This is a genomic window from Prosthecobacter debontii (assembly GCF_900167535.1).
Classification (GTDB): domain Bacteria; phylum Verrucomicrobiota; class Verrucomicrobiia; order Verrucomicrobiales; family Verrucomicrobiaceae; genus Prosthecobacter; species Prosthecobacter debontii.
In genome coordinates, this window is record NZ_FUYE01000003.1 from 106,414 (window position 1) to 219,456 (window position 113,043).

Annotated in this window: 112 protein-coding genes and 1 tRNA gene; 63 read left to right on the forward strand and 50 right to left on the reverse strand. The window is 55.0% G+C overall.

What is annotated here, in order from left to right:
• From B5D61_RS05215 to B5D61_RS05265, 11 genes are all read right to left on the reverse strand, one after another.
• A partial coding sequence (locus B5D61_RS05215; RefSeq protein WP_139373108.1) for a pentapeptide repeat-containing protein occupies positions 1–223 on the reverse strand: 223 nt, incomplete at its 3' end.
• 84 nt (positions 224–307) lie between these two features.
• Positions 308–505, reverse strand: a complete 198-nt coding sequence (locus B5D61_RS05220) for a hypothetical protein (protein ID WP_078812260.1) — start codon at positions 503–505, stop codon at positions 308–310.
• A 3-nt stretch (positions 506–508) separates the two neighbouring features.
• The gene (locus tag B5D61_RS05225; RefSeq protein WP_078812261.1) at positions 509–748 is read right to left on the reverse strand and encodes a hypothetical protein; all 240 of its coding nucleotides are present in this window, start codon (positions 746–748) and stop codon (positions 509–511) included.
• Positions 745–1,620, reverse strand: coding sequence for a phage recombination protein Bet (gene bet, locus B5D61_RS05230; protein ID WP_078812262.1), 876 nt, complete (start codon positions 1,618–1,620; stop codon positions 745–747). The genes B5D61_RS05225 and bet overlap by 4 nt, the downstream gene beginning before the upstream one ends.
• Positions 1,617–1,835, reverse strand: a complete 219-nt coding sequence (locus B5D61_RS05235) for a hypothetical protein (RefSeq protein WP_078812263.1) — start codon at positions 1,833–1,835, stop codon at positions 1,617–1,619. The genes bet and B5D61_RS05235 overlap by 4 nt, the downstream gene beginning before the upstream one ends.
• Complete coding sequence (locus B5D61_RS05240) at positions 1,835–2,065, reverse strand: hypothetical protein (RefSeq protein WP_078812264.1); 231 nt, start codon at positions 2,063–2,065, stop codon at positions 1,835–1,837. Before B5D61_RS05240 ends, B5D61_RS05235 begins: the two co-directional genes overlap by 1 nt.
• A gap of 31 nt (positions 2,066–2,096) precedes the next feature.
• A complete protein-coding gene (locus B5D61_RS05245) occupies positions 2,097–2,330 on the reverse strand; it encodes a hypothetical protein (RefSeq protein ID WP_078812265.1) in 234 nt (77 codons plus the stop codon).
• Between the two features lie 103 nt (positions 2,331–2,433).
• A complete protein-coding gene (locus B5D61_RS05250) occupies positions 2,434–2,832 on the reverse strand; it encodes a hypothetical protein (RefSeq protein ID WP_078812266.1) in 399 nt (132 codons plus the stop codon).
• 35 nt (positions 2,833–2,867) lie between these two features.
• Positions 2,868–3,134: a hypothetical protein gene (locus tag B5D61_RS05255; protein WP_139373075.1), complete on the reverse strand. Its 267-nt coding sequence runs from the start codon at positions 3,132–3,134 to the stop codon at positions 2,868–2,870.
• 27 nt (positions 3,135–3,161) lie between these two features.
• Positions 3,162–3,407, reverse strand: coding sequence for a hypothetical protein (locus B5D61_RS05260; RefSeq protein ID WP_078812268.1), 246 nt, complete (start codon positions 3,405–3,407; stop codon positions 3,162–3,164).
• On the reverse strand, positions 3,404–3,577 hold the full coding sequence (locus tag B5D61_RS05265) for a ribbon-helix-helix protein, CopG family (RefSeq protein WP_078812269.1): 174 nt from the start codon (positions 3,575–3,577) through the stop codon (positions 3,404–3,406). The genes B5D61_RS05260 and B5D61_RS05265 overlap by 4 nt, the downstream gene beginning before the upstream one ends.
• 102 nt (positions 3,578–3,679) lie before the next feature.
• On the opposite strand from B5D61_RS05265, the gene B5D61_RS05270 reads away from it, so the two are divergent.
• The 3 genes from B5D61_RS05270 (at position 3,680) to B5D61_RS05280 (ending at position 4,503) form a co-directional block, all read left to right on the forward strand.
• Positions 3,680–3,868 carry a ribbon-helix-helix protein, CopG family gene (locus B5D61_RS05270; protein ID WP_078812270.1) on the forward strand — a complete coding sequence of 63 codons (189 nt, stop codon included), beginning with the start codon at positions 3,680–3,682 and terminating at the stop codon, positions 3,866–3,868.
• Between the two features lie 147 nt (positions 3,869–4,015).
• A complete protein-coding gene (locus B5D61_RS05275) occupies positions 4,016–4,321 on the forward strand; it encodes a hypothetical protein (RefSeq protein WP_078812271.1) in 306 nt (101 codons plus the stop codon).
• Positions 4,318–4,503 carry a hypothetical protein gene (locus tag B5D61_RS05280; protein ID WP_078812272.1) on the forward strand — a complete coding sequence of 62 codons (186 nt, stop codon included), beginning with the start codon at positions 4,318–4,320 and terminating at the stop codon, positions 4,501–4,503. The genes B5D61_RS05275 and B5D61_RS05280 overlap by 4 nt, the downstream gene beginning before the upstream one ends.
• Positions 4,504–4,520: 17 nt before the next feature.
• Here the strand turns inward: B5D61_RS05280 and B5D61_RS05285 are convergent, their stop codons facing one another.
• On the reverse strand, positions 4,521–6,131 hold the full coding sequence (locus B5D61_RS05285; RefSeq protein WP_078812273.1) for an ATP-binding protein: 1,611 nt from the start codon (positions 6,129–6,131) through the stop codon (positions 4,521–4,523).
• Positions 6,132–6,398: 267 nt separating this feature from the next.
• The gene (locus tag B5D61_RS26105) at positions 6,399–6,560 is read right to left on the reverse strand and encodes a helix-turn-helix domain-containing protein (RefSeq protein ID WP_176159234.1); all 162 of its coding nucleotides are present in this window, start codon (positions 6,558–6,560) and stop codon (positions 6,399–6,401) included.
• A gap of 971 nt (positions 6,561–7,531) precedes the next feature.
• Between B5D61_RS26105 and B5D61_RS05300 the strand changes: the two genes are divergently transcribed.
• The 27 genes from B5D61_RS05300 (at position 7,532) to B5D61_RS05425 (ending at position 30,933) form a co-directional block, all read left to right on the forward strand.
• Positions 7,532–8,083, forward strand: coding sequence for a hypothetical protein (locus B5D61_RS05300; protein WP_139373076.1), 552 nt, complete (start codon positions 7,532–7,534; stop codon positions 8,081–8,083).
• A 338-nt stretch (positions 8,084–8,421) separates the two neighbouring features.
• Entirely contained in the window at positions 8,422–10,233 is a 1,812-nt protein-coding gene (locus B5D61_RS05305) for a hypothetical protein (protein WP_078812277.1), read from the forward strand.
• A 38-nt stretch (positions 10,234–10,271) separates the two neighbouring features.
• A tRNA-Met gene (locus B5D61_RS26110) sits at positions 10,272–10,343 on the forward strand.
• Positions 10,344–10,350: 7 nt separating this feature from the next.
• Positions 10,351–10,725, forward strand: a complete 375-nt coding sequence (locus B5D61_RS05310) for a hypothetical protein (RefSeq protein ID WP_078812278.1) — start codon at positions 10,351–10,353, stop codon at positions 10,723–10,725.
• Positions 10,722–13,022 carry a hypothetical protein gene (locus B5D61_RS05315; RefSeq protein ID WP_078812279.1) on the forward strand — a complete coding sequence of 767 codons (2,301 nt, stop codon included), beginning with the start codon at positions 10,722–10,724 and terminating at the stop codon, positions 13,020–13,022. Before B5D61_RS05310 ends, B5D61_RS05315 begins: the two co-directional genes overlap by 4 nt.
• The gene (locus B5D61_RS05320) at positions 12,994–13,365 is read left to right on the forward strand and encodes a hypothetical protein (RefSeq protein ID WP_078812280.1); all 372 of its coding nucleotides are present in this window, start codon (positions 12,994–12,996) and stop codon (positions 13,363–13,365) included. Before B5D61_RS05315 ends, B5D61_RS05320 begins: the two co-directional genes overlap by 29 nt.
• Positions 13,362–14,675, forward strand: coding sequence for a hypothetical protein (locus tag B5D61_RS05325; RefSeq protein WP_078812281.1), 1,314 nt, complete (start codon positions 13,362–13,364; stop codon positions 14,673–14,675). Before B5D61_RS05320 ends, B5D61_RS05325 begins: the two co-directional genes overlap by 4 nt.
• Positions 14,676–14,872: 197 nt before the next feature.
• Positions 14,873–16,870 (forward strand): hypothetical protein, encoded by a 1,998-nt coding sequence (locus B5D61_RS05330; protein WP_078812282.1) that lies wholly within the window; start codon positions 14,873–14,875, stop codon positions 16,868–16,870.
• Between the two features lie 58 nt (positions 16,871–16,928).
• On the forward strand, positions 16,929–17,120 hold the full coding sequence (locus B5D61_RS05335; RefSeq protein WP_078812283.1) for a hypothetical protein: 192 nt from the start codon (positions 16,929–16,931) through the stop codon (positions 17,118–17,120).
• A gap of 5 nt (positions 17,121–17,125) precedes the next feature.
• A complete protein-coding gene (locus tag B5D61_RS05340; protein WP_217698918.1) occupies positions 17,126–17,431 on the forward strand; it encodes a spike base protein, RCAP_Rcc01079 family in 306 nt (101 codons plus the stop codon).
• Between the two features lie 69 nt (positions 17,432–17,500).
• Positions 17,501–18,163 carry a fibronectin type III domain-containing protein gene (locus tag B5D61_RS05345; RefSeq protein WP_139373077.1) on the forward strand — a complete coding sequence of 221 codons (663 nt, stop codon included), beginning with the start codon at positions 17,501–17,503 and terminating at the stop codon, positions 18,161–18,163.
• A gap of 4 nt (positions 18,164–18,167) precedes the next feature.
• A complete protein-coding gene (locus B5D61_RS05350) occupies positions 18,168–19,169 on the forward strand; it encodes a hypothetical protein (RefSeq protein WP_139373078.1) in 1,002 nt (333 codons plus the stop codon).
• Positions 19,163–19,528, forward strand: a complete 366-nt coding sequence (locus B5D61_RS05355; RefSeq protein ID WP_078812286.1) for a hypothetical protein — start codon at positions 19,163–19,165, stop codon at positions 19,526–19,528. Before B5D61_RS05350 ends, B5D61_RS05355 begins: the two co-directional genes overlap by 7 nt.
• Positions 19,529–19,578: 50 nt before the next feature.
• Complete coding sequence (locus B5D61_RS05360; RefSeq protein ID WP_176159235.1) at positions 19,579–19,812, forward strand: hypothetical protein; 234 nt, start codon at positions 19,579–19,581, stop codon at positions 19,810–19,812.
• A complete protein-coding gene (locus tag B5D61_RS05365; RefSeq protein ID WP_078812288.1) occupies positions 19,809–20,081 on the forward strand; it encodes a hypothetical protein in 273 nt (90 codons plus the stop codon). The genes B5D61_RS05360 and B5D61_RS05365 overlap by 4 nt, the downstream gene beginning before the upstream one ends.
• Positions 20,082–20,086: 5 nt before the next feature.
• A complete protein-coding gene (locus tag B5D61_RS05370; RefSeq protein ID WP_176159236.1) occupies positions 20,087–20,686 on the forward strand; it encodes a M15 family metallopeptidase in 600 nt (199 codons plus the stop codon).
• Positions 20,683–21,588: a hypothetical protein gene (locus tag B5D61_RS05375; RefSeq protein ID WP_078812290.1), complete on the forward strand. Its 906-nt coding sequence runs from the start codon at positions 20,683–20,685 to the stop codon at positions 21,586–21,588. Before B5D61_RS05370 ends, B5D61_RS05375 begins: the two co-directional genes overlap by 4 nt.
• Positions 21,581–22,126, forward strand: a complete 546-nt coding sequence (locus B5D61_RS05380; RefSeq protein ID WP_078812291.1) for a class I SAM-dependent methyltransferase — start codon at positions 21,581–21,583, stop codon at positions 22,124–22,126. The genes B5D61_RS05375 and B5D61_RS05380 overlap by 8 nt, the downstream gene beginning before the upstream one ends.
• A 2-nt stretch (positions 22,127–22,128) precedes the next feature.
• Complete coding sequence (locus B5D61_RS05385; RefSeq protein ID WP_078812292.1) at positions 22,129–22,806, forward strand: hypothetical protein; 678 nt, start codon at positions 22,129–22,131, stop codon at positions 22,804–22,806.
• A 217-nt stretch (positions 22,807–23,023) separates the two neighbouring features.
• On the forward strand, positions 23,024–23,746 hold the full coding sequence (locus B5D61_RS05390) for a hypothetical protein (RefSeq protein WP_139373080.1): 723 nt from the start codon (positions 23,024–23,026) through the stop codon (positions 23,744–23,746).
• Positions 23,746–25,509, forward strand: a complete 1,764-nt coding sequence (locus B5D61_RS05395) for a hypothetical protein (protein WP_078812294.1) — start codon at positions 23,746–23,748, stop codon at positions 25,507–25,509. Before B5D61_RS05390 ends, B5D61_RS05395 begins: the two co-directional genes overlap by 1 nt.
• Before the next feature lie 3 nt (positions 25,510–25,512).
• A complete protein-coding gene (locus B5D61_RS05400) occupies positions 25,513–26,070 on the forward strand; it encodes a hypothetical protein (protein WP_139373082.1) in 558 nt (185 codons plus the stop codon).
• 43 nt (positions 26,071–26,113) lie between these two features.
• The gene (locus B5D61_RS05405) at positions 26,114–27,109 is read left to right on the forward strand and encodes a hypothetical protein (RefSeq protein ID WP_078812296.1); all 996 of its coding nucleotides are present in this window, start codon (positions 26,114–26,116) and stop codon (positions 27,107–27,109) included.
• Positions 27,106–27,699: a DUF6445 family protein gene (locus B5D61_RS05410; RefSeq protein ID WP_078812297.1), complete on the forward strand. Its 594-nt coding sequence runs from the start codon at positions 27,106–27,108 to the stop codon at positions 27,697–27,699. The genes B5D61_RS05405 and B5D61_RS05410 overlap by 4 nt, the downstream gene beginning before the upstream one ends.
• Positions 27,696–28,142, forward strand: a complete 447-nt coding sequence (locus B5D61_RS05415; RefSeq protein ID WP_078812298.1) for a hypothetical protein — start codon at positions 27,696–27,698, stop codon at positions 28,140–28,142. The genes B5D61_RS05410 and B5D61_RS05415 overlap by 4 nt, the downstream gene beginning before the upstream one ends.
• A gap of 2 nt (positions 28,143–28,144) precedes the next feature.
• A complete protein-coding gene (locus tag B5D61_RS05420) occupies positions 28,145–28,852 on the forward strand; it encodes a hypothetical protein (protein ID WP_078812299.1) in 708 nt (235 codons plus the stop codon).
• 11 nt (positions 28,853–28,863) lie between these two features.
• Positions 28,864–30,933, forward strand: coding sequence for a hypothetical protein (locus B5D61_RS05425; protein ID WP_078812300.1), 2,070 nt, complete (start codon positions 28,864–28,866; stop codon positions 30,931–30,933).
• On the opposite strand, the gene B5D61_RS05430 is transcribed toward B5D61_RS05425, so the two are convergent.
• Positions 30,934–31,143 (reverse strand): hypothetical protein, encoded by a 210-nt coding sequence (locus tag B5D61_RS05430; RefSeq protein ID WP_139373083.1) that lies wholly within the window; start codon positions 31,141–31,143, stop codon positions 30,934–30,936.
• Positions 31,144–31,145: 2 nt separating this feature from the next.
• A complete protein-coding gene (gene fic / locus B5D61_RS05435; protein WP_078812302.1) occupies positions 31,146–32,303 on the reverse strand; it encodes a protein adenylyltransferase Fic in 1,158 nt (385 codons plus the stop codon).
• A gap of 269 nt (positions 32,304–32,572) precedes the next feature.
• On the opposite strand from fic, the gene B5D61_RS05440 reads away from it, so the two are divergent.
• Positions 32,573–33,178, forward strand: coding sequence for a sce7726 family protein (locus B5D61_RS05440; protein WP_078812303.1), 606 nt, complete (start codon positions 32,573–32,575; stop codon positions 33,176–33,178).
• Here the strand turns inward: B5D61_RS05440 and B5D61_RS05445 are convergent.
• Positions 33,141–34,121 (reverse strand): beta family protein, encoded by a 981-nt coding sequence (locus B5D61_RS05445; protein ID WP_217698919.1) that lies wholly within the window; start codon positions 34,119–34,121, stop codon positions 33,141–33,143. The genes B5D61_RS05440 and B5D61_RS05445 overlap by 38 nt on opposite strands.
• Positions 34,122–34,332: 211 nt before the next feature.
• On the opposite strand from B5D61_RS05445, the gene B5D61_RS05450 reads away from it, so the two are divergent.
• A complete protein-coding gene (locus B5D61_RS05450; protein ID WP_078812305.1) occupies positions 34,333–40,725 on the forward strand; it encodes a hypothetical protein in 6,393 nt (2,130 codons plus the stop codon).
• Between the two features lie 426 nt (positions 40,726–41,151).
• On the opposite strand, the gene B5D61_RS05455 is transcribed toward B5D61_RS05450, so the two are convergent.
• Positions 41,152–41,373 carry a helix-turn-helix transcriptional regulator gene (locus B5D61_RS05455; protein ID WP_078812306.1) on the reverse strand — a complete coding sequence of 74 codons (222 nt, stop codon included), beginning with the start codon at positions 41,371–41,373 and terminating at the stop codon, positions 41,152–41,154.
• A gap of 78 nt (positions 41,374–41,451) precedes the next feature.
• On the opposite strand from B5D61_RS05455, the gene B5D61_RS05460 reads away from it, so the two are divergent.
• Complete coding sequence (locus tag B5D61_RS05460) at positions 41,452–42,780, forward strand: DUF4339 domain-containing protein (protein WP_078812307.1); 1,329 nt, start codon at positions 41,452–41,454, stop codon at positions 42,778–42,780.
• 115 nt (positions 42,781–42,895) lie between these two features.
• Here the strand turns inward: B5D61_RS05460 and B5D61_RS05465 are convergent, their stop codons facing one another.
• Positions 42,896–43,954 carry a leucine-rich repeat domain-containing protein gene (locus B5D61_RS05465; RefSeq protein ID WP_078812308.1) on the reverse strand — a complete coding sequence of 353 codons (1,059 nt, stop codon included), beginning with the start codon at positions 43,952–43,954 and terminating at the stop codon, positions 42,896–42,898.
• Positions 43,955–45,209: 1,255 nt separating this feature from the next.
• Between B5D61_RS05465 and B5D61_RS05470 the strand changes: the two genes are divergently transcribed.
• From B5D61_RS05470 to B5D61_RS05490, 5 genes are all read left to right on the forward strand, one after another.
• Entirely contained in the window at positions 45,210–46,502 is a 1,293-nt protein-coding gene (locus B5D61_RS05470) for a hypothetical protein (protein WP_078812309.1), read from the forward strand.
• Between the two features lie 1,376 nt (positions 46,503–47,878).
• The gene (locus tag B5D61_RS05475) at positions 47,879–48,295 is read left to right on the forward strand and encodes an ArsR/SmtB family transcription factor (RefSeq protein ID WP_078812310.1); all 417 of its coding nucleotides are present in this window, start codon (positions 47,879–47,881) and stop codon (positions 48,293–48,295) included.
• A complete protein-coding gene (locus tag B5D61_RS05480) occupies positions 48,295–48,759 on the forward strand; it encodes a DUF6428 family protein (RefSeq protein ID WP_078812311.1) in 465 nt (154 codons plus the stop codon). The genes B5D61_RS05475 and B5D61_RS05480 overlap by 1 nt, the downstream gene beginning before the upstream one ends.
• 9 nt (positions 48,760–48,768) lie before the next feature.
• Positions 48,769–49,818 (forward strand): ACR3 family arsenite efflux transporter, encoded by a 1,050-nt coding sequence (gene arsB / locus B5D61_RS05485; RefSeq protein ID WP_078812312.1) that lies wholly within the window; start codon positions 48,769–48,771, stop codon positions 49,816–49,818.
• Positions 49,819–49,829: 11 nt separating this feature from the next.
• Positions 49,830–50,273: an arsenate reductase ArsC gene (locus tag B5D61_RS05490; RefSeq protein ID WP_078812313.1), complete on the forward strand. Its 444-nt coding sequence runs from the start codon at positions 49,830–49,832 to the stop codon at positions 50,271–50,273.
• A gap of 101 nt (positions 50,274–50,374) precedes the next feature.
• Here B5D61_RS05490 and B5D61_RS05495 read toward each other — a convergent pair whose 3' ends face one another.
• From B5D61_RS05495 to B5D61_RS05565, 17 genes are all read right to left on the reverse strand, one after another.
• Positions 50,375–53,749: an efflux RND transporter permease subunit gene (locus B5D61_RS05495; RefSeq protein ID WP_078812314.1), complete on the reverse strand. Its 3,375-nt coding sequence runs from the start codon at positions 53,747–53,749 to the stop codon at positions 50,375–50,377.
• Positions 53,746–55,452, reverse strand: a complete 1,707-nt coding sequence (locus B5D61_RS05500) for an efflux RND transporter periplasmic adaptor subunit (protein ID WP_078812315.1) — start codon at positions 55,450–55,452, stop codon at positions 53,746–53,748. The genes B5D61_RS05495 and B5D61_RS05500 overlap by 4 nt, the downstream gene beginning before the upstream one ends.
• 4 nt (positions 55,453–55,456) lie before the next feature.
• Positions 55,457–56,725 carry a TolC family protein gene (locus B5D61_RS05505; protein ID WP_176159237.1) on the reverse strand — a complete coding sequence of 423 codons (1,269 nt, stop codon included), beginning with the start codon at positions 56,723–56,725 and terminating at the stop codon, positions 55,457–55,459.
• A 542-nt stretch (positions 56,726–57,267) separates the two neighbouring features.
• A complete protein-coding gene (locus B5D61_RS05510) occupies positions 57,268–59,532 on the reverse strand; it encodes a multicopper oxidase domain-containing protein (RefSeq protein ID WP_078812318.1) in 2,265 nt (754 codons plus the stop codon).
• Between the two features lie 92 nt (positions 59,533–59,624).
• Positions 59,625–59,762: a hypothetical protein gene (locus B5D61_RS26115; RefSeq protein ID WP_176159238.1), complete on the reverse strand. Its 138-nt coding sequence runs from the start codon at positions 59,760–59,762 to the stop codon at positions 59,625–59,627.
• Positions 59,763–59,843: 81 nt separating this feature from the next.
• On the reverse strand, positions 59,844–60,338 hold the full coding sequence (locus tag B5D61_RS05515; RefSeq protein ID WP_078812320.1) for a hypothetical protein: 495 nt from the start codon (positions 60,336–60,338) through the stop codon (positions 59,844–59,846).
• Between the two features lie 131 nt (positions 60,339–60,469).
• Positions 60,470–62,803, reverse strand: coding sequence for a copper-transporting P-type ATPase (locus tag B5D61_RS05520; RefSeq protein ID WP_078812321.1), 2,334 nt, complete (start codon positions 62,801–62,803; stop codon positions 60,470–60,472).
• A 105-nt stretch (positions 62,804–62,908) separates the two neighbouring features.
• The gene (locus B5D61_RS05525) at positions 62,909–63,166 is read right to left on the reverse strand and encodes a hypothetical protein (RefSeq protein WP_078812323.1); all 258 of its coding nucleotides are present in this window, start codon (positions 63,164–63,166) and stop codon (positions 62,909–62,911) included.
• A gap of 100 nt (positions 63,167–63,266) precedes the next feature.
• Positions 63,267–63,836, reverse strand: a complete 570-nt coding sequence (locus B5D61_RS05530; RefSeq protein ID WP_078812325.1) for an RNA polymerase sigma factor — start codon at positions 63,834–63,836, stop codon at positions 63,267–63,269.
• A 15-nt stretch (positions 63,837–63,851) separates the two neighbouring features.
• The gene (locus B5D61_RS05535) at positions 63,852–64,331 is read right to left on the reverse strand and encodes a Spy/CpxP family protein refolding chaperone (protein ID WP_176159239.1); all 480 of its coding nucleotides are present in this window, start codon (positions 64,329–64,331) and stop codon (positions 63,852–63,854) included.
• Positions 64,328–64,648, reverse strand: coding sequence for a hypothetical protein (locus B5D61_RS26120; protein WP_176159240.1), 321 nt, complete (start codon positions 64,646–64,648; stop codon positions 64,328–64,330). Before B5D61_RS26120 ends, B5D61_RS05535 begins: the two co-directional genes overlap by 4 nt.
• A gap of 83 nt (positions 64,649–64,731) precedes the next feature.
• On the reverse strand, positions 64,732–65,022 hold the full coding sequence (locus tag B5D61_RS05540; protein WP_078812327.1) for a hypothetical protein: 291 nt from the start codon (positions 65,020–65,022) through the stop codon (positions 64,732–64,734).
• A gap of 134 nt (positions 65,023–65,156) precedes the next feature.
• A complete protein-coding gene (locus B5D61_RS05545) occupies positions 65,157–65,591 on the reverse strand; it encodes a hypothetical protein (RefSeq protein ID WP_078812328.1) in 435 nt (144 codons plus the stop codon).
• Complete coding sequence (locus B5D61_RS05550; RefSeq protein ID WP_078812330.1) at positions 65,588–68,734, reverse strand: efflux RND transporter permease subunit; 3,147 nt, start codon at positions 68,732–68,734, stop codon at positions 65,588–65,590. The genes B5D61_RS05545 and B5D61_RS05550 overlap by 4 nt, the downstream gene beginning before the upstream one ends.
• 6 nt (positions 68,735–68,740) lie before the next feature.
• Entirely contained in the window at positions 68,741–69,433 is a 693-nt protein-coding gene (locus tag B5D61_RS05555; RefSeq protein ID WP_078812331.1) for a permuted SH3 domain-containing protein, read from the reverse strand.
• 12 nt (positions 69,434–69,445) lie between these two features.
• Positions 69,446–70,726, reverse strand: a complete 1,281-nt coding sequence (locus B5D61_RS05560) for a TolC family protein (RefSeq protein WP_176159241.1) — start codon at positions 70,724–70,726, stop codon at positions 69,446–69,448.
• A gap of 132 nt (positions 70,727–70,858) precedes the next feature.
• Positions 70,859–71,245, reverse strand: a complete 387-nt coding sequence (locus B5D61_RS05565; protein WP_139373085.1) for a hypothetical protein — start codon at positions 71,243–71,245, stop codon at positions 70,859–70,861.
• 326 nt (positions 71,246–71,571) lie between these two features.
• Here B5D61_RS05565 and B5D61_RS05570 point away from each other — a divergent pair, with 326 nt between their 5' ends.
• Genes B5D61_RS05570 through B5D61_RS05575 form a run of 3 tightly spaced genes read left to right on the forward strand, consistent with a single transcriptional unit; the run spans position 71,572 to position 75,186 of the window.
• Positions 71,572–72,681, forward strand: coding sequence for an ABC-three component system protein (locus tag B5D61_RS05570; protein ID WP_078812335.1), 1,110 nt, complete (start codon positions 71,572–71,574; stop codon positions 72,679–72,681).
• Between the two features lies 1 nt (position 72,682).
• Positions 72,683–73,213 (forward strand): three component ABC system middle component, encoded by a 531-nt coding sequence (locus B5D61_RS25600; protein WP_139373086.1) that lies wholly within the window; start codon positions 72,683–72,685, stop codon positions 73,211–73,213.
• Positions 73,214–73,215: 2 nt separating this feature from the next.
• Positions 73,216–75,186 (forward strand): DUF3732 domain-containing protein, encoded by a 1,971-nt coding sequence (locus B5D61_RS05575; protein ID WP_078812336.1) that lies wholly within the window; start codon positions 73,216–73,218, stop codon positions 75,184–75,186.
• Positions 75,187–75,794: 608 nt separating this feature from the next.
• On the opposite strand, the gene B5D61_RS05580 is transcribed toward B5D61_RS05575, so the two are convergent.
• Positions 75,795–77,294 carry a tyrosine-type recombinase/integrase gene (locus B5D61_RS05580; RefSeq protein WP_078812337.1) on the reverse strand — a complete coding sequence of 500 codons (1,500 nt, stop codon included), beginning with the start codon at positions 77,292–77,294 and terminating at the stop codon, positions 75,795–75,797.
• A gap of 158 nt (positions 77,295–77,452) precedes the next feature.
• On the opposite strand from B5D61_RS05580, the gene B5D61_RS05585 reads away from it, so the two are divergent.
• The 11 genes from B5D61_RS05585 (at position 77,453) to B5D61_RS05635 (ending at position 86,856) form a co-directional block, all read left to right on the forward strand.
• Positions 77,453–79,177, forward strand: coding sequence for an LptF/LptG family permease (locus tag B5D61_RS05585; protein ID WP_078812338.1), 1,725 nt, complete (start codon positions 77,453–77,455; stop codon positions 79,175–79,177).
• A gap of 24 nt (positions 79,178–79,201) precedes the next feature.
• The gene (locus B5D61_RS05590; RefSeq protein ID WP_078812339.1) at positions 79,202–79,936 is read left to right on the forward strand and encodes a hypothetical protein; all 735 of its coding nucleotides are present in this window, start codon (positions 79,202–79,204) and stop codon (positions 79,934–79,936) included.
• 70 nt (positions 79,937–80,006) lie between these two features.
• Positions 80,007–80,594, forward strand: coding sequence for a TetR/AcrR family transcriptional regulator (locus B5D61_RS05595; RefSeq protein WP_078812340.1), 588 nt, complete (start codon positions 80,007–80,009; stop codon positions 80,592–80,594).
• A gap of 64 nt (positions 80,595–80,658) precedes the next feature.
• Positions 80,659–80,973: a thioredoxin gene (gene trxA / locus B5D61_RS05600; protein ID WP_078812341.1), complete on the forward strand. Its 315-nt coding sequence runs from the start codon at positions 80,659–80,661 to the stop codon at positions 80,971–80,973.
• Positions 80,974–81,005: 32 nt separating this feature from the next.
• Positions 81,006–81,443: a DUF5069 domain-containing protein gene (locus B5D61_RS05605; RefSeq protein WP_078812342.1), complete on the forward strand. Its 438-nt coding sequence runs from the start codon at positions 81,006–81,008 to the stop codon at positions 81,441–81,443.
• 18 nt (positions 81,444–81,461) lie between these two features.
• Entirely contained in the window at positions 81,462–82,604 is a 1,143-nt protein-coding gene (locus B5D61_RS26610) for a redoxin domain-containing protein (RefSeq protein ID WP_217698920.1), read from the forward strand.
• 21 nt (positions 82,605–82,625) lie between these two features.
• Entirely contained in the window at positions 82,626–83,648 is a 1,023-nt protein-coding gene (gene ahr / locus B5D61_RS05615; protein ID WP_078812343.1) for an NADPH-dependent aldehyde reductase Ahr, read from the forward strand.
• An 87-nt stretch (positions 83,649–83,735) separates the two neighbouring features.
• Positions 83,736–84,956: an MFS transporter gene (locus tag B5D61_RS05620; protein WP_078812344.1), complete on the forward strand. Its 1,221-nt coding sequence runs from the start codon at positions 83,736–83,738 to the stop codon at positions 84,954–84,956.
• A complete protein-coding gene (locus B5D61_RS05625) occupies positions 84,953–85,342 on the forward strand; it encodes a nuclear transport factor 2 family protein (protein ID WP_078812345.1) in 390 nt (129 codons plus the stop codon). Before B5D61_RS05620 ends, B5D61_RS05625 begins: the two co-directional genes overlap by 4 nt.
• 58 nt (positions 85,343–85,400) lie before the next feature.
• Positions 85,401–86,078: a 3-keto-disaccharide hydrolase gene (locus tag B5D61_RS05630; protein WP_078812346.1), complete on the forward strand. Its 678-nt coding sequence runs from the start codon at positions 85,401–85,403 to the stop codon at positions 86,076–86,078.
• 73 nt (positions 86,079–86,151) lie between these two features.
• Positions 86,152–86,856 (forward strand): SDR family oxidoreductase, encoded by a 705-nt coding sequence (locus B5D61_RS05635; RefSeq protein ID WP_078812347.1) that lies wholly within the window; start codon positions 86,152–86,154, stop codon positions 86,854–86,856.
• 9 nt (positions 86,857–86,865) lie between these two features.
• On the opposite strand, the gene pncA is transcribed toward B5D61_RS05635, so the two are convergent.
• The 9 genes from pncA to B5D61_RS05680 are packed head-to-tail and all read right to left on the reverse strand — an operon-like array spanning position 86,866 to position 93,856.
• Positions 86,866–87,462: a bifunctional nicotinamidase/pyrazinamidase gene (gene pncA / locus B5D61_RS05640; protein ID WP_078812348.1), complete on the reverse strand. Its 597-nt coding sequence runs from the start codon at positions 87,460–87,462 to the stop codon at positions 86,866–86,868.
• Complete coding sequence (locus tag B5D61_RS05645) at positions 87,459–87,947, reverse strand: macro domain-containing protein (protein WP_078812349.1); 489 nt, start codon at positions 87,945–87,947, stop codon at positions 87,459–87,461. The genes pncA and B5D61_RS05645 overlap by 4 nt, the downstream gene beginning before the upstream one ends.
• Positions 87,948–87,962: 15 nt before the next feature.
• Positions 87,963–89,411, reverse strand: coding sequence for a nicotinate phosphoribosyltransferase (locus B5D61_RS05650; protein WP_078812350.1), 1,449 nt, complete (start codon positions 89,409–89,411; stop codon positions 87,963–87,965).
• A gap of 20 nt (positions 89,412–89,431) precedes the next feature.
• Entirely contained in the window at positions 89,432–89,821 is a 390-nt protein-coding gene (locus B5D61_RS05655; protein WP_078812351.1) for a hypothetical protein, read from the reverse strand.
• 8 nt (positions 89,822–89,829) lie between these two features.
• Entirely contained in the window at positions 89,830–90,879 is a 1,050-nt protein-coding gene (locus B5D61_RS05660) for an ADP-ribosylglycohydrolase family protein (protein WP_078812352.1), read from the reverse strand.
• Positions 90,880–90,934: 55 nt separating this feature from the next.
• Entirely contained in the window at positions 90,935–91,888 is a 954-nt protein-coding gene (locus B5D61_RS05665; RefSeq protein WP_078812353.1) for an ADP-ribosylglycohydrolase family protein, read from the reverse strand.
• 39 nt (positions 91,889–91,927) lie between these two features.
• Positions 91,928–92,569, reverse strand: a complete 642-nt coding sequence (locus tag B5D61_RS05670; protein ID WP_078812354.1) for a DUF4291 domain-containing protein — start codon at positions 92,567–92,569, stop codon at positions 91,928–91,930.
• 31 nt (positions 92,570–92,600) lie between these two features.
• The gene (locus tag B5D61_RS05675) at positions 92,601–93,170 is read right to left on the reverse strand and encodes a riboflavin biosynthesis intermediates N-glycosidase (RefSeq protein WP_078812355.1); all 570 of its coding nucleotides are present in this window, start codon (positions 93,168–93,170) and stop codon (positions 92,601–92,603) included.
• Entirely contained in the window at positions 93,167–93,856 is a 690-nt protein-coding gene (locus B5D61_RS05680) for an NUDIX hydrolase (RefSeq protein WP_078812356.1), read from the reverse strand. Before B5D61_RS05680 ends, B5D61_RS05675 begins: the two co-directional genes overlap by 4 nt.
• A 300-nt stretch (positions 93,857–94,156) precedes the next feature.
• Here B5D61_RS05680 and B5D61_RS26135 point away from each other — a divergent pair, with 300 nt between their 5' ends.
• The 9 genes from B5D61_RS26135 to B5D61_RS05725 all read left to right on the forward strand — a co-directional run bounded on the left by B5D61_RS26135 (position 94,157) and on the right by B5D61_RS05725 (position 103,950).
• Positions 94,157–94,333, forward strand: coding sequence for a hypothetical protein (locus B5D61_RS26135; RefSeq protein WP_176159242.1), 177 nt, complete (start codon positions 94,157–94,159; stop codon positions 94,331–94,333).
• 88 nt (positions 94,334–94,421) lie between these two features.
• Positions 94,422–94,676 (forward strand): GlsB/YeaQ/YmgE family stress response membrane protein, encoded by a 255-nt coding sequence (locus tag B5D61_RS05690; protein WP_078812563.1) that lies wholly within the window; start codon positions 94,422–94,424, stop codon positions 94,674–94,676.
• Between the two features lie 131 nt (positions 94,677–94,807).
• The gene (locus B5D61_RS05695; RefSeq protein WP_078812358.1) at positions 94,808–96,460 is read left to right on the forward strand and encodes a sensor histidine kinase; all 1,653 of its coding nucleotides are present in this window, start codon (positions 94,808–94,810) and stop codon (positions 96,458–96,460) included.
• Positions 96,457–97,140 carry a response regulator transcription factor gene (locus tag B5D61_RS05700; RefSeq protein WP_078812359.1) on the forward strand — a complete coding sequence of 228 codons (684 nt, stop codon included), beginning with the start codon at positions 96,457–96,459 and terminating at the stop codon, positions 97,138–97,140. The genes B5D61_RS05695 and B5D61_RS05700 overlap by 4 nt, the downstream gene beginning before the upstream one ends.
• 188 nt (positions 97,141–97,328) lie before the next feature.
• Positions 97,329–98,846 carry a hypothetical protein gene (locus B5D61_RS05705; RefSeq protein WP_078812360.1) on the forward strand — a complete coding sequence of 506 codons (1,518 nt, stop codon included), beginning with the start codon at positions 97,329–97,331 and terminating at the stop codon, positions 98,844–98,846.
• 306 nt (positions 98,847–99,152) lie between these two features.
• Positions 99,153–100,043, forward strand: coding sequence for a helix-turn-helix domain-containing protein (locus B5D61_RS05710; RefSeq protein ID WP_078812361.1), 891 nt, complete (start codon positions 99,153–99,155; stop codon positions 100,041–100,043).
• Between the two features lie 66 nt (positions 100,044–100,109).
• Positions 100,110–101,342 carry an MFS transporter gene (locus B5D61_RS05715; protein ID WP_078812362.1) on the forward strand — a complete coding sequence of 411 codons (1,233 nt, stop codon included), beginning with the start codon at positions 100,110–100,112 and terminating at the stop codon, positions 101,340–101,342.
• A gap of 163 nt (positions 101,343–101,505) precedes the next feature.
• On the forward strand, positions 101,506–102,666 hold the full coding sequence (locus B5D61_RS05720) for a trans-sulfuration enzyme family protein (RefSeq protein WP_078812363.1): 1,161 nt from the start codon (positions 101,506–101,508) through the stop codon (positions 102,664–102,666).
• Positions 102,667–102,711: 45 nt separating this feature from the next.
• A complete protein-coding gene (locus B5D61_RS05725; RefSeq protein ID WP_078812364.1) occupies positions 102,712–103,950 on the forward strand; it encodes a DNA polymerase delta subunit 3 in 1,239 nt (412 codons plus the stop codon).
• 5 nt (positions 103,951–103,955) lie between these two features.
• On the opposite strand, the gene B5D61_RS05730 is transcribed toward B5D61_RS05725, so the two are convergent.
• From B5D61_RS05730 to tyrS, 3 genes are all read right to left on the reverse strand, one after another.
• Positions 103,956–104,342, reverse strand: a complete 387-nt coding sequence (locus tag B5D61_RS05730) for a YciI family protein (protein WP_078812365.1) — start codon at positions 104,340–104,342, stop codon at positions 103,956–103,958.
• Between the two features lie 36 nt (positions 104,343–104,378).
• Complete coding sequence (locus B5D61_RS05735; protein ID WP_139373088.1) at positions 104,379–104,972, reverse strand: DUF6714 family protein; 594 nt, start codon at positions 104,970–104,972, stop codon at positions 104,379–104,381.
• A gap of 615 nt (positions 104,973–105,587) precedes the next feature.
• Entirely contained in the window at positions 105,588–106,760 is a 1,173-nt protein-coding gene (gene tyrS, locus B5D61_RS05745) for a tyrosine--tRNA ligase (RefSeq protein ID WP_078812368.1), read from the reverse strand.
• A 188-nt stretch (positions 106,761–106,948) separates the two neighbouring features.
• Between tyrS and B5D61_RS05750 the strand changes: the two genes are divergently transcribed.
• The gene (locus B5D61_RS05750) at positions 106,949–108,385 is read left to right on the forward strand and encodes a sulfatase (protein ID WP_078812369.1); all 1,437 of its coding nucleotides are present in this window, start codon (positions 106,949–106,951) and stop codon (positions 108,383–108,385) included.
• 67 nt (positions 108,386–108,452) lie between these two features.
• The gene (gene pdxA / locus B5D61_RS05755) at positions 108,453–109,448 is read left to right on the forward strand and encodes a 4-hydroxythreonine-4-phosphate dehydrogenase PdxA (RefSeq protein WP_217698921.1); all 996 of its coding nucleotides are present in this window, start codon (positions 108,453–108,455) and stop codon (positions 109,446–109,448) included.
• 8 nt (positions 109,449–109,456) lie between these two features.
• On the opposite strand, the gene B5D61_RS05760 is transcribed toward pdxA, so the two are convergent.
• Together B5D61_RS05760 and B5D61_RS05765 are read right to left on the reverse strand one after the other, a co-directional pair.
• Complete coding sequence (locus B5D61_RS05760) at positions 109,457–111,235, reverse strand: SLC13 family permease (RefSeq protein WP_078812370.1); 1,779 nt, start codon at positions 111,233–111,235, stop codon at positions 109,457–109,459.
• On the reverse strand, positions 111,225–112,943 hold the full coding sequence (locus tag B5D61_RS05765) for a hypothetical protein (RefSeq protein ID WP_139373089.1): 1,719 nt from the start codon (positions 112,941–112,943) through the stop codon (positions 111,225–111,227). The genes B5D61_RS05760 and B5D61_RS05765 overlap by 11 nt, the downstream gene beginning before the upstream one ends.
• Between the last annotated feature and the right edge of the window lie 100 nt (positions 112,944–113,043).

The window sequence follows — 113,043 nt, forward strand, 5'->3', positions numbered from 1 at the left end:
GGTTGGCGGCACTCAGGTTGGCGTCACGCAGGTCGGCGGCACGCAGGTCGGCGGCACGCAGGTTGGCGTCACGCAGGTCGGCGGCACGCAGGTTGATGCTATTCTTAACGGCCCACCTGACTGCAAGGCCAAGCTTGATGCTGCGCGGCGTGTCTTCAGAGCACTCAATCTCTGCGGTGCATTTAATTTCGTTGGTCCAACGGTTATGGATGGTGAATTGCATATTGATATTGGTTTGTTGGGTGTGGTGTTGGGTGTGGTGTTGGGAAATGGGCGTAGCTCGGTCTTTGATAGGGGCCTTCTGTGCCTACTCAGCCGGGGTGCAATCCGGGTCGTTTTCGTAGTGCTTGCAGCGCTTGCACTTGTCCTTGTCCGTGTCGGGCTCCCAGATGTTGCCAAAGGACTTGACGGCGCATTTGGCCGCGCCGGATTCATTCACCAAGTGCCGCCAGGTGATGCCGTAGGATGACTTCCAGGTGAAAAGCGGTTTGGTTTCTTCGGGCATGGATCAGCCTTTCAGGTGGGGTGGAATGCCTTCGGGCATCTGTTGAGCCAGCTCGTGAAGCACGTCTTGTTTGTCCTGCTGGGCATGGGCCTCCATGAACTCCAAGACGGCGGCGCCTAAACACATGGCGGGAGTCATGTGATCGTCCGGTGACGGCTGGGGCTCCACCTCGGCCATGACTGTAACCTGGTGGGGATCTTCTGCCGTGGGGGTATCGGTGAGGGTGATGATGATTTTCTTCATTTGGCGATTTTGATAAAGGATGTGGTGGCGGTATCCCACGTTAGGCCCAGGGCTTTGGCACGATTCTGGATGGTGCGTTTGGCGGCGGCCTTGTGCTTCTCGACCGTGAAGGCCTCGGCATCAGCGATGAACTCCTTGAGAGCCTCAGGGGTGGTCGCCTCGCGGATGGCATCCAAGAGATCGTAGAGCTTAGGCGTCTCGGGATCTTCGACGGTTTCCGCCTCCATGGTGGTGGGTGCAGGCTTGGGCTCCGGCTCTTTGATCGTGACCTCGGCATAGACGGGTGGCTCTTTGGGAGATGCTGGCTGCGGAGGCGGCTGTGGCAGATGATCTTCCCGAAATTCTTCCTCGGTATAAAGTCCGCCGGACTCTTCTGGGAAAGCCTTGCGAAGCGCGGCGGCCTCGGCGCATTTGCCAAGCTGTCCGAAAGGTCGCTGTTGCCACATGCTGGTGACGGCACCTTCCCTCGTGGTCTGCACATATTCATCCCAGAACACTGAGGAGGTGAATGGAATGCGCTGACCATGCACCATGCGATAAACGGTGACGGTGGCTTTAGTCGGGTGCCAGACGTTGGATTCGGTGACGAAGACGGGATCGTCATTGCCTGCATATTCACCGGTGCGTGCGGCAATGGCGCGGAGCCCATCAATGCCGACCTGGAAAGTCAGTGTTTCGCGTTTCGCTTTGCTATCCCAACGCTTCACCGCGTGGATCTGACGGCGGAAGGGGTCTAACTTACAACGCTGTGCGACCTGCATGAAGAACTCGACCTCGACGGGGGAGGCGCCTTTGCAGAGCACGTCGGTGATGAGGCGGCGCTGCTCCTCGGTGTATTCAATGGCGTCTTGGGTGATGATGGCGGTGCTCATGGGCGGCTGGAAGGGGAGGCGATGTCTGACGGCTGCGTTTCAGCGGTGGCGCGGTCTTGGTAGCCTTCGGCATAGGCTTTCTGGCGCTCGTTACGGCGTGCGGCTGCGATGAGGCAGGCGTGGACTTTTTCGGCGCGCAGACTGAGCACCCCCCAAAGGAGGCTGGCGACTAAGGAGCCACAGGCGAAGGCGAGGAGATGGGAGGTGGTCATCATCAGGCGATGGCGTTGGATTTCTGATAATGGCGAAGTGAGCGAAGGGGGATGCGCCAATCTCCATTGCCGCCATTAGTGCGGTAGGCACCTTTGAATCGGCCTTTGAGGAGCTTGTCACGCAGTCCGCGGTCGCTCTCGCCCGTGGCATGGCGTAGCTCGGCGAGAGTCATGGCGGTATCGCCGGACTCATCCGGGCTGAAGGTGCGCAGTGGTTTTTTGATGCGGGCCATGACGGTTGATTTCTGCTTCCTGGTGGAACAGTTAAGATTGACGGTTGAGGCTGCTGAGGATGTCTCCGACGGTGTGCCAGCCTTCTTCATCGAGGTTCTGATTCGTCTCGGCTTCGAGATCCATGACGAGGCAGAAGAGGCTAACGGAACTGAACCCAAGTTCGCTGAGCTTTGTCTCTTCGGTGATGGTGCTGACATCCACGGCGCGATAGTGGCAAGTCTGGATGACTTCGGTGATGATTTTGGCGAGTTGAGGGAGGTCCATAGGATCGAGATAAACTGCCTGCTGGCGGGGTTCCCTGGCTTGTTTCGAGCGGTGCCTGTTTCCAACAGTTCAACCGCCGCCAGCGGGCAAAAGGTTTGGGTTCTCACTCGCCTTGGAGCCAGAGGTAGGCGTCCACTTCGTTGCGAGGCTGACCGGTGGAGGTGGATTTGCCCACCTTGATGCGGGCGAGACCACGCTTGCCGATGAGGTCGAAGGCATCGAGTTCAATCACCTCTCCATCGCCGGGATGCTTGCCAATGCTTTTGAGCAGGTGATCGATCTTCCAATAGGTGGTCTGGGCAAAGAACAGGTGGTCATAGATATAGATCTGACCAGCGATGCGCAGTTTGAGATCCAGCTTCGGTGTGCCGGCCTTGAGCTTGAGGCTATCGCGGTCGGTGCGACCTTCATGGGCATCGACGATTTCAAAGTCGTATTCACCTGGATCGAGTAGGATCGGGGTGGTATCTCGGGGTTCTTGAGCGGCGAATGTGATGGGCATAGTGAGAAAAAGGGATGGCGATTTGAAAAGGTGACTTAGATCCAGCGGACCCAGATTTCTGACCAGCGTGCGCCCAGGCGCAGGGCCATGAGAAAAGCGGAGGGGAACTGCCAAAGCGTGAAGGTGTGGGCCTCGCACTCCGCCCGCTCCCATGTGAAACCGCGACGCATGCGGGTGATCCAGAAGACGTGGTCAGGATGGGGTGTGCAGAGAAGCCGAAAGCGACGACGCCACCATGGCACCTCATGTTGCATGCGCTGCGACATGCCGATTCCCCATGCGATGAGAACAATGTGGGTCATGATCAGAATACAGAGTGGCATAAGCTGTTAGGCAGTGAGCTTGTTGAGGGTGATCTGAATGATGGTCACGAGGTGGCAGACATGCCGAAGCGCGGCGATGTTGGCTGCTAATTCGGTGGGGTAGAGGTCGTCAGCGTGCACAGGCTTTGCTGTGCCTTCATGCTCCACCGACAGCATGCCCCGCCAAGGGCCATCCTGCTCTGGCTCTTCGAGGATCATCACCGAGGTTACGAGTCCGTGATTGTTCCAGAAGACTTGGTCCTTTGGTTTCATGGCTGGGCCTCCTTCCGCTTCCGGCGTGGAGTGGGGGTGGCTTTCTTCGCTTCGAAGTATTGCTTGAAGGCACGGCGTGCGATGCTGGAAACGGTGCGGTCTTCACTGGCCGCTTCTTCCCGCAGCGAGTCGGCGAGGGGCTTGTTTAAGGTCAAGGTGACGCGTGTCATGATGTGATGATTAAGCGGGTGTCAGACACCCATTTGTAAACGAGGTGTCAGACACCTGTCAAAATGAATTTGATCTTTTTTTTCATGGGTGTATGACACCCCATGGCCAACCAACGAAAAAAGGGAATCGAGAGGGTGACGCTGACCCTGCCGGATGAGCTGCTCCGCGAGATCGAAGCGGAGGCTGAAGAACTGGGGGTGGATCGGCTGGCGCTGATGCGCACGATCCTGGCTAACCGGAAAGCCAGCCCACGCCCCACGTCAAAGAAGCGTGGGGCAAAGGCAGAGTGACACGATGCGCCCCTTCCGCCCCAGCGGCTGCTTGGGGGTGGTTGAGTTGATGCCGAGATAATGTGTTCACAAGAACACTTGTTGCATTTTTCTACTAGCGGTCAAATAGCTGGCGGTTATACCGATAATCTGCACTTCCGAATTGACATGGCCTCCGCACTCAAAGCCCTCAAAATGCCGCCTGACCTGGCGGAAATTGCCGAGATCCGAGCCGCTGAATGCGGGTATCCCTCCTGGTCTGCCTACGTGAAAGGCCTAATCCGCCATGATGCCGCTTGCCTAGCCCGACATGGAATCACGGTCCCGTGGTCCAAGCTGGCGCTCGTGGTCCAAGACAAACTCGATGCCCTGCTTCTGTGGCGAGTGAAAAGCAAAAAAGGCATGAAGTCCCCTGAGATGGCGAAATGGGATTGGGAAGCCGAATACAACGAGATGATGGAGGCTGGAAAATGAGCGATCTGGAAATCGACGAGAAGACACTCGCTCTCATGACGGCGCGGGCCGCTGAACTGGGGTATGACAACCTCGAAGACTATGTCTGGGCGCTGCTGGAAAAGGATCCCGCCGACCCCGAGGCGCATGCGCGAATGCGGAGGATCTTGGAGGGGGGACAGGGGGTGACAGGATTCAATTGATTGGCCGCAAAATGCTTTCACCCAAGGTGGAAGCCAGTAGGCATAGATCCCCTGTCTGGCAAACCACGTGGCCTTACGATAGTATAATGAGCGTCAGGATCTCTCGCCAAATCTTTCCTATGATGGTATCTCAATATTTGGCGTCGGACTAATCCATGAAGTCTTCGTTTTGCAGTTTGCCAATGACAATTAAGAAGCCTAGTAGCTTGAGAAACATTAATGGAAATATGCTCTACTGCGTAATTAACTAGGCGCTTTTCATCCTCAGACAATTGCAAGAATACTTCTGCACTTACCACGCTAACAGCGGCAGAGCTTGCGACAAAAAGCCGTCTCTGCTTATAGTCATTTTGCAGCAATACCTGCACTGTTGCGCTACCATCCTTGTTTTCAACAAAGGTCGGACCTGGAAGATTAGCCTTCTTCATTTCGTCCCTCATTCTCTTCGTTCCTTCGTTTGCGCATTTGACAAGGCCGAAGTATTGCAACGCGTCCATAAGAAATGGATTTCTTGGATTGTGCATTGAGTAAATGTTCTTTGAATTGACCATTGGCGGAAACTCGCCAGGGCTTGTTACTAACAACTTGTCGTCGAACATTTTGACAAAAATTGGCATGGATCTCAGATGGTAGGAGCGATGAGCGCACGCATTGACGATTGCTTCATACCATACAAAACGTGGGTATTCGGGGAGAATATAAAATCGACCATCTTTGCCGAGAGCTGAAAAGTCTCTCAGTTGTCCACCAATCACTTCTTCAGCGCGTGCTATTATCTTAGGAAGCGGACCATCAATATAGACGTCTTTCACAGCAGCGAACTTTTCTCCTGTCTGCTCTGTCTCGCCGTCAAACCTCATGAAACGAATTCTGCAGCCTGGAAAATGCCTCCGAGGATCTTTTGCGAAAAGCAGCACACAAGCGTTGTTAGGAACAAATCTGCCTCCTAGAAGTGTGCCAAGTCTGTGCTGCACTAAAATGTCTTCACTTGGATTATCATAAAGAAGACTTTTGTTTTTATGCACATTTTGAACAAACTCTGAGATGAGGTCTTCATCAAAATCTTCGGGGAAATTGATGGCCGATACTGATTCTAATTCAAAGTGTAATTCTCCCTTTGAAATCTGAAGTTCCCTGATTTCGTCTTCATTGAGCTTCTGCTTTTTATCTCCACTTCTTTTAAATGCTTCGTTAGCGTTGGTTTTAACCACCTTATCAGCTCGGTAAGCCACTCGAAAAACAATCACAAAATCCCGGCTGCCGTCAGGCTTTATGATTTCAACACGCTTTGAATCAACTCTGGCATCTGGGCAGAAGATACGGGCACTATCTTCAAGTGAGTTGACGTGTTTCCCAACACACTCCAAGCAGCCAGCAAGTTCTCCATCGTCTTCAATACCCACGAAAACTAGACCACCGCCCGGCGTATTGGACCACATAGAGAAACATTCTCCTAATGCCCTGGGATGAACTGCTACGCTTTTTTTCTCAATCCTTCGATCTTCTCCTTTTCGACGGAACCACCACTCGTTTGCCCGATCAAATATTTCATCAATCGAAACCAAATGAGGAGTTCCGGTATCGACATTCGATTCGAAAGTTAGCTCAAGTTGTTTATTTTCAGACATTTACGTTGCCGAGAAAGTGTCGAGTTGAGTGTTGAAGCAAATTGCCTATAGCTCTAAGCCGACCTGGTAGCAATACCCTTTAATAATCCGCATGCTGGGGTTCATCCTCAAGAAGGCTTGCAATTCTGTTCTGCATAGGCTGGCGCATCACATTCTGAGACATCTTCCCATCGGTTTCGCAGCATGGGATCGACTTCATGAGTTCTTTCGAGCTTCACTGCTGGACTGTTTCGTCGCGGATTATACGCTGCGAAAAAGATGATTTGGTTAATCCGTCTCTACCCAAGCCTTGAGCTTGAGGCCGTTTTCGCAGTCGGGCTTGCGCGGATCCTTGTCTCTGAGCCATGAGTGGAGGTGCTGTTTGGTGACGCCGAGATGATCAGCGAGACGCACTTTGGCCCCCTGCCCTTCTTTGTCGAGGCGTGTCATGACATGCTTTTGACATGGTCCGCCCGGTTCAAAAGCCACCTGGAGACGCTCATCAAGTCCACAGGATCCAGCTCCCCGCCCCATACCGCCCGCTGCACCGTCTTGTATGAGACACCAGCATGATCTGCAATCACATGCAGCCCATAGGCCCATAAATCATGCTTCCGTGTTGGCTGCCCGTTTACCAGAACAACGGCCCTTGTTACCGTTCGCCGTTCAAACCTAGATCGCTTTGGCACGTGCCATCCTCCGGCGCTTGTGGCGCTGCTGATTGTTTGCCTGAATGGTGGCCGTCGCCCAGCGGCAGTTCCCTGGCTCGTAGTCCCCATCTACGTCAATGCGGTCAATTGACATCTTCGGCCCTGGCCTGACTCCCATATCAGCTAAAAAGTTATCGAACGTTTGCCAGCGTTCGCATATCTTGATGCCTCTTCCCCCATAATGCGGGTATGAAGGATTTGAAGGCTGGTAACATCTGTCCAACATAGCTCTCCATGTTCCCCATTCCGACTGCGGCTGAGGCGGCATGAAGTCTGGAGTGCATCCACATGAGGTCGCGGTGCCCACAATCACGCGCTGAATACTGACTTCACGAACCTGTCCACAGTCACACCTAGCCAGCCAGAGCGGAGATATGCCACCGCGCGTCATCGCTAACAGGGTCAGTTTCCCGAACTTCCTACTCACCATCGCCTGTTCATGTCTCGCGTCGGCTTCTTTCAACCATCGGAACGTGTCGATCATGTCCCACCATACCTATCCTCATGGGACAAATCCACCATTTTAGCCTTGGAACTCTCGTTTTCCTGCCCTTTGACATGGCTGAACGTCCAGTGGTAGGGCTCCAGCGCCTGGATTCCCCGTGATCTGACACGAAAATGCACCTCGGTTCGTGTCAAAACTCACCGCAACCCCAGGGACGCCCAAAGCCTGACGTTGCACTGTGACCACTTAATCACAAGCGTGTGTGTATGCCCGATGCTCCATCATCTCCGCCTCTCCGCCGCACTCCTGCCCGTGATGCGTGCTACCGCGTTCTCACCTCCGCTATCCATAAGCGTTGGACTGTGCGTGAGCTCTCCGCCGCTGCCAATTGTGACATGGCTGTCGCTGGGGATGTGCTGGCTGAGGTCTCCGAGCAAATCCGAGCAGATGCTGAGAGAGCCATTGGTGTAGAGACTCAGAAGATGGCAGAGGAGGCACGAAAGGTGAGGACGCGGTCGCTGGCACGATTGGAGCGGCTGGGGAAGGTGTTGGATAACCTGACGGCCAGCCTGGAAGCGAAGGGAAACGATGTTAGCGCGAGGGATGTTGTGTCAGCCGTGAAGGCGGGTAGTGAACTATGGAAACAAACCGAGAGCCTGACGGGTTTGGATGTGGTGAAGGCCATTGCGGCCAAGCAGGCACCGCAAGCAGGATCTGAGGCGACGGCTTGGGATGGTGTCGCGGCTCTTGAGGCGGTGCCTGTTGCGTCTCAACAAGAGGATTTGACTGGCATTTCTGGCTCATTACTGTCTCATTAGACATAACTCATTGATATACAACGATAACGGATTTCACACTCCGGCTGTTGTTTGTAGTTATGCCATTTTGAGGGGTATTTTCGCTTTGGGCAGAACCTTCCTGACCTGTGAAGACTGGGTGAGCAACGGGAAGGTAGTGAAAGCAGTGTGGCGGAGAAGGTCGCAGTGGCGAACGCCAGGACAAGCTCAGAAAAGCCGACCCGTCTGGCGGGGGAGGGGTGGGGGTGGTCTGCTCCCCGGCCCCGTTGAATACGAGGCTCCCCGTCTGAAATTTCCCTCTCACACATCAGGGACTCAAAGCAGTTGACTCAACTCTCAGAAATCCCCTCCCTGGTCAGGTGATCAAATACGGACTCCAGTGGGCGGATGAAACGGACCCGATCGCCATTGAATTGGCGCTGTATTCGCGGGATGACATTCGGGAACGTGCGGCGGGGCATTGTCTGTCGAAATGGGAGCACATGCGCAATGCGATCAAGATGCTGGTGCCGGAGAATGTGTTCGCTTGGCATCGATGGGTGGACAAGCTGGGGGAGGAATGGTGTAGGGGCGGGTGCTTGACGGTGTGGGGGGCGGGTTCGACGACGAAGTCGGGCATTCTCGGGATGCTAGCGTATGTGGATCTGCTGTGTGCGCCAAAGGACACGCTGACGGTGATGGTGACCAACCCGCTGGAGAAGCATTGGGACCGCTGTTTTTCCAAGATGCTGCAGTGGCGCGGGGCGATGCCAGACCGCTACAAGATCGGCAAGATCACGAAGCATCCGAAACCGCAGCTTCTCACTGTGGAAGGGCAGGATGGCAGCCGCATGGGCGTGGTCTGTATCTCGAATGACCAGGGAGAATCCTCTGCGGATATGGCCAAGAAGGTCGGTGCTCACGCCAAACGAGTGCGGCTCATTGTGGATGAGGCTCAAGGCTGCACCGATGCGGTGATGGGGCTGAAGATGAACCTTGGGGCCTCGGGGGATTATCAGGAGGTGTTCATTGGCAACCCAACGAGCTGGCAAAATCCGCTGGGGCTTCATGCGATGCCTTTGGATGGCGACAAGAAGCGCATCCATGACGAAGAACCCGATGAATGGGACACAGCAAGCCTGTGGGATGATCAGCCAGGGCGCTGCATTGTGTTTGATGGCAAACGCTGCCCGACCTTGGATAGTCCGGAGGAAGCGAAGCGGTTGGGCTTCATGTTATCTCCACGCATGCTCAAACAGGCGCAAAGCATGCCGGGGGGCGAAAACTCGATCTACTACTGGAGTCAGGTGCGTGGACGCATTCCGCCGGCAGGGATGTGTGTCACCGTGCTGTCGGAGTTGGATCTCGATGCCAGCGGCTGCAAGGTGCAGGTGCCGTTCCAGGGCCAGACTCACGACTATGTCGGTGGGGATCTCAGTCTCGGCGGTGACAAGGTGCCCATGTATCGCATCCGTGTCGGCTCCGTAGCGGGGCTGGGCGTCGTAGCGTGCATTGTGGCTCGGCATTACCTGACCGTGGATATCACCAAACCGGATGCGACGGGGCAAATGTCCAAGCAGTTCGGCCCGCTGCTCAAACGTTGGCAGATTCATCGCCTGGAAGATGTCGCTCTGGAGGCCAGCGGTCAGCAAGGCGCGATCGTGGATACCTTTGAGCGGGATGTGAATGGTGCCACGGGGAATGGACGCATCTACCGCGTGAAATCGGAGCATGCGGTTTCTGAGCGTCGGTTGAGCTATGGCAAAAAAGATACCCGAGGCAAACGCGAGATGGCTAAGGAGCGTTACAAGGATCGCGCCAGTGAATTGGTGATGAACATCGTGGAGTGCGTGTATCAGCGTTGTTTGTTCGGCATCGATAACGAAGTGGCGGCCCAGGTGACGACGCGGGGCATTGATGAAGGCTCCTTGGAAGGCGGGTTGCTCAAAGTGCAGACGAAAAAGAAGTGGCGAGAAAGCAACGGCGATCAGTCGCCGGATGAGATGGACGCCGTGGCGGTCGGGATCACCATGCTGTTGGAGAAAGGTATCCTGAAACCGGGGCGAGATACGCAGGTGGAGCCCGTGCGGGAAGGCCTTGAAGAGTGGATGCTGCCCAAGCCCCCGACTCCAAGCAAAGGCTTGGGAAATCGCAAGGTCGTGGTCACCGTCAGAAAGTGGGGGCGAAATTAGCGGCTTGCCAAAGTCATTTGATTACTGTAGCCAGATGGCTCAGGGAGCTTCGGTAAGCCGTCAGGCCCCATAAGCCTGATATGCGGGTTCAACTCCTGCCCCTGAATCCATCCTCGTATGCGAACAATCTCTCAGTGGTGGCAGGGAACGAAAGCCTTCGCGATGATCCGCGCGCGGGAGGCTGCCGGACATGAGGTGCTCGCGTCACCCGAACTCGCCACCCAGCGCGCGGCTATTTGTGTCGCATGCCGTCCGCACAATGAACTTCCGACAGACCCAAGTTGGCTAGAGAAGTGGGCGAACGGCCAGATGCGCCAGCGGATCGATGGTGCTACGACAGTCCACGACGACAAGCTGGGGATCTGTCAGCTCTGCTCCTGCGAACTACGCACGATCGTTCACTTCACGCCTGACATCCTACAGGCGAGCACATCGGCTAAGACCTTGGCCAAACTCCCTGATCATTGCTGGAAACGAAAGGAACTCGCATGACCGACACGCTTGCACCGCCCAAGGCCGCCGCTCCCTCTGCTCAGACGAAGAGCCGCGCCTCAGATCCAACGAAGGCCCTGGCCATGATTCAGGCTCGGGTGCGGGCTCTGGAGCCACGGCTTGAGGTGTATCGGGAGGTCGAGAACGCTTATGATCGGGTGCCGCCGGATGATGAGAATGCGTTGCGGTTGGATGGCCTGGGTTGGACGGCCAATGTGGACTGGGGCGGCATGGAGGCGGGCATCAATGAAGGTGCCGACATTGATTGGAACCTCGCCACGCAGCCGGAGACTTACGTGAAGTTTACCCGTGCAGACAACATCCCTGCATCCCTGGTGAATGTGACGGGTATCCTCGAAGAAGCGGATAAGGAACTGCTCGATGGATGGGGCGAGTGGCTGAATGAGCTGGAAATGATGGTGCATAACCGGCGCGCGCATGGCCTGGGCATTTTTCATTTTCCGCATCCGCATGGCTGGCACTTCCGCAGCCTGCATCCTGGCAATCTCATCACCCCGCACGACACGGCGAAGCTCAATCCCGATAGCTGGATGTGGTTTGCCATCAAGACGGAGTTCGAGATCACGGATCTGCTCACCAAGCTGGCGAAGAAAGAGGATGCGGCCAAGCTGGGCTGGAATCCCTCCGCCATCTCGAAAGCCATCGCTCACTATGCCAAGGACGGCGGCAGTTCCTTGGTCTCGCAGATTTGGCGAGATCCGGAGAGCTACTCGATGAGCCTTCAGTCCAACGACTTGTTCTTTGCTCAGGAGAACAAGGGCACAATCCCGGGCTTCATCTTTTACGTCAAGGAATGGGATGGGGGCGTCAGTGAGCACTTTCTCACCGAAGAAGAAGGCATCGGCTTCATTTACTCCAAGGTGGGTCGGCACAAAAGGATGTCGGAGGTGCTGGCACTTTTCCCGTTAGGCCTGGGCCAGGGCTACGTGCAAAACGTGCGCGGCTACGGCATCAAGATGCTGCCGTTCCACGACATCGAGAACCGCAACCTGAACAAGGCGGTGGACACGACCTGGATTGCCTCGAACATGACGTTCCAGGGGGACAGTGGCGACCTGAGTGAAATGAACCGGATCCAGATCAATGGTCCGTTCACGTTTTTCGATAAGGAGCTGGAGGTCAATCAAACCTCGTTTGCCAATCCAGCGGTGGGGTTGCTCGGCCTGCAGCAGGAGTTTCGTAACATGGCCTCGGTGCGCAATCGCGCCTCAGGGGGAGCGGATTACTCACACCTGCGGGGTGGAGAAAAAACGGCCACTCAAAGCCGCATTGAGTATCAGATGACTCAGGGGGCGAAGACCAACGAGGTGGCTCGGTTCTATCTTCAACTCAAGCACTTCCACACCATCCGCTGCCGCCGCATCTTGGATCGTCAGATGACGGACCAAGATCCGGGAGGTGCTGAGGCGCGGGCCATGCTCGAGCAGGTCAAAAGCAAGGGCGTGACGGATCAGGATATTCAGTCCATCCAGCGCATTGGCATTCGAACGATCTTTGGCGATGGTGACCCGATCAATCAATTCCTGGCCCTGATGGACCTCAAGGAGTTCTATGGAACGATGTCGGAGGATGCGAAGGAAGAGTTTCGCTTTGATGTCTTCCATTCACGGCTGCGAGATCGAGAAAAAGCCGAGACCTTCTCAGGGCGGAAGAAAAAAGCCGACCATGCTCTCGCCTTGCACCGGTGGAATGCGCAGAATGAGAACAACATTTTCGAAACCAGTGATACTCGCATTGATGTGCGTCCTGACGATGTGCATCTCATCCATGCCGGAGAGCACACGGTCTATGCCGAGGAAGTGTATCAGCGCCTTGAGCAAGGAGCTCTGTCCAATCGCGATGCCTTCCAGAGAGTCGCGCGGTGCGAGGCTCACTGCAGCGTTCACCTGAATCTCCTCGGAGCCGACAAGTTCGCTGCCGAACAGTGGAAAGACCTGAACCGACGTTGGGCCGATCTGCGTAATCGACAGGCTCAACTTCAGCAGCGCATTCAGGAAGAGGACATGCAGCGGCAACGGCAGCAGCTTGAAGAACTGCGCAATCCTCAACCCTCGGTCAAAGATCGAGAAACAGCGGCCACAGAAGCTCTGAAGCGTGAGCTGGAAGCCCAGCGCCACAGTCTGACGGTTCAGCAGATGAAAGAGCGTCATGAGCTGGACATGCAGCTCGCCAAAGGGGGTGAAACCGCCAAAAGCCAAGCGGCTGCCCTGAAAGAAGCCCAAGCCATCCCTAGCGAAGGAAACTCATATGGAAGAATCGGAGCTCCCCAAGTCTAAACGTCACCTCAGCGCCAAGGACTTCTGCGCAGATACTACGGCCGTCAGAGAACTCGTGGAGTTTCTGGAGACCGACACAGGCCGCAAGCTGCTGGCGGTGTTGGACGGAGAGCATCCGCTGAAACAAGCGGCGCGGGTGAAGAATCTGGACCCTCAGGAGTCGTTTCGTGAAGCAATGAAAGAGCAGCAAAACCCCCAAGGCATTCTGGGCTTTCATCGGGGTTACGAGGCGGTGGTTGGACTCCTCACCCAGACGCTGACGCTGCCCATCTCTGCGCCGCGGCCACCCGCCAGCCGAAAGGCCACCAGCCGGATGAAGCCGCACAAAACTGATCTCCCATGAAACTGCATCCCTACCCCTTATTGAATGCCGCCACAGAGACACCACCCGCAGGCGAAGGCTCTCCCATGACTGCCGCCCAAATGGCAGGCTTCGGCGGCGGTGACTCTTCATCTCCGACGGTCGAGTCCCCTGCCCCATCGGCTCCAGCAGCGGTTTCCGACTCACCTTCGACCCCCAATTCCTTCGAGGCTTTTCTGTCGGGCCTTGGTCAGCCCGCGCCCACTCCAGCGACGGAAGCTCAAGCCGATCCCGCTCAAAGCGCAAAGCCCTCGGAGCAGTCCCCTCCTAGCTTCGACTTCGACAAGTGGTATAACGACAAGTGTCCCGAGAATCCTGACGGGACGAAGATCGCCAAACTCGAGGACTGGAAAAGCATCCGTGCCACCTTGGGAGCAGCGATGAAGGATGTGCAGGCGCTGACCGCCGAGAAGCTGATGCTGGAGCACAAGCTCGCTCAACAGCCCGCCAAAACTCCGGGGATGCCTCAGACGGATGCGGTGAAGAGGCTGCAAGCGGAGCTGGAGGCCAATCGTGCAGCGACAGAGTCGCTCAAGCAACAGCATGCGAGCGAGTTGGCGGAGTTCACGGCATTCAAGGCCTCTCAAGAACTGGCCTCGAACCCTGCGTTTCGTGCCGAGTATGATGGGCGCCGCGCTTCCATTCTGGATGAGATGAAGGGCGTGGCCAAGGAGGCGGGGCTTGAGGAGAAGGTCGTCACGGCAGTCTTGGAAGCGAAGAGCCTGCTCCAGATTGCCACGGCCCTTGAAGGCGTCGAAAATCCGACGGTCAAAGCTCTCCTCACTGAAGGTGCGAAAAGCTTCATGGATCTCACCGCCAAACGTGAGGCGGCCTTGAAAGGCGATCCTCTGGCCGAGCTGAACAAGTGGAAGGATTATTCCCAAGCACAACAAGGTGTGATGGCCGCACGCTTCACCGATGCCCTCAAAAGCCAACTCGTGGCCGCCGTGCCCGCCGTGGCAGAGACCCTCATGGGTGAAAAGGGTAACGTGTATTTCCGCACGCCAGCCGGACAAGCGGTCATGCAACAGATCGGCAAACGCTTTGAGGCGGGTTATGATCTGACCGCTCAAGAGGTTACCGAGCACATGGCGAAGTCGGCGGGCTTCGACTTCTATGCGAATCTCTGTCAGGATTTGATGAGCAAGGTGACAGGGCTGGAGCAGCAGCTTGCGCGCTATGGCTCACTTGAGCCAAATCAAGGCGGGCGAGCGCCTGGCGGTGGTGGAGGGGCAGCCTCTGGCTTTGACCTCGCGGGCATGTTTGGCACCATTGGGATTGGCAGGAGTTAGAAATGTTCCATCTGATGACAAAAATCAGTTGCCTTTGATCTATGGAATAACCCATAACTCCTCATCGGGTCTCATCAGGCAGGCGACCGCTGCCACGGGTTTAAAACACGCGTAAGCGCCGCTCCGCGACCGGGAGAGGGAAACACTGGCAAGGCCACAGCCTCATCGTGTGGTCATCACCTTCTTTTCTCTTTTCCATGCCTGATATCAATACGCTGCCATTCACCCTGGGAGGTGGGGGCAACCCTGACATTTCCGATCCCGCCGAAGTCATCACGGCGATGCAAAATACACCGGGATTCTTTTCCAGTGAGGTCTATCAGACTCTCATGCGCGAGGATCCATTCCTGGCCTACATTTCCAGGACGAAGAAGTTCTTCGCCGAAGGGATGGGCGACACGGATACCACGCTCGTCTTCGATGTTTCCGCACCGACGGAGCGCGATGTGCTGAACTGGCAAGTGATCAAGGAAGCGGCCCCAGGTTACAACCCGAGTGCCTTCAACGTCACCAAGACGATCAGCTACGGGCATCGCAAGGTCTCCGCCTGCCTCTACAAGGATGCGGTGAAGTCTCCGGTGTTCAGCAAGTGGGACCTGTGCTTCAAACCCAAGCGCGAAGCTCAGATGGCTCAGATCCGCCAGATCATGGTGAACTGGACGCGTGGCATCTGGATGCACTGGGCGACGATGTCTTTCCAGCGCACGGTGACCTGCCGCATCTTGAACTCTGGCTTTGGTCATCAAGCCGAACAGGTGGGCAGCTACCCGCAGTGGTGCCGCCCGACTTCGATCCTGACCTGGCGCTGGCTGGAAGCTCTGCATCCGATGGTTTACAACACGCCACGTGGAGCCACGACACCTGAGGGCCAGAAGCTCAATGATGTGCTGGCCGAGAAGCAGATGATCTTCCTGGGGCATGAGATGTTCCAGGCGATGGCGGAGCAATATGCCCGCGAGGTGGCGACAGACTTCGGCAAGCTCGGTGGTGAGGTTCACATCCCCGAACTGGGTTTTGTGCAGAACCGGGGCAAATACGTGTTTGCGCTGGTCCCCTACCCTCGACGTTTCCGTGAGCCTGTGGGCAACGAAACCTGGGAAGATTGCATCATCCCGAGCCGCATCTCGGTGCCTGCCTCTGGCGGTGCCGCTGCTGGCTTCGAGCAGCAGGAAAACCCTGACTACCGCAACCCCGCGATTGCGAAGTATGAGGAGATCCGTTGGGCCAACCTGGACTCCGTCGAATGGCTGGTGCCACCCCGCGCCATGGTGAAGTCCATGAGCAACGGCAAGGTGGAGATGTTCCCCGCCTCCAACTACACGGGCGAGTTCATTCCGGTGAACATCAAAACCGAGAACGATCCCGATGCGGAGAACTGCTGGTTCCTGGCTCGTTATGCCTCTGGCATGAAGGGGATGTTCCCTCAGCGTTCCCGTGCAATCATGGCTTTGGCCGCGCATCCGACGGTGAAGGATTACACGCTCAGCGGTGTGCTTCCTGGTGCCGATGCCGATGTGAACCGTTATCCGATCACCGCCTGTGGCCTGACCGCTGCGGGTTACCTGAACTTGCTCATCACAGGCACTCTTCCAGCCGATGGTGCAACACCTCCAGGCACCTCGCTGTTCATCGTGAGTCAGACCGGGAAGAAGTATCTGATCGGCACGATCCACACGAACAACGCCTTCGCCGGTGATCATCGTCATGCCGCAGGTCGTTCGATTGACATCAGTCTGCCGTCCAGCTTGTCTGCCGCTCAGAACTGCCGTCAGCAATGCGATCCGTGGAGTCACCTGGCCTTCCTGCCTGCCTCCACACCTTCGGATGAAGCGGGTGAGCCTTGCGCTCTGTGTGGTGACGGCACAGAGGGTGATGCCGATGTGAACTGCACGCTGTTTGCGGCCTTCTACACCGACAGTGTGAGCGATGTGCAGAACAGCTCGAACACGTCGATTGTGACGGGTGAACCGTTCACGACGGCTGCGGCGCTGCAAACCGCGCTGAACACCTATCTGGGTGCGAATGGTGGCGGAACGGCGGTGGTGACCCTGGGAGCCGACTACCTGTGGACGGTGACAATCACGGCGGATGCGGATGGTGGCGCGGCTCTTGAGGCGCTGAAGTCGGGCCACATCACCTTCCAGGACGGTGTGGGCACCAACAAGGTCAGCTTCACCGCTGAAAACTGCGACTAACCAACTTTGAGCGGGCGGTTCTCACGAGCCGCCCGCTCTCTTCCTTTCTGAAAACACGATGAGTGATACGACCCTACCTCAAGCGCCTGAAGATCCGAAGCCTGGGCGCGGCTACACGGTCAAACGTGTGATCAATGGCCGGGAGATCGAAGTCCCCTGGGGCTTCACCACCTCGGTGAAAGAAGGCAAGGCTGCGAAAGCGGCTGGCATCAACTACCCCGGCACCTCGCGAGCGGCTGAAGCTCAATAACGGCCATGAGCAATCCTCTCACGGAGCAACCTCCCGCCAGTGCGGATCAACTGCTGAACGCGATTCGGCAGTTGATCTCGGGCGGGGCTGCGGGTGCCTCGGCCTCAAATGCGCAGGCCGTCACTCCGAGTGATTCAACGACCTTGGAGAACTGCCGTGCGCTGTATGTGGGCACAGGTGGTGATGTGGTGGCGACGGTGGGAGGGCAAGACGTGACCTTCATCAACGTGCCCGACGGCACCTGGCTGCCCATCATGGCAACGCAGGTGAAAGCCTCGACGACTGCATCTGATCTTGTGCGGCTCTGGTAACACGATATGAGACTTGGACTTGGCATTGGCTTAAGCTTCCCTCACCGCTCTGGTGCTGGGTCTGTGTTGATGCCACCAACACTCCAGCCAGTATTGAACCTCGTTCCTGGCGACGAGTTATCTTCCATTGTCGATTTGTCTTGGACTCCCAGCAATAAGACGGGCAGCGCTGGCTTTGGCTATTCGGTTGAATACTCAGACGATGACGGTGCCACTTGGGAGGTTTACAGTGACACTACTGATACTGATGAGCACGTCGATCTGACTGGCAGCGGCGTGGATACCTACTCATTCCGAGTTGTTCCTTATAATGACGCCGGAGAAGGGCCATCGTCTGAATCCGTCGCGATCATTCTGCCAGTCACGATGCAAACTCCAAACCTCTCTGTGGAGGTGGATTATTTGAGCTACGAGGCTTACCTGACTTGGAATTTGATTCCTGGTGCAAGCTACTATCGGTATTCGTGGCGATACAATGGGGGTGGGTGGAACGAGGAGAGTATCGGCCCCGATAACACCTACATGTTCAGCGGGTCGTCCGGCGACGGCTTGTATGAGTTTCGCGTCCAGGGGGCCAATGACAATGGGGAGGGGCCGTGGAGTGATCCTGCCGGGGTGACTCTGCCGGGGGAGTCTGAGGGTGGCATGGACGTCACCTATCGCCGCCCGGATGCTGTGAGCCGTTATCTCCGCCCTGATGGAACCAGTTCTTACTTGAGATTCGCCGCTTAAACCCATGTCTGATTTAACCACTTCAGCTGAAGTCGATGCCTTCATGTCTTCTTCGTCAAAGGCAGAGATGCGCACGGCTCTGGACCTGGGGAATGCCGCTACCAAAAGCACGGGCACTGGCGCTGATGAGGTGGCTACGGGTAATCACTCGCACACTGGTCTCTCTGTCCAAGCCGCTGGCACGCCATCGGTCCGCGCCTTGGGCACAGGCAGCGCAGAGGCTTGCGCTGGCGATGACTCACGGCTCAGTGATGCTCGCACGCCGACAAGTCACACTCACGATGACCGGTATTATACCGAAAGCGAGATTGATACTGCCCTCTCCGGAAAGGCCGACGCGTCTCATAATCACGACGACCGATATTACACTGAGAGTGAAATCGACACCGCCCTTGCCGGGAAAGCTAATGCATCTCACACCCACTCAATCAGCAATGTTACAGGTTTACAAACCGCCCTCGATGCCAAGCTAGCCGCTTCGGATGTTTTGGACGAAGACAACATGGCGAGCAACTCGGCCACGAATCCGCCAAGTCAGCAAAGCGTTAAGGCCTACGTAGATGCCAATGTGGGCGGTGGTTCCGCTGTGGCGGGAACGGCACGTTTCCGCGTTTACAAATCCACCAATCAAACAATCAACAACAACGTAGAAACGACCGTCACTTGGGATGTCGAAGAATTTGATTCGGCAAACATTTTTAGCTCTAACGCTGTCACGATCCCCAACGGTCAAGGGTGGTTGATTGCGGCCAAGGTCGTTCACCTCAACTCAAACGTCGCGACCAGCTATAACCTCCGAATCAAGGACGGCTCTACCGTCATTCGAGAGACACCTCTAGGAGGGCGTTATTTGCAGGCAACTGATGACCATACCGTTGCTCTCACCTCGCTAGTCGAGGGTAATGGAAACGCTTGGACCGTCACACTGCAACAAGTCTCTGGGGAGACGCGCTCCCTTGAAAGCGGCACTGAATTTTGCGAATTCTGGGGGGTAAGACTATGGTAAAAATCGTCAAACTCAACGAGGCGGGATTGATCGTCCACTGTGCCGAAATACCCGAAGATCATGCGGTTTGGGAGGGGTATGTGCTTTTCGACGGCCAGCTTGCTGCGCCTCCGCCTGTTCCTCAAGTCATCACCCGCCGCCAACGGAATCTCTGGTTAGGCGCAAGCCGAGTGATGCAGATCAAAGCGGCTATCTCGGCCATTAGCGATCCGACAGAGAAGCATCATGCAGCCGTCCACTTCAACGATGCGGAATCCACCGAGCGCTATCACCCGCTCACTATCGCCATGGCTGCCATCGTTGATCTCACCACTGACGAGCAAATCGATCAAGCCTTTATCGAAGCCTCTCAATTATGAGCCCTGATCTACCATCCTCGTGGGAGCCGATGCTTTCATCCAGTCCTATCGTGGCCGCTTTCATTATCGGCATCCGATATCTATTGCAATCCCTGAAGGAACAGAGGGACAGCAATAGCGCTCTCTTGGCCCAACTTAGCCAAGAACGCAATGAGCGATTGGATGCGATGGAAGCCCACATCGAACGCTGTGAAGCCCACATCCAAGAGTGTGATACCGACCGCCAGAACCTCCGCCTTGAGCTGGTGAAGCTCGCCCAACAACGAACCCACATAACCGCATGAAAATCACGATCACCATCCTCGCCCGCCTCCTCCTCGTCTTCACTCTTGCCTGCAGCCTGCTATCCTGCGCCACCCGCGCCGATGGCACCAAAACCTTTGCGGGCCTCTCCGCTGGCCAGTGGGGACAAGTCTCGCTGGATGCGAGCAGCGCTTATCTCGATCAGCGATACAAGCGCGGACACACCACCAGCGCCAAGGAGGCCGCTGAAGTCACTCCAGCGAAGGAAGTGTCTTGGCTGGACCTGGGTCTTTCAGTGTTTGGTTTTTGATGCTCATGAAGACTGAAGACATCCAAGCCATGCAACGCCGAATCGGCGTGAAAGATGATGGAGTTTGGGGCCCCGTCTCCATGGCGGCTTGTCGCGGACATTTGCGTAAGCTGATGCCTGCGATCAACCCGTGGCCCAAGAGTGATCGGAGCAGTCTGATCGCTTTCTACGGCCAGCCGGGAGATGAAAGTCAGCTTGTTTCTTTCACCTTTCCTTACCCGATGTTTTATGGAGGGAAACGCGTGCTCACCAGCCGCTGTCATCGGAAGGTGAAGGATTCATTGCTGCGTATCCTCGCCGTTATTGGTGATCGATGGGGTGATCGTCCCGAGATCATGGAGGAAGCCGAGGACTACGGTGGAATCTACAACTTCCGCAACAGCCGTGGCGGCTCCTCCCTCTCCATGCATGCCTGGGGCATTGCCATTGATCTGGATGCCGATGACAACGGGCTCAACACCCCGTGGCCTCTGCGAGCAGACATGCCGTTAGAGATCATGGAAGCCTTCTCACGAGAGGGCTGGCTCTCGGCTGGAGCTTTTTGGACTCACAAGACGGTCCCCAACAACGGCTACGACGCCATGCATTTTCAAGCCACTCAATGATCCGTCGCTCACAGACTCAAAGTGCTCTACCGCCACCGCGAAAGCTGGCGGTCATCACCTGCTTTTTTAACTTCGCCGGGTTCAAGAGGCCGCGAGCGAACTGCCTGCGCTTCCTGCGAGCGATGGAGCGGCAAGGGATTCCGGTGTTCGGCGTTGAGGCGGTGCTGCCTAACCAAATACCCGTTTTAGCCGATGCACCGAACTGGAGAGTGATCCTGGCAGATCCCCAGAAACATGTGATCTGGCAAAAGGAGGCCCTGCTGAATGTGGCGCTGGGCATGGTGCCGCCGGAATACACGGCGATTGCGTGGGTGGATAGCGATCTGGATTTCATGAATCCGCACTGGGTGAGCCAAACGGAACAGGCTCTGATGGCCTATGATGTGGTTCAGCCCTTCCATGAAGCGTTCTGGTCCCACGAAGACGGCTCGATCGAACGACGGCATTATTGCTCGACGATGACGGGGCTGGATCAGCAATGGAAAGGGCACCCGGGGTTTGCCTGGGCAGCGCGGCGAGAAATTCTGGAACGTGCGGAAGGACTCTATCCCCGGTGTGTGCTGGGCAGTGGCGATACGCTGATGGCGGCGGCGTTTCTGGACAGTCCGCTCTGGCACCGGTGCGAACAAGCTTTGGGCACAAGGCAAGATCTGTATCTGCGTTGGAGGCTGCAACTCGGGCGTGTCTCCACCGGATATGTGCATGGGCAGATCTGGCATGAACATCACGGTAGCCGGGAGAATCGGCGCTACGATGAACGCATCGACCTCATCCGCGACCTCGACTGTGTGAATGCGGTGACGGTGGATGAAAACGGCCTGCTGAGCTGGACCGAGGCGGCCTCGCCAGAAGTGAGGGAGGCTGTGGCACATTATTTTATCGGGAGGAGAGAAGATGGATAAGCCACCTGTGTTCACTCAAGACTGGACCACGCACCACTTCTCCAAGTGGCGGGAAGTCCTCGGCCCTTTTGCCGGACGTGAAAAGCTGCGGGGGCTTGAACTCGGCAGCTTTGAAGGTCGTTCAGCGCTGTTCTTTTTGCAGGAGATTGCCACGCACCCGACGGCGCGTCTGATCTGCATGGATCACTGGCGTGACCGCGAGATCCATGGGCGCTTTCTGCACAACATCCTTTCGGCCGGTGTGCATGATCGCTGCGAAGTGCGCAAGGGCGACTCACATCAGATGCTGCGGAGCATCCGGCAACGCTTCGACTTCATTTACATCGATGCCGATCACCGTGCTGAGGCGGTGCTGACGGATGCGGTTTTGGCTTGGCCCATTCTTCTCCCTGGTGGGGTGCTGATCTTTGATGACTACGAATGGGAGAAGGCAGGGCAGAAGCCGCCCAAGCTGGGCATCGATGCTTTTCTTCAAGTCTTCGCCGGTCAATTCGAAGTCCTGCACATCGGCTGGCAGGTCATCCTCAAGAAAGTCTAACCATGGCCACCACTCTCACCTTTACCCTTCCGAGCAATCCCGGCTGCCCGCCTCTGGTGTGTGGCGTGGGTAATCTCACGTTTGTCAAACTTCTGACCGATCAGAAGGCGAAGAGCGCGGATGGTAGCGGCTATCTGCGAGCCACGATCACGGCCGTTCAACAGCTCAGCCTCACGTCCTGGAAATACACGGTGAGCGTGCCTGATTCAGAGCTGGCCAATCCCGTGACGGGTGCCGATGTGGAGCCGAGCCTATGCTGTGTGTCGTGCGCGGATGCGGCCATCCTAGCCAAGCTGGCGCAGATTGATCCTTCCGAAACAACGGTGCGCCTGAACTGGCAAACGATCTCGCTGCGTGATCCAGATCAAGGCGTGGTGATTGGCGATACCTATCTGCTTCGGCGCAATGTGGCTTTCCGAATCCACGCGATCGAAATCGCGATTTGCAGTGGTGCCGGGCCTGTGGACCTGACGCTGCAAGTGTCTGGGGGCAACAATGAAATCTATGTGGATCTGACCAGTGCACTGACGGTGAGTGCACCGCAACTCACAGCCCGACTGGACCCAGAAATCTCTCTGCTGGTGCCTGCCAAGTGCGCTCTGCGTGCCCGTGTCTCCCACGGGGGTATCTACCCCTCTGCCTACGGCCTGGAACTCCATCTCCTCACCTCCGAAATCTGATCTGATCATGAGCAATTCTTCTTCCTGCGGATGCCCCTCCGGCACACCTTTCAATCCTCCCACTCCAGGTTCTCTGGTCGTCGTTCCCTATGGCTCGCAAGTGGTGCAGACACCGCAAGCGTATCCCTGTGGGCGCGAAGCAGTGCAATCCACGGGCAGTGTGGCGGGAGGTGAAGCAACCAGTTCGAGCAATGCTGCCTCGGCTTTCGCTTACCCCATGGTGAAGAGTGATTTCAACATGGTGGGCATTGACGCTTCTGGGAGTTTTCTTTCACAAAATGCGCTTCTTTGGGCTATCGTCGGCGCTTCGGTCTGGATCGCACCTCTTGGTTATGTCACGATCACGGGCGTCAGTGGCGAAGTCGTCAGTTTCAAGAATGTGAACGTTCCCGGGGGAACGTTAATCAGGGCTGGAAGCAATCTACTGATCTCTCCACCGTCGATTAATTCGGGCTCAGTTGGAGAGGTCAACGCGCTGAATGTCATCAACGGATCCTTGAATGGGGATCCAGGAACGCTACGGGGTCAAGAGGGTCAGATGCTGAAAGTGGTCAGTGGTCGATGGCAAGCAAGCGCGGGAAAAGTGTATGCTCCTCTGACGACTCCAGTGAATGTGTTTTCTGAGACTTTTGGCTCGGGAGCCATGACAGCAACTCGCACCCTAACACTGCCCAACCTTCCAAATCCCTTACCTCCTCTGTTAGCTGTGGCGATGACGATACAGCTTTATGGAAATTCGTATGATCACACGACATTGGCGTGGGGCTTTGAGGTCAAAAAGGGAGGCATTGTTTTGGCTTCCCTTCACTCTTTTCAGAGTGTTGCCCATCCCATCGTTACTCTTGACGGAACTGTTTCACCCCTGTGTCAGTTGAACTTTGAGAAGGGGGGCACAAGCCAAGCTTCGGCTTCCATCCATGTGCATGGTTATTTCTTCTAATGCCAGCCGCTCTCTATGCTTCCTATGCAGGCGGCATGAATGCCGCCGCTGAGAATCCGCGCAACTTGCGGACGGAACAACTGCGCCTCCTGGTGAACGGGACAGTGCGCACTGGATGGGCTGCGCCTCGACCGCCTTTTAAGGCAAGAGAGATGCTGTGGATGGATGTCCGGGCACAATCTCTCTGGGAAACAGGTGTCTGCCAGGGCGTTGGAGTATTTAACTCTACGTTTGGATCCTGTTTGGTCTTTGCGTTCGATGGTCGGTTGTTGAGGTTGGACCTTGAGACGATGCGGATTTCCCATGTTTATCCGGAGGGCACAGACTCCAGCAAGCCGCTGTTCAATCCGAAGCTGCCCTTCGTGTTTTTCGAACAGCGTGCCGGTTGGCTGGTGGTGCAGGATGGCACCTCGCGACCTGTGCTGGTGAATCAGACCGCGATCCTCCAGCAGCCCATCGAGGTAGGCATGATGCGCACGGGCACTTTAATGGCGGATGGTTGGGGGAGGCTGGCCGTGGCGGATCATGGCCGCCGCCGCATTTATTTTTCGGATCATGAGTTTGATCCCAGCAGCGGCCCTCTGGCGTTCACGGAAGCGAATGCGTATTTCAAAAACGCACGCTTTTTTGAAGTGCCTGCCACGTTGGGCCGGATCATGGCCATGGCGTTCGGCCCGGCACTCAATGGCAATGATGATAAAGGTGCGCTCCTGGTTTTCTGTGAGAGTGGCACTCGAGCTTACAATGTGAGTATCCCACGTGACCAGTGGATCACTTCAGATATCGGCGCCACCATCCTCCCTAAGGTGGGAGCCTGTGCTCATCGCGCTGTGGTCGCGCGTGGGAACGATGTCATTTTCTCCGATCACAACGGCCGTATTCAATCGATGGCCTCCGCGATCTCCCGCCAACAAGACGCGCGGATTGATCCCATCGATGCCGAGGTGTGGGACCTTTACCGGACGGAGGATGCAACCTTGCGCGCTCATCGTTATGCGGTGGAGTTTGATGATCGTGTTTTGACGACCGTGCAGCCAGAGCGCATCAGGCGTTTCGATGGTCGCCATCATGTGCGGCATCGCGGGCTGGTGGTTCTCCAGAATGATGCGGTGATCCCTGTGGAGCCGGTGTGGGATGGCCTTTGGACCGGGGTTTTCCCGGTCTGCATGGCAACGGCTAGGGTTGGCGGACGCCCCCGCTGTTTCATCCTGTCGTTTGATTCAGATCATCGACATCGGCTCTACGAGTTAGGTGTCGAAATCGGGCATGATTTGGCCCCCGCTCCGAAGGCGACACCGATGATCGCATCACTGCGACCCACGGACTTGGACAATCCCTTTCGCAGCAAACCGATTGCTGGAGTCTCGATGCGACTGGGCGATGCGCGCGGACTCGTGAAGATCAAAGGCTGGTGGCAAGTGGACCGTGGTGCCACCCAAACATGGTTTAACCATAGTCTTCAAAGCCCTGCATGCCTAGGCTTCTCTGACTGCGGCATCCAACTCCCTGCACCCAGCCAAAGTGCGCGCATCAATCTCCCCCGACCTGAACATCCTGATTTCTTTGAGGCCTCGCCGATCTTTGAAATCACAGGCCTCGCCACCCTGCAAGAAGTCGCCATCGAAACGGGTGAACCCAAATCGGATCCGAATACGCCCAACGTCACGGGCTGTTCAGACCCAGAACCACTGGCAGCCGATTACACCTGCCGAATGGACTTATTCTCTTACGACCTGCAGAAAGCCCCACCCACCGCTCTTTAACTCATGTCTCATCCATTGACCTCTGGGCAAGCAATTGCCACTCAATTCGATGTTAAGTCCATCCTCAGCCCTTACCCTGGCTGTCCAGGGAATATGGAGGACTTAAGGCTGTGGATTGAATCAACCAAGTTATCTGTCACCGCAAACAATCTGCTCTTCGGCTACACAGCCGGCACGATGTTGCAAGCCACTCCCGAGGATCGCGACAGGCCCAGGTTTATGTTTGATGACGATGGCCGATATCTTGGATTGGCGCTGTGGATGCCAGACCTGCAAGGTTGGACTGTGGCCGGACAGATTGGCCAGTTGATGACTGTGATCCGCACGAAGGCTACTGTTGCGGAGGACATTGCGTCCAAGCCCCTGGCGGGATGGAAATTGGCGAATGGAACATCTTCAGGGGTTCCAGATCTCACCGCAGAGAGTGATGAAAAGCAGTTCGATACGTATAACAACAGCGGCTCTGATGACGGTTATGTGAAGATCAAATTTCCATCTCAATGGTTTCGAGGCACATCGCCTGATTGGGACGTTTATACCCTAGCCTATACAGGAACTTAAGGTTTTCCGTTGATCCATCTGGCTCATTATTCAACTGTCATTTATGCTCTGGCGCGTCCGTGATATTCTTGAGGTGATTTCTCCCGCCTTGCGGCTGGGATCCCTCTGCCAACCGTCTGAGGTGGGGCGTGCCATGAAGGCCTACAACCGGATCAATGAGATCCTGATGAGTCGGGATGATTGGCCGGGGACGGAGGCGGATGTGTGTTTTGTGACGGCCAAGGGCTGCATCACGCTGCCTTCTCAGTTTGGTGCCATCACAGCGCTGGCGATGGATGGTCAGCCGGGGCGGATCCTGCCGATGGGCTTTGAGTATCTGGAATCAGGGCCCGGACACGTTTCCATGAACTCGCCTGAAGGTATCCTGCAACACTTGGGTGATCGGTTCCCCACGGTGGTGGATTTGCCAGCCACGCTGCCCGTGGGCTGTTTCTCCAGTGAGAAGGAAGATGCCGGGGCGGTACTGCGCTTTTATGGCCTGGACTGGCAGGGGCGGGAACTGCGCGGAACCAACGGCGTGCCGGGATTTGCCATTCCCATCCTTCAAGGCACAGCGGAGACGAAGCCTGCGATGACGAATGTGGCCCTGAGTCATATCTCAGCCTTGGTGAAGCCTGTGACGAAGGGATGCATCGAGGTCTTCGCCTTTGATGCCAACAGCCAAACCTATTTTTGGTTATCCCGACTTGGCCAGCATGAGACAGCCCCTTCCTTGACGCGCTATCTGCTCACCGGTGTGGATGTGAAACATCCGGTGACGGTGCGTGCGCGGGTGTCTCTCCAGTTTGCGGAACTGTATGCGCTGGATGACATCTCCCTGATTCAGCATCGGGAGGTTTATCGGCTGATGGCTCAGTCGATCATGGCCTTTGACGATGAACAAACAGGCAAGGGCAGTGAATACCAGGAGCGCGCAGTGAAGATGCTGAAGACGGCGCTCGGCAAGTCCCGCAGCGGCCAGCGCATTGCCCTGAACGTGACCAACACGAACCGCCCGATTCGCTCTGGCTCTCGGTATTCCATCCGCAGATTCCGATGAACAACGCACTCACCATCCTTGATGATTTTTTCCCCGAGTATGAGGCCATTCGGGCCTTTGCTCTGACGCATGACTTTGACCAAGCGCCCGAGTATGACGGCCACAAGTATCCCGGCTTTGCCCCGATCAAAGACCCGCGCTTCGGCGAGTATCTGGCGGGGCTTTTAAGCGAGGTCACGGGCTGTCGCGTCGGCATCCGCATGGCCTGTTTTACGGCGGGCCGTGAGAACTTCGAAACGGTGCAATGGATTCACGCGGATACGCTGTGCTCCAGTCATGCGGGCGTGGTGTATCTGTTTGACCGGCCTGGCTATGGCACGGCATTCTGGCGGCATCGTGAGTTAGGCGAGGACTCCCTGACGAGGGCTTCACGCGAGTGCCTGAATGCGGAGGCTTTGGCCGCACGGTTGCAACACGATGGGCAGACCGAAGCCGCTTGGCAAAGGACCGATTATGCCGACTCCCGAAAGAACCGCCTGATCTTTTATCCATCAGACCGGTTTCACTCCCGCTATCCTCAGCAGGCGTTTGGGGATGCTCCTGACAACTGCCGCCTGACTTTGGCGATCTTCTTTGACATCCTGCCATGATCCGCCGCCTTCATCCTTGGGAGCTGAGCGATGTGATTCCCATCGCTCGGGAGTTCCATGGTGTGGCCCAACTGGGGGGCGAGTTTGATGAAGCGAACTTTATGGCGCATCTGAACCGTTTCAGGATGGATGGAAGGCTGTATGCGGTCGGGAGCTACATTGAGGATCGTTTGGTCGGTGCACTGGTGGGGATTCTCGCGCCGCATTTCATGTGCCGGATCTTCCTGGCTCAGGAGCTTTTCTGGTATGTGATGCCCGAGCATCGAGCAGGCAGCGAGTCCCTGCGCATGGTGAAGGACTTCGAAGCTTGGGCCCGAGAACGAAAGGCCTTTGCCTGCATCATGGCCACTTTCCACAACGCTGATCCTGACCAGCGCCTGCCTGCCGTCTTTGAGCGCCTGGGCTTTCCTGCCATCGAAACTCATCACTTTAAACCTCTCTGATCATGGCCGTTACCACAGCCGCTGTTGCCGTTGCCGCCGGTGCCACTGTCGCCGCTTCTCAAGTGTCCAAAAAGGGCGCGCAGGATGCGGCTGCCCAGTTCGATAAAGTGCAATACAACCCGAAGTCGGCAGCCAAGCGGGTGAATCAATACATGCCCGTGGCCTTTGGCGGAGGCACGGCGTTCAAGGACATGCAGGAAATGACCAATGAGATCGTCCTGCAACAGCTCCGAGGGCAGGTCTCCCCAGAGACACAGACGATGATCGGGCGGCAGATGCTCGGCACGGGTGCCACCGACATGGGGCCAGGTGCCGTAAACCAACTTTACACCGGTTACCTTGGCCTCACACAAGAGGATGTGAAGAGCCAAGGCATTCAACAGTATCGCAGTCTCTATGCGCAGTATCAGCAGGCGGTCGATAAACAGGCTTCGGCTCAATACACTTCGGATCTCAATCGAGCGACCGCACGTGCCGCAGGGATCCAAGGCGAAGCGGATGCGACGGCGAGCATGATCCAAGGTCTCGGAAGCCTCGTAGGTGGCTACGTCGGCGGCGGCATGGGGGGCATGCTCAACGGCGGTGGCGCTGGAGGTATGTTTGGTGCGGGAACCAATGCCGCAGGCGGTGCCCAGCCATCTAGCGCTTACTTCACCGCGATGGCTCAAGCTGGCCGCAACCCCTACCCGCAAGGGATGACGGCCTTGTAATCACCTTTCCCATGTCTCTTCCTACGATCTCCAGCATCCCCCTGCCCGACTCGCGCGCTGGCCTGACTACGGCAGGCGCTTTTTTGTCGGCCTATAACGAAGCGAGTCAGCTCGCTATGCAGCAGGAGCAGTTGGCTTCTGACCTGCAAATGCGTGACCATCAGATGCAGCGTCAGGATCAGCTCATGCGATGGGAAGGTGAGGATCGGCAGTATCAAAACGATGTCATCCGCCCGTTGGAAGAACAGAAGATGCGGTTAGGCAATGCCTCGGAGATCCTGGGACTTCAGCAACAGGGAGCAGACCTGCGCTACCGGGAGGAGATGACACGTGCCACTTCCCTGCGCACGGGATCTGACAATGCGATTTACGACAGCTTCAACAATGACCCTCGTATCCGAAGCGGTCTGGAGGCTGGCATGCGGCTTTTTGGAGGCCAGGGGGCCGGAGCACCTGGAGCCAACTCGATTGGTAAAGCGACTCGCTACGGCTATGCCAATGACAGCACCCCTGACAGCAACAGCCGCGCAGGCATCGGGGCCTGGGTAAGCCCGCAAGAACAGGCTCGAATCAAGGCGGGTGAGGATACGCCTAACCGATTGCGCTCCGGTGATCTGGCTTTGTCGCCGGACGTGGAGCGGGCGATGCGCATGGCTGGCATCAAGCCGGGGCAGACGTTGGCCCTGCAATACGCCGATGGCTCCGAGCATGTCGGACGCTGGATGGACCGCACCGCGACGTCATATCAGGGCAAGGCTCTAACGGGCCGCTTTGACATCTATGATCCCGATGGCAGCCATGCTGCGCGCGATGGACATCCCGTGGTGAGCTTTAAGCGCGCTGGGGATGATACGGCCGCACCCATCGGAGCCAGCCAGGTGCAGACGATGCGCGATGCTGAATCCGTGCTGGATGCCTATGAGGCAGCCACGGAGTATGTGCAGAAGTTCACCCGCCAGGATAGCCGTGGCAATCTGGTGCTCGATCCCCGCGCGCAACCCATCGCTGAACAGGCCCTTGCCATGGAGACGGCCATCAAGGCGAATCCCATGCTGTCGGGAATGGCGCAGCAGCGTGTGAATCAACGGCAAGAAGAAGCGGCTCAAAAAGCGGTGTCCAGCATCATGACTTTCCATCAGCCAGGCCAGTTCGAGGACTTCCGCGCCCGCCAGCCTGGAGCCTTCCATGTGCTGCAACGCTGGGACATGGGACAAGACGTGCCACGTGAACACAAGATGCAGGCAGTGCAGATGCTGCAAGCGCATGCGGCTAACTACAAGCCTGGGCAGAATGCTGCTAAGGCCTTACCCGCGTCTGCATTGACGATGCTTCAGACCATTGGGAAAGCGCAGGCGATGCCGCGCCCACAAGGGAAACAGGATCCTTCCGACCCGAAGAAGGTCATGGAGCCCGATGCTAAAGCGATGGCTGAATGGGAGGCGGCTCAAGCCGAGGCTGCGGGTGCCGGAACAGCCCTGGCCGCCATGGCGATGTATGACCCCTCGGTGGCAGAGGTGTATCAGCGCGTGTTCGCTCCGAAGAAACAGCAGCCAGGACCGAAAGGGCCGGAGGGAAATCAGACGCCTGCACCTGCAACCTCAGATGACAGCGGCCTCACCGTTGACGAGTTGCTTGACCGTAAAAAGAAATCTGCGGAAGCTCAACTGGAGCTCGCCAAGATGGACGATGTCACCGCAAGTGTGAACACGCTGGCCGCTGAACTCTCCAAGGAACATGGCGTGACCGTCCAGGCGGCGAACGTGGCCAATGAGATCCTCAAAGATCACAACAAGCCATCAGGCCGCAAAGCCAAGGCACCTCTTCATGTGGATGAGTTCGGGCGGACCTACGGCGAGGGAGCCGAGACAGCCTACGACGAGATGATCCCAGCTTCTCAATTCTACGCCGAAAAGCTCAAGCTTCCTGTGGATGAACTAAAGCGCTGGGCTAAGGCGCAGCAGAAAGGGGCCAGCGCATCGAAGAAAGAAATTCATCGCGGCCTAACTCCAGAGCAGGCGCGGATGCTGCCATCGGGTTCTTTGGTAGAGGACCAGAACGGTGTGCTTCGCACCGTTCCATGATTATTGCTCTGCGGGCCTGACAACGGGGAATTCTTCCCATTTCTTTTGTTCTGCCGCCTTATGCGCATCCCACCAGCGCAGATACGCAGGGCCGGAGGCAATGATCGCGATCACGACGGCGGTGACGCAAATGGCGGCAAGAGTGCGGGCGGTGGTCATGGCACCATTCAGCATGAAGCTCCATAGCATGTCAATGCATGTTGGTGACATGGCTATGAACTTGAGTTCTGGGAGGTATAAGGGACGAAATCCATCTCGTCACTTGTGAGTAATCGCATCAGCTTGGGATGAATGAATAGCTTTTCTCGACCCACAGCTTGCTCGTGGAGAACGCCAATTTTGGCCAAATCTTTGAGATATCGCGAGGCAGCTTGCCGACCTGCAATGGCCCGTGTGGTCACATCGCTGATCCGTGAGTAGGGCAACTCGAAGATCAAATCGACTAATTCCCTGGTGTAAATGTTAGCTGCCCGATCTTTGACGTATTGGACGGTATGCTCCTGCAAAGCCCGGATCGCGGCGATTTTTTGGGTCGTCCAGCGTGCGGTTTCTTCTACCCCGGCCAAGATAAACACGATCCACTCCTCCCACGTTTTCTGCCGTGTAACCTCCAGAAGAAGTCTGTAGTAGTCCTCCTTGTGATGAATGATGTAGCGGCTCAAGTAGAGGATGGGCAGGTTGAGCAGCTTTTCGTGGATCAAAAAGAGGCTGTTCAATACTCGGCCAGTGCGCCCGTTCCCATCAGAGAAGGGGTGGATGGCCTCAAACTGGTAGTGTCCAACAGCCATCCGAATGAGAGGGTCAATCTCCTGGCTGCCGTGAAGGAAAGTCTCCCAGTTGGCCAGTAGGCTACGCAAGCGATCTTCCCCTTCCGGTGGCGTGTAGATAACTTCTTTCGTGCGATGATTCGCCAGTGCGGTGCCCGGGATACGCCGGACATTCATGGTGATGCCTTTGATGACCGAACACACGCGTTCGGCCGTCCCTGTGCAGAGAGGGCGATCATCGAGATCTTTGAAACCTTCAAAAAGCGCATGGCTATACCGCAAAGCCTCCTTGGTGGCGGCATCGGCGTTTCCATCCAGTGCCTCACGATACTGAAACAGCCGGTCGGTGGTGGTGACGATGTTTTCGATCTCGGAACTGGCCTGCGCTTCAAGAAGGGGAAGTGAGTTGATCAAAATCGCCTGATTCGGTATCAGTTCTGCGGCCTGCTTGAGTTCAGCGACGGCTGCCCGTGCCGTGATGCATTTTTTTAGAATGGGCTTGGTTTCTAGATCTTGATCTGGAGGCAGATAGGGCAGCGCATTATACGGTAAAGCAGGCTGCCACTCCCTGGATATGTTGTCGTTTTCAAATATTTGCGACATGGTTTGAGATTATGTCGTCCGTAGCGACACGTCAATGAAACGTGTCGCAATTTTCGAGTTTTTGCGACACGTTTTCCTGATCTGTCGTTAGCGGCGACGTGTTTTTGAGCGGCTTTTTCAAGCTATTTAAGACTCTAATATTTATATTAACGCTGAGAGACATTTGATTATTGTAGCCACAGTTGAAAGCGGTTATATTAAATCAATTGAATGACAGAATGAGGATTGATCGGAGGAAACAAAACGACATATCTTAATGTGTTGATACGATGGAAACGATCCACCCAAGCACTCCATTACGCGACCGGGATATCCGGCAGGCCCTCATCAAAAAGGTCGTTCCCACTCTTAACAAGCCCGATCCTTGCCGAGTAATCCATGAGCTTGGGGTTCTTGCGGGCAGTATTCGGATCGATATCGCCGTCGCCAATGGAAAGCTCCATGGATTTGAGATCAAGAGTGATGCTGACACTCTGGGGAGGTTAGATTCTCAAATGTCCGCCTATGGCAGAATATTTGACCGTCTTACGCTAGTGTGCGGTGTCAAGCATGCGACAAAATGTTCGCTCCATCTTCCTCAATGGTGGGGGCTTTCAATAGCGATGCCTGCGAAAAAAGGCGTAAAAATTGAAGTCCTGCGGAAGCCATCTGACAATCCAAGTGTGGACCCTGTTGCTCTTCTATCGCTTTTATGGAAGGAAGAGCTTCTAAGCTTGATCGCCCAGAAACTTCAAAACCCCAAGACCTGTGGCGTTAATAAACGCAAGTTGGCTGAAATCGCTGCAGCACATTTCACGCTTCCTGAACTCAAAAGCTATGTTAGGGAAACACTCAAGTTCAGGGAACAGTGGAGAAATGATCCGCAACCAGGGTAATGTGATGATTTGTGCCGACGGTTTTCCATGTCGCGGAGGCGCCTGATTTCACCAAGCCGTTTGCGCGTCTATGTATGTGATCGCTACCATAACTGTAATTCGGTCCAAGATAGTCATGGTGGCCAACGATTTGCTGGCACATAGTCAGCGTTTGATCCCACCCGTTAGTCTTGACTGAACGTCCTTTAATAACAATCCACTGCCCATTTGCTGTGGCATAAAGAATCTTTGGACTGACCGTCATTTTTGTTGGGTCAAAATTTACGATTTCAGGATTTGTGATGGTGTAGTCACCAAAGTCCAGACGATTGACCAATGGACGTAGTGCTGGTTCAACGGCCTTCCAAATGTCCATCTCAGCGCGATTCAGTAGAGTCAGCTGATTTGGCCTCACCGCAATAATCTCGCTGATAGCAGTCCCTGCGATGGTTAATGTCTTCCAATCCTTCAGTGACGATATCGTCTGCGCCAACGCAATAATCGACAGAGGCAATGTTCCTGTCATCTCCTCCCTGATGTGTGCTAAATCGAGAATCAAATGACCATTTTTTGCGTCGAGTGAATTAGTCACAAGAAATGCGGCCAATACTGTATCGAGATTGGCAGAAATATATCTAAGGGGGATACGAACAGCAAACTCATCCCTTTGAACCGATTTCATGTGAGGCTGTGCCGTCTTGCCATCATCCATTTGAAAGACAGGAATAATATGTCGTTTATCTTTCTCTAAGGCAGCGATGATTTGGGTAACGCGTTTAGGAGAGCTCGGAGGAATGAAGTCCAAAAGAGCAGTGCCGTTCAGAGGAATAGATTTGGCCAGACCCTCAACAACCTTACTTTCATCTCCAGTGCCTGGAGGAATTTCAATGAGCGGAGTCATTCGCTCCCACTCCTTTGAGGATAACACAGCCAAGGCGCGAAGTTCGCCTGCTTTCGATTTCAAAATAGGGACATACCGATTTTTTACTCTCATAATAAAGCAAAATGCACGGACATAAACATTTAGTCAATAACTAGTGTATTTCTCTACCATGTAGGTTCATTTCGATAAATGCACCTCGCACCCCCATTTTTCACCTAATTTGCTTCATCGTAAACAATAAGGCAATGCTAAGAACATTTGATTTCTGTAGCCGTGTGGCTCACGGTGGGGGATGGCTGACTGGTCAGATTTTCCCGTGGTGCCCTCCTCAGGTTGGGATGCATTCCCCATCGTTGCCCCTGCCGACACTGGCCAAGGCTACGTCTCCAGCTTGGTCAACTCGGCGGGCCGTGGTTTTGCGCGCGTTGCTGCCGACATCCCTGGTGGCCTGGGCTACCTGACGGGCTCCGATGATCTGGTGCAGTGGGGAGATGACATCGAGGCGGGCATCAATGAGGCGCTGCCGGTGAATCCGATCTACCAGGATGACTTTGCGATGAAAGCGGCGGGGGCCGTGGGACAAGCGGGCTCGATGTTTGCGACCGCAGGTATCGGTGGAGCCATTGGCAAGGGTCTTGGCGCTGTTAGAGTGGGGGCCGAAGTTGCAGGGTTGGGCTCGGGCTTTTTGGCAGGCGCGCGCGGAGGTGGTCAGGAAGCGGAACAGTATGGCCTGGAGGGTGCGGCGGCTTATGGTCGCGTGCTCGCAGGTGGCACGATTGAGCTGGCGACGGAGAAGCTTCTGTTTGGCATGGGGACGGAAACCCGGGCCGTTCAGTCCATGCTTGGCGAGACGATTGAAAGTGGCTGGGGTCGTTTCTTCAAAGATGTGGCCACCGAGGGAGGCGAGGAAGGGATCGCAGAAATCAGCAACAATGCAGCGACGGCTTTGCTGGCACCTTCGGGCACTCAAACGCCAGGGCTTTTCGAGGGCGGCTTGGAAGCAAGCCTTCTGGGGATGGTGGGTGGTGGGGTATTTGGCGGTGTGAACGCCTTGGCGGGCAGTGGGCAGGCTGAAGCTCCGGTTACCGTGGAATCCGGCACGATCCCCTTCTCTGCGGCACCGGGAGCCCAGGCCCTGGTTCCCGGCCCGACGGCACGCACGGAGATTGCGGGGCAGCCGTTTTACTTCGACGGCTTGCAATGGAACAAGCTCACGGATCCGACGAAGGTGTCTGCCTCGCCGGAGTTGGAGCCGCCGTTCGTCCCGCTGAATCCGGCGAACCCGATCGAGGGCACTTTGATCGTGGAGCTGGAGAATCGCCGAAAGGCGGCGATGCGACAGGGACAAATCCAGACGCCGGGAGAGACATCCGAGGGGACTCCTTCACCGCCACGAGGCACGCCAGCCCCCGTGGAGACAGGCATCCCGCCGACTTCTGAGGTGGACATTTCGACGGACAATAGCGGGATCGAAGCCTCCCGGTTCCTGCCTCCGCCTGGGCTCGCGGCAGCCGGAGAGACTGCCAAGACATTGCGACATCTGCCGGGGATGGAGCCTGCTGCTGAGGTGGCTGCTGAAGACACTTCAGTCACTGATCCTGATGAAGCCGCGGCTGATGCGGCGATGGATGCTAAGGTGGACCGTGAAGACGACATCCTGAACACCTATTCGGAAGAGGATCTCTCCACGTGGCCTTTACCCCAAGCCATGCGGGATCGCGCGCAGGCGGCCTTGGATGTTTTGGAAGAAGCTGGCTACGATCTGGAACAGCTTGCGGCAGCGGTGGCCGACCCAAAACTGAATCAAGGGGTTCAGCAGGCGGCCCGTGAGTTGATGGAGCTGCGCAAGCGCGCTGATGCGAGATGGGGAGTTGCGCACGAGTTCATGAAGTCCCGGAGTGCGCGCTACATCCTGGGAATTGACAAATCAGTCGCTGAGAATCAAAATACGGATGATGAGCCTGCCGACAGCACCTTCAACTCCTTCCGATTTACCCCCGTTGAGGACGGAGCCTTGGCCGAACGAGAGCGAGAAGTCCTTGATCGAGTCCGAAGAAGTGAAGGCAATCCGGCGATCAGCGCAGCGGCGGGCTCATTACTTGATCGTGGACGGGAACAAGGAACTGCGACGGCTACCTGGATTGGAGCCCTGAAAGAAGTTTTTGGGAAGGATGTGCTCTTTGTGCATCCGGGGAAGGGCTCTCGCACCATCTCCTTTGAGGGAGCCTCTGTGCCAGGCCATCGAAATACGATTGTCCTGGATGCCACCTCAAAAAGTCCTGTCTTGTATCTGACGGGCCATGAGTTGACTCATGCCCTGAAGGAGCAGCATCCCGAACTGTGGAAAAAGCTGCGGGATGAGTTGCTAGCCATGGCCTCCGATTGGAGCGACTACAGAGGTCGGCTGAGGAAGCGCTATCAAGAGGATCAGATCGAGGATGAGTTCTTGGGCGATGTCGTGGGTGGGCAATTCCGGGAGCGGGCTTTTTGGGAGAAGCTGGAGCAGCGAAATCCCTCACTCTTCCGCCGTCTGGCTAGCGCTGCTCTTCAGTTTCTGAATCGAATCCTGGGCAAGGTCGGTGGTTTGTCGCGTGATGTCCGGGGTTACTTCGCGGACATCGAAGCGGCGCGCGATGTCATTGCGGATGTGTTGGAGCAGTATGCGGCTGCGCGCCGCTTCCCCGACCGCACTTTGATAGAAAGTGATGACGCGGATTTGGCGACTGTGGACGCGGTCAAGAAGCCGTCATCTCCGATGGAGCTGACTTCCATGCGGATGAGTGAGGCCAGCCAAGCCATGCGTAAGATGCTGAAGCCTCATAAGGCCAGTCGCGATGAACGAACTGTGGACGGAAACCCCATTGAGGAGGCTGGGTATCTGGTGAGGCGGGATGCGGACATGGAAGCTGCGGCGGATCAGTGGTTAGATTCGTTTGCGGAAAGTCAGGCGCTACAAAGTCGTAGCCACACAGAAACGCGCGCGCTGTTGAATGAGATATTAGACGACATCGATGTTGATGTGGCGGCCATACTTCTCACCCGCCTGATTGATGGCCGTGGAAGAGAATTTGGATATGACACTGCCGAAGTTCAAGCGCTGGGTCAGAAGAACGCCAGCCGTGCAGGATTCGCACTTCTTGAATGGAAGAAGACGCTCGATCCTTTGGATAAGCTTGTCGATCAGGCGGCTGCCAAAACAGGTGCGACGATGGGCAAGGAGCTGGGTCTGGATACGCCCAAAGAGGGTGATCCTGCGGATGTTCCGGCGCAACTCAATCAGCAGCTTCAACAGGAGATGCAGGCAGAGGCTGAGAAGGCGCTGCGTGAATCTCTAGATCAGATGCGCGCGCAGCTATCTGATGTGCAGAGACAGATGGCTTCCGACAAGCAGGCCAAGGCGGAAGAAATTCAATCTCTTCACGAGCAAGCCGACAAACTCAGAGATGAGCTGGCCCGTGCAACAGACGAGCTGGAGCGTGCTGAGCGAGAGGCAACAATTGGTGAGGTTGATTCTCAAATCACCGAATTGCAAAACCAGTTGGAGGCCACTCAAAGGGATCTCGCCAGCAGCCGGGAAAGCACGGCCATTTTCCAGAAGGTTTTGGACCTGCTCTCCAAGGCTGGCAGCAAACGGAAGGCTATTCTCAGCAAGGCTCGGAAACTCAGTGATTCAATCATTGAGGATGCTCTCGCAAGAAAGCGGCAGCGCAGGGAAAGTGGGATGCTGTTCAGCAACCCTTTGCCTGAGTTCGCTGATGATGTGGCCATTGGCGCTGGCATCATGCTCAAAGGCATTGTGGAGTTTGCTGCCTGGACAAAGGCCATGGCTGACACCATCGGTGAAATCACTTCAGGATCTCTGGATTCGATCTACCTCGAATCGTCTCGCAAATACAGCGAGGAGATGGAGCGGTTTGCCGGAGAAGAGCCAGCGCCTAAGCCATCAAAAGAGAGAGTTCGCAAAGAGCCTGGGGAAGTTGATCCCTATGACGCCATTGGTAAGCTGCGTGAGCAGGTTCTCAGTCTCAGGAAGAAGCTCGCTGAAGTAGAGGAGTCCCTTGGTGAAGAGAAGGCCCGAGCCGATCAGGAGAGAGAGGTCGGTATTGCCATCGGTTATGAAGAGGGGCTTGCCCAAGGTCGGGCAGAGCAACCACCTGCACCTCCGCGCGAGATTGATCTCTTTGAAAACTGGTTGATGGGAGAGCGAATCGAAGGCCTGCCAAGCGTTGATACAGTGGCTCGTCGCTTTATCCAGCCCCAGCGCTGGGACGGGGAGAGGTTCCGTTCAGCCTTGGGTCAGCTCTTCCCTGCCCTGGATCAAAATATCCTGGACGATGCGGTGGATCGCATCACCGAGCAGATGAACAACCGTCTCGCGGCAGCACGGCGGCGGGCGATCTCCGCCTTCACGGATCGGCTGGCCGAGCGTAACAGTCGCCTGAAGAATGATCAGCGATTTGTTACCTTCTACGGGCATCTCCAGAAAGCGGCTGAGTATGGCATCCTCGATAGCCAAGTGTTTGCCGACTCATTCGCATCTGCATGGAGTCTGAACGGCCTGACACCAGCCACGGTGCTGCAGCTTCGGCAGATGTATCAGCAGATCACGGCCACAAACGCCAACGGTCAGCCCATGCATTTCGGCATGGTGCGTGAAACCATGGAGCGGCGATTCATCGAGGCCGTCAACCGGATTGCGCCTGGCCAGGCTTGGCTGAATTTTATCTTCAACAACTATCAGGCGCGGGTGCTGTCATCGGCATCTTCGATTCTGAATCAGTTCAGTTCAGTCTTTAGGATCCTTGCGCCTGTCGATGCTATTTCTCGGGCTTATCGCATGGGACAGGGCACCAATCCAAGCACGATCTTGGCTGAATACTGGGCTGGTGTTTCGAGCCTTGGGCGCAATCTCCCCCTTATGATGACGGCGATTCGTGGGGAGAGCCTTGGTCACTTGGCCTCTCAGGTAGCCTCCGGCCATGTGCCGACTGAGCAACAAACACAGCACTTGCAGCCAGGGGAGGCCGTTCGAGTTGGGAATACCCGACTTGGTCCCCGCCTGTCATGGCTGGCCAGGATGGCTGAGATGTGGACTTGGAGAACGATCCGGGCTGCCGAGGGCCTGACTGGAGTAGCGGATGCAGAAGCTCACTTTAGGGAAACTCTGACCAATCATTATCGTGCTCAGGGCATGACTCCCGTGGCTGCCCGAGAGCAGGCCTTGCGGGATATCCATGCATCTGGATCGGAAGTGACAGCAGCAAGACAACAGGCTCTTCAAGAGCAGTCTATCGGATCTATCGGCGCTGGCAATACAGTGATCGAACGCCGGATCGCTGAGATCATTCAGCGCAATATTGAAAATCGGCTCAATGCGCCATTGGTTGCACGCACCGAACAGCTCACCGGCTATGCACAGTTCAAGACTATGCCGACTGGCCCGATTGGATTTGCGGTGTCACAGATGATGGCCAGCATCGCTTCCCCAGCATCCAAGGCTGGTCAGGTTGCACGATTCTGGTTTCTCTTTGGACGCTTCCTTGGACACACGGTGGATGTCACTCTCGGTTATACGCCCGGAGCCCACCTACTCACCCGCAGCACGGGCGACTCAGGAAGCCAGCGAAACAAACTCATCCGCGAGGTCTTCGGCAGTGAAGAGGCCTATCGCCAGATGGTGGATAGTCGCGCTGTGACTGGCTCCACTTTCTTTCTGATGACTGGGGCTCTGATGGCTCTGGCTTTATCGATGGCTGATGATGACGACGAGCCGTTCTTTGCGGTGACCGGTAGCGGAGGAATCGGCGATCCATCCCGAAAGGATGCTCTCAAGGCCACGGGCCAATGGGGTGAGATGCAGATCCGCATCGGTGGCAGACCCGTGATCAGCTACGGCCAGATCCCTGAGTTATCCCCGTTGCTTAGCATCCTCGGCAATATTTCCGATCATGCTCGCTTTGGTCACTTCCTGAATCAGCGGCAAGCGCGCGATGGAGAACAACCGGGGAAATACCCCGCCGACCTTTCCACCCTGGGCCTGGGCTTTGGTTTTGATTGGGCGCTGTCTCCCATCAAGCGCAGCACCTACCGCTCATGGTTCGATGCCCTCGACGGCATGATGAGCATCCAGAGTGCTGGCAGCGCCGACTATGCTGGCCAACAGTTGCTTGGGCTTGTGACTCGACCTGTCGATGGGATGCTCCGTGTCCCTATGGTAGTGGATGTCGATAAAGCCTTGAGGTTCGCGGAGGGCTCCTTGAAACCTGACGGCATGCTGGAGGGACTTCTCCGCCGCGTTCCATTCGCTCATGTCGGCACCGAGGTCTATAATGCCTATGGCGAACGCACCCCAGCTTGGGACATCTTTTCCATGTTCCCTTCCTCTCCCACCTTCTCCAAGGAAGCGGAGCGCGCTGCTCGTCTGAATGTTGAAACAGGCACTCGACGTAGCGCACCCAAAGACATCTCGCTGCATTACACCGATGGCAGCGTGCGAGAACTGAAGCCCAATGAACTGGAGCAATACCAACGCCTCTCCGGCCAGCTCTACACTGAGAGCCTCCTACGCAACGAAACGGACATCCGCCGAGCCTACCAACAAGGCGGCCAAGGCGCGGCTTCCAAGATCGTGGACAACATCAGTGCGAAGGCGAATCGAGAAGCGAAAAAGCAGCTCGGATATTAGGTTGCCAAAGTGGCTACAAAAGTGGCTACATTTTCTATTCACCATCGCAATTCATTCATTATCAATGGACTTTAAATCCAAGACAGATGCTTTGTAATCATCAGGTCGTCGGTTCAAATCCGACACTCGGCTCCATTGAAAATCAATGGATTACGTTGATTTTAGGCGTCAAAAATTTCCTGCGACTGTGCAAAATCTGTGCATTTTGACGGGTGATCCCTCCCTGAACGCAGCCCGCGCGTGTTCCCCTGAGCAGGAAAATTTTCAAAACATGTCGAGAGTTTGGCGTTCCGACATTTGAGGTAAGCTTTATCTCGCTGACCGGATCTCCACATCCATCCAAATCATGATATTGCCCTAGTCAGCGAGAGTCCGTGGTGAGGCAGTCAGGGGCGCGAGTACAGTGTGCACGGGGTGATTTTCTTTTCACATTAACTCCTTTAGATTGATTTTCAAACCATCGCAGATTTTCAAAAGCACCCATAGCGTGGGTCGGGCTTCATTTCTCTCCAGATTGGGAATTGTGTTTCGGCTGATTTTGATTTCCCTGGCGAGTTGGGCCGCTGAAATTCCCTGTCGTTCTCTTTCAGCCTTCAATGCCAGGACAATAGCGCGTTCACGAGGATCAATTTGAGATGGGTTTTCCATCTCCTCACAAATCCCGCGTTGACGGCACTAGCACGCCCATTAAAATGGGCAATTCCATCTGGGGCAGAATTAAAAATTATGATGCAATACCATATCTTCAAGGACGGTCAGCAGGTAGGACCATTTGCTGAAAATGAAGTTACCGCAGGCGTACGCTCAGGTCGATTCGATCCAAACGATTTGGTATGGACAGAAGGGTTCACTGATTGGCTGAAGCTTAGTGCCGTCTTTCCATCTTTGCTGATCTCCGGAAATAATATTCCCCCTGTTCCACCATCAGGAAAGCCTGCGGTTGAATCAAAGTCAGAGGAAAAGTTCGGTTGTACACATATTCTCGGACTGATATTAGCAGTAATTTTCGGACTAGTGATCCTGGGGGCTATGTTTGGAGATTCTGATTCTTCAAAAACTAAAGAACCTTTAACAAAGGAACAAAAAGCAAATGAAACCAAGAGACAGGCTAATGACGGGAATGCCGTTATTGCTAATGCATCTGAAGGGACCACCCTTCAGAAGGAACAGTATGAACGTAAGCATCTAGGCAAAAGGTACTTCTTTAAAGGGAATGTGACAGATGTGAAATCAAGCCGAACAATCACTGTCATGCTGGACACCTGGAACCATGCCAATGTCACATTCCAGTCAGAAGATGTCAGTTCATTTCATGAAAATAAAGTAGTTTATTTCTCAGCAATAATTGAAGAGTTTGGTACAGGTATGCTTGTCAGGCACGATCTTGGAGAAGCAAGAATGGAAAATATAGACAATCCTGAGGAGGTATCCATGGAAGTAAAAACGCAAGAACCCGTGAATCCTAATATCAAGGGACCAGAGATTCTGGATATTCAACTTGGTGACCACATTTTCAAAATCTGCGATGCCTTCAATAAGAAATATAGATCTGAACTACAGGGCGAAGAAATGGAGATGCGGAGAGCCCCCGACAATTCTGCCATCATATGCACCACGGCACAGGGGTTGAAGGCGCTTCAGAAGATGGGTGTTCTTCATGGTTTTCAGAACGCAGTACAGAATTCAAAAGACAAAACAGCGGCCCTTTTGTTTGGAGCACTAGCTGGCGAGGAGGGATTTATTGGAGGTACTATCGAACTAAAAACTTTAAAGGCCCCCATAATCTATGCTGACAAGGATGGGATCATTAACAAAGTCTTGATTAGTCCTATGGCGGCACAGGTTTTCTTTAAAGCAGGATTAATGTCCAATGAGGAATTTGCCAGTTTTATGCGTTCCAGGTATGATCTACCTCATTTGGAAAGTGAGCTTGTTGAGGTCAGGGACGGGTTTACTCGCCAGACAAATTTTGAGACAAAATACTTTGGTTATTCCCACGGTTATTCCGTCAGTATTGACGAAACGAAAATGTTTGTCATTGAATCAATAAATTAGGCACTTCTAAAGATTGCGACAGTCTGCATGTCAATCATATAGATTATCTGGTTTCGGTTGTTCCTTAACTCCGAGGAAATGGCAGATGGAGACTGACACATTACATGCGAAGTTGTCACAGATCATTCCAAGCCCAATCAGTCGGCAACGCAACTTCTGTGTCGATCAGAGAATTTAAGGGACTGAGATCCTTGAGCTTGGCACAGCCGCTTAAATCCAGCCGTCTGAGCCCCTTATTGGCCGCAAGAGGCGAGATATCTGTGACCTTGTCACAATGCATCAGATTCACGCTCTGCAAGCGTTTAAGGCGAGCGAGCGGACAGAGATATCTTAGCACCATGGCTCCAGAAAGATCAAGTACCCGGAGTGATTCCATATCACCGATCTCAGTGATATCAGTCAGAGTTGTCGCCCCCTGAAGTTTAAGGTCCTCAATTTTTAGAAGTTTGCTCAAGACTTTGAGGTTTCGCAGTGATTTGCACTGCGCCAAGTGAAGCACTGTAAGATTGCTCAGGTAGCGAAGTGAGTACAGGTCCTCTACACCCTCTGGCAGATTGACAGAGAGATGTGTCAATGACCGTGGTAACAGGGAGGCTGAAAGCTTCTGTACGTTCTTTGCAACAAATTCTAAATATTGGAGCTCTGCCAAATGTGAAAGAGCTTCCAACGTCACTGCTGTCAATGGCTCCAGAGCCTGGATCTGAAGCCGTTTAATACGAGATGTGGACACGAATCCCTCAAGACCTCTGTAGGCGCACCAGGACACTGCTAAAGGCCCGTCACCGGGTGGCAGAGGACCGGGAGGACAGGCATCGGAACCGAGGACCGCGACAGGAATGGAATTGACCACTAACACATCCCAGCCGCCATATTTTAGAAATTCAAATGTCCATACGGAATCCCGTTCCCTGACTTCCGATGGCAATGGACAGCGAATGCCAAATGCCTGCACCTGAGAGGGGACATCTTCAGGCTTACTCAAAATCAGGGTATCGCCGATGAGCTGAGCATCGTCAGGAATGTCTAATAAGAAGCCAATGTCTCGACTTCCATGACCAAGCATCGTCCAGAATAAGGCAGCAGAAAAGTGGAAGTCAGAAAATGGGCAGCGGTCAGAATCTTTGAGAAACGGCTGTACATTGACAGTTATGGACCGTGGAAATGTCTGAGGCATCAAATGTGTACAAAGAGACTGAAAATGTCCTCTGGTACAGAAATTATTAAGATCGACAAGGACGCACCCAGTTTAGTAACTAAATCGAAATCGAAAAAGTTGAAGGAACCCCTCTAAACTGAGGATTTTAGGGGTACATTTTGTAACGAAATCAAGTGTTTCTGTGCCAAATAATATGGGAGGAGAGACACTGACGCATACATTCTGTAATCTTCTTTATATCCATAACATTGAAAAATATTATGGATATGGATTACATGTACAATTTGGAAACTATTCTATAGTTCTCAAGTTGAGAATATAGGAGTTATTCTTTTTTGGTTTTTTTCGCCCCAGAGGCTTCTAGTATAATGCATCGAAACGCGATTGTCAATCGCATTTGGTTGGAAAACGGACGCCAATAATTATTCAGAATGAAAATTTCGTCCACCGCTTAACCCTGATGTTTCAAAGAATTGCTGAATAAGTTTACCAGCATAAACATTCTCATTTGGAATAGTTTGTCATTCTTAGCGGCATTCAATTTTTTGATAAAAATGCTTGCATACCATACTATTTTGGTGTAGATTTCATTGTGAATCTAAACAACCAAAATCGACTAGATAGCAATCTAGCTAAACTTAAAACGGCCATAGCAAAGCTGAGTTCAGACCACCCTTTGCTGAAGGGGCCCGATGGAGCCCTTACAGGACGTAACGGGGCGCTTTACCATCCTACATCAGGATTGTTCATTACCTCCGAAGGACAGGTAAAGGACTTGGACAAAATGTCCTTTGAAAGGGGAGTTCAAATGTTGACCTCGAGGCTGTGAGCTTGGAGGCATGTCGCGACAGTGATTGATTGAATCAATCACCTCAATGTCAGTACTAACGCAAAGCAGGGGCTGGTAGAATCTGGCTTTAAAAACAAGGCGAGGCATGTTAGAGCCTCTAGTGAGGTCCCTTCTAAGCCGATGGCTACAAAATCCTTGGACTGAGCCATTTGGTATTTGACGCCTATTCTAGGCATAGACGTGCCTCGCTCTTCCGTTCTGCTAGGCCAAATTTGCCAGAACATGGTGAGTTAGCAATCAATCAACGTCGCCGAGGGTGTAACATATTGCTTTAATACATTAATAATTTTCGGCGACCCACCACACCCTAATATATATATATATCAATTTTAATTAATTACAGTCCTCATCAATAGATACAATCAGGAGATCTGGACATCTTTCCCCACCCACCAATGGACGGGGCGCAAAATTCAATTTCAAATGAAACAACCAAAATACGTACAATCTCAATTTGTTCTAACTCGAGGCGCTTATTCTAAGATCTCCAATATCGACAGGCTGCTCGCACTGCTTATCCATAAGCTTCGTAAACAACTCTCCAACCGAAGAAATAAATTCCAGAATAAAACTGCAAACCAGTTTGTGGATTATCGGTTTACTTCTCTCAGTGCCAAGAGAGACCTCACGGTGGTATTGGGAAAGAAGTATAGAGAAATAATTCTTGAGGCAGAGGCCCTAGGACTAATCAACATATTTCGCAGTAAAGAAAACGTTGAATCTTATTCACAGCGCAAGAAGGCATCTTTCAGTAAAAAGTACACAGTCAATGACGAAATTTGGAATCAAATAAAGAATAGAGAATTTATAACAATATGCCTTCATATCCCAAATCCAGCTCTGACACACAAGTATGGTTCTCACAAATCAAACGGTAAGGTAAAAAATAAATTTCTTATAATCAAAAACAATTTGGACCAGCTCATTATTGCCGACGAAGTATTTAGTGACCCCGACTTTGACTACCTCGAATCAAATTCTTATGTTCGCTCTTTTTTTACCAAGAAGCATCTGATCTCAGACGGCGATCCAGATGCGATGGACGAAGAGAAGACAGGTAGAATATATCACGATGTCATATGCATGAAAAAGGCGTTGAGAAAATATATTCGTCATGTCGGTGGCAAACCTCTACTCATTATTGATGCTTCAGCCATGAATCCAATTCTTTTGGCTAGTGAAATTGAAGATTGGAAAGAGAGGTATCGCTGGTTAAAAATATGCATGTCGGGTAATTTTTATACAGATCTTGTCGGAGTGGATAAGATTGAGAAAAATGAATGGAAAACCCCATTTATGGAGGCTATGTCGAGTAAGGACTTAAAACACAATGAAAAGGTCCAGCAGATTCGTACAGTGATTCAGAGAGACTTTCCATCTCTTCACGCAGCCCTGCAAAAGATTCATAAAAGTGGGATGACGGTGGCCAGGAAACTAGGAAAAATCGAAACCAAAATCTTTAGATCTACTTTTAAGACTGAAAACCGTTTTCACGTGTCTATGCATGACGGGCTATTAATCTCAAAAGAGGATCTTGTTTACTTCAATGATGCCATCCAAGATGCAGCTAAAATAATTATTGGCTATCCTCTCTTACTGAAAGTCGAGACTCTCGCAGGCGATGTCATTGGTGAAGGTGCTAAAATCCATGCACGGACTATTTGTGTAAACGAAGGTTATGACACGTCGATGACATTAAAACAAATAGCAGCCTAGTGAGATTGGCGCATGGACAGGGGCAGTTTTATTCGGCCTCCAGAAATCGCCGAAACTCTCCGGTGTTTTTCAACGACTAGGCGTCGCGATCATTATTGAAGTAGGCCCATGTCCGCTTGGCATCGCTGAGGCGGCTGCGACCCACCCATGTCTGAAATTCGCATCGGTATCGTCATGCGGGTACCATCAGCGGTGCCGTGGAGTCGGATATAAATTTGGTCCGTGGTTTGATCTGCTTATCCGGCACGCCCTGCCTCGTTTGAGGCTGTCGAGCATGGGATGCGCCGCACCGCCATGCGGTATGATAAAACCGATGTTTCTTCATGGCTTTTGACCTGTTCGGTATCTGCATTTCATCCCTCAGAAACTAATCTTGAAACATGCCCTAGAGAATCTGAGATCAACCTTCATCTGGTTTTATAAAGTCAGACGCTCAAAAAAATTTGGCCAATATTCATTTCATATTTTTTCTACAGTACGCACAAGATCCGATTGTTCCATTAGCGGTCTATTGAAATGTCGGCACAAAGATGCTTTTTTATTAACTGAAAATTAACTCTTGAATGGCAATGCCGGTGGAGTTATCTTAATTAGTTAGTATGATTTCAGTAAAACCAAACAACAAAATTCAAAATGACATAGAGGCACCTTTATTATCTAGAAAAGACGTCTGCCGTATCATGTGTGTATCAAATATGACGGTCAAACGGCTACAAGGCCGTGGTCTCTTGACACCTATTTATTTCGGCCCAAGACTTATTCGCTACCGGCCCGAGAATGTTAACAACTTAATTAGTAATTCAGCCGCTTAGCGCGTGTCACATGTCTAACAGTAAACATTGCCCCGGATTGTTGGTAAACAATCGTATCGACTGACATAACGCATTAATTATCGTGAACTAACAGCTTCAACATTCCGAATCCGGATGTGTACTGTTTCGACTGGGATGACTTTTAAAATTGGTTCTGCAAGATAAAAGCTTCACTCGAATCGGGGCGAATGCCGTAAGGGAGGTATCGCTTTTGTCGTCGTGTAGTCATCTGAGCTCTCAACACGGCGCTTGATCTTGTGAAGATCCTAGTCTGGACGAGCCAGTTCACGAGCACTGTACAGACACACTATTCCCGCAACTATCTATGTTGGCCCAATAGGCTGATCAAGAGATTATTCGTATTTCCAGTGCTTGGGCCAGGTGGAACCCAAGTTTCCTGCAATATGGGTGTCGGCGGGGAGACCGTGCCAGCAACATCGTTGGCCTCGTGATTTTCCCGTACACTGCTTGGGACAACCTTGGTCGGGGGAAGGAATGGCGGTGTGGCGATATTAAAATTACAACATTGACGTAACTGGAAAATACGTTACGACTGTTTTCGTCATGAAAAATATCGTTGCATTCGCCCATGCTCTTGCCGACGAGACCCGTTGGAGGATCGTTCAGTTGATTTTCAGTGAACCTATGTGTGTTTGCGAGCTCGCAGACATTCTGGACATGCCTCAGTCGTCGGTGTCGAGTCATGTCCAGGTCATTAAAAAATCGGGAATGCTGGACAGTGAGAAATGCGAGAAGTGGATCTATTACCGGCTGTCACCAAACCATCGTCATCTCCTGACCACGATGGTTGAGTTTTTTGAGGAGTCGCCAGCAGGAGACGCTGTTCTGAAAGCAGATGCTGAGCAGGCAGTGAAGAGACTTGCCGAGCGGGATGAGAGCTGTTGTCCGATTCCGAAGGGGCTCAAGAAATTGAATCCGCTAATCCCAAAACCTAAAAGCAAAACCAAAGGAGCCAAATAATGAACCTGAATGAATTTAAAGCACTGCTGAAAAACGAAGGTGAGAAGCATTTCAGAATTCAGCTTCCAGACGGTTCACCTGTTCCGCTTTCCTTCCATGTGACTGAAGTTGGGAAGGTGCAGAAGACCTTCATTGATTGCGGCGGGACAATGCGTGAGAACGTGGTTTGCCAGTTGCAGATCTGGGTGGGCGAAGATGTGGATCACCGCATTGAGGCAGGCAAGGCGGCTGCCATTCTTGAGAAAGCCCGGTCATTCCTTCCTGATGAGAGCGTACCTGTTGAGGTTGAGTATGAGGACAGAGTCATCTCCCAATACACGATTGAAGATGTGACGATGGATGAAAGCTCTGTGACGCTGAAACTCGCGCACAAGCACACTCAGTGTCTGGCCCCGGAACTTTGCGTGGTTCCCCCAAAAACCCAGGAATCAAACTGCCGCACGCCAAAGAGCGGCTGCTGCTAGGAGTTTTTTATGACTAAAGATGTCGCACGGAAGATGTCCTTTGTGGACCGCTACCTGACGGTGTGGATTTTTGCTGCAATGGCCGTTGGGGTCATTCTCGGCAATTACGTGATCAGTGATCCAGCTGATTTCTTTGCACCCCTGACGGTTGGGACTACAAATCTCCCGATTGCGGTTGGGCTGATCCTGATGATGTATCCGCCATTGGCGAAGGTCCGTTATCGGGAGCTTCCCAAGCTGTTTTCCAACACGCGAATACTGACGCTTTCACTGGTCCAGAACTGGATCATCGGCCCGCTGTTGATGTGGGTGCTCGCGATTATCTTCCTCCGCGATTATCCTGAATACATGGTCGGGTTGATTCTGGTTGGCATTGCCCGGTGCATTGCAATGGTCCTGGTGTGGAATGAGCTGGCCAAGGGCAGTAACGAATATGCTGCTGGGCTTGTGGCGTTGAATAGCATCGCTCAGGTCCTGCTGTATGGGGCATATGCTTGGTTGTTCATCACCGTTCTGCCTGGTTATGTCGGTCTTGAGGGGGTAGTGGTGGATGTCAAAATGGCGGAGATTTTTTGGAGTGTCGCCATTTACTTGGGGATTCCGTTCTTCGCAGGGGCACTCAGCAGGGTGGTTTTGGTGCCTTGGAAAGGTGAGGAGTGGTATGAGAAGAAGTTCCTGCCGAAGATCTCGCCAATCACATTGGTTGCGCTGCTGTTCACGATTGCCGTGATGTTCACGTACAAGGGCACGGCGCTTGTTGAGCTTCCGCTGGATGTGCTCCGCATTGCGATCCCTCTGGTCCTCTATTTTGGGATAATGTTTCTGGTGAGCTTTGTCATGGCAGCCAAACTTGGGGCTGATTATCCTCGCTCAACGAGCATTGCGTTCACCTCTGCTGGCAATAATTTTGAACTGGCCATTGCGGTAGCTATTGCCGTATTCGGCCTGCACTCAGGTGTTGCGTTTGCGGCTGTGGTTGGGCCTCTGATTGAGGTTCCAGCATTGATCGGACTGGTGCATGTCGCTTTCTGGCTGCGCTCAAGATTTTTCAAAGTCTAACAGGATATAATATGACACAAAAGCCCCTCATTCTGATTCTCTGCACAGGCAACAGCTGCCGCTCTCATTTGGCCGAAGGCATCCTGAGAACTGCTCTCGGTGATTCACATCGTATTGAAAGTGCCGGATCGAAGCCGACTGGCTATGTACATCCGCTTGCAATCAAAGCTCTTTCCGAAATCGGGATTGATATCTCGGGCAATCGTTCCAAGCACCTGGATGAGTTCCTCCGTCAGGATGTTGAAACGGTCATTACCGTCTGCGGGAACGCCGATCAGGTGTGTCCGATGTTTCCAGGGCAGGTAAACCGTCACCATTTCCCTTTCGATGATCCTGCGCATGCGACCGGGTCTGAGAATGAACAGTTTGTCGTATTCCAGCGGGTGAGGGATGAAATCCGTGCCGTGTTTGGTGCCTATGCCGCTGGACGGCTAGACGAGGCGAAGGCGGGATAGCGCATGTCATCTATGACTTTCTTTCTTTATGTCAAAAAGCCGGGGAGAGCTGGAATATTGCTGTCACTACCACTAACTCAAAAGTGATCTCGCTAGCACACCTACAAGGTTTTCATCACATTGGGTTTATCATGGAACTCACGTCCTCTTAGCCAGAGAAAGATGACAGGAGTGACAATAAGAATGTGAATGAGGCTGGAGATCATGCCGCCGATGACGGGCGTGGCGAGGGGTTGCATGACTTCAGATCCTTGACGGTGGCTCCACATGATCGGCAGCAGGGAGGCGACAATGGTGGCGACGGTCATCACTTTTGGGCGCAAACGCAAGCGTGCGCCGTCCTTCACAGCCTGCACAAGGTCACTATAAGCGAAAGCGGCTCCAAGTTGCGCCATGCGGGCTTTCACGGTCTCCTCCAGATACACAACCATGACGACACCGGTCTGTACAGCGGTGCCAAAGAGGGCGATGTAACCGACCCAGACAGCTCCATTGAAATTGTAACCGAGCAGCTTTTGCAGTAACACGCCACCACTCAAAGCGAAGGGCACGGCGAGCATGACATGCGCGGCCTCCAGTGCGCTGTGATAGACGATGTAGAGCAGCACGAAGATGATAAGCAGCACAATGGGAAAGACGACTTGCATCGTCTGTACGAAACGGCGCTGATTTTCATACTCGCCGGTCATTTTGTAAGTCATGCCTTCCCAGTTGATGGCCTTGAGCTTCTGCTCGACCTCCTGAACGAAGCCGCCAAGGTCTCGGTCTTGCACGTTGGCTTGAACGTAGGAACGGAGGCGTCCGTTCTCACTGGCAATCTCATTGGCACCGACTTCACGGGTGATCTTCGCCACCATGCCAAGCGGGATATAAGTGATGGGTGTGTTTCCTGCGCTCAATGCCATACTTGCGGGTGGCGCGGGCGCAGCGCTACTGGTCATGCCTCCGCCACTTCCCTGCGGATCGGCACCGGATGCACTCATGCCCTGACGTGCAGCGACAAGGATGCTGCTGAGCTTCTCGATGTCGTCACGCTCGCCTCGCTGCACCCGGATCTGAATGGGAAAGCGCTGCCGACCTTCGATGGTGGTGCTGACGTTCTTGCCGCCAATGGCAATCTCCACGGCATCAAGCACATCCTTGGCACTGAGGCCATAGCGGGCCATCGCTTGACGATCCACCTGGATATTGAGGTAGGGCTTCCCCTGCACTCGTGAAGGCGATACTCCGGCGGCCCCTTCGATGCTGTTGATAAGTTTTTCGATCTCGAAGGCTTTGCGCTGGATCTTGTCGAGGTTGTCACCATAGATCTTCACGCCGACCTGCGCTCGAATGCCAGTGTAGAGCATGAGGATGCGGTTCTCGATGGGTTGCAGGAAGGCTGGCACATAGCCAGGCACTTGCTTCATCTTTTCAGTCAGCTCGGCTTTGAGTTTTTCCACTGTCATGCCTTCACGCCATGCAGGATTGCGTTTCACGCTCCAGCGACCATCGCGGATGTATTCCGGCTTGAGCATGATCGTCGTTTCCAGCATCTCGGTGGGCGCGGGATCGGTTGCGGTTTCAAAGCGTCCCAACTTGCCCGCGACAGACTCGACTTCGGGCGTGGCAGCGATGACGGCATCCTGCCAGGACATGACGCGCTGGATCTCTTTGAGACCGGTCTTTGGCATCATCACAGGCATGTAGAGCAGGCTGCCTTCATTGAGCGGAGGCATAAATTCTTTGCCAAAACCCGTGACGATTTCACTGAGGCGCGGATAGCCTGCATCGCGGATGCTCTTCACCGTGGCGCGTGGCAGGCCAAAAGCGGTGAGCAGAGCCACCGCGAGGATGCACATGGCTGCCGTGATGACCGTTTTCCGATGATTGAGCGCCCAGTTGAGCGTTGGCTCATACAAACGGAGCAGGAACTTCATCACGATGTTGCTTTCCTCTGAATGAAATGGCCCGCGCACCAGCAGCGAGCACAGCACCGGCACCAGAGTCACCGCGAGCAGAGTGGAGCCGATCATGGCAAAAGTCTTGGTGAAGGCCAGCGGATGAAACAGTTTCCCCTCCTGACCGCTGAGCGCAAATACCGGCACAAAAGCGAGGATAATGATCGCCATGGCGAAGAAGATGGGCCTGCCGACCTGTGTGCAAGCAACGAGCGTGATATCCCAGGTTTCTTTGGAGTTTAGCCGCCCGCCTTTTTTGTGCTCAGCTTCCTCACAGTGTCGAATAACGTTCTCAGTGACGACGATGGCCGCATCCACCAGCACACCGATGGCGATGGCGATGCCAGTGAGCGACATAATGTTGCTGGTAATGCCAAACTCCTTCATCAGCAGGAAAGAGATCAAGATCGAGATCGGCAAGGGCAGCGTAACAATGAGAATGCTGCGGAAGTGCCAGAGAAAAATGATGTGTGCGAACGTGACGAGAATGAACTCCTCCAGTAGTGCGTGCTTGAGTGTGCCAATGGTGTTGTCGATCAGCTCACTGCGATCATAGAAGGGCTTGATGGTGACACCAGGTGGCAGGCTGGACGCGATCTGTGCGATCTTTTCCTTGATGCGCTCGATGACGGCTTTGGCGTTTTCACCGGTGCGCATGACCACGGTGCCGCCCACGGCCTCATGTCCGTTTAAGTCGAGCGCACCGCGTCTAAAGTCGCCACCGATCTGCACGGTGGCGATGTCCTTCAAGTAAATGGGCGTGCCCCCCATCGCCTTCACGGTGACGAGTTCCAGGTCTTCGACACTTGTGACGAGGCCGATGCCACGCAACACAAACTCGGCCCCATTTTCTTCCACTACCTTGCCGCCGACATTGAGGTTCGCATTCTGCACCGCCGTCATCACATCCATCAGTGTGATGTTCGACATGCGCATCTTGGTAGAGTTCAGTTCGACCTGATACTGCTTCACAAAACCGCCGATGCTCGCCACCTCTGCCACGCCTTGCACACTGGCGAGTTGGTAGCGCACATACCAATCTTGCAGCGAACGAAGCTCCGCGAGATCATAGCCACCGTCCTTTGCTTTGGAGGCATCAACATCGAAGTAGTACTGATATACCCAGCCCAGGCCGGAGGCATCAGGGCCAAGCTGTGGCTTCACACCTTCGGGCATGGAGCCTTGCAAGTAGTTCAGTCGCTCCAACACTCGCGCTCGTGCAAAGTAAGTGTCCACCTTGTCCTCGAAGATGATGGTGATGAGCGAGAAGCCGAACATCGAAGTTGCACGCACCTCTTTGACCCCCGCCAGACCTTGCAGTCCGGTGGACAGCGGGAAAGTCACCTGATCCTCGACCTCCTGTGGGCTGCGGCCCATCCACTCGCCATAGACGAGCACCTGGTTCTCCGTGAGATCGGGAATCGCATCGACAGGCGTGAGGTAAATGGCCCGCACGCCCAGCGCGATGAGCAGCAACGCAGCACAAGCGACCAGGAAGCGGTTTTTCAGGCTCCAATGAATGATGGCCTCAATCATGGCTGGCTACCTCCACGCTTGATTTCCTTGGCGCAGTTGAGCATTTCCTTCCCGAAGAAGGGGTTCTCGCCCGCTCGCCCAGGCATCTGCACCCAGCGGCCTTTCTTCGGCGCATCTGGAATGGCTTGATCCACCATGGCGCATTCCCAGACGTTGAATGAGGGTGCGCCATCCGCCATGCGCAGCGGTTCAAGGACAGCGGTGGCTGCTATGGTGAAAGAATGGAAGGCAACGCGTGCTTTTTGAAGGTCGTCGAAGCCGTGGAAGTGCCTGGATTTTTCGAGGGCATCCAGCGTGTCCAGCGTGCCTTCAGGAGAACGCAGCGCCTCGATCAATTCGCCGGCCTTCATCATCGCGGGTTTACTGGCTTTGTTGAATGCAGCCAAGTCATCAGCGGCAAGGGCTGCGGCCATGGCATCGGATAGTTTCACAAAATCACTGATGGCCTGCTTCTTCGCGTCGCTCAACGCGGGCATGGGAGCTGCGGGTTTCATCGGCTCCACGGGTGTCATGAAGGAGCGGTTCATCTCGGCCTGTCCATCAATGAGAAGGTTGCCATTTGTCACCACTTTGTCCCCGGCCTGGATACCAGAGAGTATCTCCATCAGCTTGTCGCCACGGCGGCCCAGTTTCACAACGGTGCGGGCGTAGGCACCTTCGCTCCGATCAACATAGACGACTGCCTCGGGGCCGGTCTCGATGACGGCGGAGCGTGGCACGGTAAGCATGGCGGGGGCTGCGACTTTTAGAGCACCATCCGCATAGAGGCGATGCAGCAGCACGCGGCGGCCATTGATGAGAGGGTTTGCCAGCTCGACGCGCACCTTGGTGGAGCGCGTGGTTTCGTCGAAATTCGGGTCGATGAAGGTGATTTTCCCCTCGAAGGATTTTCCGGGCAGAGATGGCGTGGTCACGGTCACACTTTGACCGATCTCTATCCACGGCATGTCCTGCTCATAGGCGCGGAACTGAAACCACATGGTTGAGAAGTCTGCGATCTCAAGCAGCTTCTCCCCTGCCGTCACATACTGGCCTTCATAGACGTTCTGCCCCACGACTGTGCCGCTGATGGGAGAGAGGATCTGGGAGGTCAGAGCATCACCGGCTTTTTTATCCAGTGCTTCGATCTGTGATGGTGTCAGCCCCATCTGCCGCAGGCGCAGGCCGGTGTTCTTCTTCAGATCGCCCGTGAGCTGGCGGTATTCGCGCTCAGACTGGAGCAATGTTGGGCTGTAGAACTCTGCGAGCGGCTGGCCTTCGCTGACCTCCGCGCCCATGAAGTTCACATGTAGCTTCTCGATCCGACCATCTATGTAGGCCGAGAGGATGCGGTGGCGCGTGGCATTGTCATCGATCATGCCTGCCACAGGCAGCGTCCGAGTGAGCGGCTGAACCTTCGCCGCCGCTGTCTCCACATGCAGGACTTGAATTTGGTTTTGAGTCAGAGCGACAACTTCGCCACCGCCAGAGGTATCTATGCCTTTTTCTCCCTCATAGACGGGCGTGAGAGCCATGCCGCAGATGGTGCAGCGTCCCGGCTTGTCGCTTTTCACCCAGGGGTGCATGGCGCTCTGGTAAAAGAGCACCTTGCGCTCATTGGTCGACGGCGCGGCAGTTATGGACGTGCCGCCAAATTTGTCGCGAAGGAACCAGCCTCCGGCGAGGGCGGCGATGATGATCAGCAGTGTGATAAAGTATTTCATGGCGTTACTTTCCTTGAGGGTTGGAGGTGCCGCCAGTGAGGGCGATTAATGCCTGCGCGGCTACGTGCCGGGCGGCGAGCGCCCTTTTCTGTTCCTGCCGTGCCTCTAAAAGGGAGCGACGCGCATCGAGTACTTCCAGCAGCGTGGCCTTGGAGGAAATCCAGGCGTTCTGGATCGTCTCAACAGCTTCCTCTGTCTTTGGTAGCACTTCGGCCGTGTAGGCTTTGACGGCTTGTTGGTTATTCTGCGCCTCAGTGATCAGCGTGGTGAGTTGCATATATAGCTCGCGTTGCTGGGCAGCGAGATCACTGCGCGCGGCATCACGCAGGCTCTCAGCACGGGCGATGTCCGCTTTGTAAACAGAGCGATTGAACCACGGCAGAGTGATCCTCACGGCGAACATCGCATCGCGGAAATCACCGCCGGAATAGGTGTTCGTCTCGACGCCGACGGAGATGATGGGCTTGCGTTTTTCACGCGATGCATCCGCCTCCGCCTGCGCACTATCGATCTGATGGCGCATGACCGCGAGCCTTGGATTGCCGCGTTCCAGCCGCGTTTTCAAGGCCGTAGCATTGGTCAGTTCGGACGCCTTGCTATCAAGGGCCAATGATTGCCATGGAGTGTCAGCACCACGTCCCAAAAGAAGATTGAGCGACGTGGTGAATTGCGTGCGTTGTCGTTTCAGGGACGCGAGCGTCTGCGTGCGCACGGCCAGTTCGCTCTCCAGCCGCAAGGATTCCGTCGCCGTGGCACCTGGGTTCTTCGTCCGCTCCTCAGCGGTCTTCACGATGGTTTGCAGCCAGGTGAGATTCTCAGTTTGGAGACGGATCAGCTCATCTGCCAGCGCCAGTTCCAGCACCGCCTGACCGACAGAAAGCCCCAGCTCTGCCGCTGTTTGCTGTCGTGTCGCCTGTTGCACTTGCCGTTCAGCGGTTGCGCGGCGCTTCTCTGCGTTGTAAAGCCCTCGACGTGGCAGCATTTGATCAACGCCGACAAAGATATCACCATCATCTTGCCTCATCGAACGCCGCGCGGCGGTGAGGCCGAGTCCGAGCTGCGGATCTTCCCAAAGCCGCACGGCTCCTATGGCTGATGTCGCGGCTTGCATACGCGCCTCTACGGCGGCGATGGAGGGATGCGTGGTGACTGCCTCATGCATGAGACGGCTAATAAATATCGGTCCTGCAACCGTGGTGCTGTCTTCGGCCTGGGCCGTGAATACTACTGCCACGGACAGCGCCAGAACAGAGAGTGGTGATGATGTCTTCATTGAGTCCTCGTGGAAAAAGCTTCGTTTCGGGGTCGTGCCGCGCGGGAAACGAGCACAATTCTCCTGTTGAAACGAGGCTTCGTCAGATGAGGAGGGTGCAATGCAGCGCCAATGCAGGCGGGCAGTGCGGCAGGAATGCATTCTCTGTAAGAGACCGTGGCGGCTTCTGGGAAACAAGCGGAGCAAAGCGTGGCACTACGACGCTCTTGAGCATCGGCACGAACTTGATCTCTTGAACGTGTGCAACCGGAGCCAGAGGAGTAGGCTTCGCTGGGTTTTGCGATGGGGCCATTCCACATTCACAGTCCGCACTCACGCAGCAAGCGAGTTTGCATGAGACCACCTCCTTGTCCTGAGCGCATGAAGGCACTGAAATAGAGGCACCTGCCACCTGCGCCATCAGGAAGATGGCGGTGGTGATGATTCTGATGCAGGCGTGTCTCATGGGTCAAAGGAATCGGGTCTCGTGACTGTGCAACGCTGAGAGAAAGCCAACCCCTCAAAAATTCTCAAAATTGTTGGCAGCCCTGTCACCGGCATTATCAGAACCGGAAGCCGACGCCTGCGCCCAAGCCATACTGATTGTGATACTGGCCGACGAGTGAGAGATTTTTGTGCAGGAAATACTCAGCGCCTGCGGAGGTTTCCCAGCGTGCTTTGGTGTCATACTGGGCGCGGCCAAAAAGTGAGAAGCGGGCGGTGATGGGAAAGACCTTGCTGACGGTAAAACGGAAGTCGCCATCGGTGTCCACGGAAGCCTGGGACTGGATGAGGAAGGGCAAGAGGTAACGGGTGCCAAACATAGCGCGGTCATCGTTGATGCCGTTGCTCCACTCGTTGCTGGCAAAGGCGCTGAGGTTGGAGGTGATGAAGCGGTCGTAGTCGATGCCGAGTTCATAGTCGGTGTCGCTGCCATTGCCGAGCCGCGACTGCCAATGCACCATGAGGCCGTTGCGATTGTTTTCCACGGAGGCGGTGCCTTCGGTCATGTTGGAAAGCAGGGTGCCTTCGCCAAAGAAGAATTTGGGATCGTGGGGGCCGCCAATCAAGGGAAGGGACTTCATCGGGTGATGGGCCATGTAGCTCGGCGTTGGCGCGTCTTCGTAGTGGACCACGCGCATCATGCCCACCTCGGCATGATAGAGAAGGTGGCAGTGCATCATCCAGTCGCCCGGTTCATCAGCGGCGAACTCAATGGTGCGGCTGGTCATGGGGGGCACATCCACGGTGTGTTTCATCGGCGAGAGGTTTCCGGCGCTGGTGACAAGTCGGAAGAAGTGCCCGTGCAGGTGCATCGGATGGTGCATCATCGAATCATTGATGAAGATGAAGCGCACCTTCTCGCCACGGCGCACATTGATGGTATCCGCCTCGGTGAAGGTCTTGCCGTCCAGCGTCCAGACATAGCGGGTCATATCGCCCTGAAGGCGGAAGGTGTATTCTCGCAAGGGGCGTGAGTCGGAGATCTCGGTGCTGCGTAGAGCACGCAGTTTTTCATAGGGACTGTCTGGGCGTTCGGGGTCGTCCATGCCCTGCATTCCAGCCATCGGCGGCATGTTCTTCATGGCGGGCATCGGCATGGTGCTGTGGTCCATGCCTTTCATGTTTGCCATGACATCCGGTTTCATAGCTGGCTCTGTTGGAGACATGCCTTTCATTCCCTTCATGCCGGCCATCGCGCTATGATCCATCGCGGGTTCAGGCGCAGCCATGTCGCCTTCGCCCATACCCGCCATCGCACTGTGATCCATGCCTTTCATGTCAGCCATGCCACTCATGCCGGACATGGCGTGGCTTTTATAGACATTGGGTTTCGGCACGTCAGGGGCAGCGTGCCTTTCTCCTTCGCCGATGAAGAGGCTGCTGTGGCCGGTGCCATCCTGGGCAGTGGCACGCAGTTCCCAGGCTCCACCTTTGGTTGGCACCTTCACCAACAAGTCATAGGTTTCCGCGATGGCGAAAAGAAAACGCCCGGTCGCCACGGGCTGAACATCGGTGCCATCGGCAGCGATGATCTTCATGCCGCCGCCTGCGTAGTCGAGATGGTAATAGGTGCTGGCACTTGCGTTGATTAGCCGCAGCCGAACTGTAGCACCTGGCTGCGCGGGAAATTCAGTGGCGGGTTGGCCGTTGGCGAGAAAGGCGTCATAGCCCACATCGGAAAAATCCATGGGAGGCATTCGTGTCATCGAGCGCTTCACCATGTCAGTCCACGCATCATGCTGGATGGCACCGACGATGGTCTGGGCGGTGCCTTTCTTGATCTGCTGCCACTCGCGGCCTGCGCGGAGCTGCGCCAGCACGTCATACGGGCGCTCATTGGTCCAGTCTGAGAGCATCACCACGAGGTCGTGATCAGTCTTGATGCGTTCACCGCCCTTGGGCGTGATGACGATGCTGCCGTAAATGCCGAGCTGCTCCTGCAAAACACTGTGGGAGTGATACCAGAACGTCCCGCCGTGCCGCAAGCGGAAGCGATACTCGCGGGTTTCACCAGGTTCAATGGGCGCCATGTTCACATGCGGCACGCCATCCTGATCGTTGGGGACCAGCAATCCGTGCCAGTGGATCGAGGTTGATTCCTTCAGGTCATTGCGCACTCGCAGCACGGCATCATCTCCCTCAGTAAAGCGCAGGGTCGGTCCGGGGATTGAGCCATTAATCGCCATCGCCCGTCGCTCCTTGCCGCCGAAACTCACCGTCATCTCTGACAGGTTGAGGTCATAGTTCACGGTCTTCGCCCATAATGCCGAGGATGAGGACAGGAGGACAAGCCACACGAGGGCGGAGATAAAGTGGTAGCGCATGATTGGCTGGCAGTGGATGGAGGTAAGTTACAATGACGGCACGGCGGCACCCGTTAAAGGATGTCGCCGTGCGGTGAGCATGGAGCCGACCTTTACATCTTAGCGTGCTCGGCTGCTGACATGCCGGGCATGGACTGGTTCTGACCCCCAGGAGATTTCTTGCGGGTGGCGCAACTGCTCACAGTGATGAGGGTGACCGCAGCAAGGACGATGGTGATGAGTTTGTTCATGACGGGGTGTGTTCGTTGTCGAGTTTGGCTTTGGTTGTGTTGAATTCCAGCAAATTTGAGTGCTAGAAAATAATGTTGTGACTATTCATGCAACGTATGCTGATGTCGCGGCTCCACTGCCGCAGGGGGTGGTCCATCGCGAAACTCCGGGTGTCGCACACGACCGCCCGCATAGCTGATCCAGCCGCCGACTCCCATGCTTGCGGCAGCGAAGGCCAGAGTAGCCAGCGCCAGCGGCACGGCTGTCTTGGGCTTCCATTTTGGCACAGCAAGAGCTGCCCCTGCGACGAGCAGCAAGGCATAGTAGATATAGATGGTGGTTTCGGCCCGTTCCATGTGGGTGTCGAGCCAGCCCTGGCCTGGCTCATCGGCCATGCCACGCACGGATTTGTAAGCTTGCTGCCCAAGAAACAGCACCGGATAGGCGGCAGCGGAACTGACCAGGACTACGACCAATGCCACGATCTGCGCCTGCCTGCTTTTCAGGAACAAGGCGAGAAGTAGGGCTAAAATCCCAAGCCCGACACCAATGACGAGCATATGATTGGAAATGGCGTGGAGATATTCAGGTTTCATGGCCGGTTGGGGCGTGGATGTAGTGGGAACATTGCCTTCAGTCGCTATTTGAACTCCACTGAACCCCCAACCCCTCTAACTAATTCTTGAAAACAGCCTGTGCTGGAACACGGCGGCAGACCATGGGGTGTTTACCCCAACTTCGCGCGGCCCAGGCGCAGGGCGTTGGTGATGACGGAGACGGAACTCAAGCTCATGGCAGCACCGGCCACGATGGGACTGAGCAGGAGACCGAAGAATGGGTAAAGCACGCCTGCGGCGAGCGGAATGCCAAGGGCATTGTAGAGGAAGGCGAAAACGAGGTTCTGGCGAATATTGCGCAGCGTGGCGCGGCTCAGGTGGATGGCTTTGGCGATGGCACGAAGGTCGCCTTTGACCAGGGTGACGCCTGCGCTTTGCATGGCGACATCGGTGCCAGTGCCCATGGCGATGCCGACATCGGCAGCAGCAAGTGCAGGGGCGTCGTTGATGCCGTCACCAGCCATTGCGACGACTTCACCGGCGTCATGCAGGCGGCGCACTTCGGCGATCTTGTCTGCGGGAGTTACTTCGGCTTTGAAATTGTCGAGCCCGAGCTTTCTCGCGACGGCTTGGGCGGTGCGGGTGTGGTCGCCAGTGAGCATGATGACTTTCACACCGAGGTCATGCAGGCTGTGTAGCGCTTCTTCGGTTGTAGCTTTGATGGGATCAGAAACCGTGAGCAGGCCTGCGGGGCGGCCATCGAGGGCCATGTAGAGCGCGGTTTCGCCGAGTTCCTGACGCTCCGCAGCCTGCGCTTCCAGAACATCGAGATCCGTCACGCCTTGTTCGCGGAGGAAGGCCGCTTTGCCGATGAGCACGGTGCGTCCGCTGATGCGACCTGCGACACCTCCGCCTGTGTGGGAGGTGAAATCTTCGACGGGAAGCAATGGCAGGCTGGCGTCCTTCGCGGCTTTCACCACGGCTGAGGCGAGCGGATGCTCGCTCGACTGTTCCAGTGAGGCAGCGAGCTGGATCATGGTATCTGGTGCTTCATCGCCCGCAGGTATGGCCTGAGAAAAATGCGGCCTGCCTTCCGTGAGCGTGCCGGTCTTGTCCACGAGCAGTGTCGTGACTTTCTCCAGCCGTTCCAGTGCTGCGGCATCCTTTACCAGCACGCCTTCACGCGCCCCACGACCGACACCTACCATGATAGACATGGGCGTCGCCAAACCGAGCGCACAAGGACATGCAATGATAAGCACGGCCACCGCGTTGACGACGGCAAAGGCAAGGCGAGGCTCAGGTCCGAACCACCACCAGACTGCGAACGTGAGCACTGCGATCACGAGCACGGCGGGAACAAACAACGACGCAAATTTATCCGCGAGGCCTTGGATCGGTGCGCGGCTGCGCTGTGCCTGCGCCACCATGTCCACGATCTGGGAGAGCAGGGTCTCACTGCCCACACGCTGCGCTTTCATCACGAAACCGCCTGTGGTGTTAAGCGTTCCGCCGGAGACACTATCGCCGGGTTTTTTCTCTACGGGAATTGGCTCCCCCGTGAGCATGGACTCATCCACGGAAGATGTGCCTTCAGAGACGATGCCATCCACGGGAATTTTGTCACCAGGACGGACTCGCAAAAGATCGCCGACTACCACTTCGTCCAAAGAGATCTCTTCATCCGCACCGTCACGGATACGGTGTGCAGAACGCGGAGCCAGGTCCAGCAACGCGCGGATAGCGTTGCCTGTGCGGCTGCGGGCGCGGGCTTCAAGCCATTGGCCGACGATGACGAGCACGATGATGACGGCTGCCGCCTCAAAATAAAGCGCCACCTTGCCGTCCATCTGCATCGAGGCTGGAAACAAGGAGGGAAGTAGAATTGCCACCACACTGTAGGCGTAGGCGGCTCCGACGCCGATGGCGATGAGTGTCCACATGTTCCAGTGACCGGAACGCAGGGAGTTCCAACCACGGCGGAAAAACGGCGCACCAGCCCAGAGCACTACGGGCGTGCTGAGCAATGCCTGCACCCAGCGTGAGGCATCGCCATTGATCCAGTGTGAGTGTCCCAAGCCTGGCAAAAGATGCGCCATCGCCAGAATGAAGACTGGCAGCGTCAAAAGGGTGGAAATCCAAAGTCGGCGGCATAAGTCTCGTTCCTCACCACCTTCATCCTCATTATGGTGAGCCGCCAGCATGGGTTCGAGTGCCATGCCGCATTTTGGGCAGTCGCCGAGGCGATCCTGCACCACCTCGGGATGCATTGGGCAGGTGTAGCGGGTCTTGGTCGTGGCTTTCCAAGCGGGATTGCGTTCCAGAGCCATGCCACATTTGGGACAGTCGCCGGGGTGGTCGGACTCGACGCCGGGACACATCGGGCAAAAGTATTTCGCACCCGATGAAGGCTGCACGTCGCTGTGATGATCAGCGTGGCTAGTCTGGCAGCAGTCCTTTTTCGTGGTGGCCTTCGGCTCGGTGTGATCGCTGCTTTTGTTCATGGCATGTCCAATTTGATTCTGGGAGCCAGTGTGATAAGCAACACCAGAGCTGCGATGTTCCTCAAGGCATTGATGATTTCATGATTGGCTGACCGAAAGCCTCCCTTATTTCTTTTCTGCGGCTTTCACCTTGGCAACGAACTTGACGGGGTCCTTGTTAAAGTCCTTTAGACAGGACTTACAGCAAAGATACACGTCGGTACCTTCATGGGTGACTTTGACCGGCTTGCCCATACCACCAAGTTCTTCGTCGGAAACGACGCATTTTTTGAGGGGATAGGTGGTCGGCACACCAGTATCAGTGGCGGAGGCGAGGCCAGCACTGAGAAGCAGGCTGGAGAGGAGGGCGAGGGTAAGTTTCATGATAGATGAGAAGGTCGTTGGTTTTGTGAGTGCCTGGTAATAGCAGGCAAACCGTGCAACTCCAGACAGCGAGGAACCCCTCAACATTCCTTTAAAAAATTCAAGGGGTCTGTTTTGTGATGATCTTCCTGAGCATCTGCCGCGCTCGATAGATGCGAACTTCGATGGCTTTGGTGGAGCAGCCGAGGGCTGCTGCTACTTCGGCATGGCTCATGTCTTCTACGGTGAAGAGCAGTAGGGCCTCCCGTAGGTCGGTGGGCAAGGCGACGATGGCTTGGTTCACAAGCGCAGTTTTCTCATGCAGATCCGCCGCAGCATCAGGAGACAATTGTAGATCAGCAGGCTCGTGGATCATAGCGCCTTCCTCGTCGGTGAGTGGCACGGTCGGATGCCTGCCTTTCCATCGAATATGGCTTCGGGCCAGATTGGCCGCGATGTGAAAGAGGTAGGTCGAAAAAACGGCTGTGGGCTGGTAGCGGTGACGGCTGCTATAGAGGCGCACAAAGCTCTCCTGGGTAAGGTCCATCGCCGTCGCATGATCACCCACCATTCGCAGAAGGAAGGCGGCGACTCGCTCGCGCCATCGTGCCATGAGCGTGTTCAAGGCAAGGTCTTCACCATTGGCGAGCCGTTGCATGAGCTGAATGTCGTCATCAGATGAGGAGGTCATGCGCAGAAAGAACGGTTAATGTCCACCAGGACTGTGTCCGGCATCCGGGCCGATGATCTGCGGCAGCATGATGTCAAGATAGTGCTTCGCTTGGTCGGGCGACATGACGGCAGCGGTTTCATGCAGGTGCTTGAGCATGGCTTTCTGGCATTCTGCCCGCACAGCAGCCTGTTCCTCAAGTGCAGCAGAAAGTTCAGGTGCGGCAATATTTCCCGCCTGTGCAAGCGTCTGAACTTTCTTCTGTGAAGCTGCCACCTTCATGCACAGCGCCTCGCAAGTGGGGCGGTAAGCAAGGTGTCTTTCCTTAACCTTCGCAAACTGCTCGTCTGTAAGCTTCAACTCATGGTGCAGCCACTTTAGCTCTGGTAGCAGGGAGCCGCCGTCATGGGTCGCCATCCCTTCACCGCTCGCTTCGCAGCACGGCTGGCGTGTGACGAAATAACCGACAATGCCGACGAGGAGCGCGGTGAGGAGGATCAAAAATCCACGTTTCATGGCTGCATGGAAGCGTGGGTTGCTTTTAGCGGATTGATGGACTCGATGTATGCGGCACGCATGGATTCGCTCTGGTCGGGCGTGGTGAGATTGCCGAGGCTGATACCGGCAGTGAGCATGACTGCCACGGTGGCAACTGCTGGCATCGGACGGGCAAGCCAGAGGAAAAACATCTGGCTCCACTGCTTGCATTGAGCTGGCCAGGAATGTTGCTCAACCACAGCGATTTGCCCCCAGACTTCACGCTGGAAGGAAGCACTAAACTCGGGCTTGGGATGAGTCTGGCGGATTAGATAATCTATTTCGTCGTCATTCATGGTGAAGAAAGATGGTGGATGATGAGACCGAAAACAACCCGTCAGGTCACCTGACACCTGACGGGCTGGCGAGGCGGCTGGCCCTAGTTGGCACACTGCTTGCGTTCAGCGGCGGTGCAGTTTTTAGCGGCACGGGGAGCACTACAGCCAGTGTTACACACAATGCTCTTGTTCACTTGGAGGCCACGGCCACCCGGAGCTGTGCGGTAGCTCGTTTTGGTATCGCAACAGGACATCCGTACCGGCTTGACGCTGCCGCTTTTGGCGGACGTTTGGCCGTTGGCGAAGCTCCAGTTAGACGGGATCGCTTGAGCGCTGGTGGAAGCGAAGCCGACGAGGAGAGTGGCGGCGAGGAGGGTAAGTTTCGTTTTCATGGTTAGATTTAATTGGGTCGGACGCATTGATCGCGTTCACTCCGTGCAACTCCCTCAAGAATGAAACCCCTCTGATTATTTGAGAATGTTCTCTGTTAGCCGCCATGAGCCGCGAGGTGAGACACCAAACCCACTCATTCATCGCAGGTGCAGGCATATTCCGCATTGCCACACCCGTTGCAGACGTGGGTTTGAAGCTTGATACGAAAGTTCTTCACCTTCGAGTCAGGTGTTGCCTTGGCTTGCAGAACGACTTGGTAGCCTTCGCCCTCAGGAAGAGGGGTCTTCGATACCAGCATGTCACCTTTCTTCTCGAACTCGATCTTCGTCTTACCGCTCGGCACTTCGGCTGTGGCGGTGATGACTTCGGTGCTGGCGGGCTGGGCTTTCAGCGCGGCGTCATAAACGGCAATGCTGATGGTGCGATTCTTCTCGACGAAAAATTCGGCATGTTTGCCGCCAAGCTCAAGGAGGAGGCCCTTGCGGGGGCCTGCTTTGACTTTTGCATCAGCAAAGGCCGATGTGGCGGCAAGGGTGGTAATAAGGAGGATGTTAAGCAGGGTTTTCATATAGCATTGGTTGTGGGTTTGGTTTTCCGTTCAATCCAGTCGTAGAGCACAGGCACGACGAGCAGTGTGAGGAAAGTTGAGGTGAGGATGCCGCCGATGACGACGGTGGCGATGGGCCGTTGCACTTCGGCCCCTGCTCCGGTAGCGAGCGCCATGGGCAAGAAGCCGAGGCTCGCGACAAGCGCGGTCATGAGCTTGGGCCGCAGACGAGTCAAAGTTCCTTCGACTACGGCCTGGCGCAGTTCACGGCCTTCGCCACGCAATTGGTTAATGAAGCTGATGAGCATGATGCCATTCAAAACGGCGATGCCGCTGAGGGCGATAAATCCCACGGCTGCACTGATAGTGAAAGGCATCCCACGGAAATGCAGCGCGAAGATGCCGCCAGTGACGGCAAGCGGCACGCACATGAAGATGAGCGTGGCTTGTCGCAGTGAACCGAAGCTCAGGAAGATGAGAACAAAGATCAAGGCAAGTGCGAGAGGCACGACAATCAGCAGCCGTGCTTTGGCCTCTTGCAGGTTCTTAAACTGGCCGCCAAACTCGAAGTAATAGCCATCAGGAAATGTGACCTTTTCACGGATGAGGTTTGTGGCCTCTTCCACAAAACCCTCGGTATCACGCCCTCTCACGTTGATCAGGATGCTGACACGGCGCTGTGTATCTTCACGGGCGATCTGAACAGGTTGGGGCACCAGCACGATCTTGGCGACTTGGCCGAGCGCTAACATGCCGCCATCCTCGGTGCGCAAAGCGAGGCGTTTCATGCCTTCGAGATCTGTTCGGCGGTCTTCAGCCAGACGGACGACGATGGAGCTGCGGCGGTTACCTTCAATGAAGGTACCGACCTCCTTTCCGGCGAGCGCGGTTTCGACAAGGCGATTCAATTCGTCCGCATGGACGTTGAACTTGCGCATGGCTTCTCGATCCGGCTGGATCTCAATCATGGGGTTTTTGCCGATGCTGTCGAACTCCGTCTCTCCGCCGCCACGAATGCTGGCAATGGCAGTTCGGACTTCGCCGGCGAGACGTTCGAGTTCATCGTAACTGTCTCCAAAGACTTTGCACACGAGGTCGGCACGGGCACCGGCCATGATCTCATTGAAGCGCATTTGGATAGGCTGGGTAACGAGGATGTTTTGGCCGGGCACCTGATCGAGCAACGCCTTCCGCATGAGTTCACCGAGGCGCTCTTTGCTGATGATTGCTCCGTTCTCTTCCCGCCACTGGTCACGCGGATTGAGCATGAGATAGGTATCGGCGACGTTCGGGTTCATCGGGTCCGTCGCGATCTCCGCCGTACCGATGCGGGAGAAGATCTCCTTAACCTCCGGGAATTCGCGGCGAATGACGGCCTCGCTCTGTTTCTGCAAATCAAGCGATGATGACAGCCCGGCGCTACTGCTGCGGATGAGCTGAAAGGCAAAGTCGCCCTCATCAAGCTGCGGTATGAATTCCGAACCGAGACGAGAGAACACCCAGAGCGAGGAACCAAACAGGACGAGCATAGGCAGCACGACAAGCAGGCGGAAGCGGAGGCCAAAGTTCAGCAACGGCGTGTAAAGACGCTTGGTGAAGGTGACGAGCCAGTTGTCCTTTTCCTGAATCTTTCCGCCGAGCAAATACGAACACAGCACGGGCATCAAGGTCACAGCGAGCACAAGCGAACCACCAAGCGCCAGCATGACAACGAGCGCCATGGGCTTGAACATTTTCCCTTCAATGCCTTGCAGCGCGAGGATGGGTACATAAACGACCGTGATGATCAGCACGCCGAAGAACATGGGGTTGGCGACCTCCTTGGCGGATTTGAGCACTTCCTCAGTGCGCTCGCTGAGGGTAAGCCTGCGGCCAAGCGCGTGCTGTCGCTCACCGAGGTGGCGGACGATGTTTTCGACCATCACCACAGCACCATCAATGATCAGGCCGAAGTCAATGGCACCCAGACTCATCAAATTTCCGCTGATGTGATAGCGTACCATCCCGGTCATGGCGAAGAGCATGGAAAGCGGGATGACGAGGGCGACGATGAAAGCAGCGCGAAAGTTTCCAAGCAGCGCAAACAGCACCACGACGACGAGCAAGGCCCCCTCGGTAAGATTCTTCTCCACCGTGGCAATCGTGCGGCTGACAAGGTTGCTGCGATCATAGAGCGTCCTGATGACGACGCCGTGGGGCAGCTTGGCCTGGATGTCAGTAAGCTTGGTCCTCACGGCTTCAGCAACTTGACGTGAGCTTTCACCCGCAAGCATGATGGCGGCCCCCACCAGGGCCTCGTCGCCGTCGTCGGTAGCGGCTCCAGAACGAAAGGCGCTGCCGATGCTCACCGTGGCTACTTCACTGACCAGGATGGGCTTTACACCACCTGCAAACTTGAGCGGTATGGCGAGAATTTGTTCGATGTCGTTCACGCGACTGACAGCGCGGACAATAAGCTGTTCACCACCGATCTCGACGTAACCTCCGCCTGCATTGCGGGTGTTTTGCTCGACGATCTCTGCTAGCATGTCGAGTGAAAGCCCCCGCTCGGCGAGGCGGGCGGGATCAGGCTTGATGACGATTTGTTTTTGATAACCGCCGTTGGTATTGACCTCCGCAACGCCGGGAGTGCTACGCAGCAAAGGCTTCACCTGATATTCCTGAATTTGTGCGAGTTCCATGAGCTGCGCCTCACGGGTGGCGGGTTTGGTTTTCGCCTCGTCGCTGTAATCAAGGCTGTAATAGAAGATCTCCCCCAGACCTGTCGCAACGGGTGCCAGCTTCGGCGTAAGTCCTGGTGGCAGTTCGTCCAGCACAGCTTGCAGGCGCTCGGTGACGAGCTGGCGGATGCGAAACAGATCCACATCGTCATGAAAAACCATCGTGACTTGTGAAAGCCCAAACTTCGACAATGAGCGAAGTTCGATCATTTGTGGCAACCCCGCCATTTCGCTTTCAATGGGAAAGGTGACCAGTTTTTCGATTTCTTCTGGAGCGAGTGCGGAAACAGCAGTGTTGATCTGTACCTGCGGGTTGGTGATGTCCGGTACGGCATCAATGGGCAGATGAATGGCAGACCATGACCCGATGCCGAGAAGAACCAGCATGGCAAGCAACACGGCGGCACGATGCCGCATGGCGATGGTGATGAGATGAGCGAGCATAGTATGCTAGTGGCCGCAATTACAGGCCTTGCCGCCGCGCAGGATTTGCAGTTCGGCAAGCCAGAGCGACATCACAGGCGTGGTGACGATCTCATCCCCGGTGTAGAGGCCATCGGTGATCTCCACATGTTCGCCGTTTGCTGATCCAACTTTAACCGGAGTACGCAGGTAGAACTCGTCGTTCTTGGCATAGACAAACGTGCCTTCGGCGGTCGTGAGCAGCGCGGCTTTTGGGATTGCTGTAACGGCATCGCTGGCAGGAAAACGGAAGGTCGCCGTGAGCGCGGCACCAGCCTCAGCGGGTGCGGCTGTTTGCACCGTCACTTCATAGTCACCGAGGGTCAGGTATGGCGCTTTCGCGATGCGGAGCACGTTGCCTTGGGTGGAGCCGATTTCCACCACCATGCCGGGCTTCACCTGCTGGGCCTGGGCTTCGGTAAGCCAGCCACTGGCTTCGCTGCCCCGCTGAATGGCCTGCAAATTAACAGTGAACGATGGCGCTATTTTTTCCTCCTGAACCTCAGCCGTTTGCAGGCCGATGGATTCCATCATGAGTGTGGTGAGGGAAACACCTTTGCCCTCTTTAAACTGTGCGCCGTTTTCCGGTGCAACGGTGTGACTTGGACTGGCGTTGGACTGGCTGCAACTGCTGAGTGCGGCGGCTATGGGAAGGCAAAGGATGGAAAGCAAAAGTTTCATGGTGGGTGCAGGTCAAGGTTTCGGCGCGCTGAGGGTGATGAGGGTGCCAAGAGCCCCAGTCAGTTCTTCCAGCATGAGCCCGGCTTCGAGCGCCTGGGACTGCGCCTCACTGATGGACTCGACCGCTTCGAGATACTTGTCCTGGAGCTCGACAAAGGTCGCTGTGGGGACTGCGCCAAGACGGTAATGACGATCCGCCAGCGCCGCCGCTTCACTGAATTTCGTGATAGCATCCCCTTTCCAAAGCAGGGCACGCGACTGCTGGGTTTTGAACAACAACATGGACTCAGTGACCAGTCTTTCGACCTCCCGTTGGGCAGCGTTTAATGTGGCCTGAGCTTGCGACAGCCGGGCCTCCGCCGAGGTGACTTCGGCTTTGCCAGATTTCCAGAATGGCAGCGGAAAGGAAATGCCGAGGCCACCGACAGTTTGATCCTCCTGGCTTTTCGTGTTCTGCACTTCAACGTACGGACCGACGGTGAAAGATGGATAACGTTCGTTTTTGGCGAGTTCGACCTTGAACCCCTGCTGCTCCAGCTCCGTCCGCCGGATACGTAGGTCGTAATGGTTCTTCATGGCCGTCCCCAGCAATGAGTCAAGAGAGGGTGGCGTCTTCATGTCAAACCCGGCTCGCTTGACCACGAGGGGCGTGTCGGCACGGCGGCCCATGAGCTGGTTCAGTTCCAAGAGTATCTTTTGCACTGCCACGGCGGCTGTCGCTGCCCGCGACTCCGCTACCAGTGCCGCTGCCTCAATGGTCACTATCTCCAATTGGGGGGCAATGCCTGCGGGCTCCCGCTGTACCATCACCTCACGCAACGCCGCATAACGTGAAGCGACCTCGCTGGCCGCAGCAGATATTTCCTGCTGTGCCGCGAGAGTGTAGGCCAGCACACGCACTCGGGAAGTGAGATGAAAACGGAAGCGTTCCAAGCCAAGCTCCGCAAGGGTAATGTCACGATTCGCAATCGCTTTGCGCAGCCCCAGCCTTCCTGGCCATTCGATGGGCTGAGCCAAAGCGGCTGAGAAGGCGAGGCCATTTGTGCGACTGTCTGCCGATGAGACGCGATTCTGCCCAATTTCGAGGCTCAGTTCAGGATTTGAAAGCCTGCCAGCTGTGCTTCGAGTTGCCTTCGCCGAAGCGATCTCCGCCTCATAAAAGCGAATCTCCGGGTTGGCCGCCAGCGTGCGGGAAACAAGTTCTGAAATAGAATTGGCGGCAGGCTTGGTCTCCGCCGCAGAGAGCGATGACAACGCCGTAATAATGAGGGCTAAATAACAGAGAGAATGCATGAAAAGAACAGGTTGAGGGGGCAAGCAAAGGCATGAAACGGCCTCGCCAAGAGGCACGCAGATACCCCACAGGGGCATCACATCCGGCGCACTCAGTCACCGCCTTTTAGGCGGACAGTAGCGCACGGCAAATCAGACCGGTACGGCAGGGGCGCGTGCAGGCAATGCAGCCCGACTCACAAATACCCAAGTCGTTCTCAACTCTGGGGGTGCCGTGGTTGGCATCGGCACCGGGGTGGCGGCCTGTTCAGCCAGATCAAGCAGAGCGAAAGCCTGTATGATACCGATCAGTTCCACCATCTGCATTTCCGGCATCGTCACCATCTCAGGCAGATAGCTCTGGGCGAGGGTGTCACTGGTGCAAATGTCCGGCATTGCGGGGGCTTCATCTCCCTCATCGCCATGGGAGCAGCACCCAGAATGTTGTTTCTCCACCTCCTGTGGCACCAAGCAACACACCGTACTGGGCACCATGAGCGCCAGAAGGATGAATGCGAGAATTTGCCAGAGGCGTTTCATTTGAAAAATGATTCGCCGGACGATCACCGCCAAAAAAGGAAGATCAAGCAGCATGTGAAAAGTTTGCCACGTCTTTCACGTAATTTGGATGAGCCTTATACCCTCTTCAGCAGGCCAAGAGATTCATGTTCAGTGCTTGCCCACTGGTATCAAACTAAACGGTATATTCAGCCGATTATTTAAGAAATACAATTGACAACGCTTTTATTGTCAGTGCAAATTGCAGTGACCTAACTTGTCATATGAGTTCCTCGAGCAAACCCAGAAAACCTAGGAGCACTTCTGTTCCAGGTCAGGCGCTTGGTTATTTTGCACAAGAGACTAAGATGACTGAACTTCTGGCCCGAGCAGGTCCAGGAGATTTGGTCAGCCTTGAGGTCTTGGATGACATAGCAGTTCAAAAAGTAGGCGGCGAAGTTTCGCTTGTCCAGTCCAAGAGCGCCTTAACAAGCAATCCCGTCGCGGATCGTGCGCTACCACTTTGGAAAACTTTTTCCAATTGGGCTACAGAACTGGCAGAGATGCGTGATTTCACTAAACTTTCGCTTGTTATAGCAGTTTCCAATCCTCGTTCAGGTGATTTTGCCACTTTATTCCACAATGCATCCACTTTAGACGAGGCCAAATCCGCCCTGCTATTAACTAAGAATGCGTTTAAGGACGAGCTATCTTCTGCTACCTCGGATAAAAAAGACTTAACTTTTCATTTGAAGCGTTTTTTCCAATCTGAACTAAACATTAGTTGCGAAATTATCCGTTGTTTTCGCCTGGAAACAAATATTGTAAGTCCTCAAGAGGACTTGCCAAATTGTTTCCCCTTTATACCCGAATCTCACTTGGAAGATATTGTTGTTCATGCCTTGGGGTGGGTTAAGCGCCAGGCTGAAATTCTTATTGAAAAGCGTCTACCAGCGATCCTCTCCCGAGATGACTTTCACAAAGAAATGGTCACATTTATTCGAAAGCATCGTGAACGAGCGATTTTACGATCGTTTGCTCCAGCAAAGATTCCAGATGATAAAAAAGCTGAATTAATGCCTCGCATGTTCGTGCGACAGCTTGAGACGGTCGGCGCTGACTTTCTTGACCGAGTTCAAGCTGTTAGCGACTATTTTCGCACTGCATATGATAAAACTCGTTGGGGTGCACTTGGAGAAATCCATCCCACATCTTTCGATGAATTTAATGACGATCTTCACCGTGCGTGGCAAAACGTTCGACGTCAGGTAGAAGTTCAACACAGTTCCCTTAACGATGCGGGTCGAGGGTTATTAGTCTATTCGGAATGCTGTAGACATAGTGCCGACCTGGAAGGGCAAAAAGTTCCGAATCATTTCGTGCCTGGATCATTTCATCATCTTTCCGATGAGCAACTAGTTGGGTGGCACCCACGCTTTGCAGAAATCCTTGCAACAAAGGGCGCAACCATAGTTTAACATGTCCGCTTTATCCTCTTCCGATCATCTTATAAAACCAGCGCTCAACGAAGCATTTTTAACTCAAAACCCAGCACTAGGTGCGGCAGCGCTGTGGCGAGCCGCTTGTGGCTATCAGGCAGTCCATAAAACACGTCAGTCACTGCCTTTACCACTAGCCTTTACGATAGTTCCGATGGTATTCAATGAAGCATTATTTAGTGTCCTATCCCGAACATATCGAGAGTCAGGGTTACGAAAGTTTACCGAAAAGTTTGCCGAAACGAAAGACGCTAAAAGTGATATTTTACTTTCGCTTCACGATCGATGTTTTCGGTGGCGGGATATTTCATGGGCATCGTTGCGCATAGCGTTTGCTACGCGCTTGTTGATTCTCACATCAGATGCCGTGCTCGTTCCCTTGAGCGAAACGCCTGCACGTGGAATCCCTCCAAAAATGGCAACGTTGCTCAAGAATGCCGAAAAACTGGGCGCTTGGTATGGCGAGCTTTCCATTCACGAGGTTGCAACTCTTTTAAAGATCCGATTTTAGCTATGCTTTTTCAAATTAAAGAAGTAATTCTTTGGCCGCGCAATTCGGCACTTAAGCCTCGACGGATTCCTTTCAAGACTGGGGCCGTGAATGTGATTACAGGCGCATCAAGAACAGGCAAATCTGCGGTGATACCGATTATTGACTATTGTCTCGGTTCTCACACTTGCAGTATTCCTGTCAAGACGATACGCCAGGCCTGCTCGTGGTTTGGCGTATTGGTGGAGACAGATCAAGGCGAGAAGCTATTTGCGCGACGGGAACCAGGATCTCAACAGGGAACTGACCACATGTTTGTCAAAGAGGGCAAAGCTGTAGATATACCGGATACTATAGCCGAAAAAACAACAACAGCTGACCAAGTGCGCCGGAGTCTCGACGAATTGGCAGGCCTTACTAAACTCGACTTTTCAGCGGGGGATAATTCAGCAACCAATCGAAGTGGTCGCCCAAGCTTCCGCGATATGGCCGCATTTACTTTTCAGCCGCAAAACGTCGTAGCTAATCCTGATATCTTATTTTTCAAAGCTGATACTTATGATCATCGTCAAAAGCTAAGGACGATTTTCCCTTACGTCCTGGGTGCCATTACTCCAGATCAACTTGCCAAAGAGCATGAGCTTGATCAACAGCAGAGAGAATTGAAACGAAAAGAGAGGGAGCTTGTAACAGCCCGAGAAATATCTGCAAGATGGCTGGCGGAAATTCGCAATCATGTTTCAACAGCCAGAGAGCTAGGACTTCTGAGAGAGGAACCGCCTACTTTGTTGGGAAAACCCGAGATGCTTGCTCTCCTTACGGAGATCGTGAATAGAACAGACCATACCCTCAAAGTCACGGCTGAGACACTTGGGGATTCCCTGTCTGAACTGCGTGCCTTGGAAAAAGAAGAATCCCAAATCTCTCAAGAACTCACATCACTTCGTCGTAGACTGAATGAGATGAGAAGATTGACTGAAAGTGTAGATCAGTATTCTCAGGCTCTACAAGTCCAGCGTGATCGACTCAAGGTATCTGACTGGCTGTCTGATCAGCATTCCCCAGAGGCTGACTGTCCCGTGTGTGGCCATGATCTTACTCGTGCCACAAACGATCTCGAAATTCTAGTCAGTTCACTTCGGCGAGTCGAAGAAGAAGCTGGGGTTGCACGAGGCATTCCTGCTGCATTTGATTTAGAGATGCAGCGTGTAAATGCAGATGTGAAGATTTACGCAGAAAAGTTGGAAGCAGTTCAAATCAGGCGCTCTGCACTCACAACCCGATCAACTGAGGCTAAGAAAGAGCAATTTCGAGCAAAACAGGTCGAACGATTCGTGGGTAATCTTGAAACGTCATTGTCATTTTATGAACGCCTGGGAGAAGACAGTGCATTGGCAGCAGAAGTAGATAAGTTAGCGAAATCAGTTGAGATTTTACGAGATCAGGTTCGCCCTGACCAAGTAAATGCTCGCAAACGGTTTGCTTTAGATCGCGTGAATGGACACGCTCAAAAAATGCTGTTACGTTTGGACGTTGAAGATCCTGATGCACCGGTTTTTTTGAGTGCAGATGATCTTACTGTCCGCATTGCTGGCGAAGATCGTAGGCACCTTCTTTCTGAAATTGGAAGTGGTTCTAACTGGCTCGGATATCATGTGGCCACAGTCTTAGCGCTGCATTGGTTTTTCATGGATCTTCCTCACAGCCCTGTGCCCCAGTTCATGGTCTTTGATCAACCTAGCCAAGTCTATTTTCCTAAAAAATTAGCAGGTGCTCAAAATGACACAGAGCCCACAATTCTGGACGAAGATGTGAGTGCTGTAAGGAAAGCATTCAAAGTCTTTGATCATTTCACAAAAAAATTCGGCCCTCGTTTTCAAATCATCGTCCTTGATCATGCTTCTGAAAACGTCTGGGGTAATTTAGCTCAAACACATCTGGTTGAGGAGTGGCGTGATGGTGCAAAGCTAGTTCCGATCGAATGGCTTAGCTAGTATCAAACCTCGGCAATTAGACTAAAGCGTATAGTACTTACAGACACAAAATCGCAGTGTGACGAAGGCAAATTTGCAGCACATTCTCTGAGAATCGGGCAACGCAGCATCACAAGTTAATTATTTCCTTCGCCACTACTGTATGACTTCCATATGTTCATTCCGCTTCCAAATATTTATCGATACTCCCAAAAGCGGGAATCGTTGGTTGTAGCTTAATCCGCTACACGTCTGTGCCATAAATTAGCAAAAGATCCTTTGTGGAGGTCTACTTGCACTACGAAATAGGCACGGGTAGACAGCTATCGAGCCTTTTTCCTCATACAGATTCAAAATAGATGTCCCTCAGTCACCCACTTTTCCACGGGCTGTATTTTATCCATTCCTAGGGCTGACTGAAGCGAGCCTCCCAGAGACATGCGGCATGAATGATTAGGTGGCTTCGGACAGGCCTATATAGTTCAGCAGCAGAGTCGTGGAAATTTTGTACATAAATCCACTCCCTGTGGGAGAAGGGCCACCGGCAGTGAAAATTATTTTGTGTTTTATAAATTATATTACCTGGACAGAAATTTTGTCTCATTGATTCCAATCTCTCGATCAAAAAATCAAGTCCCTCGCTTACCTGACTTTTGACCGGATTTTGTGTTTTTTGGCTTCGCTCGTGACTGGGGCAAGTTCTGGCGATTGCCAGTGTTGGTGGCTAGGAATGATCCGAGTCCGACAGTGACGCGCTTCTTTTGGGCAACGTAATGCTGTGCCGTGATGGCAACGTCGGCATGACGTAGGAACCGGGAAGCGTCTAATAGTCCATCTTTTGCGGCGATCTGTGAGCCAGCTTCCTTCCTCAACGTGTGCAGAGGCGTGCGGGCCTTGACACCGTGCTTACGCAACCATGTGACGAGGCGAGTAAAACTTTGGTCAGCCCTGTACTTACTCCAGGTTGGTTCCGCCGCCTCGGTCGTTGGGACAGGTCGCGGCACTTTGAATTTCCGTTTGGGTGGATCGGCGGCCATGACATAAATGGCGTTTGGATCACTCGTTCTGAGCTTCTTTAAGATCTCTGTCACTTCAGCATCTATGGGCACTTCACCCAAACTGGTTTCGGCCTTGGGAGCAAAATCGGTTTGGGATTCTACGCGGATCAAACCTGCGTCGAGGTCCACGGATTCCCAACGGAGCTTGTCCGCTTCGTTCCGCCGCAGACCAGCAAATAGCCCCAGCAAAAATGCTTTGAATGCCTCAGGGTCCTCAACCGCCAGTTTGTTACGTGCGGCTGAGAGGAGAGATTCGACGTTCATGGTTGAAACGTAGCGCATCGACTGACGTGGATAGAGGTCCACTCCGTCAAATGGGAGTGGGGACGGTAGAACGACACGGTTGGTGACCAGACGCAAAAGGCGTTTTGCAAAGAGGCTCTTGCCCATGCGGATGAGTGAATTTGCACTGTTGCGAGCAGCGCGTGCTTTGGTCTCATCTCTGCCTGCCCGGCTGCTGACGTAGCGGAGTTTCCAAGCCTCAATCCGATCAGGAGTAAGTTTTGCCAACTGCACAGCATCCACGGCGGTGAGCCAGGTGCTACGACTGTCACCGCAGCGAGCAAAACGGCCTGCTGTAGCCTCAATGCCTTCGACATCGGCCACGATGCGTCTGAAGGTTGCGACATAGCCGCGCAACGTCGTTGCTCTCACATTTGACAGCTCCGTCACCGCTGCTAGCAAATCGCCCACCGTCGCTCCTTTAACCGGTGACGCCGACGCGGGCTTGAATTTTAACAATGCATCCTCCCAGCCATTGCTGCGAAGCATTTGATAAATGCTCAGTGCCTTTTTGGCTGCGGCTTCCTTGATGGGGGTGCCAAGCGGAAATCGATGCCGCTGTCCCCGATAGGCTATCTGAACGCTGTAATCAGGAGAATCCACCTTCCTCACTCGCTCCTGCCAATGCCGCACATCCCCCTTTGGGTAGCTGTGCATTTTCTGTGCAGTTTTTGAGATCTTACCTGTGCTGTTTTGGTCCGATCTGATATCCTCCTTTGGTCGTTTCTCCCTTGTAGGAGCTTGTTTATTTGTGCTCACCAGATAATATAAGGGATCAGGAGCAAACATTCAATAAAACAATTTGTAATCATCAGGTCGTCGGTTCAAATCCGACACTCGGCTCCACAAGCATCATTTCGTGATGTGGACAGCATGCACTCAAGGATCACTGCGGGTCCGCCCTTGCAGGAGTGCCCATCCTCGCCAAGTCTGGAGGGACGAACGTAATGACCTGGCTTTCACCCATCCCGAAAAAGCTCCGAGCCGTCGCGCACCGGGTGCGCACTTGGCCATTTCTGGGCCGCTCGGCTTTTTCTCTGGCTCTGCTGGTGATGCTGCTGCTGATCACTCAGGGACATCACCTGGATCATCCACCTGAAGTCGCTGGCTATGAAGTGCAAGCGGGTAAACTGGTGGCCCAATCCGGTGTGGGACCCGCTGGCCCTCTGCTGAAGACCGTGAGCCTCGTGCTTCCGTATCTGGACACGTGGATGCTGGTCGGCGGTCTGGTGTATGTGTTCGTTCTGCTCCGCCGTTGGGGGCATCCTTCGGAACTGGTCATGCCATCCTGGGTGGCCTCCTTCTCGGTTGCCGCCTGGGCGATCTGCTCCGACATCGCTCACCAACTCGGTGCCATGCAGATGACGGAGATGGGTGAGCCTCCGGCAATGACGGCCTACTGGATGAAGATCGTCATGATCTACGTGGCCTGTGTGTGCCCGCCCATGCTGCTGCATTATTATGTGCGCAGCGGGGCGCTGGCCCGCTACACGCTGCGCACTTTCCTGGCTCCCTTGGTCTTCTGCTTTGTTGCCTTCGCCTCGCTGTGGATCATCATGGATCTGCTGGATAACTTGAAGGAGTTCCAGGAGGCTCAATCCAGCCTGGGCCGTGTGGTGAAGTTTTACCTGGGGGTCCTGCCCTTCATTTTTGTCTCGGTGATGCCCGCCTCTCTCCTGCTGGCTGTGCTCTACACCCTCACGAAAATGTCTCGGGCGAATGAGATCGTCGCGATGCTGAGTGCGGGGCGAAGCGTCAGCCAGATTTTGCAGCCTGTGTTCGCCGTCGTCATTGCGGTCTGCGTGATGAGCCTCGCTGCCAACTATCACTGGGCGCCTCGTGCGGAGGGCAACCGGGAAGCCGTGATGAAAGCTCTGGGTGCCAAGCAGAAGGATTCCATCCGCGCGGCATCGGTTCTTTATCGTGATCCCGCCAGTGGCCGCGTCTGGTTCGTGTCCACCCTTCCCTTTTCACTTCACGGCGAGCGTCTCCGTGGGGTGCAGGTCCGTGAGATGGGGCGCGATGGTCAAGTCACGCGCGTGATTCATGCGGACTCCGCCATGTGGTGGCCGGGGGGGTTATGGCGCTTTTATGACGGTAAAGTCGTGTTGTATGAAAATGGCCAAGCCCGTGAGATCAAACCTTTTCCGAAAGATGCTTCAGGTGCTTCTTCATTGGAGGTCACCACTTTCGAGGAAACTCCTTGGAGCATGGTCAGCTACGCCCTGAAACCCGATTACATGGGGGTGCCGGAAATCGTTTCCTATCTGAAAGCCCACCCGAAAGATGGGTCGGATAAACTCGCTCCGTTCCGGGCGCATTACCATCATCGCTTTGCTCTTCCCTGGCAGAGTTTTGCCTTAGCGCTGGTGGCGGCGCCTCTGGGCATCGCCTATTCCAGACGTGGAGCTGTCGGCGGTATCGCAGGCTCGATCTTCATTTTCTTTGGCGTCTTGTTCCTGAACAACCTGTGCCTAAATCTGGGGAAAGGCGGTCACGTTCCAGCATGGTTTGCCCCCTGGATCCCCAATCTCGTCTTCATCGCACTGGGCATCGTCCTGCTGCATTATCGCAGCCAAAACAAGGACCTGCCTCGATTCAAGATCAGTGGGTTGACCAAGCGCGTGGCGCAGGTGGCTCGCCCCCGCAATGCCCGAACCGTTTCGTCTTAAACCAGCCAGCATCTGCCGTCTCCGATGATTCAAAACTGGTCCATCCGTTCACGCTCTCACCAGTGCGCTCTGTCCGGGCGGCCCTTCCAAGAAGGAGAGGTGTTTCATACCGCCATTTACTTCGATCCTGAAACGAATGGCTACTTGAGGCGTGATGTTGGCTTGGATTCCTGGAAGGAAGAGCTTTCTCAGCGCACACCGGTTGCCTATTGGCGCACCACTTACACGCCACAAATCAATGAACCCAAGCCCGAGGTCACCAGCAAAGAGAGCGCCATGGCCCTACTCCAGCGGTTCATTGAGGAAGACGAACCGCAAACCGAAAACGCCCGCTACATCCTGGTGCTCATGCTGGAGCGGAAACGCATTTTGAGCCCGACTGCTACAAAAGAAACCGAGCACGGACGCATGCTGTTTTATGAGAACAAGAAGACCAGCGAGGTTTTCATGGTTCGTGATCCAGATCTGCACCTCCATGAGCTGGCTCAGGTGCAAGATGAAGTCGCCACCTTGCTCGGCTTTGGCGGCCCTGCGGCAGATGCAGCTAAGGCCGTCGGCATGAAATTCACTCCGGATGGTAAGCTGGTCAAAGCTGGCGAAAGTGAGGCAAGCACCCCAGCCACGACCGAATCGCCTCCCACTCCCGCCCAGGAAGAGGAAACGGCCCCACCAGCTGAGCCAGAGCCTGAGGAGCCGCCTCTAGAAGCCCCTCCAGGCGAACCTCTGCCGGACGAAAAAGCCCCTTCCGAAGAGGCTTGAGCCTCTGCTTTTTCGAAAATTGTCTCGCGACTTGACAATATAGACCAATTGGTCTATTGATTCGCTATCTATGAGCGATAGAACCACCAAGGAGCGCATCCTCGACGCAGCCAAGGGGCTGATGCTTGAGAAGAGCTTCCATTCGGTCGGGCTCAACGAGATCCTCAAGACCGTGCAGGTGCCCAAGGGCTCCTTTTACCACCACTTTGAGTCCAAGGAGCAATTCGGGGTCGAGTTACTCAGACACTATGTCGCCGAGTCCACCGCCTATAAATCACGGCTGCTTCTGCCTCCCAATCCTGAGCCAGACCCATTACTGCGACTCCTCACCTACCTGGAGTCCAACATTGCCCGTTCCCTGGAGTGCCAGGGCAAATGCCCCTGCCTCCTAGTTAAGTTGTCCTCCGAGGTCACTGATTTCAGCGAGCCGATGCGTGAGGTCCTCGCCGAAGGCACTCGGACCTGGGCTGGTATTTTTGAAAAGCTGCTCCAGGAGGGCATCGAAAAAGGCAAGATCACTTCCCAGATCCAACCCGAAGAAATCGGCCCCGTCATTCTCGACCTCTGGACAGGTGCCATGCAGCGCGCCGCCACCACGCGCAGCGTCGCACCCCTGCGAGAAGCGGTGGCCTTCCTCAAACAACTCCTATCCCCATAGGCGCTCTTTCCCCACCAATCAACCGACTGGTCTATTTCACAATCAACCTCCAACGATCTATCTTATGAAACCCCAAGCTCTGACCTCTCAAACCTTCAACGATGCCATCGCCGCCACCGACAAACCTGTCCTCGTGGATTTCTGGGCCGAGTGGTGTGGCCCTTGCCGCATGCTGGCCCCTATCCTGGATCAAATCGCCAGTGAGCAGGGCGACCGTGCGACCATCGCCAAGGTGGACATCGATGCACATCCTGAACTCGCCGATCGGTTTGGTGTTCGGGCGATCCCGACCTTGATCGTTTTCAAGAACGGCCAACCCGTGAATGTGATCACTGGCGTGCGCAGCAAATCGTTCATTGAGTCTGCCCTCGCAGCTTAAATCCTCGGCGATAACAACCACATCGTTAGGCTATGAACCTCACCCAACGTCCTCCCCGCAGCCCGCGTGTCCGGCTCGGTGGTTATGTCCTGCTGCCTCGTCTGCTGGACAAATGCCGCGCCGAGATCGCTGGCACTGCGGGTGAATACCATTACAATTGCCCCATGGACCGCCGTTTCATGGACTTCGCTGGCATTGATCACGAAGCCCTTAAGGCGGAGGTCGCTAAAGGCATCGGCGATGGTGAAGTGCTCGCCTGGATTCTCAAAAATCGGCAGCATCAGCACAGCGACTGGGAGATTGCCCAGTGGAGTGCCTATCGTGAAAGCGCTGCCCCTGCCGACAATGAAAACCGGGAATTTGTGAGTCAGCAGATCGCCAATGGTGGCGGAGCCGACCGTGAAGACCTTAGCACGTGGTTTGACTACCTCGACTTCGATGACCATGTGACCTTCGGCGGCAAAGCTTGATCCCTAATGAAGACCCGCATGATGAATTCCCACCCCCTCTGGAAATGGCTGCCTGTCCTGACTCTTTATTCCACTGCTGCCTTGGCAGAGGAAACGCTTCAACAACAGTTGGAGGCCCGCAAAGCAGAGTTTGCAGCCAGAGTTCCCCAGGAAGTCCAAACGGCTTACGCAGCAGGCATCCAGGCTGTGTCCAACTCCGGGATTCTCTCGTCAGCCAAACAAGCGGGAGAGAAAGCTCCCGACTTCACGCTTCAGGATGCTAAAGGGCAGTCTGTGGCCTTGCATGAGCTTTTGGAAAACGGCCCCGTGGTGCTCACCTGGTATCGCGGCGGCTGGTGTCCCTACTGCAATCTCAGCCTTCGAGCCCTCCAAAAGGTGCTGCCGGAATTCGAGAAAGGCGGAGCCCAGCTCGTGGCCTTGACTCCGGAACTACCCGATAAGACCCTTAGCACCGCCGAAAAGAACAAACTCCAGTTCCAGGTGCTGACCGACTTAAACCATCAGGTGGCGCAGAGTTACGGTATCGTTTTCAAACTGACCCCGGAGGTTCGTGATCAATACAAAAGGAACTTTGATCTGCTCGCCTACAATGGCAGCGCGGCAGGGGATGACACGCTGCCGTTGGCCGCCACCTACATCATCAGCCAGGATGGCATCATTCGTTATGCCTTTCTGGAGGCCGATTACAGGGCCCGTGCGGAACCTGCGGAGTTGGTGGCCTTTGTGAAACAACTGCTGCCCCAAAAGGAGGACCATCCTTCCGTGGCTCTGCTAAAGGAATTCTGGCTGCGGGTGTGGAATCCTCCGCACGATCTCAGCGCCGTGGACGAGCTGTTGACCGATGACTTCGTCATCACAAATCCCTCTGGAGACATCGTCGGCAAGGCAGCCTTCAAAGAATGGCTCAGCGGGTTTCACAAGAAACTGGGGCATTCCCGGCTGATGCCTTTTGAAACTTTCGCCAGTGCAGACGGCACCCGTGTCGTCTCCCGCTGGCAAGCCTCGGGCATCAATCACGGCATGTTAGGCACACCCGACGACGGCAAGCCGGTCCGTTTCAGCGGCATCGCCATCTGGGAAGTGCGTGACGGCAAACTTTCGCATAACTGGGTGGAGCGTTCCGCCTGGGAACTTCATCAGACCCTGACAGACAAACCTTAGCCACATCCTCCTGATTCTTCTATGAGCACTCCCATCAAAGCCCTGGCCGCCTTCGGTTCCAAACAAGCGCTTCAAGCTTATGAATATACCCCAGGCCCTCTGGGTGATGATCAAGTCGAGATTGCCGTGGAGTCTTGTGGCATCTGTCACAGTGACCTGTCCATGCTCGACAATGACTGGGGCATCTCCAGTTACCCGTTCGTTCCAGGGCATGAAGTCGTCGGCAAGGTGGTGGCCCTGGGCGCGAATACCAAGCGACACAAAATCGGCGATCGTGTCGGCCTAGGCTGGAACTCGGGGAGTTGCGGCGCCTGTCCGCAATGCCTTTCAGGCAATCAAAACCTCTGCCCAACGGCTGAGAGCACCATCGTGGGACGCCCCGGCGGCTTCGCCACACGGGTGCGTGCTCAGTGGACATGGCTCAATCCCATCCCCGAGGGCTTGGATGCTAACAAAGCGGGTCCAATGTTCTGTGGGGGCATCACGGTCTTCAATCCCATCCTCCAGTTCGGTGTCAAACCCACTGACCGTGTAGGCGTGATCGGCATCGGTGGCCTGGGACACTTAGCCCTCAAATTCCTTCGTGCTTGGGGCTGCGAAGTGGTCGCCTTCACCAGCAGTGATGCCAAGCGGGCGGAAGCTTTGGAGCTGGGCGCACATCGCACTCTGAATTCTCGAGATAGCAGTGACCTCAAGAGAGCTGCGGGCAGCTTCGACTTCATCCTGAACACCACCAATGTGGGTCTCGACTGGAACACCTACATCGCCGCTCTGAAGCCTAAAGGGCGTCTGCACACCGTAGGTGCAGTCTTAGAGCCGCTCGACCTCGCCGCCTTTCCCATGATCGGCGGGCAGAAGTCCGTTTCAGGTTCACCGATTGGCAGCCCAGCAACCGTGGACACCATGCTGGAATTCAGTGCCCGTCACGGCATCGCCCCGACCACCGAAACCTTCCCCATGTCGCGAGCGAATGATGCTCTCGAGCATCTGCGCTCAGGCAAAGCTCGTTATCGTATCGTTCTCGAAAACGATCTGGGCGATTGATTTCGCCTGCGGCTCTCTTTGTTACGAAAAGACTCCCAACCATGTCCCCCAACCTTTGTTTCAAGCCTTCAGCCAGGGAGCCGCGCGATGCCCATTAAACGTCCGCAGCTCTCAGAAAAAGCCCTCCTGATCCTCCTAGCCTCGGTGCAGTTCACCCACATTATGGACTTCATGGTCATGATGCCTCTGGGACCGCAGCTCATGCGTGAACTGAACATCGGGCCGGATCGCTTCAGCGCTCTGGTGGCCGCCTACACCTTCTCCGCAGGTTTAGTCGGCCTCTTGGCATCGCCTTTCATGGACCGCTTTGATCGGCGTAAGCTCCTCCTCTTCAGCTACATCGGCTTTATCCTCGGCACCATCGCCTGTGGCCTGTCCCATACCGCCGAGGCGCTGTCTCAGGCACGCATCCTTTGCGGTGCCTTCGGGGGTGTCTCCGGGGCGCTGATTCTAGCCATCGTCAGTGATCTCGTCCCTCCTGAGCGTCGCGCGGCTGGCATGGGGATCATCATGACCGCCTTTTCGGCAGCCGCAGCTCTTGGAGTGCCGCTCGGTCTTTACCTCGCTCAAAAGTTCACTTGGGAGACCCCGTTTTTCGTCGTCGCTGGCATCGGAGCCATCGGCTGGCTCCTGCTGTGGTATTACCTGCCTCCCGTTCGTGAGCATCTTAAAACCAGTGCCGCCCATCGAGGCGCTGCGTTCTGGGCGCTGCTGCGCAATGTCAATGCAGGCTGGGCCCTGCTGTTTATCTTCATGCTGGTCATGGGGCACATGGTGATGATCCCCCTGCTCTCCCCGTTCTTGGTGCACAATGTCGGTTTCCCTGAGCAGCACCTTTCGCTGGTTTATTTGATTGGCGGTGTGCTGTCCATCTTCACCGGTCCCCTGGTGGGGAAACTGGCGGATCGCCATGGTCGCATCCAGGTGCTGGGCATCATGATCATCGTGGCCGCCGGCGTGGTGCTCGCCATCAGCCACGCCCCCCGTCTGCCCATGGCAGGCACCTTGGTTCTGAGTGGGCTGTTTTTCATCTTTGCCAGCGGCCGCTTCGTGCCAGCTCAGGCCATCGGATCACTGGCCGTGCCACCCGCTCAGCGTGGTGCCTTCATGAGCCTGAATACCTGTGTGCGTGACCTCGGAGCTGGTGTCGCCGCCAGTCTGGCAGGCGTGCTTGTTTCCACAGCTCCCTCGGGAGAACTGCTGCACTACAACCATGTGGGTTACGCGGCTGTAGCAGCCTCTTTCATCAGCTATTGGTTAGGCACCCGTGTGCGCACTCAGGATCTCGCCCCCTCCCCTCTCTCATGACTGCCATTGAAACCATCCAGGAACTCTACCGCGCCATGCGGGCGGCTGATGACGCCGCCTTTTTCGCCATCAGCGCCCCAGACCTCGTCTGGCAGCAGAGCGCCGGTTTCCCTGGGGGTTCTACTTGGCATGGCCCTGCCTCCGTCATTGAAAACGTGTTCCGAGCCAATGCTAAACGCTGGACGGGCTTCGCTTTCACCGAGGAAGAGATGCTCGCCTCGGGGGACCATCGAGTGGTCGTGCTCGGTCATTACTCCGGCACCGCGCCAGCCACGGGCAAGGCCATGCGTGTCGCGGTGGCTCACGTCTATGATCTGCATGAGGGGAAGGTCCAACGCTTCCGCATGTATGCGGATACCCATCCGATGTGGGAAGCTTTGAGTTGATCGGAAGATCAAATATTCCGCCAGATCATCGGGTGGGCGGACGTTCCCTCAGCCCACCATGAAATCCTCCTTGTTTCTCTCTCTCGCTGCCTTGGCGCTTCTCTCCTCAGCCCGCGCAGAAGATGGCTTCGTGCCTCTTTTCGATGGCCACACTCTCATGGGTTGGGAACAGCACAGCGGCACGGCGGAATACCATATTGAAGGAGGGGCCATCGTCGGCACGACCGTGCCTAATACGGGCAACTCCTTTCTCTGCACCGCCAAGAAATACGGCGACTTCATCCTCGAACTGGAATTCAAAGTGGACCCTTCCATGAACTCCGGCATCCAGTTCCGGAGCAACTACTACACGAAAGAAACCGAAGTGGAGATTGCGGGGAAAAAGAAAAAGTTCCCCGCAGACCGCGTGCATGGTTATCAATTCGAGATCGATCCCAGCCCACGTGCCTACACCGGCGGCGTGTATGATGAAGGACGTCGGGGTTGGCTCTTTGATTTGAAGGACAATGAAGCCGCACGCAAAGCCTTCAAACAAGGTGAGTGGAACCAAGCCCGCATTGAGTGCAAAGGCGATAGCATCAAGACCTTCATCAACGGGGTGCCGGCCGCAGAACTCACCGATGGCATGACTGCCAAAGGCGTGATCGCCCTTCAAGTGCACGGCATTGGCAAGAAAACTGAAGCGGTCGGCAAACAAGTCATGTGGCGAAACATCCGCATCAAGGAACTGAAATAACGCACGCCATCCTGAAAGGCGTCCATTCATGGGCTCAGCCTTTCTCAATTCGCATTCACGGGTATGTTCAGACATGGACATACCCGTTTCTCTTGTCACTGGGGCCGCCAAGGGGATTGGCTTGGAGGTGGTGCGACAACTTGCGCAGCGGGGACACTACGTTCTCTTAGCCGCTCGGAATGCAGACCGTGGTCAGGCGGCGGCGCAGCAGCTCTCCGCGAGCGGCCATGTTCAGTTTCTGCCTCTGGACGTCACCTCGCCATCCTCCATCGAACAGGCCCAACAAAAGGTTCGACAAGAATTCGGGCGGTTGGACATGCTCATCAACAATGCCGCCATCCTCCTGGATCATTACCAGAAACCATCGGAAACATCCGTTCAACAATTGCAGGAGACCTTGCAGACCAATGTCATGGCTGTTCACGCCATGATCCAGGCCTTTACCCCTCTGCTTAAAGCGTCTGCAGCCCCGCGCATCATCAATGTCTCCAGCGGAGCAGGCCAATTATCAGGCATGCAAGGGAGTGTCTGGGCACCGGCTTATCAGATCAGCAAGACCGCCGTCAATGCCGTCACCCGCGTCTGGGCCACGGAGCTCTCCGAATCCAACATCGCCGTCAATTCCGTTTGCCCCGGATGGTGCCGCACCGAGATGGGAGGTGAAGGTGCACCGCGTAGCCCCGAGGAGGGAGCTGCAGGCATTGTCTGGCTGGCCACCGAGGCCGCCCATCAACTCACGAGCAGGTTTTTCCGCGACCGCGAGGAGATCGCTTGGTGAACCCCGACGTTAAATGATCGCGCAGCCCGCAGCCTCCATCGTGGTGAGGGCCAGATCCACATCTCCCATTTGCAGATTCACGCCTCGGCAAGCACGGGCGATGAGGTTCACTTTGAAGCCTTCGGCCAGCGCATCCAAGACGGTAAACTTCACGCAGTAATCCGTAGCGACTCCGGCCACATGCAGCTCTGTCACCTCTTCGGTTTTGAGCCATTCCCCCATCCCGGTCGAGGCCTTGTGTCCGTTGTCATAGAGACCACTGTAGCTATCGATCCGAGGGTCCATCCCCTTGGTGAAGACTCGCTTGATCCGGCGCGTATCGAGGCCGGGGGCAAACAAGGCGCCCTCCGTGTTTTGCACACAATGCACCGGCCACAAAGTCTGCGGCAGTCCGTCTAGCGTAGCTTGTTCAAACACTTCCCTGCCTGGGTGATTGATCGCAAAGCTACCATGATCCGTCGGATGCCAATCCTGCGTGGCCACAATCAAATCAAACTGCGGCAATAACTCATTCACCACCGGAATGATCTCATCCCCGCCCGGCACCGCCAAGGCACCTCCTGGCATGAAGTCATTTTGTAGATCAATGAGAAGAAGGGTTTTCATGAGGCAATAAAATCATAAACAGTTACGCTGACGTCTTGATCAGCAAGATGACGTTTGATCAGAGGTTCTATCTCTTCCCAACGTCCGCCTGCCAATCCACAACCAATGCGGGGCATGTGAACAGAAGCACCGAGTTCTTTTGCCTTCTGTGCAACTGCGATCAATCCCTCCGCAACTGCTTGGTAGCGTATAGGAGGCACATGTCTCTGCCGCCGTATTCCCTGTTGGCCGATAAGATTCGCAACCAGGAGATCATCTTGCACGGCAACAAACTGAACTCGTCCAAGCTCAAAGGGAATGCCATGCCATTCTCCAGCTTTGTGCCAAGCACGATATTGTTGCTCGGGTTGTAACCACCGTTTTGAAATGGCCAAAACAAATCCTGCTCCCCATCCGCCGATATCATTGCAAACATGAACGATGATTTTCGCCTCTCCGCCTTTAGGCGCAGTCGCATCTCCAGAGATATATTGAATTGCTTTCATGGTTTCGACTTTCTCTCAATGATGCGTTTTAGCTGTGGCGATCATCGCCAACTTCCTTTCGTGTAGGGATCGCTCCACACCGGCGGTGTAGCTGTGGGGATTGAGCAGACGTTTGATCGTGGGGTGCAGATGAGTGAGTTGCTCTCGGCAATGCGCTTGGATTTGCGGAAGCGTCGGCAAGTCCATCACCCGCTTCCCATTTCTGAAGACAGGCTTCAGCAGATCTTCATGACTGGCCTCTTCAGGAATGCTTTTACTGCGCTGTGGATCCACCGGATGCTGGATCTCCACCACCTCAGGACAACCCGCTTCTTCATCATAAATCGCATCACCCCGAAACTCGCCATTCAGCATGTAACGCCGCACCTGCTGGATGCCTGGGTTACTCACCTTGATGGCTTGCTCACTCAGTTTGATCTTGGGTTCCCACACCCCTTGTGCATTGCGGATGGCTCCCAATTTGTAAACGCCTCCGAGTGCAGCCTGTTCCCCACCGGTCACAAGCCGTGTGCCGACTCCCCACACATTAACCTTGGCCTCCTGGTGCTTGAGGCTCTCGATCAAGTGCTCATCCAAATCGTTACTGGCGACGATGAATGCGTCTGGGAATCCTGCCGCATCCAACAGGCGACGTGCTTCAACGCTCAACCACGCCAGATCTCCCGAATCCAGCCGAATGCCTGCCATCTCGTGCCCTTGCTCACGGAGACGTTGACCGATCTCCACCGCATGGCGCACCCCATCCAGAGTGTCATAGGTATCCACAAGAAAGACACAATTGTTAGGCATCGCCTCAGCATAAGCTGCAAAGGCCTCCAGCTCGGTTTCAAATGACATCACCCACGAGTGCGCATGCGTGCCGCGCACAGGAATGCCATGGATCTTTCCCGCCAAGACATTCGAAGTCGAAGCACAGCCTCCGATGAAAGCCGCGCGACTGGCCATCACCGCTCCATCCGGCCCCTGGGCCCGACGCAGGCCAAACTCCAGCACCGGTTCTCCCTGAGCCGCCAAGCACACACGAGCCGCCTTCGTCGCAATCAAGGTCTGAAAGTTCACGATGTTCAGCAAAGCCGTCTCGATCAACTGAGCTTGGATCAGAGGTCCTTTGACTCGGATCAAAGGTTCATGCGGAAACACCACCGTTCCCTCAGGGATCGCATCCACATCACACTGCCACTTCATCTGAGCCAGATAGTCCAGAAAGCCTTGGCAGAACAAAGGCTTACCATCCCGTCCAGGCAGAGTGGCGAGATACTCCAAGTCCGATGCCTCAAAGCGAAAGCCTTGTAACCAAGCCACCACATCTCCCAGACCCGCCGCCACCGCATAACCTCCAGCGAACGGTAAACGGCGGAAGAACAAATGAAACACAGCCTCCTGTTCCGCCTTGCCGCATTTCCAGTATCCGGCGGCCATGGTGAGCTGATAAAGATCCGTGAGAAGTGGGGTATTCGAATTCATGACATGAAGGAAGTTTGAAATCACAGACGGTGGTTGAGATAGTCCTGCAACCGAGGGTTAAGCCATGTAGCTCCCACGCCGTGATACCACGGCGAGCGGATTTCCGACCCGATCACCATCAGCGTGACGATCAACTGCCAACCCGTGACAGGCCACCACGACAGATGGCCATGCAAGGCATGATAAAACACATTGAGAACGAATAGAGCCGCCCACAGGAACTCTCGATTTCGCCAGACGCGGAACACATTGCAAAACAAGAAGAAGTGCCCCACCACCACGGGCACGATCCAAGCGAGCATATACTTTTGCGCGTCAAGCCAAACGGTCAGCACGGCCGCCACCCCAAGCACGACGGCATCCACGCGCGAAAAACGAAAGCCTGCGGTTCGAGGAGTTGGAGTGTTCATGAGGTGGATCAACGAGGTAAGAAGAGACGTCGAAAGCCATGTGCCACGACAATGAGCAAGAAGACCATGTTGCGAGGAAGGACGAGTGGCCAGTAAAGCTGCGGTTTCTCGACCAATCCACCGCCCCATCGCTGCGATAACGCCTTCGCTACCGCGCGGATGTAGCCGACGGATCTGGGACAATCCCGAAGATTCTTCAGCCATTGATCAGGGATTCCCGACTCACCGACTTCGCTGCCACTGATGCCCCCCGCAATGGCGGCGACCGTATCGGTATCCCCACCGCAACGAATGACCTGGGTGATCATCTGGGCAAAGTCTCCACGATGTTTCAGCCAAGCGTAAAGGGCCACAGCAACTGTATTCGGCGCAAAACCGGAGACCTCCTGGTCACAACCAATCGCTGCCGCATATTCTAATACCGACAACCCGGCTTGAAGGGCTTCTTCCAGCTTCCCGAAGCGCATGTGCATGTCCTCGCTGCTGACCAAAGGACGAAGGTTCTCAAGAACGGTTTTTGAATCAACACTCTGGACGGCCAGAGCCGCAGCCTCCGCCACCAAGAGAGCAGCTTCCTCAGCCCTCGGATCGGTGTGGGTCAGTCTGCATGAAGCCAGAACAAAGTGTCTTCGTTGTTCCGGCCGATCAGTTAATAAAGCCCCGAGAATCGCACTGCGCATGGCCGCTCCATTGCCTGCTGAACGAACACCTGAATGAGATGGAGAGAAACCTAGCCAGAGCTTGATCACCGCTCTGGCCGTAGCCATACCCACTCCGGCGGGCAGTGCCGCCAGCCACCACCTCAACGACCAGGCAAAGGACCGCTGAAACGCAGCCGGATCTTCCGGATTCTGCAACCAGGCGATGGCCACCATGAGCGTGTGTTCCGTGTCATCGCTAAACATGCCTCGTCCAAAAAACAGCCGATGACGAAGCTCTCTCTGCCCCATGAAACGCCGCACTCGATTTCTCGACATCCCCTCCATGGGCAACGCCAAGGCATCACCTACTGCCGTGCCCAAGAGACAACCGAGGATGCGATGATGACCAGCCTTCATTTTTTAGTTATCAGTTCCGCCGCAGTTCGACAGCACGGTCACGTGCCAGAGGGTTTCAGGTTTCATGGGTAATAAACTGTTGGTTAAACCTAACAAAAAGAGTCTCTAAATCTTTAGACCGACAGAGTTTGGCCATCCACTCGGCAGGGATGCCGTCCATGCCGTAAAGCAGCCCTGCTAGGCCTCCGGCGACACAGCCGGTGGTATCGGTGTCATCACCGAGATTCACCGCTTTGAGCACGCATTCGGAAAAACTCTGCGTGGTCAGCAAACACCACACCGAGGCTGTGAGAGTTTCCATCACATAACCTCCTGAAAGGATCTCGGATTCATGCCAGGTGGCAATGTCCGCGTGAAGCAGGTCTCGAAAGGCCGAGATCTCAGGCGAATCCTGATAACGGCGTCCAAAGTCACGACGTGTTTGATCAAGGGTATCTTGAACCGAAAGACCTGCCATCAAACCGCGAGTCAGCATGCCATGGAAAACGCAGGCCATCTTCGACCGCTCATGTCCATGGGTGATGGCCGAGGCGCGTTCGATCTGATCACAGAACACATTTTCATCCAAACTAAGCCCCGCCAGAGCCACAGGCAGGATCCGCATCAGCGAGCCATTACCATTATCGTATTGGTCCTGCCCACCCGCGAGCTCCGCAGGACAGCCTTCTTCGATTAATCGCAGAGCTTTGCGGGTGGCAATGCCGATATCAAAGATCGTGCCGTGAGCTGTCCATAACCCCTTGGCATACCACCGGACAAACCGTTTGCCCATATCCTGGGTATCGAAGCCTTTTTCGATCAGGCTCTCTACCGAACAGAGGAGCAAAGCCCCATCGTCCGACCACGTGCCCGCAGGCTGACCATGGGTGCCATAATCACGCATGCCCGTCACGGGATCGCGAACCCGATCAGCCCTCGGTTTGAACTCCACGGGCACACCCAGGGCATCGCCAATCAGGGAGCCGTAAAGGCCGCCGAGGGAGCGTTGTTGTGGTTTGAACGACTGCATGAAAATGATGTGTTAAGAATGAAGACGCCGCGCTGATTTTTACTGGCATGGCATGCAGCCAACGGTTTCTGCGGCCTTTGGACTGAAGGGTTGGAAAACTTGTTCCGACGGCATCTGGAGTTCTTCGAGATTACCCGGAAGGCATTGCCGTTGCTGAATTACAAATGGAGTGATGTCTTCAATGCTGAGAACCTCCTGACTCCCGTATCGGTTTAGCATCTCACCCCGAAGGCCGAGTTGGATGGCCCGTCGCTCCAGCTTGTTGCCATTGGGATGATGGTCGGGGTCCCACTGAAGACGAACATCCGAATGCGCCACAGCGTGACTCCAGGTTTCATGCGAATCAAAACCGCTGGCTCCGAAGCTTGAGGCAACGGCGTTTTCCAAAAGTTCCTCAAAGAAGAGGCGTTTCAATCGCACCGCTAAAATGTGCTCCTGGCCTTCCTTCGTGGCCCAGCCTGCACGATACATCATCCAGAGAAAGTTCGGTTTGATCCAGCTCATGCGGGCATAACTGAACTCACCGCCGAAACGCTGATTCTCCACGGCATGACGTGCAATGGCAGGCCGATAGGCTTGATAGACGATGATCGATTCATCATCGAACTGAGCCATGATGTGACGACCACTTTGTGGCCAGTCAGCCTGCTGCTCGATGTAGTGACAGATGTTTAAGTTCATAGCTGCCTCGAAAGTAATGTGGCGTGATCTCTCAAAGACCTCTCAGCCGCTCCCGGACCTCCATCAGCGCGAAGCCGAGCAGGTTCAGCCCTTTCCACTGGGCCGGGTTGGTGGCGTTTGGATTTTCAGCACCCATGCCAATGCCCCAGATGCGATCAAAGGGACTGGCCTCAACGATGACCTTGTCTCCGGTCTGAAGAAGAAAGGCTTTGAGGTCGGAGTGCTGACCGAATTTGGCGAGGTTGCCCTGCACCACGATGTCCCAGCGGGCAGCTTTCCAGACGCTGTCATCGAAACCTTGGACCAACCTGCCGAGCTTCTTGGCCTCCGCTGGAGATCTGGCGTTGAGGATGCGGCTGAGGGTCGACTGGTCCTGAAACAGCCGGGCTTTTTCAGCCATCATGAAGTGCTCAGCCGTGGCGTATGAGACACCTTCAAGGGTGAAAGGGTGCGCGGCCCACCATTGGCTGAAACAGGTCTTGATCAAAGAACCATCTTTGGAGGGAGTATGGCCCCAAAAGTGGAGCCATTTCGGCATGTAGCCATTCCGCATGACAGCTGTTAGGCCATCGCGGGAGTGGATGGGGTAAAGGGTGGTCATAACTCAAACAAGAATCCCTTTTTCTTGAGCTTCCCATACCGCACGGGATCGAAGCGGAAGAGCTGGGCGGGGCGATGGGCGCCTTCGCGATGGGTTTCGTTGAGGGGGATGAGGAGGTCGAAACCGAGAACCTTTTTGCGGAAGTTTCTCTTATCGAGTTCGGTTCCCAAAACCGCTTCATAGAGTTGCTGGAGTTGACTGAGGGTAAACTTGGCGGGCAGGAGTTCAAAGCCGATGGGTTCATAACGAAGCTTGCCGCGCAGACGCTGGATGGCGGTGGTCAGGATGTCAGCGTGGTCGAACGCGAGGGACGGCACATCTGGGATGGGAAACCACTGGGCATCGGCGGCGTCCGTCGCAGCACGGGTGCGGTGATCGGCCAGCTTCGTCAGCGCATAATAGGCAACACTGATGACTCGCTCACGCGGGTCTCGATCCACCGAACTGAAAGTGTAGAGTTGCTCGAGGAAAACCTTTTCCAAACCGGTCTCTTCTTCCAACTCACGCAAAGCGGCCTGATCCAGCGTTTCATCCACACGCACGAAGCCGCCTGGCAAGGCCCAGCAGCCTTTGAATGGAGCCAAGCCACGCTCGATGAGCAAAAGCTTCAATTCACCTCCATCGAACCCAAAAACGACGCAGTCCACCGTGAGTGCGGCGCGTGGGTATTCATAAACATGTTTCATTCTGTTTTTATGAACGTGTATTTTAAACACTAAGTAAAGTGTCTTTTTAAATTTTCGCTTCCCGATCCCATTCCATCCTCATCATCGCCTTCGCACGAAGACCATTCGCAAGTTGCATCATTGGGCGTTTTGCATCCGTGCCAATTGCCCAGAAAAGCTCATCAACCAAACCCCCATTGAGACCACAACCCATTGACAATGAAACGATTAAATCCTCTCTAATTTCCATGGCATAGGCGATGCAATGAGAGATTGAGTGTGCATCTCGCACCCAAACATCAACCCGAACAATCCTGACTTATGAAACTGATCCGTATTCTTACCCTGGCCGTTCTCTCCGCGACCGTGACCTTTACCACAGTGAGTTGCAAAGAAGAAAAAGGCCCTGCCGGAAAAGTCGGTGACAAGATCGACGACGCTCTGGACAATCGCCCTGCTGAGGGGGTCCGTGACGCCGTGGAAAAAGTGACCGAGTAATAGGAACTCAGAATGGCCGACCGATCCCTGCATGGATGATCGGTTGGCCATCTTATTTTCATCTTTAAATCAAGCCTCTTCGCACATTATGGGCATCATCTCTTGGATCATCCTCGGCCTCCTCGCAGGTCTTATTGCTAAATCCATCATGCCGGGCAAAGACCCTGGCGGATGCTTAGTCACGATTCTCCTTGGCATCGTCGGCGCCTCCGTGGGCGGCTGGATCGGCACCCAACTTGGCTGGGGCACTGTGCAGAATTTTGACCTCCGCGGCTTGGGTCTATCCATTCTCGGTTCACTGGTTCTGCTCTTTATCTATCGCTTGATCGCGGGAAAAAGATAAGCCGTTGCTTTTTACAACCCCGATGGGACAAACCGATGCCATAGGGCCGTGATTCTCTCATCGGGGATTAAAATTCTCTGCATAAACTCGCTGTTGCGAACGCCAGTTGGCTTTATCGTGTTAGCGATTCCATGCAGCAACGTCGCACCAATCTTCTGCTCATCCTCCTCGTCGTCACGCCATTGGCGTTACTGACATGGTTGGGTACGTATCTGATTCGAGATGCGGCTCGCAGCACCGACACGGCGATGCAGTCCGTGCTGGCAGAACGACTGGCCGCTGCGAATCATCAGTTAGTCCACGATCTGAGACTATTTACGGATCGTCTCGATAATCTTGGCACCGATCAAGTCCCCGAGAAGCTCGCAGCAACGCTCGGGACTGAAGCCTGGATCATAGAAACCTGGGTGGCAGGAGACTCTCAAGGGGTCCAAATCATTCACAACAAACCTGGAGAGCCATCCAGCATCGGGGCTGATGCACAAACGCGCTCCACTTCGATCCTGGCCAGTCTGAAGAATCTTCCGAGAAGCCAGATCAATACAGATGAACCCTTTTTTCCAGTCTTCAGTGGTGCACAAATTTCAGAGCAGGATCGAAGCCGCCAATCCCTCTGGCTCACTTTCGCTCGAACCGAAAACTACGACAGTCAAAGCTTAGCAAGGCGTGACGAGCCCCATCACTTCCGCTCAGGATGGCATGTGACGGATGGCGACTTCATCTATTGGCGGCAGATTGCACCCAGTCAGATCGTCTGCGCCCGCTTGGCGAGCCAGCCCTTGAGAAAGGCGCTCTACTCCAGGCTGCCGCCTCCAGGGCTGGAAAGCTATCCCGGCAAGCTCCAACTCACCACTCGGAGCGGCATCCCACTGTATGTGGCGGGCAACTTGCTCCCCGGCTCCACTGGCAAACCCGCCGCCAGCAGGGAATGCTCAGCTCCGCTTTCCCAGTGGATCTTAAGCTACACCCCGGCCTCCACCGAGTTTCCCAAGCCTTATCTTTTCCCCATTTTGTTAGGCGTCGGCTCCGGGTGTTTGCTCGTCTTAGCCTTGGCTTGGACCTTCTTCCGTGAAAATGCGCGTGAACTGAGACTGGCCCAGCAGCGCGTCAGCTTTGTAAACCAGATCTCTCATGAGCTGAAGACACCGCTGACGAACATTCAACTTTATACCGAAATGACCAGTCACCGCATCGAGGATAGCGGAGATAGCATCGCCATTCGGCATTTGAAAGTGGTGGAGACTGAAACTGCGCGCCTGAACCGTCTCATCCAAAACGTGCTCAACTACGCACGACAGCAGCGCGATAAGCTGACCATCCTGCCCAAACCCATCTTGTTGGATGAAGTCATCGCCCGGGCCGTAGGTAACTGGAAGCCGCTCTTGGAAAAGAAAGGATTTGAGGTGCGTTCCACTCTACAGGGGCCACCTCAAATGCAGGCTGATGCAGATGCACTGGAGCAAATCGTCGGCAACCTGCTCTCCAATGTGGAAAAGTATGCCTTCCAGGGCAAATGGGTGGCCATCCGCACGGAAACCACAGGCAGTGCCGCCCGCATCATCATTGAAGATCGTGGCCCAGGAATCCCGAGCGGCAAGCGGCGCATGGTGTTTGAGGCCTTCGAGCGCTTGCGATCCGACCTCAATGAAGGTGTCAGCGGTACAGGGATCGGTCTGACCATCTCTCGTGAATTGGCTGATTTACACGGCGGCTCACTGGAAGTTTGCAGCGTCTATAAAGATGGCGCTAGATTCATCCTCACACTTCCTATCCAACCTGTATGAAGATCCTCATTGCCGAAGATGATAACAACACGCGTGAAGCCCTGCGCGAAGTCTTGAGCATGGAAGGTTATGACACCGTCACAGCGAGCGATGGTTTACAGGCTGTGGATTTTTTCCGGGCGACGCGGCCCGACTTCGTCTGTCTGGATGTGATGATGCCTGGGCAAAACGGCTATGAAGTCTGCAAGCAGATCCGCAAAATGGATGAGAATGTGCCCATTCTTTTCATCACCGCCAAAGCGGAGGAGATCGATACCGTGCTAGGCCTCGAGCTCGGTGCCGATGATTACATGACCAAGCCATTTGGCGTCAAAGAAATCATCGCCCGCATTCGAGCCATCATGCGCCGCACCGCCGCCAGATCAACAGGCAAGCAAGTCACGGAGGAGTTCACCATGGACGACCTTCGCATCGTGCCCTCAGAGCTTCGTGCCTATCGCGATGGGATAGAAATCCAACTCAGCCCGCGCGACGTCAAAGTGCTGACACTGCTCTACAGCCGCCGTGGCAAGGTCGTGGACCGGAATACCATGGCCGACGAGGTCTGGGGAGTGGACTACTTCCCTGAAAGCCGAGCGCTGGATCAACATGTCTCTCAACTACGCAAGCGGGTGGAGGCGGACCCGGCCAATCCAAAGATCATCCGCACCGTCCATGGAGCGGGTTATCGGTTTGAGTAGCGGTACCTCGAAAGCAGACTTCGTTTTTTCTTGTCAGGCCCCCACGCTTCTCTGTAAAGATCACGGTTTGTCATCCGGCCCCAATCAGCCGGCTGTTCCCCAAGCTCGCTTCACACGCCACTGGTGCTTGTTGTTAGGCCTGTGACGCCTCCAGCATCATCGCTCGGTGGTCATTTACACTTTCGCTTATGAAACGTGTCCTGCTTTACCTCTGCCTAGCATCGGCGCTTCCTGCGGTTACACCTGCGGATGTCCAGCGTGCTTTAGTGAAAGGCGTCGCTTTTTATCACCAGAACGCGGCTTCTCATGGCGGTTACGTGTATCGGTACAGCGCAGACTTCACCCTGCGTGAGGCGGAAGGCATTCCGGGACCGGACACGATCTGGATTCAGCCGCCGGGCACCCCTGCCGTGGGTATGGCGTTTCTGGATGCGTATGAGGCGACCAAGAATGAGGCGTGTCTCAAGGCAGCGGTGGAGGCAGCTCACGCTCTGAGCCGGACCCAACTCTCCTCGGGAGGCTGGGATTACTCTGGCCATTTCGATCCGCAAAATCGTGCGAAGCATCTCTATCGCCGTGATATTGACGGCAAGCTAATCGAGCGGAAAAAGTTCCCCCAGGGAGAAGCAGGATGGCACATCTGGCGGCAGCGTGAACACAAAGACACGAACTACTCCACCGTGGACGATGATGTGACCCAGGCAGCGACACGCTTACTGGTGCGGGTAGATCATGCCTTGAAAGGTGAGGATGCCGAAATCCATGAAGCCGCCGATTATGCCCTCCAGGCGTTGATGAATGCTCAATATCCTGCGGGTGGCTGGTCCGCGAGTTTTGACACCTGGCCTTCTTCCCCACCCGCCATGGACAAATACCCTCTTACGCCAGCCAGCTATCCTGCCGATTGGCCCAGAAAATGGCCCAAAGACTTTACCGGTTGCTATGTGCTGAATGACAACACTCACGCCACCCTCATGAGCACTTTTCTGCTCGCGTGGCAGCTCCGTCAGGATGACCGATATCTAGCTGTGGCTAAGCGGGCTGGCGACTTTCTGCTACTCGCTCAGATGCCCGATCCACAACCAGCCTGGGCTCAGCAATACGATGCCGAGATGCATCCTGCTTGGAGTCGTGCGTTCGAACCAAGCGCGATCTGTGGTCGCGAGTCCCAAGCTGCCATGTGGGCGCTGCTCAAGCTCAGCGCCGTGACAGGCGACAAAACATACCTTCCTCCCGTAGCCAAGGCGATCCGTTATCTTCGCAAGTCGTTGTTACCTGGAAATAAAGTGGCTCGGTTCTATGAACTTCAAACGAACAAACCCCTCTACTTCGAGCGTGGCGAAGGGGGTAAAGGCTTCATGCTCACCTATAGCGATAAGAAAGCCTCCTCGAACTATGGCTGGGTCTGGGACAGTGAGCTGGACGCCATCGAGGACATTGGCCGGAAGATCTTTCGGGATGAACCCGTATTCTTTCCAAGAACTGAAAAGGAACGCTGGTCTTCTCCGCCTACCGACAAGGACATAACCACGATTCTCTCCGAGCAAAAACCCGATGGTTCATGGGCTGAGACACAGGATGATCGAGGTATCATGAGAGATGCCGATGGCAAAAAAACCTCGCCTAAAGAGGGAGTTCTTCACAGTGACACCTTGGTGCAGAATATCCGCGCACTGAGTGCTTGGTTACAGACTCCCAAGAAGTAAAAATCGCCGAGACAGAAGCACTATCATGAACCCAGGAAATTTCATGCTTCGACTCATTGGATGGTCAGTGATGATGTTGGCCTGTGCATTCCCGTTCATCGGCTCTTGGAGCCTTTTGCTACTCCTCCTAGTCATTGCCAGCACCTTTTACCCACCCAGCAAAAACGGCAGGAGGCCTTCACGCTAATGTGAAGCCGGTCCCTCACTTGGGTTTAACACAACGCTTGAAGCGCCAACACATCTACAGGATGCTTGATCTGAGATCAGGCCGAAGAAAGTCCCTCTGACCGTTCTCCACCCCCTTGCATGAATCGCCGCACCATCCCTTCCCTCCAGATGAGCGATTACGGTCATGATCGCTTGAGGGCTCAGGGCGTTGTCGTGATGCCCTTGGAGGTCTCCATGCATCAGGAACCTCAGCGGCTGATTCCGCATTTTCACGATTTCTTCCAACTCTTTCTCATCCAGGGACCCGCTAGGCTCATGCACGATTTCCGGGATTATGATGTCACGGGCATCACCCTCTTTTTTCTGAGCCCAGGCCAAGTACACACTATCTTTCCGAGCGCCAGTTCCATGCGTGGCACCGTTGCCTCGTTCACCCAGGCGTTCTTTGATGATCAGTCACCACCCCCAAGCTTGTTGTTCGAGATGCCGTTCTTTTTCTCGGCGGAATCAGCCCCTTGGTTCCAGGTGAAAGCCTCGCAAGCCGTCCGGCTCACCAGTCTAGTCAGTGACTTGCAGCGCGAGTATGTGGAAGATCGAGAGGGTGCCCAGGAAGCACTTCGCTGCCTGCTGCGCATCATCTGTATCGAGGCCAAGCGGCTCTATACCCTGAACCATGCCGTGAATGAAAGTTCGCGTGCCAGCCTGCTGGTGCGTCAGTTCCATCTCGCGATCGAGCATCACTTCCGCGAGTGGCAAAACCTCGCCCCCTATGCCCGCAAACTGGGTATCACCCCAAATCACCTCAATGATGTTATTCATGAGCAAACTGGGTGTTCAGCCGGTGATCTCATCCGTCAGCGCAGACTTCTCGACGCCAAGCGTCTGCTCTTGCACTCCGACTTGAGCATCTCCGAAATCGGCTATCAAATAGGCTTTCAAGACCCATCTTATTTCAGCCGTTTCTTCCGTCGCGAAGCCGGGCATACCCCCGCCGAGTTTCGCGAACTGATCCGAGAAAAATACCATTGAGATCCCGACTAATACCAGGGACGTCATTTGAAGCTTGAGGGTTCAAAGCGAAGGGTCATCGTCCTTATGAATGAGACAGTGATCGAGGACTCACCACCGCTGATGCGGGTGCAGCAGGATGCCACACAAACCGTGTTTGCCCTGCTCTTCGCCATCAGCTTTTCCCACATGCTGAATGATACCATTCAGGCTCTACTCCCTGCCATCTACCCGGTGCTGAAGCAGTCCTATGGCCTTACCTTCACCCAGCTAGGTCTCATCACTCTGACTTTCCAAGTCACCGCTTCCCTTTTGCAGCCACTGGTCGGCTACATCACGGATAAAAGACCCCTGCCCTACTCTCTGCCCATCGGCATGGGCATGACTTTGATCGGCCTGCTTTCACTTTCAAAAGCAAGCAGCTTCCCCAGTATTCTGATTTCATCGGCCTTTGTCGGCGCGGGTTCAGCGGTCTTTCACCCTGAAGCCTCACGCATCGCACACATGGCCGCAGGGCGTCGCCGGGGGTTGGCCCAGTCGTTGTTCCAAGTGGGTGGCAATGCGGGCACTTCCATCGGTCCACTGCTGGCCGCTTGGTTCATTGTTCCTCATGGTCAGGCAGCTTTGTCATGGTTCTCCATCATCGCTTTGGTCGGTGTCATGGTACTGTTCCAGGTCGGCCAGTGGCAGGCTCGCAACATGCACCGCGTGCATAAAAAGCGGAGCCTTGTGACCGGTCACACCGAGGGTCCATCGACCATGCGGGTGGCCCTCGCCGTCGGAGTGCTGGTGATGTTGGTTTTCTCCAAGTACGTGTACTTGGCCAGCCTAACCAATTACTATACCTTTTATCTGATGGATCGCTTTCATGTCTCCGTGCAGCAGTCTCAGTATTACCTGTTTGTTTTCCTGTTTGCCGTCGCTGCGGGCACCATCATTGGGGGACCTGTGGGTGATATCATCGGCCGCAAGAGAGTGATTTGGGTGTCCATCCTCGGGGTGGCACCTTTCTCCCTGTGGTTACCCCATGCCGGGCTGACCATGACCGCCATACTGAGTGTCTTTATCGGGCTCATCCTTGCCTCGGCCTTCTCCGCCATCCTGGTGTATGCCCAGGAACTGATGCCGGGTAAGATCGGGATGATCGCGGGCCTATTCTTCGGCTTGGCCTTTGGCATCGCCGGAATCGGCTCAGCCGTGCTCGGCAGTGTGGCCGATCACCAGGGGATCAACTTTGTCTTCCATGCCTGTGCATATTTACCACTCCTGGGTCTCCTGACGGTTTTCTTACCGGATGTGGAGACGGCCAAAGAAAAGTGATTTTGTCCCCAACCCCCCCGGACAAGGCGGGTGGTCCACTGATTAAGAGACACCGTGATCTCTCCTTCAGACGGCGCCGCCCGTTCTTTGCTTCTTCTTTCATGCTTCATTGACCTCTAGGGTTGCATCGCCGCCGAGCCCATGGTTCCTTTTCCGTCCAACCATGAAAGAAGACTCCTCGGTGCCCGGAAATGCACGTTTTGAAACGCGAGCCATCCACATCGGCCAGGATTACCGCAGCGAAACCGGCGCGGTCATCCCGCCGATTTACATGACCTCGACCTTCGAAACGGGGAATCCAGGGGGCTTTGACTACACCCGCAGCGGCAGTCCCAATTACCGCAATCTGCAAAATACCCTGGCCAGCTTGGAGAACGCGCAGCATTGCACCGTCTTTGCCAGTGGCGTTTCAGCCATCACGGCCATCGCGTTCGGCCTCAAGGCCGGGGACACCATCATTTCAGAGCAGAACATCTACGGCTGCACCTACCGCCTGTTTGAGCGCGTGCTGCGCAAGTTCGATGTCCACATCAAGTATGTGAACCTCGCCAATCCTCAGAACTATCCCCTGATTGCTGAGCTAAAGCCCGCACTGGTCTGGCTGGAGTCCCCCACCAATCCTTTACTCAAAATCCTGGATATCGCCGCCATTGCCAAAGTGGCCCATAGCGTCGGCAGCACAGTCGTCGTGGACAATACCTTTGCCTCCAGCCTCATTCAGCAGCCTCTGGACCTGGGCGCGGATTTGTCCCTGCTCAGCACCACGAAATACACCAACGGCCATTCCGATGCGCTCGGCGGTGCGGTTTGCTCAAACTCCGACGCTTGGCAGGAGAAGATGATCTTTGCCCAAAAAGCGCTCGGTTTGCAGCCCAGCCCCTTTGACTCCTGGCTGACCTCTCGTGGGGTGAAGACCGAGGCCATCCGGATGGAACGCCACAGTGCCAATGCCCTGGAGCTGGCCACCCGACTGGAAAAACGCAAAGGCGTGAAAAGCGTGCGTTACCCCTTCCTGCCCTCGAATCCCCAGTATGAACTGGCGAAGAAGCAGATGCGTGCCGGTTCCGGGATGATGCTGGCCGACTTCGGCCATACTCAGGATCAGGCCCTCGCCTTCATCCGCAAACTCCGCCTCTTCACCCAGGCAGAGAGCTTGGGTGGCATCGAGTCTCTCGTCTGCCACCCCGCCACCATGACCCATGCCTCCATTCCGAAAGAAATTCGTGAGGAAGCCGGCGTCACGGATGGCCTTATCCGTTTCTCCGTGGGCATCGAGCACGTAGAAGATCTATGGGAAGACATCGAGCAGGCGCTCCACGCCTAACCGCTTGTCTTGAGATGGAAGCAATTTTTTGATCGACTATTCTTCGTGGCACTCCGCATCGATACCGGCATTACCCGAGGGGAAATTGATAACACCGAAAGAGGCCGCACACGCGTGTGCTTGTGGCTTCTCGGTCGCCCTGAGCCTATCGAGCTGAATCTCGAAGGGGATGCATGGCGGGATGTCGCTGGCACCCGGGTGACGTTCATCAACCCCGACCCTGAAATCCAACCCCCAGCGCTCGTCTTGCAGGCGAGTCAAAGCGGTGTGGTAGGAGACATCACTGTCTCACGCAAAGTGAAGGTCTTCACCGTGCCTGAGGAAGAATGGCTGGAAGCCTACAAAGACGATCGGATCGCCGAAGTGCCCACCGAGTGGTGCAACAGCCTGTATCTGGAGTGGTTCAGCCTCCAACATGGCCGCTGCGTCGTGGAGAGTGCCGACTTCGAGATCACCATCTCCGACCATGTGTGGGAGATGGATGAGGATGAAGAAGCTGCCCAAAAAATGGCCAACATGCAGGCCATGCGGGATTTCCTCGCCACCGTGATTCAGCGCCGCGAGCGAGATGAGGTGGCCGATGAGGAGGAAAGTCTCGAAGACGCATTTTCGGAAGAAGCCTGGGAGGAACAGCTCAAGGCCTCTGATCGACTGACCGACGCCAGCCTTGAAGCGGAGGAAAAATATGGGGACGACCCTGACGCGGATGAAAAAACCGCCTTTGTCATGGGTTGGGATCACATCCTGGAAGACATGGCAGACGTCCAAGAGGGGGTAGAGCCCTCAGAGAACGACAGTGAGGAAAAAAAACGTCGGCGTGAATGGAAAGAACTCATGGAGGAGGCCGCCGCCGATGTCGAAGATAGCGAAGAAGCCTGGCAAGAAATCGAAACCAGCCCGCCTCATCCCCTCAAGGAACAAGCCCATGAAATGCTCATGGAGGTGATGGAGCAGCTCCGCAAAACCGGTCTCAGCCAGGAGCAGGCCGATGGGCCGGATCACCCTCTGGATCGTTTCGTCTCCAACCTCATGCAGATCACCGGAAAGCTCGCCGGTGCTCTCCACTCTCAGCGGGACCTGGAGGAGCCCATGCACCGTGGTTACGCCCTGGCCATTACCAAACGCTGCCTCAACTGGTCCAATGCATCTCTATCAGCCCTAAACGAGCTTTCCATCCAGCCAAATTACGCCGAGCACCGCGCCCTCTTTGATCATTGGCGAGACAACCTTTTTCGTCTGCGTGATGGTATCACAGACTTAAGAGAAGAGCTCCGAGCACCCTGAAGTAGTCATCCTTCACCATTTTCATTCGAAGCGCGGTAAGCGCTGGCCCGCTCCAATTCCAAGGGCCGTAATTCAAAGGCCAATCCTAGCTGGATGGTGGGGTTCCCCTGCATGTATTCGGCCGCTTCTTCCAGACTGCTAGCAACAACAAACCAGTAGCCTCCGATGATCTCCTTAGTCTCACCAAACGGACCATCGGTGATCCCATGACGAGACACCGTTTTGCCCGTATGGGCCAACCGCTGCCCTGTCTTCATCTTGCCCTCAGCCACCATGGCTTCGATCCAAAGATAAAAATCATCAATGGTTTGCTGAATGCGTTCCTTCGAAGCTTCCGGGTCCCACTGACCACGGGAAAGAACGAGGTATTCGTTTGGAGTGTTTGTAACCATAGGAAGAATCTTAAAACTAGCTCGATTAGGCTTGCGTCAGAGGCCCTCATACTTGTGACAAAGCTGCACAAAGTGATCGACACAACGCAGTTGTGCTTCGTCAAGCAAGTCCACATGATCCAAAGACACGCAGGCCCAATAGACAGCATCCCATCCGGCATCTGGAAAATCGCGAAGGTAATGGCACATGTAAGCTGGCAGGTAAAATCGCCACCCTTCAGCGTCCGAGAAAAAGAAATATTCCTGGCAAGCTTGAATGGATGCGTCAGTGACCTCTTGCCACGTCATCTCTGGATCTTGGGCATTGAGCTCGAGAACACGATCTTCGGATAAGATCCACTCGTCATCATATCCACGAGCCACGCTGAGGGTGGCTGCAGGACGCGGGATACCTGCAAAAGCAGCTTCTATTTGCAGAATGAGTTGGGCAGCCTCTTTTCGTGCCTCATCATCCAGTTCAATCTGGGCGATGGTATCAGGATCATATTCGTTTGCCTTGGCTTCTTCAGGGCTCATCATGGGGTTGAAGGCATGATGTGAAATTATCTGTCCGCACTCAACCGCATCGTGGATGCACGGCGAAGTTGATATCGTTTCCACAACCGCTGTAGAAAATCGAGAAACGCCCATGGTCCCTCAACCAGCCACCAATAAAGACCCAAAGGTAGGCTGAAAAAAAGGAGGTAACTCCAGAGAACCGATTCCAGTTCAGGTCTTGGAGATGTCGTGATGTGATCTGCATAGAGGACTCCCATCAGCCAAGTCAGACCGAAGCCAGCAATGAACACGATCGGAACCGCAGCGAACTGAGGACATCTTGTCAAACGCGTCATCAGAAAACCGATGCCACAAGCGGGTGCAAAAATGCCTCCCCCAACCCAAAGGCAGAAGATCAGAATTAAAATCAAACCCGCAGGATACGCCAAAGGACCGCCCGGCCGTCCATCCGTGAATCCAGCATAAATCAACAAGCCTCCATACAATAGAGTCCATAGAAGGCAGGCCAAAAGGCACAATAGCCCAACCGCAGTGATATGCCTAGCCGCGCAGAGCAGCAGACTGGCGAAAGCATGGAACAGGCGGACCATTTCATGCAGAATCTACCCACGATTGCCTCCAAAAGAAAGGGGACTCTTAGAGGGTAACGAGGGCACGTTTTAGGCTGACCTAGCTCTCCCAAGAGGGAGTCCAAATCTTACCCGTGAATCAGGGCATGATGAGTAAGAGTACAGATGCCAAAAGTGATCAAGCCAAACGCACACTACGCTTCTTGTCCAGCTTCAGCACGGCACCGCTTTCCCAAGCTGGCTCAGCTTTGGGATCGGATAGCTTCTCGCCATTGAGCTGGATGCTGCCGCCCTGGATGAGACGGCGGACGTCGCCTCCCGACATGGTCTGGTTGAAGACGGTCTGATACGCATGCTGGACGACGCCGAGGACATCACGACGATCCGCGAGAGTCAGGATGGGGAGCTCTACCTTATCCATATCTTTTTTGCTGAAGCGCAGATCCCAATCGTCACGGCATTCCTGAGCGGCAGCGGCATTGTGATAGAGAGTCACGCACTTGGCGGCGAGTTGCTTCTTGGCTTCCATCGGGTGCATGGAGGCATCGAACTCTTCGCCAAGCACCAGCAGGTAGTATTTGGCCATGAGTTCATCCGGGATGCTCATGAGCTTACCGAACATCTCCTTTGGCGCATCGGTCAGGCCCACGTAGTTGCCCAGGGACTTGGACATCTTCTTCACGCCATCCAGACCTTCCAGCAAGGGCAGGGTCATGCAGACCTGAGGCTCCATGCCTTCTTCTTTCTGGAGGTCACGGCCTACCAAAATGTTAAACAACTGATCACTGCCGCCGATCTCGACATCGGACTTTACGACCACGCTGTCCCAGCCCTGCATGATCGGGTATTGGATCTCATGCAGACGCACCTCGGTGCCATTGGCCACGCGATTTTTGAAATCCTCACGCTGAAGCATCTGCTGGAGTGTCACACGGGCATTCAGCTTGATCACCTCCATGAAGGGCATCTCCTTGAACCAGGCGCCGTTGAAGACGACTTCGGTCTTGTCTTTATCCAGCACCACAAAGGCCTGATCCGTGTAGGTCTTGGCATTGGCCACCACGTCGTCATAGGTGAGGGGTGGGCGGGTGGTGGAGCGACCGCTGGGGTCACCAATCATGGCGGTGAAGTCCCCAATGATGAGCACGATCTGATGGCCCAACTCCTGGAACTGACGCAGCTTTCTCAAAGCCACCGCATGCCCCAAATGGATATCGGGAGAGGTCGGATCCACGCCCAATTTGATGCGCAGGGGCTTACCTTTGGCCAATTTCGCAGCAAGCTCTTTCTCACTGTGAATGGTCACGGTGCCACGTTTGAGGATATCGAGTTGTTCTTGGACGGAAAGCATGGTTGGGCGGGAAAAAGCGAAAGGGGAAGAGTGTAAAATGAACAGCTTGGAGCAAATGACAAATCAGCAAAATGGCGCGAGGTCGCATTTCCGTCGTTTTCCTGCCACGCAGTTGCCTGCAATAACCGCGGCAAAAGATCTGTTTTCAGCGTCACTCTGACCCCGTATTCGTGCGATCTGGAGTTCTTATGAAAAAGCTCATCCTTCTCACTCTCCTCCTGCCTTGTTTGAGTCTGGCGGCTGAAGCCGAAAAGCCGAATGTGCTCTTCATTGCCGTGGATGATCTGGGCAATGTCCTGGGCTCCGCAAGCCAGCCAGCGGTGCAGACGCCCAATCTGGAAAGACTCGCGGCAAAGGGCATTCGCTTCGAGCGCGCCTACAATCAAATCCCCTTATGCAACCCCAGCCGCGCCTCGATTTTGTCCGGCCTAAGGCCGGATCAAACGCAAGTTTTCGATCTCAGCCGCCATTTTCGTGACGCCGTGCCTGAGGTGGTCACTCTACCTCAGCTTTTCCGGCAATCGGGTTGGGCCGTGCATCGGGTCGGAAAGATTTATCATTACGATGTGCCTAAGGGCATCGGCACCGATGGGCTGGATGACAAGCCCTCCTGGGACAGCGTGAGCAATCCCAAAGGCAGAGACGTAACGGACGAAGCCCTCATCACCAATCCGACGCCTGAAAAACCTGTGAGTGCAGCCCTGAGTTGGCTGGCCGCCGAGGGTACCGATGAAGAACAAACGGATGGCATGGTCGCCACCGAAGCGATTCGCTTGTTGGAGCAAAATCGTGATCGCCCTTTTTTCCTCGGGGTCGGTTTTTTCCGTCCCCACACACCCTTTGTGGCACCGAAGAAATACTTCGATCTGTATCCCCTCGATTCCATTTCACTCCCCGATGCACCTCCCGATGATCGGACGGATATCCCCTCAGCAGCTTTTGCGCACAACAATCCGACCCCTAATTATGGGCTCGACGAACTGACCTGCCGAAAAGCCCTCCAAGCCTATTGCGCTTGTGTCTCCTTTGTGGATGCACAGGTCGGCCGAGTGCTGGAGGCCCTGAAGCGGCTGGAGCTAGCCGACAAGACGATCATCGTCTTCTGGAGTGATCACGGCTATCACCTGGGGGAGCATCAAGGAATCTGGCAAAAGCGCACCTTGTTTGAAGAATCTGCCCGGGCTCCCTTCATCGTTCACTGGCCTCAGGCGGCGGGCAACGGCAAGCTATGTGAGCGTATCGTGGAGTTCGTGGATATTTATCCCACGGTCTGCGACCTTGCGGGGTTACCCCTCCCCTCGCATCTGGCGGGACGCAGCTTGAGACCTTTGCTGGAAAATCCTGAGCAAGCTTGGCCGTATGCGGCGGTGACGCAGATCCTGCGTCCTGGTGATGGCCAACCCCTCATGGGCCGGAGCATCCGCACGGAACACTGGCGCTACACCGAGTGGGATGAAGGCCGCGCAGGCGTCGAGCTCTACGATCATGACAAAGATCCGATGGAGTTTACGAACCTCGCCACCACTCCCCAAGCAGCGCCCATTGTGGATGAACTGAAGCAGCAGCTCCAGAAGACCGCTTCCGGTGCGGTGCCAACGTTCCCGTTCGATCTCAAACGGCTCTAAGATGGCCCACTTTGCCTTGTTGACGGATGGGTGAGTGCTCCGCATAGCTGACTCTCTCATCTCCCACATGCGTAAACCACTCATCGCCATCACCATGGGCGACCCTGCCGGGGTCGGCCCCGAGATCTGTCTTCAGCTCCTGGCCAACGATGCCGTCACACGATTGGCCACCCCCGTGATCTTTGGCGATGCCCGGCTCCTCGCTCGTTGCGCCCGGCAAACGGGGCTCCCAGCTCCTAAGCGCATCGTTTCCGAAATCGAATGGGGTGAGGTCTGTCAGACTCTGGATGAACCTGCGGTGCTGGATGTGTTTGGCTTTGATGCCGCAGATTTCCAACCCGGCAAAGTTTCCGCAAAAACAGGAGCTGCCGCCTATCGCTACATCGAAAAAAGCATCGACGCGGCGAAGTCAGGTCAGGTCGCGGCGGTCGCAACAGCCCCCATCAACAAAGAAGCCCTACGGGCCGCAGGCATCCTTCATCCGGGCCACACCGAGATCTTTGCCGAAAAGATGGAGGCGACCCGCTCCTGCATGACCTTCTTCTCTGAAGAAATGGTGTGCAGCCTCGTCACCATTCACATCGGCTACCAAGACGTCGTTCCAGCGCTGAGTACAGAACGCATTTTGGAAGTCATCGAGCTCACCGCAGCCGCTGTGCAAAAAAAGTTGGGCCGTAAACCCAAGCTGGCGGTCTGTGGCCTCAATCCCCATGCGGGTGAGCATGGGCTGTTTGGCCAAGGCGAAGAGGAAAAGATCATCGAACCAGCCATCGCCGAAGCCAAAAAACGCGGGCATACCATTGAGGGTCCCCTTCCACCCGACACGGCGTTCATCGCCTCCAAACGTAAAGTCGTCGATGCCTACATCTGTATGTACCACGACCAGGCTCTCATTCCCCTGAAAGCCCTGGCCTTTGATACCGCCGTCAATACCACCCTCGGCCTGTCTGTGCCGCGCACCAGCGTGGATCACGGCACGGCATGCGACATTGCTTGGCAGGGCAAGGCCAATGGCGGCAGTCTGGTGGAGGCTGTACTTTTAGCGGCCAAGATGGCTTCTTGAAGCACCTACTACCCGGGATAGAACGACCAAAACTTTGGAATGAAAAACACCGCAATTCCCCAGAACAAGAGGTTCAGGGGAATACCGACTTTGAGGAAGTCGCTGAACCGATAGCCCCCCGCATTGTAAACCATCGTGTTGGTTTGATAGCCAATCGGTGTGGCAAAACTGGTGGAGGCGGCGACGGTGACGGCGACGAGGAAAGGCTTCGGGTCCATGCCCATGCTATGGGCGGTGGTGATGGCGATGGGGGCCATGAGAACGGCGGCTCCGTTGTTGCTCATGCACTCGGTGAGAATGGCTGTGACCAGATACAAGGCGGCGAGCATGCTGGTGGGACTATCCTTTCCGGCGAAGTTCAGTGCAAAGTCTGCCACCGCCTGTGCGGCACCTGTTTTCTGCATGGCGACCCCCAAAGGAAGGATACCCGCGAGCATGACCAGCACCCGCCAATCCACGGCTGCATAGGCCTGATCCGGACGCAGGTTACGGAAGATCAACAGCGCCAAGACACCCAGCAAAGCGCATACCAAAATGGGTAAGACCTCCAGGGCCGCCAAAGCCACAACCATGGCCATGACGAAAAACGCGAAAGGGGCCTTGTGCCGATGAAGCGAGGAGCTTTCCAATTCATTGAGAATGAGCAGACCTTCCTCACTGCGGAGGCGGTCGATGCCTTCCCGGTCTCCCAGCAAAAGGAGCGCGTCTCCAAAACGCAGGCGCAGGGTGCCGAGTTTTTCCCTCACCACCTGTCCTGTACGTTGCACGGCTAGGGCGATCACGCCTGTGCGCCGCCCGAGGCGCAGCTCTTCCAGAGTCCGTCCTGCGTACGAGGATGCCGCAGGCACGATGGCCTCACAAAGCTGGAGATCGGTGGTGCGCAGGGCCTCGTCCTTGAGCTTGAACTCAGGCTCGATTTCGATTCTCAGGGCGCTTTTTGCCGCCATGAGCTTGGCCGCTTGGCCGCGCACCAACAGCAGGTCATTGGTCATGATGATCTGACTGACCGTGGCGAGGAGAATCTGTTTACCACGCCGGATCTCCAGCACGCTGACATCATATTCCCGGGACAGAGGTGTTGCGCCGATGCTCTGACCGATCAAGGGGGAGTCCTCCATGACACGCAGCTCAGTGACATATTCACCGAGCTGATAGGTATCCGTGAGTTGAGCGGAGCGTCTGTGGGGCAGCAGCCAGTGGCCTAAACCGAGGAGAAAGGCCATGCCAGCTACCGTCAGGATCAATCCGAGCGGAGCGAACTCAAACATGCTGAATCCGCCGGTGTTGGCTTCCAGGGCGATGGAATTCACCAGCAGATTTGTCGAAGTGCCGATCAAGGTGCATACCCCTCCGAACTGAGCGGCGAAACTCAGAGGAATGAGCACCCGCGAGGCGGGCACCTTCCGAGCGGCTGCCGCCGCGAATATCAGGGGCAAGAAGACCGCGACGGCCGCAGTGTTATTGACGAAGGCGGACACTGGGGCCACGCACAGCATCACCAGAAAGCACAGCATTCCCGTTCCGCCCCCACCACGCGCGAGCAAACGCCCGATGGAAGAGAGAGCGCCCGTCTTCTCCAACGCAGCACTCAAGATGAACATGCAGGCGACGGTGATCACTGCGGGGTTGGAGAATCCGGCGATGCCCTCCTCCACCGTGACGACCTGACAGCCCAGCAGTACGCCTGTCACCAGAAGCGCCACGATATCGACAGGTAGCTTCTCTGTAGCAAATAGAACCACCGCACCAACCAAGGTGACTAACGTCACAATCAGATCAAATTCCATAGACTGGGTGAGTAGGATCCCCCTGGTGGACTGTGATCTGGCTAAAGGGAATCGTCCAGTGGTTCTCGTTGCAGGCGTCCACACAAATGCGTTGGATGGCGCGGGCTAAGAAAGCATACTTTTGCGCCACACTCCCGTTGAAATCGGCAAGGATCGTGTAGTTCAGGGAGGAACTGGCGGCTTCACTGAAATCCACACTGACATTTTTCAGATGATCAGCTCCAACCAGATGGCGAAGCTCCTGCTCCAGACGCGCCTTGAGTTTGGCTGGCACCTCCGTCGTGCTGATGGTCTGGTGCTTGTAGTCGATGCCAAAGATGCTCTTAACGCGAAAATTCTTGGTCAGATTTTCGGGGCAAAGTTCCAGGAAATCAGGGGTGGGATAGGTTCGACGGCTGCCTCCGAGTAAGACGAGCTGCACCCAGTCGGGGGACTGGGTCACCACTTTGCCATGGGTGCCGTCACGCAGGGAAACCCAATCATCGACTTCGCAGGGGAACCACACTTCATTCTCATGGGGACGAGATACCAGCGGTAGCAGATCCCGAATGGGTAGGCGAATGTGCCCACCCTCGAGCGTTGGATTGTACAGACTGGAGAAGACACCCACGCTACGCACCTCCCACGGCAGCCCGTTGTAGATCACTCGCTCACCCTCGCGAACAGAACCCAGATTCAGGAGCAGTTTCACCTGCTCATACATCGCAGGTAGCGTTTGTTTGCCGGTCCAGGCAACGCCGATCAAAAAGAGAATCGCAACCCCCAGCAGCACCCAATCCCCAGCCAGATAAAACACGATGAGGATGGCGAACATGGACAGGAGAAAAGTGGCCGCGTGAAAAGAGACCATCACCAAGCGCATGCTGAAGGTGCGGTTCTTACGACTCAGCGCAGGCAGCTTCTCCAGTCTGCGCCAGAGGAGATGCATGGCGACAAAGATGAAACCACTGGTTAGCAAAGCCAGCATCAGATTGAGACCTCTTTGCTTGAAGAAACTGCTGACGATGTCTTTCAAGGTGCCGAAGACGCCGCTGCGTTTACCCTCCACCTCGGCCAGTTTATACTCCGTGACGGCCAATTCAGTCTCGGTCTCGTTTTGACGCTTTTGCCAAGTCGTGAGCAATTCTCTGAGAAGAGGTGACAGCAACTCATCACGGTCTTCCTGGATTTGCTCCTCGATCCGTTTCACTGCCTGCCGCGTGACCATGGAGCGCTCCCGCAGGGTCGTGACCTCGCGGCGCAATCCCTCCACCTCACGGGGAGCCGCAGTCAGTTGCTTGAGCTCCTGGACGATCGGTAACAGCAGATCACGTGTCTCACTCTGTAGATCCACGGCCTCACTCGTGGCGCCATTGAAAGACACGGGATCAATCCCCGTGACGACAAATTCGAGGTCTTTCAAAAGGTTCTCGCGCTTTTCCGCCAGTAGTTTGACTCGTGCTTCCGTCTGCTCCTTTTCATCTGGGGCCAGGGTGGTAATGAGCTTGGTGCGTTCGGTCTTGAGATCGGCTTCAACCTGACGGATGGAGGTTTCCAGGGCGTCAAGGGCAGCACGAGAGCTCCCTTGGCTCGCGACCTCAGGAGCCGTCACCTTTTGATCGGCTTCAAGCTGCCCAGCCAGCCTACTGATCCCACTGATGCAGAAAACGCCTCCAATGATCCACGGGTAGAGACATGACAGACGAGTGGGAAAAAAACGAGTCAGCATGAAACCATTAAAGCACAATTTCACCCCTGCCTCACGCCCCAAGTACTGAAACATCCGCCCCGTGTTCCCGCAGCCATCACAACATTGAGCAAGCCGCCTG

Excerpts from the sequence above, each read along its gene's own strand:
- B5D61_RS05220 (WP_078812260.1), bottom strand. The coding sequence starts at position 505 with ATGCCCGAAGAAACCAAACCGCTTTTCACCTGGAAGTCATCCTACGGC.
- B5D61_RS05225 (WP_078812261.1), bottom strand. The coding sequence starts at position 748 with ATGAAGAAAATCATCATCACCCTCACCGATACCCCCACGGCAGAAGAT.
- bet (WP_078812262.1), bottom strand. The coding sequence starts at position 1,620 with ATGAGCACCGCCATCATCACCCAAGACGCCATTGAATACACCGAGGAG.
- B5D61_RS05235 (WP_078812263.1), bottom strand. The coding sequence starts at position 1,835 with ATGATGACCACCTCCCATCTCCTCGCCTTCGCCTGTGGCTCCTTAGTC.
- B5D61_RS05240 (WP_078812264.1), bottom strand. The coding sequence starts at position 2,065 with ATGGCCCGCATCAAAAAACCACTGCGCACCTTCAGCCCGGATGAGTCC.
- B5D61_RS05245 (WP_078812265.1), bottom strand. The coding sequence starts at position 2,330 with ATGGACCTCCCTCAACTCGCCAAAATCATCACCGAAGTCATCCAGACT.
- B5D61_RS05250 (WP_078812266.1), bottom strand. The coding sequence starts at position 2,832 with ATGCCCATCACATTCGCCGCTCAAGAACCCCGAGATACCACCCCGATC.
- B5D61_RS05255 (WP_139373075.1), bottom strand. The coding sequence starts at position 3,134 with ATGACCCACATTGTTCTCATCGCATGGGGAATCGGCATGTCGCAGCGC.
- B5D61_RS05260 (WP_078812268.1), bottom strand. The coding sequence starts at position 3,407 with ATGAAACCAAAGGACCAAGTCTTCTGGAACAATCACGGACTCGTAACC.
- B5D61_RS05265 (WP_078812269.1), bottom strand. The coding sequence starts at position 3,577 with ATGACACGCGTCACCTTGACCTTAAACAAGCCCCTCGCCGACTCGCTG.
- B5D61_RS05270 (WP_078812270.1), top strand. The coding sequence starts at position 3,680 with ATGGCCAACCAACGAAAAAAGGGAATCGAGAGGGTGACGCTGACCCTG.
- B5D61_RS05275 (WP_078812271.1), top strand. The coding sequence starts at position 4,016 with ATGGCCTCCGCACTCAAAGCCCTCAAAATGCCGCCTGACCTGGCGGAA.
- B5D61_RS05280 (WP_078812272.1), top strand. The coding sequence starts at position 4,318 with ATGAGCGATCTGGAAATCGACGAGAAGACACTCGCTCTCATGACGGCG.
- B5D61_RS05285 (WP_078812273.1), bottom strand. The coding sequence starts at position 6,131 with ATGTCTGAAAATAAACAACTTGAGCTAACTTTCGAATCGAATGTCGAT.
- B5D61_RS26105 (WP_176159234.1), bottom strand. The coding sequence starts at position 6,560 with ATGACACGCCTCGACAAAGAAGGGCAGGGGGCCAAAGTGCGTCTCGCT.
- B5D61_RS05300 (WP_139373076.1), top strand. The coding sequence starts at position 7,532 with ATGCCCGATGCTCCATCATCTCCGCCTCTCCGCCGCACTCCTGCCCGT.
- B5D61_RS05310 (WP_078812278.1), top strand. The coding sequence starts at position 10,351 with ATGCGAACAATCTCTCAGTGGTGGCAGGGAACGAAAGCCTTCGCGATG.
- B5D61_RS05315 (WP_078812279.1), top strand. The coding sequence starts at position 10,722 with ATGACCGACACGCTTGCACCGCCCAAGGCCGCCGCTCCCTCTGCTCAG.
- B5D61_RS05320 (WP_078812280.1), top strand. The coding sequence starts at position 12,994 with ATGGAAGAATCGGAGCTCCCCAAGTCTAAACGTCACCTCAGCGCCAAG.
- B5D61_RS05325 (WP_078812281.1), top strand. The coding sequence starts at position 13,362 with ATGAAACTGCATCCCTACCCCTTATTGAATGCCGCCACAGAGACACCA.
- B5D61_RS05330 (WP_078812282.1), top strand. The coding sequence starts at position 14,873 with ATGCCTGATATCAATACGCTGCCATTCACCCTGGGAGGTGGGGGCAAC.
- B5D61_RS05335 (WP_078812283.1), top strand. The coding sequence starts at position 16,929 with ATGAGTGATACGACCCTACCTCAAGCGCCTGAAGATCCGAAGCCTGGG.
- B5D61_RS05340 (WP_217698918.1), top strand. The coding sequence starts at position 17,126 with ATGAGCAATCCTCTCACGGAGCAACCTCCCGCCAGTGCGGATCAACTG.
- B5D61_RS05345 (WP_139373077.1), top strand. The coding sequence starts at position 17,501 with ATGCCACCAACACTCCAGCCAGTATTGAACCTCGTTCCTGGCGACGAG.
- B5D61_RS05350 (WP_139373078.1), top strand. The coding sequence starts at position 18,168 with ATGTCTGATTTAACCACTTCAGCTGAAGTCGATGCCTTCATGTCTTCT.
- B5D61_RS05355 (WP_078812286.1), top strand. The coding sequence starts at position 19,163 with ATGGTAAAAATCGTCAAACTCAACGAGGCGGGATTGATCGTCCACTGT.
- B5D61_RS05365 (WP_078812288.1), top strand. The coding sequence starts at position 19,809 with ATGAAAATCACGATCACCATCCTCGCCCGCCTCCTCCTCGTCTTCACT.
- B5D61_RS05370 (WP_176159236.1), top strand. The coding sequence starts at position 20,087 with ATGAAGACTGAAGACATCCAAGCCATGCAACGCCGAATCGGCGTGAAA.
- B5D61_RS05375 (WP_078812290.1), top strand. The coding sequence starts at position 20,683 with ATGATCCGTCGCTCACAGACTCAAAGTGCTCTACCGCCACCGCGAAAG.
- B5D61_RS05380 (WP_078812291.1), top strand. The coding sequence starts at position 21,581 with ATGGATAAGCCACCTGTGTTCACTCAAGACTGGACCACGCACCACTTC.
- B5D61_RS05385 (WP_078812292.1), top strand. The coding sequence starts at position 22,129 with ATGGCCACCACTCTCACCTTTACCCTTCCGAGCAATCCCGGCTGCCCG.
- B5D61_RS05390 (WP_139373080.1), top strand. The coding sequence starts at position 23,024 with ATGGTGAAGAGTGATTTCAACATGGTGGGCATTGACGCTTCTGGGAGT.
- B5D61_RS05395 (WP_078812294.1), top strand. The coding sequence starts at position 23,746 with ATGCCAGCCGCTCTCTATGCTTCCTATGCAGGCGGCATGAATGCCGCC.
- B5D61_RS05400 (WP_139373082.1), top strand. The coding sequence starts at position 25,513 with ATGTCTCATCCATTGACCTCTGGGCAAGCAATTGCCACTCAATTCGAT.
- B5D61_RS05405 (WP_078812296.1), top strand. The coding sequence starts at position 26,114 with ATGCTCTGGCGCGTCCGTGATATTCTTGAGGTGATTTCTCCCGCCTTG.
- B5D61_RS05410 (WP_078812297.1), top strand. The coding sequence starts at position 27,106 with ATGAACAACGCACTCACCATCCTTGATGATTTTTTCCCCGAGTATGAG.
- B5D61_RS05415 (WP_078812298.1), top strand. The coding sequence starts at position 27,696 with ATGATCCGCCGCCTTCATCCTTGGGAGCTGAGCGATGTGATTCCCATC.
- B5D61_RS05420 (WP_078812299.1), top strand. The coding sequence starts at position 28,145 with ATGGCCGTTACCACAGCCGCTGTTGCCGTTGCCGCCGGTGCCACTGTC.
- B5D61_RS05425 (WP_078812300.1), top strand. The coding sequence starts at position 28,864 with ATGTCTCTTCCTACGATCTCCAGCATCCCCCTGCCCGACTCGCGCGCT.
- B5D61_RS05430 (WP_139373083.1), bottom strand. The coding sequence starts at position 31,143 with ATGTCACCAACATGCATTGACATGCTATGGAGCTTCATGCTGAATGGT.
- fic (WP_078812302.1), bottom strand. The coding sequence starts at position 32,303 with ATGTCGCAAATATTTGAAAACGACAACATATCCAGGGAGTGGCAGCCT.
- B5D61_RS05440 (WP_078812303.1), top strand. The coding sequence starts at position 32,573 with ATGGAAACGATCCACCCAAGCACTCCATTACGCGACCGGGATATCCGG.
- B5D61_RS05450 (WP_078812305.1), top strand. The coding sequence starts at position 34,333 with ATGGCTGACTGGTCAGATTTTCCCGTGGTGCCCTCCTCAGGTTGGGAT.
- B5D61_RS05455 (WP_078812306.1), bottom strand. The coding sequence starts at position 41,373 with ATGGAAAACCCATCTCAAATTGATCCTCGTGAACGCGCTATTGTCCTG.
- B5D61_RS05460 (WP_078812307.1), top strand. The coding sequence starts at position 41,452 with ATGATGCAATACCATATCTTCAAGGACGGTCAGCAGGTAGGACCATTT.
- B5D61_RS05465 (WP_078812308.1), bottom strand. The coding sequence starts at position 43,954 with ATGCCTCAGACATTTCCACGGTCCATAACTGTCAATGTACAGCCGTTT.
- B5D61_RS05470 (WP_078812309.1), top strand. The coding sequence starts at position 45,210 with ATGAAACAACCAAAATACGTACAATCTCAATTTGTTCTAACTCGAGGC.
- B5D61_RS05475 (WP_078812310.1), top strand. The coding sequence starts at position 47,879 with ATGAAAAATATCGTTGCATTCGCCCATGCTCTTGCCGACGAGACCCGT.
- B5D61_RS05480 (WP_078812311.1), top strand. The coding sequence starts at position 48,295 with ATGAACCTGAATGAATTTAAAGCACTGCTGAAAAACGAAGGTGAGAAG.
- arsB (WP_078812312.1), top strand. The coding sequence starts at position 48,769 with ATGACTAAAGATGTCGCACGGAAGATGTCCTTTGTGGACCGCTACCTG.
- B5D61_RS05490 (WP_078812313.1), top strand. The coding sequence starts at position 49,830 with ATGACACAAAAGCCCCTCATTCTGATTCTCTGCACAGGCAACAGCTGC.
- B5D61_RS05495 (WP_078812314.1), bottom strand. The coding sequence starts at position 53,749 with ATGATTGAGGCCATCATTCATTGGAGCCTGAAAAACCGCTTCCTGGTC.
- B5D61_RS05500 (WP_078812315.1), bottom strand. The coding sequence starts at position 55,452 with ATGAAATACTTTATCACACTGCTGATCATCATCGCCGCCCTCGCCGGA.
- B5D61_RS05505 (WP_176159237.1), bottom strand. The coding sequence starts at position 56,725 with ATGAAGACATCATCACCACTCTCTGTTCTGGCGCTGTCCGTGGCAGTA.
- B5D61_RS05510 (WP_078812318.1), bottom strand. The coding sequence starts at position 59,532 with ATGCGCTACCACTTTATCTCCGCCCTCGTGTGGCTTGTCCTCCTGTCC.
- B5D61_RS26115 (WP_176159238.1), bottom strand. The coding sequence starts at position 59,762 with ATGAACAAACTCATCACCATCGTCCTTGCTGCGGTCACCCTCATCACT.
- B5D61_RS05515 (WP_078812320.1), bottom strand. The coding sequence starts at position 60,338 with ATGAAACCTGAATATCTCCACGCCATTTCCAATCATATGCTCGTCATT.
- B5D61_RS05520 (WP_078812321.1), bottom strand. The coding sequence starts at position 62,803 with ATGAACAAAAGCAGCGATCACACCGAGCCGAAGGCCACCACGAAAAAG.
- B5D61_RS05525 (WP_078812323.1), bottom strand. The coding sequence starts at position 63,166 with ATGAAACTTACCCTCGCCCTCCTCTCCAGCCTGCTTCTCAGTGCTGGC.
- B5D61_RS05530 (WP_078812325.1), bottom strand. The coding sequence starts at position 63,836 with ATGACCTCCTCATCTGATGACGACATTCAGCTCATGCAACGGCTCGCC.
- B5D61_RS05535 (WP_176159239.1), bottom strand. The coding sequence starts at position 64,331 with ATGAAACGTGGATTTTTGATCCTCCTCACCGCGCTCCTCGTCGGCATT.
- B5D61_RS26120 (WP_176159240.1), bottom strand. The coding sequence starts at position 64,648 with ATGAATGACGACGAAATAGATTATCTAATCCGCCAGACTCATCCCAAG.
- B5D61_RS05540 (WP_078812327.1), bottom strand. The coding sequence starts at position 65,022 with ATGAAAACGAAACTTACCCTCCTCGCCGCCACTCTCCTCGTCGGCTTC.
- B5D61_RS05545 (WP_078812328.1), bottom strand. The coding sequence starts at position 65,591 with ATGAAAACCCTGCTTAACATCCTCCTTATTACCACCCTTGCCGCCACA.
- B5D61_RS05550 (WP_078812330.1), bottom strand. The coding sequence starts at position 68,734 with ATGCTCGCTCATCTCATCACCATCGCCATGCGGCATCGTGCCGCCGTG.
- B5D61_RS05555 (WP_078812331.1), bottom strand. The coding sequence starts at position 69,433 with ATGAAACTTTTGCTTTCCATCCTTTGCCTTCCCATAGCCGCCGCACTC.
- B5D61_RS05560 (WP_176159241.1), bottom strand. The coding sequence starts at position 70,726 with ATGCATTCTCTCTGTTATTTAGCCCTCATTATTACGGCGTTGTCATCG.
- B5D61_RS05565 (WP_139373085.1), bottom strand. The coding sequence starts at position 71,245 with ATGAAACGCCTCTGGCAAATTCTCGCATTCATCCTTCTGGCGCTCATG.
- B5D61_RS05570 (WP_078812335.1), top strand. The coding sequence starts at position 71,572 with ATGACTGAACTTCTGGCCCGAGCAGGTCCAGGAGATTTGGTCAGCCTT.
- B5D61_RS25600 (WP_139373086.1), top strand. The coding sequence starts at position 72,683 with ATGTCCGCTTTATCCTCTTCCGATCATCTTATAAAACCAGCGCTCAAC.
- B5D61_RS05575 (WP_078812336.1), top strand. The coding sequence starts at position 73,216 with ATGCTTTTTCAAATTAAAGAAGTAATTCTTTGGCCGCGCAATTCGGCA.
- B5D61_RS05580 (WP_078812337.1), bottom strand. The coding sequence starts at position 77,294 with ATGTTTGCTCCTGATCCCTTATATTATCTGGTGAGCACAAATAAACAA.
- B5D61_RS05585 (WP_078812338.1), top strand. The coding sequence starts at position 77,453 with ATGACCTGGCTTTCACCCATCCCGAAAAAGCTCCGAGCCGTCGCGCAC.
- B5D61_RS05590 (WP_078812339.1), top strand. The coding sequence starts at position 79,202 with ATGATTCAAAACTGGTCCATCCGTTCACGCTCTCACCAGTGCGCTCTG.
- B5D61_RS05595 (WP_078812340.1), top strand. The coding sequence starts at position 80,007 with ATGAGCGATAGAACCACCAAGGAGCGCATCCTCGACGCAGCCAAGGGG.
- trxA (WP_078812341.1), top strand. The coding sequence starts at position 80,659 with ATGAAACCCCAAGCTCTGACCTCTCAAACCTTCAACGATGCCATCGCC.
- B5D61_RS05605 (WP_078812342.1), top strand. The coding sequence starts at position 81,006 with ATGAACCTCACCCAACGTCCTCCCCGCAGCCCGCGTGTCCGGCTCGGT.
- B5D61_RS26610 (WP_217698920.1), top strand. The coding sequence starts at position 81,462 with ATGATGAATTCCCACCCCCTCTGGAAATGGCTGCCTGTCCTGACTCTT.
- ahr (WP_078812343.1), top strand. The coding sequence starts at position 82,626 with ATGAGCACTCCCATCAAAGCCCTGGCCGCCTTCGGTTCCAAACAAGCG.
- B5D61_RS05620 (WP_078812344.1), top strand. The coding sequence starts at position 83,736 with ATGCCCATTAAACGTCCGCAGCTCTCAGAAAAAGCCCTCCTGATCCTC.
- B5D61_RS05625 (WP_078812345.1), top strand. The coding sequence starts at position 84,953 with ATGACTGCCATTGAAACCATCCAGGAACTCTACCGCGCCATGCGGGCG.
- B5D61_RS05630 (WP_078812346.1), top strand. The coding sequence starts at position 85,401 with ATGAAATCCTCCTTGTTTCTCTCTCTCGCTGCCTTGGCGCTTCTCTCC.
- B5D61_RS05635 (WP_078812347.1), top strand. The coding sequence starts at position 86,152 with ATGGACATACCCGTTTCTCTTGTCACTGGGGCCGCCAAGGGGATTGGC.
- pncA (WP_078812348.1), bottom strand. The coding sequence starts at position 87,462 with ATGAAAACCCTTCTTCTCATTGATCTACAAAATGACTTCATGCCAGGA.
- B5D61_RS05645 (WP_078812349.1), bottom strand. The coding sequence starts at position 87,947 with ATGAAAGCAATTCAATATATCTCTGGAGATGCGACTGCGCCTAAAGGC.
- B5D61_RS05650 (WP_078812350.1), bottom strand. The coding sequence starts at position 89,411 with ATGAATTCGAATACCCCACTTCTCACGGATCTTTATCAGCTCACCATG.
- B5D61_RS05655 (WP_078812351.1), bottom strand. The coding sequence starts at position 89,821 with ATGAACACTCCAACTCCTCGAACCGCAGGCTTTCGTTTTTCGCGCGTG.
- B5D61_RS05660 (WP_078812352.1), bottom strand. The coding sequence starts at position 90,879 with ATGAAGGCTGGTCATCATCGCATCCTCGGTTGTCTCTTGGGCACGGCA.
- B5D61_RS05665 (WP_078812353.1), bottom strand. The coding sequence starts at position 91,888 with ATGCAGTCGTTCAAACCACAACAACGCTCCCTCGGCGGCCTTTACGGC.
- B5D61_RS05670 (WP_078812354.1), bottom strand. The coding sequence starts at position 92,569 with ATGAACTTAAACATCTGTCACTACATCGAGCAGCAGGCTGACTGGCCA.
- B5D61_RS05675 (WP_078812355.1), bottom strand. The coding sequence starts at position 93,170 with ATGACCACCCTTTACCCCATCCACTCCCGCGATGGCCTAACAGCTGTC.
- B5D61_RS05680 (WP_078812356.1), bottom strand. The coding sequence starts at position 93,856 with ATGAAACATGTTTATGAATACCCACGCGCCGCACTCACGGTGGACTGC.
- B5D61_RS26135 (WP_176159242.1), top strand. The coding sequence starts at position 94,157 with ATGAAACTGATCCGTATTCTTACCCTGGCCGTTCTCTCCGCGACCGTG.
- B5D61_RS05690 (WP_078812563.1), top strand. The coding sequence starts at position 94,422 with ATGGGCATCATCTCTTGGATCATCCTCGGCCTCCTCGCAGGTCTTATT.
- B5D61_RS05695 (WP_078812358.1), top strand. The coding sequence starts at position 94,808 with ATGCAGCAACGTCGCACCAATCTTCTGCTCATCCTCCTCGTCGTCACG.
- B5D61_RS05700 (WP_078812359.1), top strand. The coding sequence starts at position 96,457 with ATGAAGATCCTCATTGCCGAAGATGATAACAACACGCGTGAAGCCCTG.
- B5D61_RS05705 (WP_078812360.1), top strand. The coding sequence starts at position 97,329 with ATGAAACGTGTCCTGCTTTACCTCTGCCTAGCATCGGCGCTTCCTGCG.
- B5D61_RS05710 (WP_078812361.1), top strand. The coding sequence starts at position 99,153 with ATGAATCGCCGCACCATCCCTTCCCTCCAGATGAGCGATTACGGTCAT.
- B5D61_RS05715 (WP_078812362.1), top strand. The coding sequence starts at position 100,110 with ATGAATGAGACAGTGATCGAGGACTCACCACCGCTGATGCGGGTGCAG.
- B5D61_RS05720 (WP_078812363.1), top strand. The coding sequence starts at position 101,506 with ATGAAAGAAGACTCCTCGGTGCCCGGAAATGCACGTTTTGAAACGCGA.
- B5D61_RS05730 (WP_078812365.1), bottom strand. The coding sequence starts at position 104,342 with ATGGTTACAAACACTCCAAACGAATACCTCGTTCTTTCCCGTGGTCAG.
- B5D61_RS05735 (WP_139373088.1), bottom strand. The coding sequence starts at position 104,972 with ATGGGCGTTTCTCGATTTTCTACAGCGGTTGTGGAAACGATATCAACT.
- tyrS (WP_078812368.1), bottom strand. The coding sequence starts at position 106,760 with ATGCTTTCCGTCCAAGAACAACTCGATATCCTCAAACGTGGCACCGTG.
- B5D61_RS05750 (WP_078812369.1), top strand. The coding sequence starts at position 106,949 with ATGAAAAAGCTCATCCTTCTCACTCTCCTCCTGCCTTGTTTGAGTCTG.
- pdxA (WP_217698921.1), top strand. The coding sequence starts at position 108,453 with ATGCGTAAACCACTCATCGCCATCACCATGGGCGACCCTGCCGGGGTC.
- B5D61_RS05760 (WP_078812370.1), bottom strand. The coding sequence starts at position 111,235 with ATGGAATTTGATCTGATTGTGACGTTAGTCACCTTGGTTGGTGCGGTG.
- B5D61_RS05765 (WP_139373089.1), bottom strand. The coding sequence starts at position 112,943 with ATGCTGACTCGTTTTTTTCCCACTCGTCTGTCATGTCTCTACCCGTGG.